Annotated in this window: 90 protein-coding genes and 27 pseudogenes (1 of these 117 only partly in view); 56 read left to right on the forward strand and 61 right to left on the reverse strand. The window is 44.5% G+C overall.

Annotated elements, in window-relative coordinates; genetic code table 11:
• The 3 genes and pseudogenes from sapC to AC0L66_RS11355 form a co-directional block, all read left to right on the forward strand.
• Positions 1–426 carry the end of a putrescine export ABC transporter permease SapC gene (gene sapC, locus AC0L66_RS11345; protein WP_265675562.1) on the forward strand. The gene continues 462 nt to the left of window position 1, outside the view, so 426 of the gene's 888 nt are visible here — the last part of the coding sequence; its start codon lies beyond the left edge, outside the window; it ends in the stop codon at positions 424–426.
• Positions 426–1420 (forward strand): annotated as a pseudogene (locus AC0L66_RS11350) (peptide ABC transporter ATP-binding protein). Before sapC ends, AC0L66_RS11350 begins: the two are co-directional and overlap by 1 nt.
• Positions 1417–2202 (forward strand): annotated as a pseudogene (locus AC0L66_RS11355) (peptide ABC transporter ATP-binding protein). Before AC0L66_RS11350 ends, AC0L66_RS11355 begins: the two co-directional pseudogenes overlap by 4 nt.
• 172 nt (positions 2203–2374) lie before the next feature.
• On the opposite strand, the gene rluB reads toward AC0L66_RS11355, so the two are convergent.
• The 3 genes from rluB to rnm form a co-directional block, all read right to left on the reverse strand.
• Positions 2375–3316: a 23S rRNA pseudouridine(2605) synthase RluB gene (gene rluB, locus AC0L66_RS11360; RefSeq protein WP_428753530.1), complete on the reverse strand. Its 942-nt coding sequence runs from the start codon at positions 3314–3316 to the stop codon at positions 2375–2377.
• Between the two features lie 142 nt (positions 3317–3458).
• Positions 3459–4079: an L-threonylcarbamoyladenylate synthase gene (locus AC0L66_RS11365; protein ID WP_265675566.1), complete on the reverse strand. Its 621-nt coding sequence runs from the start codon at positions 4077–4079 to the stop codon at positions 3459–3461.
• A 70-nt stretch (positions 4080–4149) separates the two neighbouring features.
• Positions 4150–5022, reverse strand: a complete 873-nt coding sequence (gene rnm, locus AC0L66_RS11370; protein ID WP_473567361.1) for an RNase RNM — start codon at positions 5020–5022, stop codon at positions 4150–4152.
• Between the two features lie 377 nt (positions 5023–5399).
• On the opposite strand from rnm, the pseudogene AC0L66_RS11375 reads away from it, so the two are divergent.
• The 7 genes and pseudogenes from AC0L66_RS11375 to AC0L66_RS11405 all read left to right on the forward strand — a co-directional run bounded on the left by AC0L66_RS11375 (position 5400) and on the right by AC0L66_RS11405 (position 13636).
• Positions 5400–6964: pseudogene (locus AC0L66_RS11375) on the forward strand (anthranilate synthase component 1).
• 6 nt (positions 6965–6970) lie between these two features.
• Positions 6971–7612, forward strand: a complete 642-nt coding sequence (locus AC0L66_RS11380; protein ID WP_473567363.1) for an aminodeoxychorismate/anthranilate synthase component II — start codon at positions 6971–6973, stop codon at positions 7610–7612.
• 34 nt (positions 7613–7646) lie between these two features.
• Positions 7647–8645, forward strand: coding sequence for an anthranilate phosphoribosyltransferase (gene trpD, locus AC0L66_RS11385; RefSeq protein ID WP_473567365.1), 999 nt, complete (start codon positions 7647–7649; stop codon positions 8643–8645).
• 16 nt (positions 8646–8661) lie between these two features.
• The gene (gene trpCF / locus AC0L66_RS11390) at positions 8662–10026 is read left to right on the forward strand and encodes a bifunctional indole-3-glycerol-phosphate synthase TrpC/phosphoribosylanthranilate isomerase TrpF (RefSeq protein WP_473567367.1); all 1365 of its coding nucleotides are present in this window, start codon (positions 8662–8664) and stop codon (positions 10024–10026) included.
• 46 nt (positions 10027–10072) lie between these two features.
• Positions 10073–11263: a tryptophan synthase subunit beta gene (gene trpB / locus AC0L66_RS11395; protein WP_265675572.1), complete on the forward strand. Its 1191-nt coding sequence runs from the start codon at positions 10073–10075 to the stop codon at positions 11261–11263.
• Positions 11263–12069 carry a tryptophan synthase subunit alpha gene (gene trpA / locus AC0L66_RS11400; protein WP_473567370.1) on the forward strand — a complete coding sequence of 269 codons (807 nt, stop codon included), beginning with the start codon at positions 11263–11265 and terminating at the stop codon, positions 12067–12069. Before trpB ends, trpA begins: the two co-directional genes overlap by 1 nt.
• A gap of 262 nt (positions 12070–12331) precedes the next feature.
• On the forward strand, positions 12332–13636 hold the full coding sequence (locus AC0L66_RS11405) for a dicarboxylate/amino acid:cation symporter (RefSeq protein WP_473567372.1): 1305 nt from the start codon (positions 12332–12334) through the stop codon (positions 13634–13636).
• A 128-nt stretch (positions 13637–13764) separates the two neighbouring features.
• On the opposite strand, the gene AC0L66_RS11410 is transcribed toward AC0L66_RS11405, so the two are convergent.
• Complete coding sequence (locus AC0L66_RS11410; protein ID WP_473567374.1) at positions 13765–14970, reverse strand: methyl-accepting chemotaxis protein; 1206 nt, start codon at positions 14968–14970, stop codon at positions 13765–13767.
• A 450-nt stretch (positions 14971–15420) separates the two neighbouring features.
• Here AC0L66_RS11410 and AC0L66_RS11415 point away from each other — a divergent pair, with 450 nt between their 5' ends.
• From AC0L66_RS11415 to AC0L66_RS11435, 5 genes and pseudogenes are all read left to right on the forward strand, one after another.
• On the forward strand, positions 15421–16128 hold the full coding sequence (locus AC0L66_RS11415) for a hypothetical protein (RefSeq protein WP_473567376.1): 708 nt from the start codon (positions 15421–15423) through the stop codon (positions 16126–16128).
• Between the two features lie 293 nt (positions 16129–16421).
• Positions 16422–16995, forward strand: a pseudogene (locus AC0L66_RS11420) (septation protein A).
• Between the two features lie 87 nt (positions 16996–17082).
• The gene (gene yciA, locus AC0L66_RS11425; RefSeq protein WP_265675578.1) at positions 17083–17484 is read left to right on the forward strand and encodes an acyl-CoA thioester hydrolase YciA; all 402 of its coding nucleotides are present in this window, start codon (positions 17083–17085) and stop codon (positions 17482–17484) included.
• 187 nt (positions 17485–17671) lie between these two features.
• Positions 17672–17968: pseudogene (locus tag AC0L66_RS11430) on the forward strand (YciI family protein).
• Positions 17969–17972: 4 nt separating this feature from the next.
• The gene (locus AC0L66_RS11435) at positions 17973–18413 is read left to right on the forward strand and encodes a GspS/AspS pilotin family protein (protein ID WP_265675580.1); all 441 of its coding nucleotides are present in this window, start codon (positions 17973–17975) and stop codon (positions 18411–18413) included.
• Positions 18414–18559: 146 nt separating this feature from the next.
• On the opposite strand, the pseudogene metE reads toward AC0L66_RS11435, so the two are convergent.
• A pseudogene (gene metE, locus AC0L66_RS11440) lies at positions 18560–20840 on the reverse strand (5-methyltetrahydropteroyltriglutamate--homocysteine S-methyltransferase).
• Between the two features lie 193 nt (positions 20841–21033).
• Here metE and metR point away from each other — a divergent pair.
• Positions 21034–21945 (forward strand): HTH-type transcriptional regulator MetR, encoded by a 912-nt coding sequence (gene metR, locus AC0L66_RS11445; RefSeq protein ID WP_265675581.1) that lies wholly within the window; start codon positions 21034–21036, stop codon positions 21943–21945.
• A gap of 189 nt (positions 21946–22134) precedes the next feature.
• On the opposite strand, the gene AC0L66_RS11450 is transcribed toward metR, so the two are convergent.
• From AC0L66_RS11450 to AC0L66_RS11465, 4 genes and pseudogenes are all read right to left on the reverse strand, one after another.
• A complete protein-coding gene (locus AC0L66_RS11450; RefSeq protein WP_473567379.1) occupies positions 22135–23628 on the reverse strand; it encodes an ArnT family glycosyltransferase in 1494 nt (497 codons plus the stop codon).
• 620 nt (positions 23629–24248) lie between these two features.
• Positions 24249–24983, reverse strand: a complete 735-nt coding sequence (locus AC0L66_RS11455; protein ID WP_473567381.1) for a hypothetical protein — start codon at positions 24981–24983, stop codon at positions 24249–24251.
• Between the two features lie 495 nt (positions 24984–25478).
• Positions 25479–26050: pseudogene (locus tag AC0L66_RS11460) on the reverse strand (aldolase/citrate lyase/malate synthase family protein).
• Between the two features lie 303 nt (positions 26051–26353).
• Positions 26354–27238: a radical SAM protein gene (locus AC0L66_RS11465; RefSeq protein ID WP_265675585.1), complete on the reverse strand. Its 885-nt coding sequence runs from the start codon at positions 27236–27238 to the stop codon at positions 26354–26356.
• A 927-nt stretch (positions 27239–28165) separates the two neighbouring features.
• On the opposite strand from AC0L66_RS11465, the gene AC0L66_RS11470 reads away from it, so the two are divergent.
• A complete protein-coding gene (locus tag AC0L66_RS11470) occupies positions 28166–29071 on the forward strand; it encodes an SMP-30/gluconolactonase/LRE family protein (protein ID WP_473567383.1) in 906 nt (301 codons plus the stop codon).
• 107 nt (positions 29072–29178) lie between these two features.
• On the forward strand, positions 29179–29970 hold the full coding sequence (locus AC0L66_RS11475) for an IclR family transcriptional regulator (RefSeq protein ID WP_265675587.1): 792 nt from the start codon (positions 29179–29181) through the stop codon (positions 29968–29970).
• A gap of 136 nt (positions 29971–30106) precedes the next feature.
• On the opposite strand, the gene AC0L66_RS11480 is transcribed toward AC0L66_RS11475, so the two are convergent.
• The 12 genes and pseudogenes from AC0L66_RS11480 to AC0L66_RS11535 form a co-directional block, all read right to left on the reverse strand.
• Positions 30107–30943, reverse strand: coding sequence for an IclR family transcriptional regulator (locus tag AC0L66_RS11480; RefSeq protein WP_265675588.1), 837 nt, complete (start codon positions 30941–30943; stop codon positions 30107–30109).
• 184 nt (positions 30944–31127) lie between these two features.
• Complete coding sequence (locus AC0L66_RS11485; RefSeq protein WP_473567386.1) at positions 31128–36194, reverse strand: NPCBM/NEW2 domain-containing protein; 5067 nt, start codon at positions 36192–36194, stop codon at positions 31128–31130.
• 186 nt (positions 36195–36380) lie between these two features.
• Positions 36381–37904 (reverse strand): CoA-acylating methylmalonate-semialdehyde dehydrogenase, encoded by a 1524-nt coding sequence (locus AC0L66_RS11490; RefSeq protein ID WP_473567388.1) that lies wholly within the window; start codon positions 37902–37904, stop codon positions 36381–36383.
• A gap of 118 nt (positions 37905–38022) precedes the next feature.
• Positions 38023–39181 (reverse strand): annotated as a pseudogene (locus AC0L66_RS11495) (iron-containing alcohol dehydrogenase).
• Positions 39182–39308: 127 nt separating this feature from the next.
• The gene (locus AC0L66_RS11500) at positions 39309–40658 is read right to left on the reverse strand and encodes an FGGY-family carbohydrate kinase (protein ID WP_473567390.1); all 1350 of its coding nucleotides are present in this window, start codon (positions 40656–40658) and stop codon (positions 39309–39311) included.
• Entirely contained in the window at positions 40597–40800 is a 204-nt protein-coding gene (locus AC0L66_RS11505) for an FGGY family carbohydrate kinase (protein WP_473567392.1), read from the reverse strand. The genes AC0L66_RS11500 and AC0L66_RS11505 overlap by 62 nt, the downstream gene beginning before the upstream one ends.
• 21 nt (positions 40801–40821) lie before the next feature.
• Positions 40822–41667: a class I fructose-bisphosphate aldolase gene (locus AC0L66_RS11510; RefSeq protein WP_265675593.1), complete on the reverse strand. Its 846-nt coding sequence runs from the start codon at positions 41665–41667 to the stop codon at positions 40822–40824.
• Between the two features lie 23 nt (positions 41668–41690).
• Complete coding sequence (locus tag AC0L66_RS11515) at positions 41691–43421, reverse strand: glycerol-3-phosphate dehydrogenase/oxidase (RefSeq protein WP_473567394.1); 1731 nt, start codon at positions 43419–43421, stop codon at positions 41691–41693.
• Positions 43422–43558: 137 nt separating this feature from the next.
• Positions 43559–43825, reverse strand: coding sequence for an aldo/keto reductase (locus AC0L66_RS11520; protein WP_473567396.1), 267 nt, complete (start codon positions 43823–43825; stop codon positions 43559–43561).
• Entirely contained in the window at positions 43729–44367 is a 639-nt protein-coding gene (locus AC0L66_RS11525; RefSeq protein WP_473567398.1) for an aldo/keto reductase, read from the reverse strand. Before AC0L66_RS11525 ends, AC0L66_RS11520 begins: the two co-directional genes overlap by 97 nt.
• 2 nt (positions 44368–44369) lie before the next feature.
• The gene (locus AC0L66_RS11530) at positions 44370–44549 is read right to left on the reverse strand and encodes an aldo/keto reductase (protein ID WP_473567400.1); all 180 of its coding nucleotides are present in this window, start codon (positions 44547–44549) and stop codon (positions 44370–44372) included.
• 9 nt (positions 44550–44558) lie between these two features.
• Positions 44559–45519, reverse strand: a pseudogene (locus tag AC0L66_RS11535) (sugar-binding transcriptional regulator).
• Positions 45520–46056: 537 nt separating this feature from the next.
• Between AC0L66_RS11535 and AC0L66_RS11540 the strand changes: the two are divergent.
• From AC0L66_RS11540 to AC0L66_RS11570, 7 genes are all read left to right on the forward strand, one after another.
• Positions 46057–46821, forward strand: coding sequence for a sugar ABC transporter substrate-binding protein (locus AC0L66_RS11540; RefSeq protein WP_473567402.1), 765 nt, complete (start codon positions 46057–46059; stop codon positions 46819–46821).
• Positions 46802–47083, forward strand: a complete 282-nt coding sequence (locus AC0L66_RS11545) for a hypothetical protein (protein ID WP_473567404.1) — start codon at positions 46802–46804, stop codon at positions 47081–47083. Before AC0L66_RS11540 ends, AC0L66_RS11545 begins: the two co-directional genes overlap by 20 nt.
• 143 nt (positions 47084–47226) lie before the next feature.
• Complete coding sequence (locus tag AC0L66_RS11550; protein WP_473567406.1) at positions 47227–47370, forward strand: hypothetical protein; 144 nt, start codon at positions 47227–47229, stop codon at positions 47368–47370.
• 16 nt (positions 47371–47386) lie between these two features.
• Positions 47387–47992, forward strand: coding sequence for an ATP-binding cassette domain-containing protein (locus tag AC0L66_RS11555; protein ID WP_473567408.1), 606 nt, complete (start codon positions 47387–47389; stop codon positions 47990–47992).
• Positions 47973–48737: an ATP-binding cassette domain-containing protein gene (locus AC0L66_RS11560; RefSeq protein ID WP_473567410.1), complete on the forward strand. Its 765-nt coding sequence runs from the start codon at positions 47973–47975 to the stop codon at positions 48735–48737. The genes AC0L66_RS11555 and AC0L66_RS11560 overlap by 20 nt, the downstream gene beginning before the upstream one ends.
• Positions 48737–49762, forward strand: coding sequence for an ABC transporter permease (locus AC0L66_RS11565; protein ID WP_265675599.1), 1026 nt, complete (start codon positions 48737–48739; stop codon positions 49760–49762). Before AC0L66_RS11560 ends, AC0L66_RS11565 begins: the two co-directional genes overlap by 1 nt.
• Positions 49763–49776: 14 nt before the next feature.
• The gene (locus AC0L66_RS11570) at positions 49777–50811 is read left to right on the forward strand and encodes an ABC transporter permease (protein ID WP_265675600.1); all 1035 of its coding nucleotides are present in this window, start codon (positions 49777–49779) and stop codon (positions 50809–50811) included.
• 229 nt (positions 50812–51040) lie between these two features.
• Here AC0L66_RS11570 and AC0L66_RS11575 read toward each other — a convergent pair whose 3' ends face one another.
• Both AC0L66_RS11575 and AC0L66_RS11580 read right to left on the reverse strand, forming a co-directional pair.
• The gene (locus AC0L66_RS11575; protein WP_265675601.1) at positions 51041–52051 is read right to left on the reverse strand and encodes an arginine deiminase-related protein; all 1011 of its coding nucleotides are present in this window, start codon (positions 52049–52051) and stop codon (positions 51041–51043) included.
• Positions 52052–52231: 180 nt separating this feature from the next.
• Positions 52232–53608 (reverse strand): aldehyde dehydrogenase EutE, encoded by a 1377-nt coding sequence (locus AC0L66_RS11580; protein WP_265675602.1) that lies wholly within the window; start codon positions 53606–53608, stop codon positions 52232–52234.
• Between the two features lie 551 nt (positions 53609–54159).
• Between AC0L66_RS11580 and AC0L66_RS11585 the strand changes: the two genes are divergently transcribed.
• The 3 genes from AC0L66_RS11585 to AC0L66_RS11595 are packed head-to-tail and all read left to right on the forward strand — an operon-like array spanning position 54160 to position 55790.
• Positions 54160–54492 carry a hypothetical protein gene (locus AC0L66_RS11585; RefSeq protein ID WP_473567413.1) on the forward strand — a complete coding sequence of 111 codons (333 nt, stop codon included), beginning with the start codon at positions 54160–54162 and terminating at the stop codon, positions 54490–54492.
• Entirely contained in the window at positions 54467–55153 is a 687-nt protein-coding gene (locus AC0L66_RS11590; protein ID WP_473567415.1) for a hypothetical protein, read from the forward strand. The genes AC0L66_RS11585 and AC0L66_RS11590 overlap by 26 nt, the downstream gene beginning before the upstream one ends.
• Positions 55146–55790, forward strand: coding sequence for a hypothetical protein (locus tag AC0L66_RS11595; RefSeq protein ID WP_473569237.1), 645 nt, complete (start codon positions 55146–55148; stop codon positions 55788–55790). Before AC0L66_RS11590 ends, AC0L66_RS11595 begins: the two co-directional genes overlap by 8 nt.
• 131 nt (positions 55791–55921) lie before the next feature.
• On the opposite strand, the gene AC0L66_RS11600 is transcribed toward AC0L66_RS11595, so the two are convergent.
• Positions 55922–56662, reverse strand: coding sequence for a sulfite exporter TauE/SafE family protein (locus AC0L66_RS11600; RefSeq protein WP_265676893.1), 741 nt, complete (start codon positions 56660–56662; stop codon positions 55922–55924).
• A 442-nt stretch (positions 56663–57104) separates the two neighbouring features.
• On the opposite strand from AC0L66_RS11600, the pseudogene hpfG reads away from it, so the two are divergent.
• From hpfG to hpfH, 4 genes and pseudogenes are all read left to right on the forward strand, one after another.
• Positions 57105–58916, forward strand: a pseudogene (hpfG, locus tag AC0L66_RS11605) ((2S)-3-sulfopropanediol dehydratase); the annotation flags it as partial.
• A 98-nt stretch (positions 58917–59014) separates the two neighbouring features.
• Positions 59015–59149 (forward strand): annotated as a pseudogene (locus AC0L66_RS11610) (hypothetical protein); the annotation flags it as partial.
• 27 nt (positions 59150–59176) lie between these two features.
• Positions 59177–59638: a glycine radical domain-containing protein gene (locus AC0L66_RS11615; protein ID WP_473569239.1), complete on the forward strand. Its 462-nt coding sequence runs from the start codon at positions 59177–59179 to the stop codon at positions 59636–59638.
• A 70-nt stretch (positions 59639–59708) separates the two neighbouring features.
• Complete coding sequence (gene hpfH, locus AC0L66_RS11620; protein WP_265676895.1) at positions 59709–60662, forward strand: (2S)-3-sulfopropanediol dehydratase activating enzyme; 954 nt, start codon at positions 59709–59711, stop codon at positions 60660–60662.
• A gap of 132 nt (positions 60663–60794) precedes the next feature.
• On the opposite strand, the gene ptsP is transcribed toward hpfH, so the two are convergent.
• The 3 genes and pseudogenes from ptsP to dhaK all read right to left on the reverse strand — a co-directional run bounded on the left by ptsP (position 60795) and on the right by dhaK (position 64906).
• A complete protein-coding gene (ptsP, locus tag AC0L66_RS11625) occupies positions 60795–63194 on the reverse strand; it encodes a phosphoenolpyruvate--protein phosphotransferase (protein ID WP_473567417.1) in 2400 nt (799 codons plus the stop codon).
• A gap of 2 nt (positions 63195–63196) precedes the next feature.
• Entirely contained in the window at positions 63197–63832 is a 636-nt protein-coding gene (gene dhaL, locus AC0L66_RS11630) for a dihydroxyacetone kinase subunit DhaL (RefSeq protein ID WP_473567419.1), read from the reverse strand.
• A gap of 14 nt (positions 63833–63846) precedes the next feature.
• Positions 63847–64906: pseudogene (gene dhaK, locus AC0L66_RS11635) on the reverse strand (dihydroxyacetone kinase subunit DhaK).
• Positions 64907–65254: 348 nt separating this feature from the next.
• Between dhaK and AC0L66_RS11640 the strand changes: the two are divergent.
• A complete protein-coding gene (locus AC0L66_RS11640) occupies positions 65255–66337 on the forward strand; it encodes a glycerol dehydrogenase (protein ID WP_265676899.1) in 1083 nt (360 codons plus the stop codon).
• A gap of 75 nt (positions 66338–66412) precedes the next feature.
• On the opposite strand, the gene dhaR is transcribed toward AC0L66_RS11640, so the two are convergent.
• From dhaR to AC0L66_RS11700, 12 genes are all read right to left on the reverse strand, one after another.
• Positions 66413–68338, reverse strand: a complete 1926-nt coding sequence (dhaR, locus tag AC0L66_RS11645) for a dihydroxyacetone kinase operon transcriptional regulator DhaR (protein WP_473567421.1) — start codon at positions 68336–68338, stop codon at positions 66413–66415.
• Between the two features lie 328 nt (positions 68339–68666).
• The gene (locus AC0L66_RS11650) at positions 68667–68816 is read right to left on the reverse strand and encodes a hypothetical protein (protein WP_265676901.1); all 150 of its coding nucleotides are present in this window, start codon (positions 68814–68816) and stop codon (positions 68667–68669) included.
• A gap of 225 nt (positions 68817–69041) precedes the next feature.
• Positions 69042–71042: an alpha-glucosidase gene (locus AC0L66_RS11655; RefSeq protein WP_473567423.1), complete on the reverse strand. Its 2001-nt coding sequence runs from the start codon at positions 71040–71042 to the stop codon at positions 69042–69044.
• A 112-nt stretch (positions 71043–71154) separates the two neighbouring features.
• The gene (locus tag AC0L66_RS11660) at positions 71155–72204 is read right to left on the reverse strand and encodes a TRAP transporter substrate-binding protein (protein ID WP_265676903.1); all 1050 of its coding nucleotides are present in this window, start codon (positions 72202–72204) and stop codon (positions 71155–71157) included.
• A 56-nt stretch (positions 72205–72260) separates the two neighbouring features.
• The gene (locus AC0L66_RS11665) at positions 72261–73550 is read right to left on the reverse strand and encodes a TRAP transporter large permease (protein ID WP_265676904.1); all 1290 of its coding nucleotides are present in this window, start codon (positions 73548–73550) and stop codon (positions 72261–72263) included.
• Positions 73551–73559: 9 nt separating this feature from the next.
• Complete coding sequence (locus AC0L66_RS11670) at positions 73560–74009, reverse strand: TRAP transporter small permease (RefSeq protein WP_473569241.1); 450 nt, start codon at positions 74007–74009, stop codon at positions 73560–73562.
• Positions 74010–74265: 256 nt separating this feature from the next.
• Positions 74266–75126 (reverse strand): class II fructose-bisphosphate aldolase, encoded by an 861-nt coding sequence (locus AC0L66_RS11675; RefSeq protein ID WP_265676906.1) that lies wholly within the window; start codon positions 75124–75126, stop codon positions 74266–74268.
• 245 nt (positions 75127–75371) lie between these two features.
• Positions 75372–76622, reverse strand: coding sequence for an AGE family epimerase/isomerase (locus AC0L66_RS11680; RefSeq protein WP_473567426.1), 1251 nt, complete (start codon positions 76620–76622; stop codon positions 75372–75374).
• Between the two features lie 143 nt (positions 76623–76765).
• A complete protein-coding gene (locus AC0L66_RS11685) occupies positions 76766–77593 on the reverse strand; it encodes an aldose epimerase family protein (RefSeq protein ID WP_473567428.1) in 828 nt (275 codons plus the stop codon).
• On the reverse strand, positions 77562–77807 hold the full coding sequence (locus AC0L66_RS11690; RefSeq protein ID WP_473567430.1) for an aldose epimerase family protein: 246 nt from the start codon (positions 77805–77807) through the stop codon (positions 77562–77564). Before AC0L66_RS11690 ends, AC0L66_RS11685 begins: the two co-directional genes overlap by 32 nt.
• A gap of 17 nt (positions 77808–77824) precedes the next feature.
• The gene (locus AC0L66_RS11695; protein WP_473567432.1) at positions 77825–78313 is read right to left on the reverse strand and encodes an NAD-binding protein; all 489 of its coding nucleotides are present in this window, start codon (positions 78311–78313) and stop codon (positions 77825–77827) included.
• 17 nt (positions 78314–78330) lie between these two features.
• Positions 78331–78720 (reverse strand): NAD(P)-binding domain-containing protein, encoded by a 390-nt coding sequence (locus AC0L66_RS11700; RefSeq protein ID WP_473567434.1) that lies wholly within the window; start codon positions 78718–78720, stop codon positions 78331–78333.
• A gap of 266 nt (positions 78721–78986) precedes the next feature.
• Between AC0L66_RS11700 and AC0L66_RS11705 the strand changes: the two are divergent.
• The 3 genes and pseudogenes from AC0L66_RS11705 to AC0L66_RS11715 all read left to right on the forward strand — a co-directional run.
• Positions 78987–79646, forward strand: a pseudogene (locus AC0L66_RS11705) (PfkB family carbohydrate kinase); the annotation flags it as partial.
• A gap of 110 nt (positions 79647–79756) precedes the next feature.
• Positions 79757–79879 (forward strand): hypothetical protein, encoded by a 123-nt coding sequence (locus AC0L66_RS11710; RefSeq protein WP_473567436.1) that lies wholly within the window; start codon positions 79757–79759, stop codon positions 79877–79879.
• Positions 79880–79900: 21 nt separating this feature from the next.
• Positions 79901–80662: a DeoR/GlpR family DNA-binding transcription regulator gene (locus AC0L66_RS11715; protein WP_265676911.1), complete on the forward strand. Its 762-nt coding sequence runs from the start codon at positions 79901–79903 to the stop codon at positions 80660–80662.
• 118 nt (positions 80663–80780) lie between these two features.
• On the opposite strand, the gene AC0L66_RS11720 is transcribed toward AC0L66_RS11715, so the two are convergent.
• The 6 genes and pseudogenes from AC0L66_RS11720 to AC0L66_RS11745 form a co-directional block, all read right to left on the reverse strand.
• The gene (locus AC0L66_RS11720) at positions 80781–81683 is read right to left on the reverse strand and encodes a YeeE/YedE thiosulfate transporter family protein (protein ID WP_265676912.1); all 903 of its coding nucleotides are present in this window, start codon (positions 81681–81683) and stop codon (positions 80781–80783) included.
• Positions 81684–81821: 138 nt separating this feature from the next.
• Positions 81822–82949 carry an HNH endonuclease gene (locus tag AC0L66_RS11725; RefSeq protein ID WP_473569243.1) on the reverse strand — a complete coding sequence of 376 codons (1128 nt, stop codon included), beginning with the start codon at positions 82947–82949 and terminating at the stop codon, positions 81822–81824.
• Between the two features lie 22 nt (positions 82950–82971).
• Positions 82972–83565: a class I SAM-dependent methyltransferase gene (locus AC0L66_RS11730; protein ID WP_265676913.1), complete on the reverse strand. Its 594-nt coding sequence runs from the start codon at positions 83563–83565 to the stop codon at positions 82972–82974.
• Between the two features lie 204 nt (positions 83566–83769).
• Positions 83770–84201: a hypothetical protein gene (locus AC0L66_RS11735; RefSeq protein ID WP_265676914.1), complete on the reverse strand. Its 432-nt coding sequence runs from the start codon at positions 84199–84201 to the stop codon at positions 83770–83772.
• Positions 84198–84443, reverse strand: coding sequence for a hypothetical protein (locus AC0L66_RS11740; protein ID WP_265676915.1), 246 nt, complete (start codon positions 84441–84443; stop codon positions 84198–84200). The genes AC0L66_RS11735 and AC0L66_RS11740 overlap by 4 nt, the downstream gene beginning before the upstream one ends.
• Before the next feature lie 628 nt (positions 84444–85071).
• Positions 85072–86249: pseudogene (locus AC0L66_RS11745) on the reverse strand (IS3 family transposase).
• 88 nt (positions 86250–86337) lie between these two features.
• Between AC0L66_RS11745 and AC0L66_RS11750 the strand changes: the two are divergent.
• The 7 genes and pseudogenes from AC0L66_RS11750 to tnpC (AC0L66_RS11780) all read left to right on the forward strand — a co-directional run.
• Positions 86338–86566, forward strand: a pseudogene (locus tag AC0L66_RS11750) (IS5/IS1182 family transposase); the annotation flags it as partial.
• Between the two features lie 19 nt (positions 86567–86585).
• Positions 86586–86780 (forward strand): annotated as a pseudogene (locus AC0L66_RS11755) (IS5/IS1182 family transposase); the annotation flags it as partial.
• Positions 86781–87014: 234 nt separating this feature from the next.
• Positions 87015–87350, forward strand: coding sequence for a hypothetical protein (locus tag AC0L66_RS11760; RefSeq protein ID WP_473567439.1), 336 nt, complete (start codon positions 87015–87017; stop codon positions 87348–87350).
• Positions 87351–87544: 194 nt separating this feature from the next.
• Positions 87545–88266: pseudogene (locus tag AC0L66_RS11765) on the forward strand (transposase); the annotation flags it as partial.
• A gap of 72 nt (positions 88267–88338) precedes the next feature.
• Entirely contained in the window at positions 88339–88656 is a 318-nt protein-coding gene (gene tnpA, locus AC0L66_RS11770; protein ID WP_473567440.1) for an IS66 family insertion sequence element accessory protein TnpA, read from the forward strand.
• A gap of 121 nt (positions 88657–88777) precedes the next feature.
• Positions 88778–89005, forward strand: coding sequence for an IS66 family insertion sequence element accessory protein TnpB (gene tnpB, locus AC0L66_RS11775; RefSeq protein WP_473569245.1), 228 nt, complete (start codon positions 88778–88780; stop codon positions 89003–89005).
• Positions 89006–89064: 59 nt separating this feature from the next.
• The gene (tnpC, locus tag AC0L66_RS11780) at positions 89065–90594 is read left to right on the forward strand and encodes an IS66 family transposase (RefSeq protein WP_473567442.1); all 1530 of its coding nucleotides are present in this window, start codon (positions 89065–89067) and stop codon (positions 90592–90594) included.
• Positions 90595–90612: 18 nt separating this feature from the next.
• Here tnpC (AC0L66_RS11780) and AC0L66_RS11785 read toward each other — a convergent pair whose 3' ends face one another.
• From AC0L66_RS11785 to istA, 8 genes and pseudogenes are all read right to left on the reverse strand, one after another.
• Positions 90613–90786, reverse strand: a complete 174-nt coding sequence (locus tag AC0L66_RS11785; protein WP_473567444.1) for a hypothetical protein — start codon at positions 90784–90786, stop codon at positions 90613–90615.
• A gap of 737 nt (positions 90787–91523) precedes the next feature.
• Positions 91524–93446 carry an ImpA family metalloprotease gene (locus AC0L66_RS11790; RefSeq protein WP_473569247.1) on the reverse strand — a complete coding sequence of 641 codons (1923 nt, stop codon included), beginning with the start codon at positions 93444–93446 and terminating at the stop codon, positions 91524–91526.
• Positions 93443–94648: an Ig-like domain-containing protein gene (locus AC0L66_RS11795; protein ID WP_473567445.1), complete on the reverse strand. Its 1206-nt coding sequence runs from the start codon at positions 94646–94648 to the stop codon at positions 93443–93445. The genes AC0L66_RS11790 and AC0L66_RS11795 overlap by 4 nt, the downstream gene beginning before the upstream one ends.
• Before the next feature lie 96 nt (positions 94649–94744).
• Positions 94745–95470, reverse strand: coding sequence for a hypothetical protein (locus AC0L66_RS11800; RefSeq protein ID WP_473567447.1), 726 nt, complete (start codon positions 95468–95470; stop codon positions 94745–94747).
• Between the two features lie 426 nt (positions 95471–95896).
• A pseudogene (gene istB, locus AC0L66_RS11805) lies at positions 95897–96637 on the reverse strand (IS21-like element helper ATPase IstB).
• Positions 96638–96646: 9 nt separating this feature from the next.
• Positions 96647–96970 (reverse strand): annotated as a pseudogene (locus AC0L66_RS11810) (IS21 family transposase); the annotation flags it as partial.
• Between the two features lie 28 nt (positions 96971–96998).
• Positions 96999–98533, reverse strand: a protein-coding gene (locus AC0L66_RS11815; RefSeq protein WP_473567449.1) for an IS3 family transposase whose coding sequence is annotated in 2 segments (ribosomal slippage) — positions 96999–98080 and positions 98080–98533 — 1536 coding nt in all. Because the reading frame shifts where the segments join, the coding sequence is not laid out codon by codon here.
• 66 nt (positions 98534–98599) lie between these two features.
• Positions 98600–99840 (reverse strand): annotated as a pseudogene (gene istA / locus AC0L66_RS11820) (IS21 family transposase); the annotation flags it as partial.
• Positions 99841–100169: 329 nt separating this feature from the next.
• On the opposite strand from istA, the gene AC0L66_RS11825 reads away from it, so the two are divergent.
• Positions 100170–100514: a methyltransferase domain-containing protein gene (locus AC0L66_RS11825; RefSeq protein WP_473567451.1), complete on the forward strand. Its 345-nt coding sequence runs from the start codon at positions 100170–100172 to the stop codon at positions 100512–100514.
• Positions 100515–100538: 24 nt separating this feature from the next.
• On the opposite strand, the gene AC0L66_RS11830 is transcribed toward AC0L66_RS11825, so the two are convergent.
• The 4 genes and pseudogenes from AC0L66_RS11830 to AC0L66_RS11845 form a co-directional block, all read right to left on the reverse strand.
• A protein-coding gene (locus tag AC0L66_RS11830; RefSeq protein WP_473569249.1) for an IS3 family transposase occupies positions 100539–101695 on the reverse strand; the annotation gives its coding sequence in 2 pieces (ribosomal slippage) (positions 100539–101434 and positions 101434–101695; 1158 coding nt in all).
• Positions 101696–101758: 63 nt separating this feature from the next.
• Positions 101759–102788: pseudogene (locus tag AC0L66_RS11835) on the reverse strand (IS481 family transposase).
• A 104-nt stretch (positions 102789–102892) separates the two neighbouring features.
• A pseudogene (locus tag AC0L66_RS11840) lies at positions 102893–103794 on the reverse strand (transposase); the annotation flags it as partial.
• Positions 103795–103835: 41 nt separating this feature from the next.
• Positions 103836–104066: pseudogene (locus tag AC0L66_RS11845) on the reverse strand (transposase); the annotation flags it as partial.
• 302 nt (positions 104067–104368) lie between these two features.
• On the opposite strand from AC0L66_RS11845, the gene AC0L66_RS11850 reads away from it, so the two are divergent.
• From AC0L66_RS11850 to tnpC (AC0L66_RS11865), 4 genes and pseudogenes are all read left to right on the forward strand, one after another.
• Positions 104369–105268 carry a LysR family transcriptional regulator gene (locus AC0L66_RS11850; protein WP_473567453.1) on the forward strand — a complete coding sequence of 300 codons (900 nt, stop codon included), beginning with the start codon at positions 104369–104371 and terminating at the stop codon, positions 105266–105268.
• 110 nt (positions 105269–105378) lie between these two features.
• Positions 105379–105696 carry an IS66 family insertion sequence element accessory protein TnpA gene (gene tnpA / locus AC0L66_RS11855; protein WP_473567440.1) on the forward strand — a complete coding sequence of 106 codons (318 nt, stop codon included), beginning with the start codon at positions 105379–105381 and terminating at the stop codon, positions 105694–105696.
• The gene (tnpB, locus tag AC0L66_RS11860; protein ID WP_102525064.1) at positions 105693–106046 is read left to right on the forward strand and encodes an IS66 family insertion sequence element accessory protein TnpB; all 354 of its coding nucleotides are present in this window, start codon (positions 105693–105695) and stop codon (positions 106044–106046) included. Before tnpA (AC0L66_RS11855) ends, tnpB (AC0L66_RS11860) begins: the two co-directional genes overlap by 4 nt.
• Before the next feature lie 59 nt (positions 106047–106105).
• Positions 106106–107458: pseudogene (gene tnpC, locus AC0L66_RS11865) on the forward strand (IS66 family transposase); the annotation flags it as partial.
• 257 nt (positions 107459–107715) lie between these two features.
• On the opposite strand, the pseudogene AC0L66_RS11870 reads toward tnpC (AC0L66_RS11865), so the two are convergent.
• Positions 107716–108833 (reverse strand): annotated as a pseudogene (locus AC0L66_RS11870) (IS110 family RNA-guided transposase).
• 46 nt (positions 108834–108879) lie between these two features.
• Here AC0L66_RS11870 and AC0L66_RS11875 point away from each other — a divergent pair.
• From AC0L66_RS11875 to AC0L66_RS11900, 6 genes and pseudogenes are all read left to right on the forward strand, one after another.
• Positions 108880–109068 (forward strand): annotated as a pseudogene (locus AC0L66_RS11875) (transposase domain-containing protein); the annotation flags it as partial.
• A 529-nt stretch (positions 109069–109597) separates the two neighbouring features.
• Positions 109598–110065 (forward strand): RadC family protein, encoded by a 468-nt coding sequence (gene radC, locus AC0L66_RS11880; RefSeq protein WP_473567455.1) that lies wholly within the window; start codon positions 109598–109600, stop codon positions 110063–110065.
• Positions 110062–110496 carry a DUF2787 family protein gene (locus AC0L66_RS11885; RefSeq protein WP_473567456.1) on the forward strand — a complete coding sequence of 145 codons (435 nt, stop codon included), beginning with the start codon at positions 110062–110064 and terminating at the stop codon, positions 110494–110496. The genes radC and AC0L66_RS11885 overlap by 4 nt, the downstream gene beginning before the upstream one ends.
• Before the next feature lie 101 nt (positions 110497–110597).
• A complete protein-coding gene (locus AC0L66_RS11890) occupies positions 110598–111044 on the forward strand; it encodes a DUF2787 domain-containing protein (RefSeq protein ID WP_473567458.1) in 447 nt (148 codons plus the stop codon).
• 82 nt (positions 111045–111126) lie between these two features.
• The gene (locus tag AC0L66_RS11895) at positions 111127–111900 is read left to right on the forward strand and encodes a hypothetical protein (RefSeq protein WP_473567459.1); all 774 of its coding nucleotides are present in this window, start codon (positions 111127–111129) and stop codon (positions 111898–111900) included.
• Positions 111901–112280: 380 nt separating this feature from the next.
• A complete protein-coding gene (locus tag AC0L66_RS11900; protein WP_473567461.1) occupies positions 112281–112568 on the forward strand; it encodes a hypothetical protein in 288 nt (95 codons plus the stop codon).
• Here the strand turns inward: AC0L66_RS11900 and AC0L66_RS11905 are convergent.
• Positions 112557–112835: a hypothetical protein gene (locus tag AC0L66_RS11905; RefSeq protein ID WP_473567462.1), complete on the reverse strand. Its 279-nt coding sequence runs from the start codon at positions 112833–112835 to the stop codon at positions 112557–112559. The genes AC0L66_RS11900 and AC0L66_RS11905 overlap by 12 nt on opposite strands.
• Position 112836: 1 nt before the next feature.
• Between AC0L66_RS11905 and AC0L66_RS11910 the strand changes: the two genes are divergently transcribed.
• Entirely contained in the window at positions 112837–113397 is a 561-nt protein-coding gene (locus AC0L66_RS11910; protein ID WP_065675565.1) for a tyrosine-type recombinase/integrase, read from the forward strand.
• Positions 113398–113456: 59 nt separating this feature from the next.
• Here the strand turns inward: AC0L66_RS11910 and AC0L66_RS11915 are convergent, their stop codons facing one another.
• Positions 113457–114404: an IS30 family transposase gene (locus AC0L66_RS11915; protein WP_473567464.1), complete on the reverse strand. Its 948-nt coding sequence runs from the start codon at positions 114402–114404 to the stop codon at positions 113457–113459.
• A 131-nt stretch (positions 114405–114535) separates the two neighbouring features.
• Between AC0L66_RS11915 and AC0L66_RS11920 the strand changes: the two genes are divergently transcribed.
• Positions 114536–114631: a helix-turn-helix transcriptional regulator gene (locus AC0L66_RS11920; protein ID WP_473567466.1), complete on the forward strand. Its 96-nt coding sequence runs from the start codon at positions 114536–114538 to the stop codon at positions 114629–114631.
• A gap of 173 nt (positions 114632–114804) precedes the next feature.
• Here the strand turns inward: AC0L66_RS11920 and AC0L66_RS11925 are convergent.
• Positions 114805–115185 (reverse strand): annotated as a pseudogene (locus tag AC0L66_RS11925) (YagK/YfjJ domain-containing protein); the annotation flags it as partial.
• Between the last annotated feature and the right edge of the window lie 158 nt (positions 115186–115343).

A 115343-nucleotide genomic window follows, 5' to 3' on the forward strand; every position in this document is an offset into this window, starting at 1 on the left:
CCTGGCGAATACAACATCCTGCTTGCTATCTGCCTAGCCCTAATCCCGCGCTTTGTTCGTACCGTTTATGTAGCGGTGCACACCGAAGTAGAAAAAGACTACATCATGGCGGCTCGTCTCGACGGGGCCAATGACTTCTACTTATTGTGGAACTCGATTTTGCCTAATATTCTGTCCATTATTGCCGCCGAATTCACCTTCGCGCTATCCATCGCAATTTTAGACATTACCGCCCTTGGCTTTTTGGGGCTAGGTGCTCAAGCCCCTAGCAGTGAATGGGGAGCGGTATTAGGTGATGCCGCCGAGCTTCTTTATCTCGCACCTTGGACTGTGGTCTTACCCGGCCTAGCCATTTTATGTGTGGTTGTCGTCATCAACATCGTTGGCGAAGGCGTGCGCAGCGCGTTAAACGCGGGAGTGGAATAATGCCTGTATTAGATATTCGTCATTTGACTATCGAAATTGAAACCCCACAAGGATTAGTTAAAGCCGTCGACAGAATGAGTTTTACCATTAATGATGGGGAAATTCGCGGTCTCGTTGGCGAGTCTGGCTCCGGAAAAAGCTTAGTTGCCAAAGCGATCGTTGGCGTATGCAAAGACAACTGGCGGGTGTCTGCCGATCGTATGCGTCTTGGTAACATCGACCTATTACAACTCACGCCACGGGAAAGACGTCGCGTCATCGCCCGTGATGTGGCGATGATTTTCCAAGAACCGTCTACCTGCCTAGACCCATCAGAAGAAGTGGGTCGCCAGCTTATTGAATCGATTCCTTCACGCTCCTTCGATGGAAAGTGGTGGGAGCGATTTAAATGGCGTAAAAAGCAAGCTATTGCCCTGTTACATAAGGTCGGCATTAAAGAGCATACTCGTGTCATGCACAGCTATCCGTATGAGCTCACCGATGGTGAGTGTCAAAAAATCATGATTGCTATGGCGATCGCCGCTAAGCCCAAGTTATTGATTGCCGATGAACCGACTAACGACTTAGACCCTATCACTCAGTCGCAGATTTTACGTTTATTGAGCCGTATGAATCAGCTCCATAACACCACTCTGATCCTCATTGGCCATGACCTCACCACCATTACCCAATGGGCAACGCGTATTACCGTCATGTATTGCGGCCAGTCCGTTGAGTCTGCTGATACCAAAAGATCTTGGACATGCCCAAGCACCCTTATACCGTCGCCTTATTGAAAGCGATGCCTGACTTCGGTGACTGGATCCCGCATAAAGAGAAGCTACAATCTTTGCCAGGTTCCATTCCACCACTTCAGCATTTGCCGATAGGCTGCCGACTCGGCCCTCGCTGTCCTTACGCGCAAAGGCAGTGTGTTGAAATTCCACCCGTCAAACGAGTCAAGAACCATAAATACAGCTGTCACTTCCCGCTGAATACGGAGAAAAAAGCATGAGTGCATTGTTAGAAGTCACAGGACTTAAAAAGGACTTTGTGACTCGTTCAAAGCTTTTCAGAAGAAAATTCAGCATGCGGTTAAGCCCGTCAGCTTTAGCCTAGAAGCAGGTCAAACCATTGGTTTTATTGGCAAGAATGGCTCAGGTAAATCTACGCTTGCTCGTATGCTAGCAGGCGTTGTCGAGACCAACAGCCGGAGAAATACGCGTCAATGGTGACTTGCTAGAGCATAAGGACTACTCCACGCGCTGTAAGCTTATCCGCATGATTTTCCAAGATCCTAATACCTCTTTGAATCCAAGAATACAAATTGGTCGCATTCTGGAAGGGCCACTGAAACGAAATACTAACATGCCACCAGAAGCGAGAATGCGACGTGTCAAAGACACCCTAGTACGAGTTGGCTTGCTACCAGAGCACGCTTACTTTTATCCACAGATGCTTGCCACAGGCCAAAAGCAACGTATTTGTTTGGCACGGGCACTCATCTTGCAGCCTTCTATCATCGTCGCTGACGAAGCACTCAATGGCTTGGATATGGCGATGCGATCGCAAATTATTAACCTATTTCTAGAACTACAAGAAGAAATGGGCGTAGCTTTTGTCTACGTATCACAGCATTTAGGCATCGTAAAACACATTACGGACAAAGTGATGGTGATGCATGAAGGTGACGTGGTTGAATACGGCGACACACAAGACATTCTCACTAAGCCTCAGCATATTGTGACGCAGCGAATGGTCGAGAGCCATTTCAATAAGAAGCCTGTTTATCGCTAATGCTGATGGAGGCGTATTTTTAGGTCATCGCTTAAAATACGCGTGTCCAACTAACTAGGCCTAAGGTAAACGCTATCAAGATATCAACAAAAAAGGCCCGTTAGTTTCACTAACGGGCCTTTTATAATTTGTTTCACTCTCTTAACGACGTAAGAAGTGATAGCGTTAGCAATTAGCGACGTCCGGTTTTCGCACGAGAACCCGCTTCACCAGCACTCTTTTTGTTGCGACGTTGTTGGTTGCTGCGACCTTTTGACGGAGTACTAACGCGCTCTTCGTGACGGCGAACCGCACGACGGATTTTTTGACTGCGAGAGCGCTCACGCTGGCGAGAAGTGTTCGCGCTGTTCTGATCAAGAAGCGTTTCTTTTTCAGGTTTTAGCTCTACCAATTCACGTAAGTAGTTCACGTCTTTTAGCGTCAGTTCAGTCCAACCACCACGAGGCAGTTTTTTATCTAGGTAGATATCACCGTAACGAACACGTTTCAAACGGCTTACAGTCGTCTCTTGTGATTCCCACAAGCGACGTACTTCACGGTTTCTACCTTCGTTAATCGCAACGTAGAAGGTGTGGTTCATACCTTCGCCACCCGCATACACAACATCTTCAAAACGTGCCATGCCGTCTTCAAGTTTTACGCCGTGAACTAGGTTACGAATTTTGCTTTCAGTCACATCACCAAACACACGAACGAGGTATTCACGTTCAACTTGGCGACTTGGGTGCATCAAGCGGTTTGCTAGTTCACCATCGGTAGTAAACAACAAAAGACCCGATGTGTTTGCATCAAGACGACCAACTGAAATCCAACGTGAACCGCGGATTTTTGGCAGGCGATCAAATACCGTACGACGACCTTCAGGATCGTGACGTGTACAAAGCTCACCTTCGGGCTTGTAATACGCCAATACTCGACAAACCACTTCTTCTTGTGCTTTAGCCGATACAGTATGCCCGTCAATACGAATGATCGCACTGTCGTCTTCAAGGCGCTCACCCAATTTTGCAACCTGACCGTTGACACTCACTCGTCCTGACTTGATCAATGTTTCAAGTTCACGACGTGAGCCGTGGCCTGCGCGGGCAAGCACTTTTTGTAATTTTTCGCTCATCTACCTACCTATAATGTCGTCTTCACAGACGTCGAAACCAGATATTGCGATCGTCAAAATCGCGGTCGCGTATTATCGCAGAGAAACTGGCTAGAATCACCAAGTTTCTCAGGTTATTTCATCACACCATCTGGTTCGATGTTTATTCGAATGGTGCAGGATCGCCAGCACCGACACGGAGAACTTTTGGTTCATCATCGCTAAAATCAATAACCGTGGTCGGTTGCTCACCCAAGTAACCGCCGTTCAAAATAACATCAACGGCATGCTCGAGTTTGTCACGGATGTCTTCTGGATCCGACTCGGTTATGTCATTACCCGGAAGAATCAATGACGTCGACATCAGTGGCTCGCCCAAGGCTTCAAGCAGATCAAGGGCAATTCTATTATCCGGCACGCGAATACCAATCGTCTTTCGCTTGGGGTTCATTAAGCGACGCGGTACTTCTTTTGTGCCTTTGAAGATAAAAGTAAACGGACCTGGCGTGTTGTTTTTTAGCAAACGAAACGCCGTATTATCGACGCGTGCATAAAGCGAAATTTCCGACAAATCACGGCACAAAAGTGTAAAATTATGTTTGTCATCAAGACGACGAATCTGACAGATCCGCTCAAGTGCTTGTTTGTTTTCAAGCTGGCAACCCAGTGCATACCCTGAATCTGTTGGGTAAATGATCACTCCCCCATTACGAACAATCGCAACGGCTTGACTGATCAAGCGCGCTTGAGGGTTATCTGGGTGTACATAAAAAAATTGGCTCATTGTTATTCCTTCAGCTAAATACTCTCGGCACAACTTTCCTTGTTGTTCCACATCAAGAGCTTAAATAATACTAATTGTCGGCACTCTGACTTTCGAGCCTTGTTGCCGTTTGTAATGATAGACGATCCCATACTGGCTCTACGCCCGATGGCAGCCATAAGTTTCGACCCAGTTCCGTCCAAGGCGATTGATAATGAAAGTCGGAACCTTGAGAAGCTAATAGATTGTATTGTATCGCATAATCTGCAAGGTTGCGTCTTTCTTGCATACTTTGTTGTGGTAACGCCACTTCCATAGCGTCTCCACCCGCTTCTGAAAATGCAGCAAGTAGCCGTTTTAACCACTTGGCCGTAAGCTGATAGCGGCCTGGATGCGCAAGCACAGCCACACCACCTGCAGCGTGAATGGCATCGACAGCTTCACTCATCGTGCACCAGTTAGGCGGCACATACCCGGTATTGTTTCGAGTGAGGTACTTCTTAAATACCTGCTGCATATTCTTGGCGTACCCGTTTTCAACAATCCACTTAGCAAAATGAGAGCGTGTAATTGGTGCACCACCCGCCATCACCTGCACCTCTTCCAGTACACCCGGACGCGTCGCTTTTTCCAACCGCTGTGCCATTAACTCAGCGCGCTCTGCCCGTCTTGCTTTTTGCGCGGCGATAAGCGTTAAAAGCGCCTCGTTATCGAGCGCCACACCTAAGCCAACAATGTGAATGTCTTTATTTTGCCAAACGGTTGAAACTTCAATGCCATTCACCAGCTCAATCGGCCATTCATGCTCCTCAATTAGACGCTTAGCTTCTGGCAATGCATCCAACGTATCGTGATCGGTGATGGCGATAATTTTCACACTAAATTCAATCGCTCGCTCTAAAAGCTCTTCAACAGAGAGACGACCATCTGATGCCGTTGTGTGACTGTGTAGATCTATCTTCATTTTATTTTTAATATCGGTTGACTTTCACACCCCGAACTAGTTAACTAGTACGCAGGTACAGAATTAGAGTAATGCACGTATGGTACAAGAAATTGACCCAATCCAAAAACCCCAAATCGCAGTTAAACGCTCTGCGGGAAATTGGTGGCGCACATGGAATGATTCCAAGTGGGCTTTTTTACGTGCGTAAAAGATAAGTAGATTTAATACTAGCCCACTCAAATGAGTGGGCTTTTTTATTTTTTGGTTTAACTGATTAACTATGCGGCAATTTGGGCAGATTCAACGTTGGGCAAACGTTTTAATTGTGCGAGTATGGAACACATAGTTTTCAGGGTAGATACTGCTAAAGCAGATTGATGAAGAGAGGAGGTTTTGTGAACAAAGCCATTACTATTCAAAAACAAGGTCGTTTAGAGGTACTTTCACTACAAGTCCCTTATTCAAAAGACCCGACAGCACTTTTCACACGCTTTGTGAAAACAAAACCGACAGCCTACTGCTTGAGTCCGCCGAAATTGACTCAAAACAAGATCTACAAAGTTTATTGATCGTCGACTCCGCCGTTCGTATTATTTGTGAAGAACACATTGTCCGTTATGAAGCCTTAACGACAAATGGTGAAAATTTACTGGTCATTTTAGCTGGTAACTTATCCTCTGGTATTCATTACACACTGAGCAAAACAACGCTGACCGTGCATTTTGAGATGCCCGATGACCAACTTGATGAAGACTCCCGACTGCGTGAAGCGTCTTCATTCGATGCATTGAGATTAGTTCAACACAGCTTTGACGTTAGCGGATTAAACAAAAATGCGATTTTCATGGGTGGTTTATTCGCGTACGACCTCGTTGCTCAATTTGAACCTTTAGGTAACGCCAAGCAGTCCAATCGCTGCCCTGACTACGTCTTTTATGTTGCTGAGAGCCTGCTTGTTGTCGATCACCAAAAAGAATCATGCGACCTACAGACCACCCTCTTCAATCATGACGACAACGAACTTGCTCGTATTCGTGCGCGTATTCAAGACATCAGCCAACAATGCAACAACCTTAAAGCACTGCCTACCGCACAAGTTGTCAAAGACAATCAAGAAGTCGCCAGTGTCTCAGATGAAGACTTTTGCCAAACGGTACGAGATCTAAAAGAATACGTCGTACGCGGCGATATTTTCCAAGTCGTGCCTTCGCGACGTTTCACACTTCCTTGCCCCTCACCTCTAGTGGCTTATAAAGAGCTCAAAAGAAGTAACCCAAGTCCTTACATGTTTTACATGCAAGACGAGTTGTTTACGCTTTTTGGTGCTTCACCGGAAAGTGCCTTGAAATATTGTTCGCAAAGCAATCAGATCGAAATCTACCCAATCGCCGGAACACGTCGCCGCGGCAAAAACCCTGATGGCTCGATCAACCAAGATCTCGATAGCCGCATGGAGTTAGAGCTTCGTTGTGATATGAAAGAAAATGCCGAGCATATGATGCTCGTCGATTTGGCAAGAAATGACGTAGCTCGTATTTCCGAACCGGGCACTCGCCACGTTGCAAGCTTGCTACAAACCGACCGTTATAGCCATGTGATGCACTTGGTCTCTCGTGTCGTCGGTCAACTGCGTCTCGATCTTGACGCGCTGCATGGCTATCAAGCCTGCATGAACATGGGCACGCTAACGGGCGCACCAAAAATTCGTGCGATGCAACTCATTCGCCAGGTGGAAGGTCAGACTCGAGGCAGTTATGGCGGCGCTGTCGGCTACATGAATGGCGTCGGTGATATGGATACCTGTATCGTTATTCGTGCAGCCTACGTAGAAGACGGCATCGCACAAGTACAAGCTGGAGCTGGCGTCGTATTTGATTCTGATCCACAAGCAGAAGCCGATGAAACCCGTGGCAAAGCACAAGCCGTGATTTCCGCTATCAAAACCGCGCATCAGGGGTAGACACGTATGAGCGACCAATCTAACACTTCAAATCTGACCAATGTTTGCTCGACAGATAAAGCAAACATCGTCTTTGTCGATAACTTCGATTCGTTCACATACAACCTAGTGGATCAATTTCGCAGTTTAGGCCACAACGTAACCATTTATCGTAACCACATCGCGGCGCAAACCATTGCCGACGCAGTACTAAAGTTAACAGACGCAGTTGTCGTATTATCGCCTGGACCTGGCGCACCATCAGAAGCTGGCTGTATGCCCGCTTTAATTCAGCAACTCAAAGGCAAAGTGCCAATGATCGGCATTTGCCTAGGACATCAGGCGTTGGTAGAGGCTTACGGTGGCACCGTGGCAGGCGCGGGTGAAATCATTCACGGTAAAACCTCAATGATGGCGCATGATAACCACGCTATTTACAGCGGACTGCCCTCTCCTCTCGCCATCGCACGCTATCACTCGCTCGTGGCGACTCACGTGCCTGATAGCCTTGCTATTACCGCAGAAGTGGATGGACTAGTGATGTCGATTGCCAACGAGCAAGACCGCATTTGTGGCTTTCAATTTCACCCAGAATCCATCATGACAACACATGGTGCGGCATTACTGGCCAATGCCATCGATTGGGCAAGAGCGGGTTCACTTCGTTAACTCAAATAACTCATAAATTTAAGGAATCGTAATTATGGAAAATATCATCAACAAACTTTACGACCAGCTCTCGCTTAGTCAGCAAGAGAGCCAAGAGTTGTTTGACACCATTATTAAAGGTGAACTTGACCCTATTCTTATGGCAGCGGCTCTAACGGCGCTTAAAATCAAAGGTGAGACACCTGACGAAATTGCAGGAGCAGCGAAAGCGTTACTTGCTAATGCCAAAGCTTTTCCTCGACCAGACTACGACTTTGCCGACATTGTCGGCACAGGCGGAGACGGCTCGAATACGATTAATATCTCCACGACAGCCGCATTTGTTGCTGCAGCCTGTGGCTTAAAGGTAGCGAAACACGGTAACCGCGGCGTCTCAAGCAAGTCTGGGTCATCTGACTTACTTGACTCGTTTGGCATCAACCTCGCCATGAGCCCAGAAGATACTCGCCAAGCCGTAGACGACTTAGGCGTGGCATTCCTGTTTGCTCCGCAATATCACGGTGGCGTGAAACACGCGATGTCGGTTCGCCAAACCATGAAAACACGAACACTGTTTAATATCTTAGGGCCGCTCATCAACCCTGCCCGTCCCAACATCGAGCTGATGGGCGTTTACGACGCGAAACTGGTTCGCCCCATCGCTGAGACCATGCTACAAATGGGAATGAAACGTGCGGCTGTTGTCCATGGTAGCGGGCTTGACGAAGTGGCCATTCATGGCGATACATTAGTCGCGGAAATAAAAGATGGCGTCATCACCGAATACACATTAACGCCTGAAGATTTTGGCGTGAACCGACACCCTCTCGAAGCAATCAAAGGTGGCGAGCCAGAAGAAAATCGCGCCATCATTACCAATATGCTGACCGGTAAGGGAACAGAGGCTCAGCTAGGCGCGGTTGCCGTTAACGTCGCACTACTCATGAAGCTTTTTGGCTTTGAAGATTTAAAAGCAAACGCACAACAAGCGATCGACGCCATGAATTCTGGTAAGGCTTACGAGCTTGTAAAACAACTCGCAGCGCGCGGTTAAGAAATAGGAACTAGCAATGGAAACGGTACTAGCAAAAATCGTCGACGACAAACGAGTTTGGGTAGAAGCCCGCAAACAGTCACAGCCGCTTGAGAGCTTTAAGGCGCAATTAACGCCCTCTGATCGATCTTTTTATGACGCCCTTTCAACGGGAAAAACCGCGTTCATTCTAGAATGTAAAAAAGCATCGCCATCTAAAGGACTAATCAGAGACGACTTTGATCTAGACTATATCGCCTCGGTTTACAATAACCATGCGAGCGCGATATCAGTGCTAACAGACGAAAAGTATTTCCAAGGCAACTTTGACTTCTTGCCACAAGTTCGTGGTCAAGTTAAGCAGCCAGTCATCTGCAAAGATTTTATGGTGGATACGTACCAAGTCTATCTTGCTCGCCATTATCAAGCCGATGCTATTCTCTTAATGCTATCGGTGCTCAATGATGACGAGTATCGTGAATTAGCCGCGGTTGCCGACTCACTCGACCTAGGTATTCTTACCGAAGTGAGTAATGAACAAGAGCTCGAGCGTGCCATCAAGTTGCAAGCCAAAGTGGTTGGCATTAACAATCGCAACTTACGTGATTTATCGGTTAATTTAGATAGAACCAAAGAGCTCGCTCCCAAGCTACCCGCTGGGACCATCATTATCTCTGAATCAGGCATCTATAATAACCAGCAAGTTCGTGACCTTTCACACTACGCAACAGGCTTTTTAATTGGCAGTTCGTTAATGGCCGAAGACAACCTTGAGTTGGCTGTACGCAAAGTACTACTTGGTGAGAATAAAGTCTGCGGGTTAACCCACGCCGATGATGCAGCAAAAGCGTATCAAGCTGGCGCTGTTAAAGGTGGATTGATTTTTGTTGAAAAGTCACCTCGTTATGTAGATTTTGAAGCGGCTCGAATGGTCATGAGTGGCGCGCCACTAGAATATGTGGGCGTGTTCCAAAATCATGACGTCGACAGCGTAGCTCGTACTGCTAATGATTTGAGTCTATCTGCAGTTCAGTTGCATGGTGATGAAGACCAAGCTTACATTGATGCGCTAAAACCTCAATTGCAAGCTGGCATTGCTATTTGGAAAGCGCATGGCGTCAAAGATGTACTGCCTGATCTAACCGCAATCCATGCCGACCGACATTTGCTTGATGCACAAGTCGGTGAGCAAACAGGTGGAACGGGTCAACGCTTTGATTGGCAACTCCTTAACAATACTAACGACATTATGCTTGCCGGAGGTTTGTCTCCAGACAACATCAAGCAAGCAAGTAAATTGGGCTGTATCGGACTGGATCTAAACTCTGGTGTGGAATCTGCACCGGGTAAAAAAGACATCGATAAACTGAACAAAGCCTTCGCACTATTAAGAGATTACTAATACTTGCTCACCAGCGAGTCACCAGAATTAAAGAGAGGAAACAACCATGGCGAAATTGGATGCCTATTTTGGCGAATATGGTGGGCAGTTCGTACCACAAATTCTTGTACCTGCGCTTGATCAACTTGAACAAGCTTTCATTGATGCACAGGAGGACGATGAATTTCAGGCGGAATTCATGGGACTGCTGCAAGAATACGCTGGACGCCCAACCGCATTAACGCTTACGCGCAACTTAACGAAAGGGACAAAAACAAAATTGTACCTAAAACGTGAAGATCTGTTACACGGTGGCGCGCATAAAACCAACCAAGTGCTTGGTCAAGCGTTACTCGCAAAGCGCATGGGGAAAAAAGAAATCATCGCAGAAACCGGTGCAGGTCAACATGGCGTCGCCACCGCTCTAGCCTGTGCCTTGCTCGGTCTTAAGTGCCGCGTTTATATGGGGGCTAAAGACGTTGAGCGTCAAAACCCGAACGTTTTCCGTATGCGTTTAATGGGCGCGGAAGTGATTCCTGTGCACTCCGGCTCCGCCACACTAAAAGACGCCTGTAACGAAGCTCTACGTGATTGGTCTGCCAGCTACGAAGACGCGCATTACCTACTCGGAACGGCAGCGGGGCCGCACCCATTCCCAACCATAGTGCGTGAATTTCAACGCATGATTGGTGAAGAAACCAAACATCAAATTTTAGCACGTGAAGGCCGCTTGCCAGACGCCGTCATCGCCTGTGTTGGTGGTGGCTCAAATGCTATTGGTATGTTTGCTGACTTCATCGAAGAAGAGTCAGTTCGTCTGATCGGTGTTGAGCCTGCAGGGCTTGGTATTGATACCGACCAACATGGTGCACCACTTAAGCACGGCACGACTGGCATATTCTTTGGCATGAAAGCGCCATTAATGCAGGACCCTCATGGTCAGATTGAAGAGTCTTATTCGGTATCTGCGGGACTTGATTTCCCATCTGTTGGTCCGCAACACGCTCACCTAAACGCCATTGGTCGTGCTGAGTATGGCGCAATTACCGATGATGAAGCACTAGAGGCCTTCCAAATTCTTGCTCGTCAGGAAGGTATCATTCCGGCTCTAGAGTCGTCTCACGCACTCGCATACGCGTTGAAAATGGCGCACGATGAACCAGAAAAAGAACAATTGTTAGTGGTAAACCTCTCAGGTCGTGGAGACAAAGATATCTTTACGGTACATGACATTTTGAAAGAAAAAGGAGCGCTATAATGGACCGTTATCAAGACATGTTTCGTCGCCTAGCAGAAAAAAAACAAGGCGCTTTTGTCCCATTCGTGACCATTGGTGATCCCAATCCTGAGCTGTCTTTACAGATCATGGAAACCCTTGTCGATGCAGGTGCCGATGCACTTGAACTAGGTATGCCATTTTCCGATCCTCAAGCCGATGGTCCAACCATTCAAGGGGCGAACATCCGCGCGCTTAAGGCGAAAACCACGCCACCTATCTGCTTTGATTTGATTGCGAAAATCCGCAGCAAGTACCCGGAACTGCCTATTGGTCTGCTTATGTACGCCAACTTAGTGTACTCAAAAGGTGTTGATGCGTTTTACCAACAGTGCGCTGCCGTTGGCGTAGACTCCGTACTCATTGCCGATGTACCAACTAATGAAAGTAAAGAGTTTGTTGCAGCAGCGCATAAACATGGTGTACACCCTATCTTTATTGCACCTCCAACAGCGACAGAAGACACGATCAAGCAAGTCGCTGAGCTCGGTGGAGGTTACACCTACTTACTGTCTCGCGCTGGCGTGACAGGTACTGAAACCAAAGCCAATATGCCAATGACCACGCAATTAGACAAATTGATCAAACATGACGCTCCACCGTCATTACTAGGCTTTGGTATCTCTGAACCGCAGCAAGTTAAAGATGCGCTTGCCGCAGGCGCAGCGGGTGCCATTTCAGGTTCGGCGGTAGTCAAAACTATCGAGCGTAACCTCGAGAGCCCAACAAAAATGCTTACTGAACTCAGTGAATTTGTTGCATCAATGAAAGCAGCTACTCAACACTAAGTTAATTGTTATCAGTTCATAAAGGTTGCACTTGCGTGCAACCTTTTTTTACATTCCAACTTATCAACCCATTCAAGCTTTGTATCTTTTCTCACGCTCCCATGACAAGAGCTCAACGCAAACGTTTGCGATCGATGGTAAATTCGCCACTTGGTACTCACTTTGTGCATTATTCTGCATTATTCGTTTTCTAACAGTTGCTAAGAGTGCTAATAAAGTGTAAAAAATCACTCGAAATAATAGTCTGACATTTTCCGTTCTAATGGAAGACTATACTGGGATATTAAAATTTTACAGCACAGAGGTTAAGGAAGTGTTAAAAGACAAGTCAATGATAAAAAATATCGGTGTCCAAGTCGTTATCGCGATGATTCTCGGCACCGTAATAGGGGCAATGATGGGTCAGTCAGCGGCGATGTTTGCACCGCTCGGTACCATTTTCATCAATTTAATTAAAATGCTCGTTATTCCACTGGTTGCAGTAGCACTTATTTCTGGTGCGGCTGGACTAGGTAACAGTAGTAACGCAGGCAAAGTTGGCGCTACTACGCTGGCGTTTTTTGGCCTGACTTCAGCACTTGCTGTTGCACTGGCTCTATTCATGGGTGAAATTTTCGAACCAGGCGTCAACATCGACACCGCTGGTATCGAAGGCATGTTCTCTACTGAATACGCTTCAAAAGGTGATCTACCTTCTTTCTGGGCGACCCTAACCGGTATGATCCCGACCAACGTTTTCCAATCACTGAATGAAGCAAACATCCTGCAAATTCTCGTTTTCTGCTTATTCTTTGGTATTGGTTTATCAAAGCTTGAAGTATCAAAGCGCGACCCTCTTCTTAACGGCGTAAATTCAATTGTTGATGTCATGGTTTGGATGATCAACAAAGTCATGATCATTGCTCCAATTGGCGTATTTGGTCTAATGGCTGAAGCTGTGGGTACATTTGGTTTTGGCGCCCTAATGGTTGTGTTCAAACTGTTCGTGGTTTACACCGCAGCGATTTTGATATTTGGTTTTGTGGTTTACCCATTACTTATCCAAGTGTTCACCAAAACGTCAGCTAAAACATTCCTTAGCGTAATGAAGAAGCCACAAGCGGTTGCCCTATCGACAGCCTCTTCTATGGCAACACTTCCTGTCACAATGGAAGCATGTGAGAAAGAGCTAGGTGTACGTAACTCAACAGCCTCTTTTGTTCTGCCGCTAGGTGCAACGATTAACATGTCTGGTAATGCGATTTACTACGGCTTGGTTGCTATTTTCTTTGCTCAGCTGTTCAACATTGATTTATCAATGGGCGCGTACGTCGCAATCATCGTGACATCAACACTTGGTGCCGTAGGGCAAGCGGGTGTTCCAGGTCCTTCGTTCCTAGTGGTTGCCGTATTGCTTGCAGCAGGCATTCCAATTGAAGGGCTACCACTTCTGTTCGCTCTTGACCGTATCTTCGATATGATCCGTACTGCGCTTAACATCACTGGCGACGCCGCTTGTGCTGTTATCGTTGATGCGCTTGTTGAAGAAGAAGCGAATGCGACAGAACTAAAGCAACAAGAAGCGTAAACATCTAAAACAAACGTACTGCTTTATTAAACCAAAAAGTAGTCATGATAGAACCCAAAGCTCGGTCGAAATTCGATCGGCTTTTTAATGCCTACCCTATCCAATTTCGCACTAGAGCAGTCTCACATTCATACCCGCGCAATCATATTGTCCATGTTTGTCGATAAGGTAAGTAAGGTATTTTTGTAGTCCACGCTTTGCTCAATATTGTTCACGCAATCCTTCAGTTTAGTTTTAGATAAACTTAGGCGCTGAGCATTATTATTCGTTAACTCAGAGAGCTGTTCGGATTGGGCTTTGACTGCGCGGCCAAAATGAACAAGTTGACCAATATCATCGGAAATCTCAACAAACTTCACTTCCGACTCACTGCAACGCGACATCAGTGCCGTAATCTTGTGATTACTCTGCTCAATTCTCGATTTAAGAGCGTCAGAGACGTGCATCAACTCTTGATTGATGTCTTTAATGTCTAACACCGAGCAACGCGAGGTTTCCGACAATTCACGAACCTGCTCTGCAACCACGGAAAAGCCACGCCCCAATTCACCTGCCCTCGCCGCCTCTATTGCTGCATTCAATGCTAGCAGATTGGTTTGATCTGAAATCTTCTCTATTAATGCGACGGATCGACTCGCCTTTTCAACCGCTATCATCATCTGCTGACTAGCATTAGATACGACCTTAGAATCAGCAGTAAGACCTTGTACACCGTTAGCGATGCTCGAAATATTCTTGCGCACCACTTGAAGACTACTCGAAAGCGACTCAATTGAGACAAGCGCCGTTGAGGCGCTGTGAGTATTACACTCAGCTGCCTGAGCCATTTTCCTAATTTCTGCCGCGGTTTGATCCACATACTCACTTTGATTTTTAACATTCCTCAAGGTGTCAGCAGATAAACCATCGAGGTTGTAAGACAGTTTTCTAAGTTCACTGACCGCCTCAGACATGTCTTTTAACAACGTGACTAATTTATCCAATGTTGCATCCGTCGCTTCACCTATTTGACCAAACTCATCAGAACCCGAAAAACCAATTCGAGCCTCTATGTCGCCGCCGTTAACCGCATTCATTACGATTTTCACATGTTGCAATAATGGTAAGATGCTGTTTTTTATCAGCCATGACAACGCAAAATTCATCAACATAGACAACAACAACACGGTAACTAACATCTGATCGTTATACGTCAACGCCTCCGTTGTCATTACGATATATAGTGCAGCGATGCCTATCACTAAACAGGCAACCACACTCGGTATCATAAGCTTCCAATTCATACTCACATTCATTAGTACTCTGTCGACAATCCCTATCTTGACCACATCCATTTACGCTCTCCTATAAAAGACACCACTACATTGTAGATATCCAAAGGCCAAATTGTACACAATAATATAAAATATCGTACACACCATTAAGTTTAACGCCAGATCGAACGCCATTCTTTTCGCCCTCATGTTGCGGGTAATATCAGCCTTTCAATAGAGATACGGTTGCGCTTATTGCGTGGCATAAGTCGCAGATTACAATGAAACGCAAAAAAATCGCTCATCCAACCTTTACAATAAGTTCATTAAACAACAATTAATCAAAGACTTACGATCAACTCTAGATTTTCATTATCTGCCCAATTCGTATAACCAGCTCGTCTTCTACTATGGTTAACAAACCACTGTTATCGAACTACAGCTTTACAGCACCTTGAAATGCGTCATTAAGGTTCAAAGGTATTTCATCGGTCGATAACAGAATGTTTAGGAAAGGAACTCGAGGACACTATGGGAAAAATCATTTTTTACATGCCCACGCCCACAACGGATGCTAGAGCATGGCTAGAATACGGTGACTATCAAGACGAACATGGCACTTACGCCACCAGCCTAACAAGACGAAAAAACCATCGATGGATTCAACATTTATGGACAGAAAAACAAAAAGAAGCGATTCAAGTGTGGTATCAACCTGGAGTGAAAGTGCCCGATCTGGTGAATATCGCCAATGACGACCAAATTTATATTCGGGGTCATGGTTTCCCCGGTACAGAAAGTATTTCTATGGCAAAAAGTTGGGGAACAAAAGTTGGCCATCGGTTTGTCGTGGATCGTCTAAAGGAGAATGGACTACCTAAAACCTTTACAGGTAAAATTAAGTGCTATAACTGTAACAGTGCATCATGGTTTGATGGTAATCGGAGTTTTGCACAAGCATTGGCTGACTATATGTATGGCTGGGGCTATGACAAGTGCACGTACTATGGTTATCGCGGCAAATTGGACTCCTATTACAAAGAAGGACTTGCCGGGCTTCACAAATACGTTCGAGCCAATGGCGGCGATACTGATGGCGTTTGCCGGGCCAGTGATGCACGAGTGCAAATCAAACCACAAGACTTACACCCGCCGCAATACGCTTCCATTTCGGGACTTAAAAACCTATCGCGCAATAATCAAACCTATCGTGCACTAATCAAAACAATCGCGCACTAATCAAAACAATCACGCACTAATCAAAACAATCACGCACTAATCAAAACAATCAAAGGTGATGGCGCATTGCCTTTGATTACCATTCGTTCTAGTTAATTTCTCTTCATTTGGCGTGATACTGGTTCGCTAGGTATAAGCGGCCCCTCTCTTTATTTTAACGACGTGCCATTTACTTTATCGTGGTAAAGGGCTAATGGCGGAACGTTATTGTTTCTAATTGTCTCAAATGGTTTTGTATTCTTTAAGTTTTGGTTACACTGTCGTCAATTATTACTGCAAGGTTTGCAAGAAACATGAAGCAACTTATTGATTTTATTCCCCTGATTATTTTCTTTGTGCTGTATAAAATGCAGGACATCTATGTCGCAACAGGCGCACTCATTGCTGCGACAGCAGTACAAATTGTCTTAACCTACTTCCTTTATAAAAAAGTAGAAAAGATGCAGGTCATCACCTTCCTAATGGTCGCGGTATTTGGTGGCATGACTATCTTCTTACACGATGACAATTTCATTAAGTGGAAAGTCACCATCGTGTACACTATTTTTGCAATTGGTCTAGCAGTCAGCCATGCCATTGGCCGTAGCGCTATTAAAGGCATGCTTGGCAAAGAAATTACCTTACCTGATCACGTCTGGGCGAAAGTGACTTGGGCTTGGGTAGCGTTCTTCTCGTTTTGTGCAGGCCTAAACGTATATGTCGCTTATGAGTTTCCACTCGATGTATGGGTGAACTTTAAAGTCTTTGGTCTATTAGCTGCCACGCTCGGCTTTACGGTTGTAAACCTGTGTCTACATCTACAAATACATGCCAAAAGACGAAGACGGTAAACCAACCAAAAATGAGAATGAAGATCACATGTCTTGATTCGCTGTGCGGATTTTGTATACTCCGCACCATATCTGAATTGCAGCGACCTTAGGGTCGCTGTTTTGCTTTTGGAAGCTTATCATCATGACAAATACAATTACGACCACTCCTAAAGGTCAGTTAATCATCCGAACGCTGGCAATGCCGGAAAACACCAACGCTAACGGTGACATCTTTGGCGGCTGGATCATGTCTCAACTCGACTTAGCTGGCGGTATTCTTGCAAAAGAAATCTCTCACGGTCGAATCGCCACGGTGTCCGTATCAGGCATCACATTTAAACATCCAGTAAAAGTAGGTGATGTGGTTTGCTGCTATGGCGAGTGCACAAAAATCGGCAACACCTCAATGTCTATTAACCTTGAGGTTTGGGTTAAACCAGTGACGGTAGAAGGTGTTGGCGAGCGTTATCAAGTCTGCGAAGGAACATTTCATTACGTCGCCATTGACGGAAATGGGAGACCACGTCCAATTAATCCAAATTAAGCATCAGTGGACGATGACTTTTACGCTAAAAAGTGACATCGTATAGCCATAGGTATCGTGCGCGTTATTTTTCTCTGTACGTTAGCAAAAGCCAAGTTACGTTTCCGTCGTCAAAGAGCGGAACGACCCATCGCTAACGATATAACCGCACCATTTGTCACGACTTAATGATTTGAAGGAACCAAATATGTGGTATGTCATTTTTCTCAAGACGTAGAGAACTCACTTGAGAAACGTATGAGTGTTCGTCCTCAACACCTCGCTAGGCTGCAACAACTTCAAGATGAAGGACGCCTGTTAACTGCGGGGCCAATGCTGTACTATTGACAGCGATAACCCAGGCGATGCAGGTTTTACTGGTTCCACCGTCATCGCAGAGTTTAACTCTTTAGCAGATGCACAAGCGTGGGCCGACAGTGACCCGTATATCGATGCTGGCGTGTACCAAAACGTCATCGTAAAACCTTTTAAAAAAGTATTCTAATATCATGAAATCTCTTTTAAAAAGTCGCGTCATCTGGTTATCACTTGCTGCCCTTACCTCACTTGCTGGCTGTTCAAGCAAAGGTGACGATGAGCAACGTCAGTTAGAAATGCTCGCGCAAAGCCGAGCCAGTATTTTATCTTCTGGTTTACCGATCGAGCATGGTCCTCTTTCCATCATGAAAGCTTCCGCGAATAAAGGCATGGTTGAGATTATGATGCTCTATAACACGGATGCTCGTGGTGCTAAGCCTATTGATGAAGTCTTGCATAACAGCATGAACTTTTACTGTACCGACAGGGAAGTGAAAGCCAATCTCGACTTAGGGCTGACTTATCGCATTATGATGCGGAATACTCGCGGACAAATGATGGTCGACCAAGTCGTGACTAAGCAATATTGTAACCAACCGTCCAAGTCTGCTGCTCAACCCGCAACAAAATAAGACGGTTGGCGAAATGCTTAACGAGCTAATGACTAATAGCTAATAGCTAATAAGCTTGCTTAATGGCGTGTTTGAAATACCAATAAAAACGGCTTGCAGATGCAAGCCGTTTTTAATTTTACGATATAAGCATGACCGAAACCTCGCTATACCAGTGTCGTACGTAAACGCTTCGCGGCTTCCACTAGATGCTTCAACGACGTTTCCGTCTCTTGCCAGTTACGCGTTTTCAGCCCGCAATCTGGGTTTACCCATAAACGTTCGACCGGAATACGTGTCGCCGCTTTTTCAATTAACTGCTCAATCCATTCCACGTCAGGCACGTTAGGTGAATGAATATCATAGACACCTGGACCAATTTCATTGGGGTAATTAAAGGCTTCAAACGCATTTAGCAGTTCCATATTGGAACGAGACGTTTCAATAGTAATTACGTCAGCATCCAAAGCGGCGACCGAATCAATGATTTCGTTGAATTCGCTGTAGCACATGTGTGTGTGTATTTGAGTTTCAGGCTTCGCACTGGCCGCTGAAACTTTAAAAGCATTTACCGCCCAGTCTAAGTACTCTGCATGATCTCTGGTTTTTAACGGTAACCCCTCGCGAATAGCGGGTTCATCAATCTGAATGATATTGATGCCCGCGGCTTGAAGATCGGACACTTCATCTTGCAAAGCAAACGCCAACTGATTGGTAATGGTTTCTCTCGTCACATCTTCACGCGGGAACGTCCAGCATAAGATGGAGACCGATCCGGTTAACATCCCTTTCATCGGTTTTTCCGTTAACGACTGCGCATAGCAAGTCCAATCCACCGTCATTGGGGCTTCACGCTCGATATCAGCAACGACAATGGCTCAGCTTTACACAACGTGAGCCATAGCTCTGTACCCAACCAAATTGCGTGGTTTGAAAACCAGACAAATTTTCTGCAAAATATTCCACCATATCGTTACGTTCAGCTTCACCATGAACCAGCACGTCCAAGCCTATCTCCTCTTGACGCTTCACGGTGTCTTGGATGAACCCTTGAATCGCCGTTTTATATTGTGCTGACGTAATGTCACCTCGCTTAAACGCGGCCCGAGTTTGCCTAACTTCACTGGTTTGTGGGAATGAGCCAATCGTGGTCGTTGGCAGCAATGGCAGTTGAAGTACTTCTTTTTGGTGATGAGCACGCTCTGCGTACACCGCACTACGTTTGGCATCGTTCGCGTTCAACCCAGCGAGTCTCTGCTGAACACTTGCCTTATTGACCCAAGTAGAGAGCTCACGGTCAATAATTGGCTGACTGTACTGAGCACAATATTCAACCGCTTTTTCATCGCCTTCAAGCGCCCTAGAGAGCCAACTGACCTCCGCCACTTTTTGTTTAGCAAAAGCAAACCAGTTTTTCGTTTCTTCCGATAATTTAGTCTCAAGGTCTAAATCTACCGGGCTGTGTAACAAAGAACACGACGTTGCTATCCAGAGTCGCTCACCCAGTTGCTGTTTCGCATCACGTAAACCATTCAGCTTACTATGAAGATTCGCTCGCCAAACATTGCGACCATTGATCACACCGGCAGATAGCACCCATTGGCTTGGCAATGCTTTCACGACGTCATTAAGTTGCTCAGGCGCGGCCGCTAAATCAATATGTAGGCCATCAACATCCAACTTGGTAATGGTTGGTAGTACATCAACAATAGAATCAAAATACGTAGTGAGTAGCACCTTTACATCGCTTCTAATGACTTGATAGGCCAGTTTAAAACTATCTAACCACTTGGGCTCAAGCTCAAGCGCCAATATAGGTTCATCAATCTGTACCCATTCCACACCCAACTTTTCAAATTTGGTGAAAATAGCTTGGTAAGCGGTAAGCAGTCTTGGCAGCAGCGCTAATCGGTCAAAGCCCTCTTCTACTTCTTTACCAAGGTACAAATAACTCAACGGCCCAAGCAATACTGGCTTAACATTATGACCTTGCTGCTTCGCTTCACTAATCTCATCAAATAACTGAGTCCAGCTCAATTCAAACTTATCATCGGCAGTGAATTCCGGCACGATGTAATGATAGTTAGTGTTAAACCATTTGGTCATGTCTGATGCGGCTTCACCTGAGCACCCACAACTGGCTTGCGACTGGCCTCTACCAACGCGAAATAGCGTATCAAGATCAGGGAAGCCCCGTTGATGGCGCTTAGGGACATGACCCAACAACAAGCTTGTTCCTAATACATGGTCATACCAAGCGAAATCACCCACCGTAGCAAACGACAGCTCGTTATTTTTCTGAAGTGACCAGTTCTTTTTACGAATCCCAGCCGCCACTTGTTGCAGTTCTTTCACGTCAGTCGCACCTTTCCAATATTGTTCAAGTGCAAATTTCAGCTCGCGTTTTTCACCAACTCGTGGGTAACCCAAAATATGTGTGGTTGTCATGATGGTAGTCCTTATTAAGCAGTCCAGATGTCTAAACTATCCCGCACCACCCAATATGAAACAACTCCAATTAATTCACCTTGATTATGAATTATTTTCAACACCATTAGGAATGAGTTATAGCCGTCTAGACGTTTACTTATAGAAGAAATCGCGTTAAGTTAGTCCACAGGGATAAAGATTAGGGACAGTCATGATAGAGCTTAAGCATCTAAAAACATTAGCAACATTGCGGGATACAGGGTCGCTTACTGCGACAGCAACCTCACTACACCTGACTCAGTCCGCACTCTCCCATCAACTTAAAGATCTAGAAACAAGGATCAGTGCCCCGCTGTTTATTCGAAAAACTCGCCCGGTGAAATTTACTTCAGAGGGCGAGATTTTGTTAAAGCTCGCCAATGAAATATTACCGAGATTCGCGCAAGCAGAAGGCGAATTAGCGGGATTAAGAGAAGATATACATGGTCGTCTACACATGGCGATTGACTGCCACTCTTGCTTTCAATGGCTCATGCCAGCACTCAAAGAATATCAGCTTGCTTGGCCACACGTGGAGTTAGATTTTTCGTCTGGTTTTGGCTTTGAGCCTCTACCTGCATTAGTCGCAGGCGAACTCGACCTTGTTATTACCTCCGATATCCAACCACGATCAGAAGTGCACTACGAAGCCTTATTCGATTTTGAAATGCGCTTGGTGACATCAATTTCACACCCTCTAGCCGAGAAAGATCGCATTGAACCCAATGACATTGCCGACCAAACGTTGCTCACTTACCCAGTGCAGAAGCAGCGTCTCGACATTGTGAAGCACTTCCTTACCCCTGCAGGGGTAGAACCACAACGATGGAAACAAGCAGACAATACCTTAATGCTGATTCAAATGGTCTCTGCAGGCCTTGGGGTGGCAGCGCTACCAAATTGGGCGGTGAGCGAATTCTCAAGACAAGGGTTAATTACCAGTAAACCACTTGGCGAAGGACTCTGGCGAAGGTTGTATGCGGCGGTTAGACACAGCGAAAAAGACAAGCATTACCTGCAAGCGTTTTTTTCCACCGCTAGACAGCAATGCCAGCAACACTTAGAAGGGATCCGCGTCGCGTAAACACACACCTAAACAGACGGCTTCCTCCTTTAAAGCTTCATCCTTAAAAACTGCACGAAGACACGCGCTCAATACCGTTAGCAAGGAACTGAAGAATCCATAGATACAAAAATGGCTCGTTATTTAAACGAGCCATTTTTACTTTCCGTATCTATTCTCTGTCAGTATTCATGCCGCTATTGCATCGATTTACTGCGGCTTTACCACACCAATACAGATCGGCTCTTCTGGCTCTTGTGGTGAGTCTTGAAATATCACTTCTTTTTGAACATCAACGGCAAACTGAGGCCATTCATTAGTGAATCGAGAAAACGACCCATCATGACAACCTTGTCCGGCATAACCGAGTAGCAGCACACCTTGCTCACGAATTTTATCTGCAGTGATGTGGCGGTTATAAACGTTGGGTAACGTGTCGTTATTCCATTGATTACTCATTTTTGGATGTGGCGCGATATAAAACGTCAGCCATTCAGAAAGCTCACTGCCGCCCACTAACGTAAGCTCTGAGTCGCTATTTTCATCCCAATACTGCTTTGCTTGATTGCTCAGTGTCTTAATACCAATAAAGTCTTGGCCAGCATTCTTCACGTTAAAGATCATCACCGACGCATAACCGGTAATAATCACTAGCGCCATAACAGACAGGACTTTAAAAGCCCCGCGCAGTTGACCGTGAATTTGCGTTGATAAATAAGCCACTAACACAGCAGGTGCAGGCATGAAGAATGGGTGTAACCATTCCACCAAACGTCCACCTTTATGGAAGGTGAACCAACCCATGATGACAATTAACGGCGCAAGTAATACAAATGTGTTTAACCACACTTTCTCCGGAATGGAAGATCGCAAGCGAAACGCGTTCTTCCCCAACAGGCCAGCTAGCAGAATAAATGGATAAAACACAGAAAGCAGTGCCAACCAACTACCAGGGCTTAACTGGGCCGACACCTGCCCGCTGACCCATTTAAGTGAAGAGAAGTTATTAGCAAATAACCAGAAGAAGTTTGGCAGTACTAGAGCAATAAACGCCGCAATACCTGCATAAAACATCGGTTGCTTCCACGCCTTACGTACACTTGGTACTGCTAGGCTCACAATAAATACCATCGCGACTGGCGCGAAAGTGGTGTATTTCGCCATTGCAGAGCAACCAGCCAAAATACCAAAAGGAAGCCACCACTTTGGATTCTCGTATACCGCTTTGGTAAACATCAACAATAACCATGACCAAGAGCCAAACAACAAGTAATTGTCGTTATATGGGATTGCCTCAAAGTTAATGACACCAGAAAGATTCAGCGTTAATAGCCCCAACCATGCTAGAGCGACGGAATCGGTTAGTTTGTACGCCAATCGGTAACAACCTAGCATACCTAAAGCAATCACACTGAAATGACCGACATACCAAAACGCAGAGGCAAACTCGGTTGAAGGAGACACGAGAAGAACACGAGCAAAAAACCCAACGAACCACGGGTTGTTTGGGCTCCCCCACTCACCGTTGCTAGCCCAGTTTAAGGCTTCAACCGCATCATAAGGTACGGCAGGATCGAGTTGATAAGAAACTAAAGCCCATGCAACCGCATACACGAAGCACCAGATACCCGCCATTCGGTGTGAACGCTCTACCTCCGAGGCGCTTACCCCTTCTCGATCAAAACTTAAGATTGTTGTTAGCATTGGCTGAACTGACTCCCGGATATCTTTCGTATCGCTGTTATGTTTTTGGCTGTGAACTTTACGCAAAATAAACTCGAGACTAAACGGCAGTACGTCAATTCTCTGTAAATATCAATGCGATATATAAGCCTTTAAAATATAGACGTAAATATTATAAAAAACACAAATAAAAGGCAGGTCTTTACGTGTATGGGTTTGTCATAGAGGGGGCATGTATGGGATGTTGTGGCAGGCTGTCATCAGCGGTTAAGTTCTTGTTCAATCGATCATTTACACTCAATGTACCAATTCTGCTCCTTTAAGCACACTCGGGTTGATGATGATCATCTAACCCACACGGCAAAACCATGGTCGTGTCACCATTAGGAGAGGGTAAATATTGAGGCTAAAAAACACGACACTAGCAGCATAATTGAGACCAAAAAGACCGTATTGGATCTAACTTTTCAGCCCACGTTTGATCCTCACGGGCCTGCAAATATAATTGAATACTATCAAACAATTGAAACGCTCTCGGGCCACCTAAGTGCTCATGCTCTTCGAAAAAGCAATCTTCAAAGCGCGACAGTTCATTAAGTGTCGTGATTGCCCGTCCCATCACCCATGTGATAGCTTCAACTTCAATCACTGCACTGTTCAATACAACCTAGTCGAATCGCACCAATATCCACATCATTCACCCGCGAGTTTGATAGAGTTGCGACTCTGTCTGTTTCTCTGCGTTGTTGCTCCACCTCACGTAGCAATTGGTTTCTTCGTTTTTTTGTCGGCCTTGGATTTAACCGTGTAATTCGTAAACCGTATTCAAACTGCTCCTTACCAAGAATATCGAGCAACCCTAACAACAACGATTCATCTAGCCCTTCAGATTTAACATAGTAAGCCGCCGCTGACTCGACACTTAGAAACCGAGTGCCTTGAAACTCAAAAAAGAAGGTGTCATCCAATGACTCAACGGCGTTACCATCCACTGTCAATGCCCAGCCTTGGAAATCAATTCTTTCACGAGCTATTTCATACATTTTCCACGCGCTGGCTCGAAAACCTTCAAAAATCGCCCCTTCTAATTGCGACTGCTCTAGCTCTTCTTTAGTCCAAATTACACCGATACCAAGGTGTTTCGCATATTTATTAAGAAGACGGTCTTTAATATGTAGACGAAGTGGCCAAATCGTCATATCGGAACGTTTGTCTACAAAAGATACGCATTCGGTACACACTGGCAGCTCAAGGCCATTTAGCTGAGCATGACCACCAGACTGAGGACACCGCAACGTCCCATTGCTAGGTTCGCCACAAAACCAACACTGATATCGTGATTCAAAAGGTATATCAATGGTTACATAATCGGTCACGATATGGGTTCCTGAAACTGTGAAAATGACGGACGAAACACGGCGTTTTTTAATAAGTGCGAGAATACAGGAAGATGGCCGGACATGTCGATGTGATTAGGAGATTTAACAATGCGTAAACTTCAGGGGACCCAGCTGATACTTAGTTTGAAACCTGAACAAAAATCAACCTCCTTCCGCATCTGGATACGAATGAGCAAAAACAATAAAAATGAATTAAAGATCAAACTGTTAATAGCCATCCTTAGATAAATAAAACATTTCAACCGAGACACTAAGATTACTTTTTATACATCAACCTTCACATTTAATGGTTTCACAACAAAAGTCCAACATGCAACTGATTAATCAACGTCTTTGCTTTGTTATTGCTCTTCAACACTAATCCTCTGGCAAAAGCGTTGGTAATAAACAAAGAAAACAAACCAAAGAAAGGAGCCAGAAAAAGATTCTTTGGCTCCTTATGAAACAACATAGCAATAGATTGAATAAATATTAGAAGGAGAACGCAAACCCTAAGCTGTAATCTTCACCGTTTTTCGCGGTGTATTCTTTGTCTTCATTGCTGGCTTTCGGGCGACACTTTTCATCCCCTTTAACCAAACTTACCCAATGACGAAGTCCTGTGCCATTATGCCCTTCCGCTTGTCCAAACGTGGTACAAGTTTCAAGTTGAACATCATCAATAGCAACTAATTCAAGGCGCCCAGTTCCTGTACGGCGACCCATCGTCACTTCAACATGAGTACCGCTTTCGTCTCGAAGTAAAATGGAATCTGGTGAGCATTTATCACCTAAGCATAAGCAACAAAGCGTCTAGCGTGCTTTAGACCACTGTGCTGACCATTTTTAAAGTAAGCCTGTACATGGCGGTAGTCGATTTCATAACTGACTACATCTTCATGAGATCCATTTTCCAGTGGAAACAACGTATCAAGAAGCTGTTTCGCTTTTATTTGTTTTTGTGTCTGCTCGTTGGATTTGACCATTTCCACGGCAAACACGGCTTCAGCGATAAAATTATGTGGGTTGTTTTGTTCTGTTTTATCGAATGTCTGCATATTCATAGTCTATTCCTTCAAAGCTAATGGATAACACCTTAAGCAAGTACCCTCAACGCTTGTCTCTCGTCTACGTTATTGCTTGTTAAACAGCATAGCGCTTTTTAAGTAACAATTTCACAACGAAATTTTCACACTGTCAATTTTACAAAAAACAGATTGTAAAATTAACGAAATAACAATCAGAAAGAAAACACATCAACTTAAAAGATCAATGACTTAACAGGAAATACAGGGCAATTAACGCAACACAGCCCTTAAAAAAGGGCGGTGTAAAAACCGACATAACAGTAAGTAAAACTCTCTCACCTACAAACCTCGCTGCCATTCCTGACGCAGTGGAATCTGATCGGGGTGATTAATGGCTAACTCAACTTTTTGCAACAAAGCTTGCTTATCCCGCCCCAGAATACCTTTCAACACCAAGTAATTGGACGCGTGATCAGAGCGAAAAATCGTCTTTTCTAAGGTTAGATTTGTGAGTAATAGCTGAATTTCACTAAACAGCTCGGGTTGGGTCAATTGGCGAAACTCACCATCAAAACCTGCAGCAACACGCTTGTCCCCTAATGGAAATGAGACCACCAAGGTTGACAGATAGTCTGGTTGAGCAGCATTCATCAATTTGGCGGAGTTCAACGCATGCTGCTTACTTAAATTAGCACCGCCAAGACCATTCAAAATCATCACCGAACTTTTCATTCCCGCCGCTTTGATTTTGTTAAGCGCGGCTAATGATGAATCAAAAGTCTCTCCTTTTTGTACTTTTTGTAAGACTTCATCATCACCACTTTCACAACCGATATACATTAAGCTCAATCCTAACGCCCGCAATTCAGTTAATTGCTCTACCGTCTTATTCGTTAAGTTGCGCGGCAAACAATAACTGGAAATGCGTTGCACCTGAGGCAGGGTTTGATTGATAAGTTGACAGATTGCTTGCAAACGATGGAACGGTAATGTCATGGCATCACCATCAGCTAGGAAGACCCGATGCACTCGAGCGCCAGATTGAGCGATCGCTTGTAACTCTTGCTCAATTTCTTCTAGCTTTTTAGGTCGGAATTTCTTCTGTGGCTGAGTGTACATATCACAAAACGTACATCGATTATGACTGCAGCCATTCGTCACTTGCAGTATTAGCGATTTCCACTCGGAAGGCGGTCGAAATACAGGTTCAATATAGTTGAGCATAAAGTCGGTCTCTTTGAGTCACTGCGTTGAATGACATCTATCGTACTTTTTATTGCTAGAATAACAAACCCAACCGCATTGAAACATCCAAACCACTCTGTTAAAAATAACAGACAAAGAAAAACCCCGAGACCTTGCGGTCATCGGGGTCATAACGTTTACTCGCAGCAGTCCAGCTACTTAATGGTGCTCCCTGCATCAGTCCATGATAGTAGTGCTAAACTCCGTTAGCTTATTCCATTCATCGCCATCCTAGCGGTGTCCAACTTTGGTTGTCCTAACCGACTAACAGTCCTCGTTAGCCTGCCTCACTCAATCCTTAAGTGGTGTCCTTTGCATCATTTCAATGCGATCCCATCACTTCATCCAGAAGTTTTCCACTGCCTTCCTTAGAGCGCTACTCATCCTTGTAAAACAGCTTCCTTTCAATATCCTTTACGAATTCCGTTCTTGGCTTTTTTCCTTTTAAAGCCATCTCTTCATCCTGAAGAGGCTCAATCCTTAAGCAATTCCTGTTCCACCATGGTCGTCATCCTGTCGACAAGAGATATAATAACGACAACCCCCTCTTTTGCTTGTTAGTAGATTGTAAAAAAACAGTTATATCGTATCACTTTGAAATTAATCCTTATAAAACAAAATAATACATATCGTCAGGGCGATTTCACTCCCCCAAAAATTCATTTAGGATTACAACTTTGTGAGAGATCGCTTACCCGCCATATAGACAACTCATATCGCTATGGTCATTCGCGTTATTTCGTTGTTATCACGCATTCACTTGGCGCATTACTTGTCATCCCATATTTTCGCTCTGCGCGGCTTCGCACATTCTCCAATCAAGCTTGCCATAAATATAAAATTAGCTATATTGATACAATAAGTATCAGTATAGTGAGATTGATAATGCAACCGCTAAAAGGAATTATGACAACCATTGGTGAATCCCCTATATGGAAATCCGACACCAAGAGCGTCGTTTGGATAGAAGCTGCAGGTCGGGTAATCTACGAATACGTGCTCCACACCAGCGCAGTCACGACATTTAATGTTCCATTCGATATTACTGCTATTGCCCGTTGCGATGACAATGGATGGGTCTGCGCAAGTAAGCAGGGGCTGTTTTACTGCTCAATGAACTTTGAAAAATTGACGCCTATTGCCAATCCCTGTTTTTCGACCGCTCACCTCCACCTTAACGATGCCGTAACCTCACCAACTGGCACTTTATGGTTTGGATCTATGAATCATACCCAGCTTGACGCACCTGATGGGAAGCTCTATCAATTAACTGATAGCGTGACGAAAGAAATGGACACGGGATTTAGTGTGGCTAACGGTATTGCATTCAACCCCATACTAAAACGCGCTTACTGTTCCAACATGTTTCAGCGGAAAGTATATGAATACCAATTAGATGAAAGCATGAGTCGAATTCTCGGCAAAGCTGTTTTTATCGAGTTTAACGAAAACCAAGGGTATCCAGACGGACTGAGCGTCGATCGTCAAGGTAACCTATATATCTGTCATTGGGATGGTGGCATGGTCTCTTATTATACCGCGGACTCTCAACAGATTGGCGTTGCCACACGGATTGGCGAAATCAACCTTCCAGTAAAACACGCGACTCGTTGTACGTTTGGAGGTGACAACTTCGACACTTTATTCATCACCACCGCGAGTTTTGAACTCACCGATCAAGACAGAAGCCAATATCCTTTATCAGGACAATTGTTAATGATGGACTCTCCAACCACAGGACGAGAAGAATATTTGATTAATTCGATCGCATTACCTCATTTGAACCACACGATCGAACCGCTAACCAGTTGAAAGTCAGTGAAGACTCTGGGACTATAAAGCGCTTCTGCCCACATGGCACACAGTGACACATTATTGTCAGATGTTATTTTAGGGCTCGCCATTAAAAGGAAATAAAGGTGTCAGAAAAAGTAAATTCAGTTGATCGTCTTATCAACGTTATTGAGCGTATTGGTGAAGCAAAGAGCCCTATTGCAGCCTCTGATATCATCTTTGAGTCTGGTATTCCAAAGCCCACTTGCCATCGTTTACTTCAACAGCTTGAAGAAGCCAACTACGTTCAACTGGATGAACGTGGTCATTTCTATCCCGGTTCCCAAATGCTGTCGATTGCGTTGGACGTAAGATTGACCAATCAGCACAAGTTACAACGCCAAGCAATACTGCATGGTCTATCACGTAAACTTGAAGAAACCTGTGGTCTGGCGCTTGCCAACGACGACCCGAGCCCACATATGGTGTATTACGATCGCATCCAAACCAACTGGCCACTGCAAATCGTTATCCCTGTTGGTTTTCCAACCCCGCTATGGGCATCAGCAAGTGGTAAGTTATTTTTGAGTACGCTGACACCGCCGCAGCTTCGCCGTGTTTTAAGTAAGTTAGAGCTCTCTCAATGCGCGAAAAACACCATCGTCGATAACCAGAGCCTTAAAAAAGAGCTCAATACCATTCAACGACGTGGTTACAGTGTCGATGATGAAGAATTTATTGATGGCATGGTGGCCATTGCACTGCCGCTTTATGATCAATTCGGCCACTTTATGGCCGCATTATTCTGTCATTGTCCGAAAAGCCGTAAGAGCGTCACTGAGCTTGAAAACTACTTACCTATTTTACGTATCGCGCAACAAAGTTTAGAAGCCGTTTATCAAGATATGAAGTTGTCGGCGGATCGCAAAGATGACTAAATTGCAGGATTGAAAAGCGCAGCTGTAGTTGATTCAGTACCTACTAGGCAGTAAGCAGTAAGCAGTAAGCAGTAAGCAGTAAGCAGTAAGCAGTAAGCAGTATAAAGCAAGAGTAATACCATGCACATCAAAGATGCTACGCTTGACCTCGCTTTAGTTCCTCTAAAGTAAAATCCAATATCTCTTTCGCCGCAGACTGCAATTCTGGTCGATACGTTTTTAACTTCTCTAACGAAGTACGAAAGCTCGGGGCGTGGCAAAACAAGTAACCAAAGCTGAGTTCATCAGAACCAATAGGTACCGATATAGCAACCATGCCATCGACAAATTCTTCGTTGTCTTCACCAAATCCCTGTTCAGAAATACGTGCTAGCTCTTCAAGAAAAAGACCTTCGTGAGTGATGGTTTTCGGCGTGTATTCCGTTAGTCCCATATGCTGTACAACGTTTTCGCGAATTGTACTATCAAGCGATGAAAGATACAGTTTGCCAGAGGCTGAAGCCGCAATCGGTGCTAAGCTGCCTTCTGCCAAGTTAATTTGCAACGGCCAGTTGCAATTCACGCGTTCGAAATAAACCATCTCGATGCCATTCGGCACTGAGATTCCACACGTTTCACCGATACGGTCAGATAAATCTTGCAGCACCGATGTGCGCTGCTCAGAAAAACGCTGATTCTTTAAAATATCATGCGATAACGATTGGAGGTTGGGGCCTGCGATCACTCGACCGATGATGTTTTCTTGCAGGTGGCCTAATGAAATAAGCTGATTGATTAGTTTATTGGCAGAGGCAATCGGCATAGAAAGCTGCTCTGCTATTGATTCTCTATTGAGCTGACCACGACTTTTGGCAACAACCGCTACCACTTGCAGCACTCGCTCTAAAGTCGACCCTTTGGTTGCATTTACTGAGTGCGCTTTTTCTGAGCTGGATTTTGACGAATGAGAGGTTGCCGAGTTAGAGGTTGCCATAAAACTGAATTCTTCCTTGAACGGTATTCAATATGCTCTAGATAGCCTATTGCTTTTGTTCAGTAAGTGCAACTTAACACTTGCTCTAATCCGCTCTTGATCTAATCAATACTCGCTCTAATCAACAACCGTCGTATGTAGATAAAATAAAAACGAGGGCTTACCTAAGCAAGCCCTCGTGAGTTTAGTTTTGAAGAAGTGCAGCGTTCCCCCAGCTCGCATGGTCGTGCCCGTTACCATCACCGGCATCGTTTACTTTGAGAGTCAGAGACGTCGCATCGGCTGGGATATCAACTGACACGACCTCGACACCATCCGTTCCCGTGAGGGTTGCGCTTTGATAATACAACACACCATCCAATTCCACTTGGAACACGACCGAGCCTTTATTACCCACTTCATCATCAATGCCAATATTGGCTGAGAAACGACGGTACTGACCCGCAGGCAGGGGATAACTAATGATAGCATTGGCATGAACACCAAGCCCTTTAGCAAAGCTTTGCCCACCAATCGAGATTGTCGTTCCGTCCTGCGTGGCTTGCTCTCCATTACTCATATCTTTTTCAAACGTCCCCCAACCGTTAGTCGACGAGTCCTCTTGTAGGTCACTCAAATAAATCAACGTTGACGGCGTTGGGTTGCTACCCGGGTCTTCGGTCATAAATAAGTGACCAGTGCCATTATCCGATGGATGAATCCAATTGGTTCCACCATCGGGATCATACGCAAAGGCAAACCCATTATGAGGTCCATTCCCTCCACTTCCGTTACTCAATCTGAGTTCGAACTGATGCCATCCAGGAGCAAGGTTCAGGTTAGCAGTGGATACTCTGTCACTCCATAAATCGCTACTTAATACCAATTGGCCATCTATCCAAAGGCGCGTCTTGTCATCGTTGTTCTCACTAAACGAAATTTGCCCATCAGCATCGTAGATATAACCGAGATACACCTCTGTAGTATTGCCTGCAATGGCATCTTCGGTTTCACTCAAGTTGGTTGTAATGGCGGATTTAGGATTGGGATCCGTATCATTGATATTGCCAGAAAGCGTGCCATAAAACAGACCAGGAACTGCGGAGCTAGTACCATCACTAGGGGTACGCAGCTTTGCATCTCCCCAAGAACCATGATCACTGCCAACGCCATCACCCGCATCGCTTACCACCAGCTTTAACTCTTGCGCGCTACTACTTATATTCACTGCCACATACTCAGCGACATCGCTACCACGTAGAATACTACTTTGGTAGGCCATGACGCCGTCAAGCCACACTTCAAAGACCACCGAACCTGAACTGCCCGTTTCATCATCCACGCCAATAAAAGCCGTGAACTGGTCGTAATTGCCTCCGGTCAGACTATAGGTAATTTCAGAATGGGCATGAACACCAAGGCCTTTTTTAAATTCACTCCCCCCAATAGAGATTACTTGCCCATCTCCTGCGGCATTTTCCCCTACGCTGGTATCTTTCTCGATCGGCCCCCAACCATTCGTTGCCGCTGATTCATTTAAGTCACTTAAGTAGGTATAAGCTGTCGCTTGTGGCGGCTCTGGGACGACAATGTCTGGCCCTTCATATTCAATCTGCTCAAGATATGCGACAAGTGCTGCTCTTTCGGTACTATTGGACACCGTATGCTGTGTCCCGATTTGCAATACATCATCGAGTGTCGCAGCCTGTCCGTTATGGAAGTACGGCGCACTACTCCAAACCCCAATAAGACTTGGAGTATCAAAGCCAACTCCAGCTAACGGAGCATTGATACCTTGCCCTGATGACGCTTCAATGGTGCCAACATCATGTCGCTGCATGTCGGTAAAATACACGCCAGAGTGACAGCTATCGCAACTTTTCGAACTAAACAATGCTTCGCCAGTCAATGCATCAGCCGTCAATAAACCCGAAGGCTCTCGATGCGGACTTTTCGGAAATTGGTTTAAGCTGCTCACATAGAACGCCAAGTTATCTAAGTCTTCACTTTTGCCCGATTTAGATACGCCTAGAGGGTTTTCTGCCAGAGTAAACAAGGCATCCACCATAAAGCCGCGTCCACCAAACGCATAACGGATATCGTTTTCAAAATCTTGAATCTCATCGAAATTGGCAGTCCAATGCACTCGACCGTTACCAGTCCCTGTTTTACCTAGAAGTGAGACAGTATTTCTTAGCCCCTCACCTCGATCTGTGAAATCCCATACTCGATGATCACTATCGCCATCAGCGTGACAACTTGCGCAAGAAATATAGCCATCTTGCGTCATTCTGGCATCGGCGGCGTTATAGAATATTTGTTTCCCTCGCAATACTCTTGGATGTAACGCTTCATTAGCCACAACCGAAACCTGAGCGAGTGTTGAAATATCACCTCGGTCAGAAAGAAAGGTGGTGACATCGTGGACAGACACCGTTCTTGACATAAAGTTATGGACAAATAGTGTTGAGCCAGATAGCAATAATCCACGTGGTGCAAGCCCGGTATCGAAAATCTCCCCCGCTCGATTTAGATTAAAGGTATTACGAATTTCAATACTATTTTGACCTTCAACAGCAATAAAAACCAAGTCGCCAATATCACTAAATACGGCGGCTTTGGGTTGCGCTCGGTCATCGATATCAAGCGCATTCGCCATCACTGTATTGGTATTAAGATCGAGTCTATTCACGACCGCCCTTACCGTCGTCTCAAAGGTTAACGCTTTCGCGTCATCCCCCTCAAGATACGCACCGCGATCGACGTTAGCTTTGTTGGATGGTAACCAAGCACTGTAGCCATCAGGAGAAATCGCTACCGAACCTAGGTAATTCGCAATGCCTCGGCTTCTGTCTGGTCCATCAACCGTGGTGGTATCTTTGCTAATGAGGTAACTCTGGTCAACGGTCATTGTTGAGGCATCAACAGCAACCACTTCAGCGTTAGATTGCGGAGAAATAAAGCGGGTCACTAAAACCCGAGAAGAAGCACTGTCTATCGCTAATCCACGAGCGCTATGCCCCACGTCAGCCGTCGCCACGATACTTTTCGAACTTGGGTCAATTTTAACCAGTTGGCCACTTGCTTGAAGAGAAACAAAAGCGTTGCTTCCATCTGGGGAGAAGGCAATACCATAGGGTTGTGAGCCGCGTGGCAGAGTAATATTTTCAACAAATAGTCCGGCGTTAGTCACGATAGAAATCGTAGCGTCTACTTGATTCACCACCCAGAGATTGCCATTAGGTGCTACCGCCAAGGTTCTTGGCTGATCACCGACTGCGGTTTCCCACAACTTAGCATAAGGCGCCACATTACTGATCGCACTTATCGTGTCATTATCTTCATTGACCACCACCACTTGGCCTGCCGACTCAACAATAGTAGAGGAGGCAGTGGGTGAGGTAGCGGTTGGCTCTCGGTACACCGTAATCGGCACCGATTGGCTACTTTCAAATACCCCATCAACCGTGGTTTCTTTAATCGTCACAACTGCCGACCAATGATTCGGCTGACCATACACATAATCAGCATTCCCACTCGCAGAGAACGGCGTCGAATTCCCTCCATCACCAAAGTTCCACGAATACTCTACAGTGCCGCCTAGCAAAGGGACGGTTGAGGCAGAAACACTCACGCTACGGCCTAACGTCACTTTATCGTTCGCCGACACCGAAACGTCATGCCCGACTTGAGAGCCTGTAGCAAATCGATACTCAGTGCGCGCCATTGGATTGCCAGCAAAGTCTTCGATTCCTTCAAGCACAACTTCATAAATGCTATCCGCCTCTAGGCTTTGCGATGGAGTGAAGTGAACAAAACCTAAGTTGGTGCTGTATTGGCCTTGAAGGGGTGTCACACTGCCAATTTTTGTTACGGTAAATGAACTACTATTGACTGATTCCATTAGCACACTGTCTGACAGTGCAACACCAATCCGGGTTGATAGTGGTTGCAAGGTCGAATCAATCGCTGGATTGGCCGCAGAAATATAAGGCGGCACCTGGTCGGCGGTACTTTGATGAGCAATCAGCCCACTTCCCGACCCATGGTCATTCCCCACCCAGACTAGGTTACCAAATGGAAACACTTGCCCATGATCGGTGTTACTGCTCGTCGCATTAAGAGAACTTCGCCCTAGCTCGCGAATGTTATTGATATCACTCACATCTAACACCGCGATGTCGTCTTGATTACCCAGAAACAATTTATTGTCTTGCACGTTGCAGTAAAGGTTTTCAAAGCCAGTAAGCTTTTCGTTAACCAAACTCATTGGGTTGGTGGTCGTATCATAAACGCGCAATGCATCATTGGTACTTCGAGCACCAAAATAGGCGTATTTGCCATCCCAACAGGACGCATAGTATTTTTCAGGAAGTCGATTCACCGTCTTCACTAACGTGGGATTGACTGGATCATCGATATTCAGCATAGAGAAACCTGCCGTCCCTTCCATGCTTGAGATAAACATACGGTTACCCAACGCAAACAATGGTCCAATATTAAAGCCACCCAGTTCAGAGTTTGCGACCGTTTTCACTAATGTGGGATTGCTCATGTCGCTGGTGTTAACGATACTGAGCCCAGCATTACCACGAGCGATATAAAGGTAAGGTGCTTGCCAGAAAAGTTGCCACGACACATTGTTATAATCACCAAAGTTCACCCCTGATATCGCGAGCTTTGATAAGCGAATTGGGTTTGCAACATCAGACCAATCCCAGATTTCAATACCCTTACCCGTCTGAATAGCAATCGTATTGTTTTCACCTAAACCAAACGAATGTGGCTCTCTAAACTCAGCCGTTCTTAATCCATCTCCAGTGCGGTTCAAATTAGCTAAATCTGGCTCATACACCGTTTTCACTAACTGCATGGATTTTGGGTTAGAGACATCCAGCGCAATCCACCCACCGGGGCCACCGCCACTGTCGGGGGCAAATACACCAACCATATAACCATTAAGCATGGTCATAACGTTGACACCGTAATGTTTTCGTCCAGGGTAATCAGGTGGCAAAAAGTTGGTGGTATCATCGACAAGCGGACTCGATACATGAGTAAATGCTTCAGATGAACCATAACTTAGATTACCTAAGCCGGGTCCTTGTGCAGCATACGCTGCGGCAATAAACGAGGTACTGAATAACCCCGCTAAAACACTGCTTACAACAGGGCGACGCCACGTCTCTTTAGACTTATCCAGACTAATGGCTGGTTTTAAGCTAAGGGACTTTATTAAGCTAAGGGACTTGATCAAGCTAATGGCTTTCATCGCCTTCTCCTTGTTTTTATGGTCACTAAACAAAGCTCACTTTTCTACGAAAAGTGAGCACTTAAAAACATGAAGAGGACAGGATCGCCAACCGATTCAATCCAAACTCAATTAGCCAATCTAGTGACCGCTAACTCAATTTAAGCAAACCTACCGCACCCCTCATCACGTCAATGCGTTATCTCGCTATTTCATAGTCGGCATGACGAATTCGGCTTGTGATTGGGTCGCCTCTTTTGAGCCAACTTTGACATCAGACTCAGGCCAGCGAGTGGTGATGGTTTTCATTCGAGTAAAGAATCGAACGCCATCTGGGCCATGCATATGAAGTGGTCCAAATAATGAACGTTTCCAGCCGCCAAAGCTATGGAAGGCCATAGGCACAGGAATTGGGACATTAACCCCCACCATACCGATTTGAACATTGGTGCTAAAATCACGCGCGGTATCACCGTCGGCAGTGAAAATGGCCGTCCCATTGCCATACTCGTGGTCATTGATGATCTTCAACGCCTCTTGATAACTGTCGACTCGAACAATGCACAATACCGGACCAAATATCTCTTCTTGGTACACCGTCATGTCCGTGGTGACATTGTCGAATAACGTCCCACCAACGAAAAAACCGTCACTGGATTTCGCCAGCTCCAAGTCTCGACCATCCACCAATACACTCGCGCCTTGCTCGACCCCTTTTTGGATGTAACCACAGACTTTTTGTTTATGTTCTTTGGTGATAAGCGGCCCCATGTCGTTTTCAACCGACTGGCCGTAACCAGGTCCAACCTTGAGCGTGGCGAGTTTATCCTGCAGATGGCGACCTAAGGCATCCCCTGTTTCTTTGCCTACGGCAACGGCAACCGAAATCGCCATGCAACGCTCCCCCGCGGCGCCATACGCTGCCCCCATTAATGCATTGACTGCGCCATCAATATCCGCGTCAGGCATCACCACCATATGGTTTTTTGCACCACCTAAGGCTTGCACTCGCTTGCCATATTTTGCGCCTTCCGAATAGATATATTCAGCAATTGGGGTTGAGCCAACAAAGCTCACGGCTTGTACTCGCGCATCTTGAAGTAGTGTATCTACGGCTTCTTTATCGCCTTGCACCACATTAAACACCCCGTCAGGTAAACCCGCTTGTTTAAGTAATTCAGCAAGAAACAATGGCGCAGAAGGGTTTTTCTCTGACGGTTTAAGAATAAAGGTATTGCTTATCGCAATGGCGATAGGAAACATCCACATCGGTACCATCACTGGAAAATTGAAAGGAGAAATACCAGCCACCACACCCAATGGCATCATTTGAGAGTGCGAGTCCACACCAGTGCCGACATTTAAGCTGTGCTCCCCTTTTTGTAGATGGGGAATGCCGCATGCAAACTCAACGACTTCTAAACCGCGGGTAATTTCTCCTAACGCATCACTAAACACTTTACCGTGTTCACGGCTGATGATATTGGCCAGTTCCTCACGATTTTCCTCAAGTAACGCTTTGAATTTAAACATCACTCGAGATCGGTTAAGTGGCGTTGTTGTCGACCAAGAATGCAGAGCCGCCTCTGCGTCTGAGATAGCTTGCGTGACCTCATTACGGGAACTGAGCACAACGTGGTCTTGTACTTGCCCTGTGGCGGGGTCAAACACTGGCTGCTGCCTTTCTGACTGACTTTCAACACGTTGGTTGTTTATGAAATTGCTGATCATTTTGTCTTCCTTGTCTGTATTTTTAGGCTTAACTTGAAATGGGCTCATTTGGGATTGGACTATTGGACATAGACACAATTACCTGGACATAGAAACTATTACCTGGACATAGAAACAGTTACCACGCCGCTTTGTATAGCTCGATAACGGCCTCTTTATCTGGAATTCTTGGGTTGTTATTGGGCGAACCGGACGCCAATGCTTGTTCGGACATGATGTCGAGATTTGACCAAAACTCCTGTTTATCGATACCAAAGTCACGCATCGAAGGGACAGACAGGTCTTGGTTGATTTGTTTCAGTTCTTTCAATAATGCCTTCACCGCATCATCTTCATTGGTTGAGGCATCAACCACTCCCATCGCGCGAGCACACTCGGCGTATCGAGTTTTCGCAGCAGGGATGGAATATTCGGTCACCGTTGGCAATAACATGGCGTTACTCATGCCATGAGGCACATGAAAATGCGCGCCAATCGGACGACTCATACCATGCACCAGCGCAACAGAGGCATTAGAGAAGGCAATACCCGCTAATGTCGCACCGAGCATCATCTGCTCTTTTGCGTTTTTGTTATCTGGGTTATTTACCGCTTCACGTAAGTTTGGCGCGATGAGCTTCATCGCCAACAACGCTTGCTGGTCGGTAAACAAACCCGATTTTCCGCTGACATAGGCTTCAATGGCATGCGTCAGTGCATCAATTCCCGTATCTGCCGTGATGCGTTCTGGGGCTGTCATGGTTAGAGTGAAATCGATAATAGCAGCGGAAGGAATTAGGCCAGGTCCCATACACAGCAATTTTTCATCATTAGACTCATCGGTAATAATGGTCACTTTGGTTACTTCAGAGTTTGGCTCCAGCCGTAGTTGGAATAGCAATAAGCGGCATGATGGGAGACGTAACGATATTAGGTACGCAGTAATCACGAATTCGCCCTTGGTATTGGGCCAACAAAGCAATGGCTTTGGCGCTGTCGATAACACTCCCTCCACCCAACGCAATCACCCCATCATAACGACCATCGATGACCTTACTGACTGCTGGCAATATCGACGCTTCCGTCGGCTCAGGAATCGTATCGGTAAACACATCAGCCTCCACGCCAGCTTGATTGACTATCGACTTAAGTTGCTCGACTTGCCCAAGCGTTTTCATCACGGGATCGGACACAATCATGACTCGCTGGCAACCAAGCTGAAGCGCAATCTCTCCTGTTCGCTTCGTGGCGCCCTCACCCACTTCCAAAAACTTCGGTAAAACAATAGATTGACTCATAACTCACCTCATAATTTATATCGATACAATATGTATCATTATTTGAAAATCCATATTCTGGGCGTAATGACCCCACCACCGTAATATCGTGGTTGAACTAGAATTAGCGTTATTTATTCGCTCGTGATTAGCTTAACAAGGTCAGCGCGTCTCTTAGCAAGCCATATTTTCGGTATCGCGCCGCAAAAAATTCGCCACGCTTGTGGTTTGGCTCAAATCGTCGTTGAGTCACTTGATCTGCTTGAGCGCGCTTATCACTTTTATCGGTATTCGCTACGCTCGCAAGCGCTAACATCGCGACCCCTTTTGCGCCCACTTCATCGCAGCCACCAGGGATGACGGTAACGCCTAGCACATCGGCAAATAGCTGACACCAATACTGACTTCTCGATGCCCCGCCACTTATTGCAATACGATCTACTTGATACCCGGTCTCTCGTAAGCGCTCAATATGTTCAAGATGAGCAAAAACGATCCCCTCATAAAAGGCGTAAACGATGTGTATCTCTTGATGCCAGCCTTTAAGTCCAAACAAATTGGCGGATTGGTTATCTTGATGGGTTGACCCATATAGATAGGGATGAAAGATTGGCAGAGAATGGGTCAGTTCAACGTCTTCGAGCTGACGATTAAACTGTTCGAAAATAGTAGTGCCCGACTCCGCTTCACGGGCTCTTTTATCAGAGAAGAAACGCTCAACCAGCCATTCTAGATTTGAGGCCGAACAGGTACTGGACTCAATCGCCAAATAACGGTCTTTAGAAAACTTGCACGCCATGAAGATATTCGCAGGAGGCAACGAAGCCGTCACAACCTGATTAATATTCCACGTTCCCGCCACCACAGACGTCGCACCAATTTGACTGGCCTCGCAACCGTAAGCACAAGCGACCACATCAAACAATCCGGCAATGACAGGCGTACCCGCTTTGAGTGCCGTGACACTGGCTGCGCTATCTGTGACCTGACCTATCACCTGGTGGCTTTCATAGATTGCTGGCAGTTTGCTGCGAATATCCATAAGGTCATAGTAATCGAGCAATTCATCTGAAATTTCATCACGCTCGAAATCAAACAAGCCCGACGCGGTAATGTCCCCCCATTCGGTTGCACACTCACCCGTAAGGTTATAGTTAACGAAGTCTTTGCAAAATAACACCTGACCAATTTGCTGATATACGCTGGGTTGATGCTGCTTTAACCAAAGTAACAGTGTCGCCGTTTGCGATGACCATACACCTTGACGGTTTCTGGTTTTAATTGCGTGGAAAGACGTCGATTGTTGCAGCGCTTGTACCAATTTTTCTGCGCGATTATCCAACGATTTGATCGCAAGCAATGGTGAGTATTCATGATCGAGTAGATACAATCCATTGCCATGCCCACTCGTGCCTATTGCAGCAATCTGTTCGTTATCAATGCCGTGCTTTCTCAATGAGATTGGCGATAACGTTGGCACAGATCTGCCAACATTCATTCATGTCTGCTTCGGTATAATCGGGGCTGGGGATATGAGTCGGATAATTGCTCGCGACCGTCGCTATTTCATGACCATTTTCATCAAATAGCGCCGCCTTTATCGCGGTGTTACCACAATCTATTCCTATTGCGTATGACATCTTATCCCCCTCCTAAACTGACTATTTATCACCAATATAGATATTCATTGCATCTGTCGTGGATGCGTCGTTGTGAATCATTGCCATCAACGCATCAACCACGCGGCTTGGGTTCGGGTGTTGATAAATATTACGTCCATACACCATACCCAGAGCGCCTTGGTCGAGCAGTGCTCGTGCTTTACTAAACACAGACTCTATATCTTCACGACCTCCCCCGCGAACGAGTACCGGACAACGCGCCGCTTCCACCACTTTATGGAAATCATCCGCCTGCGCAGTAGGATCCGCTTTGATAATATCGGCACCTAACTCGCGAGCCATACGCACGAGCGTTACAATTTTTTCGCAATCGCCATCCACCATATAAGCCTGACCTTGCCTATTGGGTTGCATCACCAAAGGCTCAACCATAAGCGGCATCCCATACTTCTCACATTCCGCTTTAACTCGGCTAATGTTCGCCACACATTGTTTAAATAAGTCTGGCTCATCAGGCAGCATAAAGAGATTCACGACCACGCACGCGGCATCCATTTGAAGCGCCTGAATCAAAGGCTGCTCTGAATTTTGTAACAGCGCCCACATATGGCGATGGCGCTCGGCATTGTATGGATTACCTAAATCAATGCGCATCACTAACGCAGGCTTGTCTTTACCGTCTACGTTTTGCAACAGATCGGCTTGGCCAGCATTCATCTGAATCGCATCAGGTCTTGCCTCAACGAGCTGGTTAACCACAGATGACATATCTTCAAGTCCATCTAAAAACGATGGCTCATTGCAGACACCGTGATCAATAGCAACGTCTAGGCAACGTCCTTGTTTAAACAGGCGATTCATCCTGACTTTACTGGTTAAATACATACTCTTCTCCATCTAGTAATTGTTCATTTTCCGTAACGGTAGGTGGCAATTGCATTTTCTGGGGGCGCGACAACATCTAACGTCACACCATGGAACTGCAATAGCACTTGTTTACTTCGAGTTCGATCTAAATCGCGCTCACTTTGCTGCCAAGAAAAATAGTCAGCAACAAAGTCTGATACTTCATCAAAGCTGTGTTGGGATAGCTGGCCTTCGATAGCAATAGAGGTGCGACGTAGCAATACATCTAACGTGGTCGAGACAGACTCATGTGCCAAGATGTAACTCATCTCGCCTTTTGTATACGATGGCAACGAAATAAAAGCGGCATCATTGAAGCCTTCAAGCCAAGCCAGTAATGTCGCACTGTGAGTGCCATAACGCTGAAACCAAGTCTTAATTTGTTGACGAGAATACTGAGGGTGTTTTGCGACCAACTCATCAATGTAGTCTTGCTGAGCCGCCTTGGTGACAGGGTAACCAATACCACCACCAATGGCTTTTTGCTTGGTGCTGCATTGTCTTTGCTTTGCTAACGATGTGAGTAAGTCGTCTGCGACTTCTTCACCGAAAGCGCGAAACGTTGTCCACTTCCCGCCAATCAGCGAAAGAATGTGGACGCCGTCCACCTTGTCTTTTTTAACCGAGTGGCTACGGGGAATTTGCCCTGTCGTGGATGTGTTAACTGACGGCAACGGTCTTACGCCACAAAACTGATAGACGATTTGCTCTTTGCTAATCGTTAGCTTAGGTAGAACCCCTCTTAGGGAATCTAAGATGTAATCTATTTCTTCATCCGTACAGCGCACTGACTCTGGGTCACTGACGGGGATATCTGTCGATCCCACTAAGACCTTGTCAAAATACGGGAATAAAATGCAAACACGACCTTCGCTGTTTTCATAAAACAGCATATTGTCATCGAGCTCTGCCAGCAGTTCAGGGTTATCAACAATAATATGAGAACCTTTCGTCCCTTGCATATATTGGCTTGGTGCCGCCAATAACCCGTTGGTGAAATCTACCCAAGCCCCAGTGGCATTAACGATGTGCCCTGTAGTGATGGTAACGGACTCCGCCAACTTCTCGCTTTCAACGGATAACTCACCGTTTTCAAACTGTGCAACCTTGCAGTAGTTCAACGCGATTCCACCAGCCTCTACCCCCTCCTGTATCAGCTCTATGGCTAACCGTTCAGGTGAACGAATCCATGCATCAAAGTACGTAGCACTGCTTTTCGCCCTAGCAGCCATCATTGGCCAGCGCTGATCCGTTGATCTCGCAGAGTGCATTTTGTGATTGGGCATCAATTGGTCACGTTTGGTGAACCAGTCATACAAACTCAGCCCTAATTTAATCACCACGGAGCCACGCTGAGACGGCTTGTCTTTTAAACCAAGAAACTTGAATAACCCATCAAACAACCCTGACCATGTCGAATAGATAGGAATGGTGGTTTGCAAAGGAGCAACAAAGTGTGGCGCATTGTCGAGCAGTCGATTTCGTTCATATAACGCTTCTTTGACCAAACCAAACTCACCATTTTCTAAATAGCGTAATCCCCCGTGAATCATCCGCGACGGTGCCGCACTGGCCTTGGAGCAAAAGTCATCCTTTTCTACCAATAAAACTTTTACGCCCTGCAGCGCAAGCTCACGAAATACACTGATACCATTAATTCCACCGCCAATCACGACGACTTCAAACTCATCGTTATCGGTTAATTGCCTAAAGGCTTCTGCGCTACTCTTCATTGTTGCTCCCTGCCAACGGTTTTTGCGTCCATGCTTCCTTGTCCCTATACCTTGAACCTTGCTCTGTGACATCCACTCAATAAAGCCCGCGTTTTAACATCAGCACCATATAGAACCAGCGCTATAACATAGCCTTACTACGCCAATTCCAATTCACCAAAAAACTCATGAGATTTGGCATCAATGAATTTTATTTCCTCTTGGGATAACACCACGCTGCCTGCTGCCGCATTTTCAATCGCTTGTGCAGCATTACGCGCGCCACACAACGCATAAGTAATGCCCGGTTGCTGCAATGTTGCTGCAATCACGAGCTGTGCGACACTGACATTTTTTTGGCGGGCGATCGGCTCGATAGACTGACAAAATTTTTGTACCCAACGACGATTTTCGACGGTAAACATAGGGTCAGTAATACGTTGGTCATCACTATGGCAAATAGACGCTCTGGTGTGACCTTTCCGCTCAGTAAGCCCATGGCGAGAGAAGAATAACTCAGGCAAGAGACGTTGCTCTGAATAGTGCTCGGCAATAGCGTTTTTTCCAACTGACGCTCAATCAAGTTGTATTTTTCCTGAACCGCATCCACCACACCACTGTGTTGATATTGCTCTAGATCGATTTGATTGGCGTTACTGATGCCAATCGCGCGGATTTTGCTTAGCTTTTTTAGCGCGAGTAATGCCTCCATGGTTTCTTCAACTGGCGTGGTTGGATCCTGCCAATGCGTAATGTACAAATCGAGATAGTCGGTTTGAAGACGTTTTAGGCTCTGTTCAACTTCATGTTGAATGGCATCCGCGCCGAGGTAGCGATGGACAGGCTTGCCATTTTCATCAAAGAAATGATTCCCCTTATTGGTGTGCCATACCAGCCCACACTTCGTCGCTAGGACCACTTGGTCTCGTCGCCCTTTAATGGCTTTACCCACCAATTCTTCAGACACCCCTAACCCATAAGTTTAGCTGCCGTATCAATCAGGGAAACCCCATTATCTAATGAAGCGTGAATGGCATCGATAGAGGCTTTTTCATCCGTCCCTCCCCACATCCAACCGCCCATTGCCCACGTTCCTAAACCGATGACGGAGGCTTCAATTCCTGACTGACCAATTTCTCTTGTTTGCATGTTCATTCCCTATTCTGCTTGTTCTAAAACACTGGCGACCGTGTCTTCATCTGAGACCAGTCCATTAATCAGCCCGCCTCTTAAAGCCGCCAACACAGCCGACACTTTAGATCGCGTAGCCGCCACACCAAAACTGTGCTCAATATTGCTAAGCTCTTGTAAATTAAGACCAATCAATTTTTGATTAATATGCTCTGCGCATTTATCTCCGTGCACATCATAAAGATGCGCTAACACTTCACCTTTACATTGCGCACTGATCATTAGCTCTGTTTCATGGCCACTGAGCGATCGTAAATCATAATAACTGTCACTTTCACTGGCCACCGACCCTATACCGACTAAAGCAATATCAGCGCTACGTGCTAAATCGAGTACTTCCTTTACGCTACGCATCTCCATTAAGATGGTTCGCTGCTCGTCGGTATCAACAAACAGTGGAGCGTGTAACTGAGTACTGGTTCCTCCCAGCTTTTCTGCAAGTTTGCTCGCAAGATAATTCACATCGGTGAAGTGATGACCCTGAATCCCCCTGCTGCTTGCGTACAACGCGAACTTTTGGGAAACTCATCGGTTTTATTTGATCGACAATCTGCGCCATGGTTTTGCCTGCACTAATGCAAATAACGCTATCTGGTTTAATGGTTTCGATCAGTAATTCCCCCGCCGCCTGTGCCACTTGGCGTGTCACGACTTCATCATCTTGGCTAAGACTCGGTTGAATCACCGCCGTCTTAATACGGAAATGTTCAATTAAACGCTGCTCAAGGGTGTGCGTTCGTTCCTGAGGAAGTTTTAAGGTAATTTCAACCAAGCCGTCATCATGGGCCTGTTTTATGACTCGATTCACTTTTGCCGTGGACAACCCAAGCTGCTTTGCAATATCTGATTGACTGCGATTTTCCATATAACGCAGTGTCAGAACCTTTGCAGTTTGTCTTAATATGTCGTCACGTTCGTTCATCGTCATATCCCTATCTTTATTGACTTCATCATTAACTCTATCGCGTCTTTAATAACGTCATCTCATCTTGAGTAACACCTCACACCCTAACTTTGACGGCTCTTTATCTAGAGATTCTTAGTATCTGGAGAACCTTAATATCTAGAGAACCCTAATATCTAGAGAATCTTAGTTAACGGAATGTGAAATTTATTTCATCTGAGTAAAAAGTAATCATAGAAAACAACTTTTACAAGTTAAAATGATACCAAACGTATCGTTTTGATGATTTAAGTGCGGAAGATCACAAATAACAACCAAAATGATACGTATTGTATCGATATGGGATTGACCGTATTACATTTTGTTCACTACCTTTTAACACGTGAAATATATTTCAACAGTCTGAAAGATAATTCACATCATCAAGAACAACGTGTTGTGCTGCTTACTGCTGATAAAAGACAAAACATAGCTTGCTAAAGCCAAAGGTGTTTTTCCAAAGCAAAGCAGCAGTTGCTCCTAAGACGACGAGTGAATACCCAATAAAAAATGGAGAAAATTATGAAGTCAGTGACTTTGAAAAAGATATTTAATAAGGGACTTATTACTACGAGTATTATTGTCGCTTCAAGCCTAGCTGCCACAACACAAGCGAATGAACGAATCGCATTTTTCGTTTCCGACTTGTCGAATGTTTTTCACCAATCTCAAGCGACGGAAGCCAAACGTTATGCAAAAGAGAAGTATGGTGCAGAAGTGGTCATCTTCGATGGTAAAGCCGATTCTGCCGTGATGACGCAAAACGTCGACCAAGTCGCAGCGGGTGCGTTTGATGGCGCCTCTTTACATATTTGGGATGGCGAAGCCGCAACGCCAGGCGTGGAAGAAGCTCTAGAAGAGAACATCGCAATGACCTCTTTCTTTAGCCCAATTACCGCGACAGGCATTCCAACGGCACGTAGTGATGAAGCAACGGTGTCGTTTGATATGGGCGCGCAAATGGCAAAAGCGTGGAAACAAGCTAACCCGGATAAGCCTATTGTCATGGTTCAACTCGGTTGGCCTAACCACACAGAAGTCAGCTCAGGTCGAACAAATCCATTTGCCGAAGGTGTGTTATCGGTGGATCCTACCGCGAAAAACTTAGGGGCTCTAGATGCCAGTGGCGGTCAAGAAGCGGCCAAACAAATCGTAGTTGACCTTCTAACTCAACAACCAGAAGTTAACCTCATTTACTCCGAAGCGTCTAACTTAACAGTAGGCACAATGGCTGGCTTATCACAACTCGGTCGCGGTAAGTTTAAAGATGGTAAGTTCGGTTACTGAGATTGTGGCGAGTGTGGATTTTGACTCGGTTGAGTTTGGTCAAATCTACGATCCAGAATCGAGCCTAAAAGTGTCTATGGGGCTACCACCCATTGAAACCGCTCGCGGTCGTATCGACTTGGTGATGGACGTCATCAATAAGAAAGTTAAACCCACTCAAGCTGAAGCGCAGGAGTTCTTCTACAAGGCGTATACCATCTCATATTGGTCAATGCCAAAACCTGATGCAGAACAATGGCTTGACGCTCAATTTAGCAACTAAACTTCACCCAAGGTCGGTCGTAGAACGGTCGGCCTTGGTTCTTTTCATATATTCAAAATCTCAGTGTTAAGGAAAGACCGACTTCATCTGCCTTGTCTTTAAGCAAGCAGTAAGAACGGGAAGCAACTGAAGGAGAGATCATCTTGAATAGTCACAATTCAACACCCGCTCTGTCTATTGAAGGGCTTATTAAAGACTACCCCGGTGTGAGGGCGGTGAATGACGTTAGCTTTTCCATTGAGCGAAGTACCGTTCATTGTTTAATTGGCGAAAATGGTGCTTGGTAAATCAACGTTAGTCAAAATGATAACAGGTGCCATACAACCCACTCAGGGTACGATGAAAGTCAATGGCCGAGATTACAAGCCAACGGGTACTCAATCTGCACGTGAATCTGGCATTGCGACCCTATTTCAAGAGCTGCATGTGGTAGACGAACTAACGGTGCTTGAGAATCTGACGTTAGGCATGGAACAAAGTCGATTTGGTTTCCTCATTAAATCCGATCTTGAGCACCGAGTCATCGATACACTTGCCACTATCGAACCTTCCATTGATCCCTATGCGCGCGTATCAACCTTGGGTGTGGCGCAAAAACAGATCATCGAAATCGCACGCGCCGCGTCATCGGGTGCCAACGTTATTATTATGGATGAGCCCACCGCTGCTCTTTCTGAAAGAGAAGTCGAAAGGCTATTTACTGTTATTCGACGTCTGCAAGAGCAAAGCGTGACAGTGATTTACATTTCTCACAAACTCGATGAGATTCTCGCCTTGGGTGATCAAGTAACGGTGATGCGCGATGGCAAACACATCGCGACAAAGCCGATGCCTGAAGTCAAAGGACGAGCCGAGCTGATTGATATGATGATCGGTCGTAGCATCATGCATGATTACTTCTCCTCGTGACGCCATTACCAATGACGTATTTTTAGCGGCGCAACGCCTCAATAATCATCGACTGAAAAATGTGTCGTTTGATATTAAAAAAGGGGAAATCGTCGGATTTTATGGGCTAGTTGGCGCTGGCAAAACAGAAATTGCCCGCGCAATTTTTGGTGCCGATAAAGTATCTGGCACCATTCGTCTCAACGGAAAAGACGTCGGCAACTCACCAAAAGAAGCCATTGCCGCAGGTATTGCGTTAGTACCCGAAGAACGCCGAACGCAAGGTCTATTCACCAACTTAACCATTCGCGAAAATATTCCGGTGATGAACTTACCGCGAATGTCCGATTTTGGCGTATTTAGAGAAAACGATGAGCTCAACGCCGCCATGGACTATGTTGAGAAGCTGTCTATCGCGACCAGCTCTATCGAAAAACATACTGAAAAACTGTCCGGCGGCAACCAACAAAAAGTCGTGATCGCCAAATGTCTTTTTTCTCAAGCCAAGTTACTACTGCTCGACGAGCCTACACGCGGTGTTGACGTTGGTGCCAAGAAAGAAATTTATGATTTAGTCAAAAACTTAGCCGACGAAGGCAATTCGGTCGCAGTATTTTCCACAGAGCTTGAAGAGATCCTTGGCGTGTGTGACCGGATTTTCTTGCTCTACGATGGCGCGCTGGTTTCAGAGATTCAAAACGGACCCAATGTAGACACAAACTATATTTTGAATGCCGCCACGGGTGGCCTTGAGGAGGCAGTATAATGAACACGTCGGTTAAGCGTAATCCCTCTCCCGTCGAATATCGACGGACAAGCGACCAAATGTACATTACCTTACTGGTTGCCTTTGTCGCTATCGGACTCTTTTTAGTGGCCTCTGCTTTTGTACCTAACTTCTTCCAAGTTCAAAACATGTTGAATTTAATCACCAATAACTGGGCGGTCATATCGCTTGGGGTTGGCGTTTCTTTCTTGCTTGTTTCGGGCAACTTTGACCTCTCCGTTGGCGGTATTGTGGCACTTTCAGGAGTACTATCGGTTTGGTTTGCACAAGCCATTGGTGGCGGCTCTGCGCTATCAACCGGGCTTGGCTTACCCTATTGGATGGCCATTGTCGGGGCACTACTAGGGGCACTCGCCATCGGCGGACTCAATGCGCTGTTTGTGGTGAAGTTCCGCATCCCGTCAATCATTGTCACCTTAGGCACAATGATGGTCGCACGCGGTATCGCACAAGTCATCACCCAAGGCTCGCAACGTAATACTAACCTTCCCGAAGAATTTGGTGTGCTGGGCAATCTAAAAGTGTTCGATACCTCTATGCAGTTCCCTGTGTTATTCATGTTAATACTCTTCTTCGTCGCAATCTTTATTGAGCGCAAGACCGTCTTTGGTCGCATCACCTACTGGATTGGCGCCAACCCAGAAGCGGCAAAGCTGTCTGGCATCGATAACGCTAAACACATCACTTACTTGTATCTGTTTAGCGCGTTGATCGCAGGCATTGTAGGCGTTTTATTGTCTTCAGAATTCAAATCTGGCTTTTCTAATCGAGGGCTTTTAATGGAATTTGATGCATTAGTGATTGCACTACTTGGCGGAATAGCGATAGCAGGTGGATTCGGCTCGGTTATTGGCATGTTCTTCGGCGCTATTATTTTAGCCGTGGTGACCTCGGCAGCGACCGGGTTAACACTCTCGCCAGATTGGCAATTCATTCTTAAAGCGGTCGCGGTATTTCTAGCGATCACCGCGCAAACATGGGCGCTGTCCCTCAGAAATAAATAAGGAAGGTGAGGGTTATGTCTGATTCAACTAAATCACTGAGTATGGCGCCCACGTTTAGTGGACAACTGGTTAAATTTATTGCCAATTACTATATCTATTTTGTACTGGCGGCGATCGTTATTTTCTTAAGTAGCATCAACCTAGAACAATATGCGTTGTTTGAACGTGGCAACTTTCTCTATAAGAAAAATGTCATCAATATTCTGCGTGTGTCTGCGCCCATTTTAGTCTTGGCTGGCGCATTTACGTTACTTATGGTCTCGGGTTATATCGATTTATCGGTTGGCAGCACCATGGGCCTCACTGCGGTTATCTACGCGCTACTGGCCATTAATGGCGTGCCTTTTTGGGCGGCATTTTCCATTACTGTTTTTTGTGGCGTATTACTGGGGGCATTTAATGGCTTATTGGTGGTGAAGTTTAATATCACCCCAGTGATTGCCACACTGATTACGCTCAGTTTGTACAAAGGCATAGCGTTACTGTTAGTACAAGATGGGGTGTCCGCCATCAAATCAATAGGCGACTTAAAAATGCCAGCATGGTTCAACGACTATGGTCGTGATGCTGTATTACTTGGTCTGCCGATGGCATTTTGGGTTGCCGTGGGCGTCACCGCGTTATTAATCATCCTGCAAAACCGCTCATTACTTGGCAAGTACGCGGCGGCAACAGGTGGTAACCCAACCGCGGCTAAGCTTTCTGGCATTAAAACCGGGCTTGTGGTGTTTAGCTTATACGCCATAGTAGGGGCAACGGCCGCACTTGCTGGGATTGCACGTTCTAGTTTCATGTCTTTAGGTGATCCACTGTCTGGCGATGGCATGGAGCTGACGGCCATTTTGGTGGTTCTCATTGGTGGCACCGCTTTTAGTGGCGGCGAAGGAAAGGTATTACGTTCGTTTGTAGGCGCGCTGATCATCATGACGCTGACTGTCGGTATGCTAACGCTGGTACCTGCCTATTACCAAACACTCGTTATTGGTGGCGCTTTGCTTGCGGCGGCGGCCTCTAACCATTTGGTGAGCCGCAAGCGAAACGAAGCCTAACCAGACTATCGCCCCATGATATGTAAGCGCGAAGATAAATATCATGGCTATGTCTTCACTGTTATCAAGCGAGCTAAAAACAAAAAAGGTTAGCCTATCAATAGGCTAACCTTTTTTTCTATACCCTGTCTAACTCTATGTACTTATCATATTTTTATCAAAATATGGCTCATGATATATCAGCTCACTATGACCAGTAGCGACACCATTAACCATGAGATTCCGTTGGCTAGTCCTCTCTCACCAACGCAGCGTGGCTGCAACGCATACCACCACCAGTCGCGTGGTTGGTTTCCGTCATATCCGAGTAAAGGACTTCAATACCTTTGGCTTCTAACTGCTTACCAATATGGGCAAACTCTGGTGACATCGCGTAAACACCTTCGCCAAGCGGCAAACCATTACAGGCATCTATGCGTGCTTCTTCTAACGTGCAGTCCACGATATCCCAATCTTTAATCAGTTCCGGTAGACCATTTGGAAAAGCATCACGACACACCAACGCTAACCCTTCTCTAGGTAAAGAGAGACAGCAATCTAAGTGCATCACTTCCGGGCTGTATTCAACAAAATGTACCGTCCACCCTTCTGAACTCAATAGATCAGCCGCCCATTGCAGCCCTAGCATATTCGAATCGACACCATTATAACCAAGCAACACGTTGTTGTTCCCCATGACAAACACATCACCACCTGTCAAAAATGGGCCTTTGCCACCTTCTACGCAATGGGTGTCCGTTTGAGGGGTTGGTATGGTTACCCATTTGGCGTCAGTGCCGCTAATACGCTCGTTAAGAATATGACGATAAGTAAACACATCTTTATGGCGCATAGGAAAACGATTAGCCCCTTCTATCACCACCTTGCCGACAACAGAGAGAGGGTCTTTGACAAACAGCGCCCCAACACCGGGCTCTTTATATTGTAATTCTTCTGCTGTTAGTAGCCTTGGTCGATGCACCTTAATACCGCGACCTTCAAGCAGATTAACCCAGTCTTCGACTTCTTTTAGAATTTTCTTAAAGCGCACGGGATCGGCTTCGGCGTACGGCTTTCCTGCGTTAGCCAGAATCTTATCGCGATCTGGCTTATTGAATATCCCCATACGGGCAGCCAACGCTTTACTAATTGTCGGGTATGCGAGCTGATCAACCCGACCAATGATCACTTCCTTGAGCACGCCCCACTCAGAGCCAACCCAAATATCGGTTGCCGTTGTTTCGTTAAGTTTATTTTGCATGATATTCACCTTATTGCCTTATGCATTGCTATCTAAGGTCAGCATGTCATCACTGTTGGATACGGCATAATCAGACTCTGATATGACAGCCTCTGCGCAGATTGCTCTTCCAAACAGACCACTTTTAGGCACAAAAAAAGACGCCAAAAGGCGTCTTTTTTAAAACGGTAAATCGAACCATTAAACGATACGTAGACCGCCTTGAGCGATAGCAAAACGACGAGCACGCGTGTAAGACAGCGCATTGGTGATGCCTTCACCTGTTGGGCCTGCTATCGTGAACGTTGACGTGCCTTCTGCGTTGTAACCCACACCAGAGAGTGTTGGGCCATTGTGCGCAAAGATAGTGGTGTTAACCGCGCGACCAAACTTAGTCACGTTGTCAATGTTACCTGAGTAGATGCAAGAAGAATGCTTGTTACCACGCTCTGCAGCGACAGCGCGCTCAACCGCTTCATCGATATCTTTACAGATAACCACTGGCAGTACTGGCATCATTTGCTCAACGTGTACAAGTGGGTGATCATTCTCAACAAGCATAACCGCAAGACGAGTATCCGATTCAACACCAATAGACTTCAGGATGTCGCCAGCGTCTTGACCAACATGCTGCTTCACCGGGTGCCACACGCGTGCGATTTCATGCGCAGTACAAGGCTTAGCGCCTTCAAATTCATCAAGCGTTAGAATTTGCTCGGTTAGCTTCTCTGCTTCTTCTGCTGATAGAACGTAAGCGCCAACTTCTTCTAGCTTGTCTAAGAATGCATCCGCCACAGACTCTTCAACAAAGACTTCTTTCTCACCGATACACAATAAGTTGTTATCAAACGATGCGCCACCGTATACGCCAGCAGCAGCAAGGTCTAGGTTAGCAGAAGCGTCGACAATGACAGGTGGGTTACCTGCGCCAGCGCCAATACCTTTCTTACCCGATTGTAGGATAGCTTTAACAAGACCCGGACCACCCGTGCCAACCAACATGTTGATAAGCGGTGATTTAGCGATTTCGTTTAGTGTTTCTAGCGTTGGCTCTTTCACCATAGTGATAAGGTTTTCTGGGCCGCCCGCTTCAACGATCGCCGTGTTTAGCATGTCAATCATGACCGCAGACACCACTTTAGAAGAAGGGTGAACGTTAAACGTCACTGCGTTACCACCCGCTAACATAGAGATAGCGTTATTCACAATGGTTTCTGTTGGGTTAGTCACTGGCGTTACTGCGCCAATCACACCGTATGGTGCGCGCTCACCCAAAGAGATGCCGTTGTCGCCCGACCATACTTCTGTATCTAAAATTTCAGTACCAGGCGTTTTCATCGCCGTTAGGTGATGCTTAGCGATTTTGTCTTCAACGCGGCCTAATTTCGTCTCTTCACGTACCATCTTCGCGAAGTCTTCTGCACGCGCTAACACTGCGCCACGAATAGCAACAATAATGGCTTCGCGATCTTCTTTCGTAGAGTTCACATAAAACTCTTGTTGAGCTTTGTGGGTTGCTTCAATCGCAGCGTCCACTGTCGCGAATACACCTTTAGCGTTATTGATATCAAAAGACATGATGATGACCTCGTAAAATTGGGTACTTCGAAGAGCCAGAAATAGTTTTATCTCTCTTCAACTTATTCGCTGAGATTTTATTTAGTCGGACTCGGCCTACAGGGGAAAGCGTCGTCGGACTCACAGCGTCTTCTCAAACGGCTATAATCTAACCTGATTATTCACCAGAACACTGTCACTGGGCGTCAGCTTATTTGACCAAGAACCCGAACTTTATCAAGCATGTTACTTGACTCCCCCTTCGCAAATTCAATGTGTATCTAAAGATCAGCACCTTACCTCACTGACCTGCCCGGTAGCGTCTATTTGAAGGGCGATGTAAGTTACGTAAATAACCCTAGCGCTTTGCTGTCACCTAGGGTGCCGCTACTCAATCATTTTGGTGTCCAGAACAATAAAACAGCGATTATTCATAGCGTTAACACCAAGCGTAAGATTAATTGACCCTGAGTGACGTGTTGAGTTTTTAGCCGCCAGATAAACTAGTGGTCATCAAGCAATGCTTACAAACAGCATGCCTACCAATTGAAACGATCTCGTGAGGAACGAATATGAAAAATCATGCGCTTTTAGAAGAATCTGTAAAGCAACTGAGCACTATTTTAGAGACTCAGCAACAACTGTTGGACGAGCATAAAGCGAACCAAAACTATGCTGAACGCCTCGAAAATATTCTTACTCCTACTGACGAGCTAAGCACTCAAGGCGACGACTTATACATCGGCGGTTGCAAAGCCTCTGATCTTATCGAGCAATACGGTAGCCCGCTATTCGTACTAAGCGAAGACACACTGCGTAACAACCTACGTCGTGTTAAGAACGCTTTCGGCAACTACTGGCCAAAGCTTAGTAAACGTTATGTTTGCTATCAAATCAAACACTAACTTCGCGGTTCGTGCTATTTGTAACGAAGAAGGCGTAGGCGGTGACTGTTTTGGTCCTGGTGAAGTGGAAGCGACTCACTACGCTGGTGCCGACCCAAAAACGATTGCACTTAACGGTACGGTTAAGCCTGAGCTTGCTATCCGTAAAGCAATTGAATACGGCTACGCGGTTCACCTAGATTCTTATGAAGAAATTGAAATCGTTGAGCGTATCGCTCGCGAAGTGAAGCCAACTGAAAAAGTTCGCATCGCCGTTCGTCTAAAAGTTATCCCAGAAGATTTCTTCAACGACTTCGAACCAGACGCATACCCGTTCCCTAACTTCATCGGCGCGATGAAATGGATTAAATTCGGCCTTCTTAAAGAAGAAGCGAAGAAGATTGTTAACCGCGTGAAAGAAATCGATGTATTTGAATTCTACGGTTTCCACACTCACCTAGGTCGTTTCTCTAAGCAACCTGAAGGTTGGGATGCGCTTTACCGTGAATACGCACGTAACATCATTGAGATCTCTCGTGAGTGTGGCGTGCAACCTTTCCAATGTGACCTAGGCGGCGGTTGGCCACGTGAGCGTGAGCCAGAGTGTCGTAGCAAAGAGCACATGATGAACTCAAACACTATCGAAGACTACGCGAAAATCGTCTGTGCCGAGTATGCTTGAAGAGTTCAACAAAGAAGGCTTTGAAGTCCCACAACTGTGGTTAGAACCTGGCCGTTACATCGCTGGTAACATCGGTACACTGCTAACGTCTGTCTACGTGGTGAAAGATGACCAAGAGATGGACTACACGTACACCATGGTAGACGCGTCGACTTACCTAGCAACGCTAGTGGAATCTCAAGAGTCTAAGAACCCAGTGCTTCCAGCGAACAAGATGACACAACCGCTTGTTGATAGAACCACTGAAATCGCAGGCCCTATCTGCATCCCATCAATCTGGGAAAGCGGCGCACGCATGCCTAAGCTGGTACCAAATGACGTACTGGCTATCATGGATGTGGGTCACTACGCAGAGTCTCAAGCAAGCCAGTTCAACTCACTGCCACGCCCTGCAACGGTACTGGTTAAAGACGGCGAAGCTGAGCTAATCAAACGTGCTGAAACAGTAGAAGACGTATTTGCCACGCAAATCCTTCCAGAGCGTTTTGTAAAAGCAAAAGCTGAGATTGAAAAGAAAATGGCGAAGCCAGCAGCGAAAAAAGCGCCATCTAAGCGCAAAGTAGCCAAAACGCCTAGCTATGCTAAAGCGGCAAAAGCAGCGAAAAAACCAAGTAAGTCACTTAGCGATCAGTACTAACACGACGTACTGAACTTATGATAAAAAGCGCCCAATGGGCGCTTTTTTGCGTGTAGGTATTCAATGAAGAATGAGTTCACTCAGATAAGTCCCTTAGATTTTCCAAGTCAATACCTACATAGCAACACTTGTTAAAAATGAACATTTTTTACCACCAGCATACAACCAATCACTAACAAGAAAATATGAACAATTCGATGGTAATCAATTTTGTATTTATGCAGAAAGTGATAGCCAATCATGCCGCCCGTTAAACCAATGATAAACGCAGGCATTGCAGACATCACCAACGACAAAACTTCTGCGGTGATCAGCCCTTCATTCCAAAAACTGACATTGGCACCAATCATTTGCAACATAAAGAAAAACGCTAATGTTGATTTCGTCTGATCAGCCGTCCACGGCTGCATTGACGTATATGCGATAACGGGAGGACCTGACTCACCTACGCTTGCCCCCAAAACGCCAGAAGTGAAACCCGCTCCCACCGTCACTGGAATAGATGTCTTCTTAAACAAAGGTTTAGTGGAGAGCAATGAATGTAAGCTAGAAGCAACTAGCACCACTCCCATCGTTAAAAGAATGTAATGAGAAGGCATAGTGGCCAACAGTTTTGCGCCAACAAAAGATGCAGGCACAGAACCAGCAAAAAGAATTAGCCCTGTTTGTCTTTGGATAGAATGACGCATTTTCCACACGATCGGTAGCGTGACTAACCAGCCAAAAATCCCAGCAATTGGCACAGCAGTTTGCGCGCCAACGATAAAAGAGAGTAGTGGTACTGACACAAGTGCCGAACCAAACCCCGTCAATCCTTGAGTAAAGCCAGCCAATGCAATGATCAGCGAAACGAATAGTAAAGTGGTGTCCATATGTCCTATTACTTAGCGGAAGAAGGTTAAGCACACTATAAACTCCACAGATTAAATAACCATTATACATGTCACATTTTGTTGTTTTATGTAAATTTACTTTCACACTTGTGATATTTTTCTCAGATATACTTAAAACCCTTCGTATAATGTAAGTATTCATACAAACACAAAACAATATGATTTGCACCTAGCTCACTTACCAATTTTAGATATTGTCCTAACGTAAGACCCTCCCATAGGCGGTTAATTTGGACCATTCCACTTAGATAGTCAGCAAAAGCTTAGATAACCAGCAAGAAAGCCGTCGTCAATCTGGTCGCCCTTGGCTCAATTTGACCAAAGTATCCGCTTTTCTATCGAAACGGGTAACCAACAAACGACTCCAAGAATTTCATCATTTTCATACATTATTAACGCTTTAAAATTTGAGAGGTAAACAATGGAGAACTTCCAAGCAGGAAATGAAAGCATATTTAGCATAAAGGCGAGCGCTCATACTCTGGCAAAAGGAGTCGACGAGTTCGATAAGATCTATGGTTTGGGCTACAAGGTTGGACATGAAGACTGGTCTCCCTACCCTCGTGTCAATTATTTACGACAAACCTTCCTCAATCGATCCTACGATATTGACGTTGAAAGGCTTCGGTTGGTCACTGAAGCGTATAAAAGATACGAAGCAGTACCTCGTATACTCCAGTGCGCCTACGCGTTTGAAAACATTCTTCATCACAGTACCTTATACATTTACGAACAAGACTTAATCGCGGGTGAGATCGCGGCGCCCGCTAAGGCCTCTCCGATCTATCCCGAGTTTTCAGCGGACTGGATCATTGACGAGATCACGCATGCCCCGTTTGAGGAGCGCAGTAACGACCAGTTCTATATTCGCAATGATGAGGATCGAGCCGAAATCCTCGAGTTATGTGCGTATTGGAAAGGGAAAAGTGCCAACGAAATCATCACTGCACATTTGGATGAAGACCAAAAGAAAGGCTCCCATATGGGAGAGAAAGTATTTCAAACCAACAACTATCATTTTGCTGGCATCGGTCACTTTGCCATGGATTTCAAAAAGCTTATGACGCTGGGCTACGATGGGATCTTAGAGCAGACAAGAACGTCATTTTCCAAATTATCAAAACAAGACCCTGACTTCTGTGACAAGAGAGATTACTACAAAGCAACCATTATCACGCTTGAAGCAGCAAAAACGTACATTTCGCGTTATGCAAGTCTTGCCAACACGTTGGCTAAAGAAGAGTCCGACCCTATAAGAAAACAAGAACTAGAAACGATGTCAACGAACTGCTATCAGATTTCCGGAGGTGTTCCAAAGAGCTTTTGGCAGGCGGTCCAGCTATTTAACTTTGCAGTCACACTCACTCAAATTGAAGGCAATGGTCATTCCATTTCTTATGGTCGTATGGATCAGTGGTTATTGCCCTTTTATCAAAAAGACATCAACGAACGTGGTGTGCCAAAAGCCTTCATTCTCGAATTGATTGAAGTGCTTTATGTCAAAATGAACAACCCAACGAAGTTAAAAGACAAAGGCACGGTGAAAGTGCGTAATGGGCGTGGTTTTGGCGGAGAAAGTCTTACCATAGGCGGCGTTGACGAAGCCGGGCAAGACGCCACCAATGACCTAACCATGCTAATGCTAGAAGCTTCCGCGCATACCAGAATGATGAATCCCTGGGTTTGTTTGAGGATGCATGAAAACACGCCTTACGAGCTAAAAATCAAGACCATCGAGTGTATCCGTGCTGGTTACGGACACCCTAAGCTCTTCAATGACGGTCCAGCAATTAAAGCCATGCAGGGAAAAGGTGTCACATTACAAGAAGCTCGTGATTATGCCGTGGTCGGTTGTGTTGAACCTACCATTCCCGGTAAAGAGCACGGTTGGCTTGACGCGGGGTATGTCAACACCGCAAAAATGATGGAAATGGTCATCAATGGCGGCCGCATTCTTTCGGGCCCAAATGCAGGTATGCAGTTGGGGCCCGATACTGGCAGCTTGGAAACCTACAAGACATTTGATGAGGTATTGGCCAGTGTCGACAAGCAGTTCGCGTATTGGTGTGATCAGTTGTGTAGCTGTCTAAACGTCACTGACAAAATCCATCGAATGATCAAACCAACCCCCTACATTTCAGCGTTCTTCGAAGGCTGCATTGAGTCAGGGCGCGATATGACCGCTGGAGGTGCGAAATACAATGGTACGGCGCCACAAGCGGCTGGAATCGCGACCTGCGCCGATTCATTAGCCACAATTAAAAAGTTAGTTTTTGACGATAAGAAGTACACCTGGCTGCCCAACTTCTCGATGCGGTTAAACATAACTGGGTGGGCTACGAAAAGCTGTACGCGCTCATCAATAGCTCGAAGATCCCTCATTATGGCAACGATATTGATGAAGCGGACGCGCTATTTGCGTTTATGTTTGAGTGCTACTGTCGCCATATCAAAGGACGAGAGAACCCACGAGGCGGTAAATTTAGCCCAGGGGTGTATACCGTAAATGCCAATGTAGGGATGGGACTTTATACCAATGCCACGCTTGATGGCCGTAAAAACAAAGAGCCTATCTCTGACAACATGGGACCAGTTCATACCGCTGGAGGCTCTCATGATATTCACGGCCCGACCGCAATCGTGAATTCTGTGACCAAAGTTGATCACAGTCTCGCGACTAACGGCACGCTACTCAACCTCAGATTCCCTGAAGATGCGGTATCAGGCATTGAGGGGAGAGACATACTTGGCAGCTTTATTGACGAATACATATCCAAACAAGGCATGCACGTTCAGTTCAACATCATGAGCTCTGAGAAAATGAAATCAGCGCAAAAGAACCCTGAACTTTATCGAGATATGTTGGTTCGTGTCGCGGGATACAGCGCTTACTTCGTCGAACTTGGCAAACCACTGCAAGACGACTTAATTCAGCGAACAGAACTTAGGTTCTAGTCAACACACACTAATAGTGTCAATGAGGTGGGTGCTTTGCGCCCACCTACCCACGATACCGAGGTTATTTGTGTCAAACCTAGCAACCGTTCTAAACGTACAACGATTTACCCTGCACGATGGTCCGGGTATTCGCACTGAGTTTTTTCTCAAAGGATGTCCGCTGCGCTGTGATTGGTGTGGAAACCCCGAGAGCTTTAACCGACGCACCGAAGTCGGTGTTTTTCATAACAAATGCATCACCAGCCAGCACTGTGGTTCATGTCTTGATGTCTGTCCTTCCCCTAATGCGCTTATCTTTTCCGATGCCAGCGTTCAAAAAGTAGCTCGAGACCAATGCTCGTCATGCCTTGCTTGTGCGGACGAATGCCCTTCAGAAGCCATCAAACAATGGGGGCAATCCATGTCCATTGATGAATGTATGCGACTGATCCGAAAAGACAAAGGGTTTTATCAACGTTCTGGAGGTGGCGTGACCGTTTCAGGCGGCGAGCCTCTATTACAAAGTAACTTTGTGTTAGAGCTCTTTAAGCTCTGTAAACAAGAAGGCATCCATACCTGTGTCGAATCGAGCTTCTTCGCCAATTGGAATCGAATTGAAAAACTACTGCCTTTTACCGACCTGTTTATTTCCGATATCAAGTTAATGGACAGTCAACGTCATAAACAGCACACAGGGGTCGATAATCGAAAGATACTCAACAACTTAAAAGCCCTGTCTCAATTCGATAAAGAGGTCATTTTAAGGATCCCAGTCATTCCATCGATAAACGATGACGATGACAATATGGAGGCCACTGCTGATTTCATCGTCAATGAATTGAATGGAAAAGTGAAAACGCTGCAACTTCTAAGCTTTATGCGCCTTGGCGAGGAAAAATATCATTCATTAGGGCTCACCTATCCAATGAAGGATCTGAAGTTTGAACGTCAAACCTTTCAAACACGGGTCAACCAGATCGCGGAGTATTTCATTCAACGAGGGGTCCATTGCACGGTAGGGACCAAAGAAAAAGGCGATTAATCTCCCGTTGTATAACGATAAGGCAAGTGATGAGACTTGTCGTTTCGCGTTTCACTCAACAACAATGGCATCAATAAAAAAGCCCAAACTGAAAAAGTTTGGGCTTTTCTCATTGCCAAGTTGCTCTAGGCACTAGGCACTAACAGCTTCAAGCGCACGAACGGTTTGCTTCAACGCTGGCAGCAAGGTTGAGCTGGCACTGAACTTACGAAGGCCAAGTTCCATCAACAACTGAGTCGCTTTGACGTCCCCCGCCATTTCTCCGCACATGCTGACTGAAATACCCGCTTTATTGGCTGACTGTATCGTCAATTCAATCGCCTTTAGTACCGCTGGCTCAAAATAGTTGACCAACTCAGACACCTCGGTATTCCCTCGGTCTGCCGCCATCACATATTGAGTCAGATCATTCGTACCAATAGAGAAGAAATCCACTTCCGCCGCCAATGCATCGGCATTAAATACTGCCGCAGGAACTTCAATCATGATACCAACGGATAGCCCCGCTTGCTCGACTCCTAACGCTTTACACTGTTTTGCAATTAACGCTTTTACCGCCCGAACTTCCGCGACAGTCGCAATCATTGGAATCATCAATTGGATGTTCGGCTGTGCTGCATGAGCTCTAATGAGCGCTCTCAATTGAGTTGCAAACAACGCTTCATGCTTTAGGCAGAGGCGAACACCGCGTTGACCTAAGAACGGGTTTTCCTCTTCAGGCATAGGGTATGCTGCCAAAGGCTTGTCACCGCCAACATCTAGGCTTCGAATCGTGATTGGATTGTCGCCAAACGCACGAGCAATTTGTGTGTAAACCGCATATTGCTCTTCTTCTGTCGGCAGTTCGGCTTTGTCTTGAAACAAGAACTCTGTGCGAAACAGCCCTACACCTTCAGCTCCATTTTCAAGCGCCGATTCTATATCTTCAGGTCCACCGATATTGGCAAGAGCTTGAATCTCAATACCATCTTGTGTCACAGCTTTGGTTTGTGCATGTTGCAATGCCAACTCTTGGGCCGCTAACCATTCATATCGTTTGCCATTAAGCTCTTCTTGCACCGCCTTTGACGGCGCAAACCAAAGTAAGCCACTAAAGCCATCAATGGTTATTTCATCGCCCGCTTTTACCTGCTCCAGGCAACCTTGCACTTTGACAACGGCTGGAATACCCATAGCACGAGCAAGGATTGCACTGTGAGAGGTTTTCCCACCCTCACTTAAACAGATCGCCACCACTTTCGACTTATCCAGACCTGCCACATCAGAAGGCATCAAATCTCGAGCAAGAAGCACGCTAGGTTCGTTGATGGTAATCGCTTTAGGCTTTTCACCGATTAAAACGATCATCACCTGGCGGCAGATGTCATAGACATCCGCTTCACGCTCACGCATGTACTGACTGTCAGCAGCCTGATACTGAGCAGCTAACGCCGTCATGACCTCTAACCAAGCTTGCTCAGCAATGACTTCAGCTGCGATTTTTGCCTCAACTTGCATCGCAATTTCTGGGTCGGCAAGCATCATAGCGTGGGCAGCAAAAATGTCACCGTGCGGCAATTTAGCCTGAGCTTCAAGGTGCTGATTAACCTCTGAAATTGCTCGTTCAACCTTGATAACTTCTTGCTCGGCGTTAACAAAATCGCGATTTGGAACATTGGGCATTTCCTGGATGAAGATAATCGCTGGTGCGGTCACAATGCCGCCGTTCACACTGATACCTGCCAGTGCCCCTTCGATATCAGTGTCGATGATTGGCTCCTCGCCAGACTCATTACTGTTATCGATCCCTTTTTCGACTTGCTCTGCTTCACCAAAATGTTGATTCGCCAGAACAACAAACGCATCTAATGCTCGTTGCGCCTCTGCGCCACTGGCGTAAAAGGTGATTTCGTCACCGCATCGCACACCAAGTTTAGCAATACTGTTAAGGCTCTTTGCACTCACTTGTTGCCCTGCTTTCTCTAACTGAACATCACAAGAGAATGGGGCAACACAACCTACAATGGCCGCGGCGGGTCGGGCATGAATACCGTGAGGGTTTTTCACAAGCCACTTAAAGGTTAACGCGTGAGTATCAGTCACGATGCAGTCAGGAGCCCCAACTGCTTCAACGGCTATTATCTCTTCACCTAGGTGTTCTTTTTTCACATCTAGCGCACTGCTTGCTTCTGCGATAACCGCATCAATCGGCAGCCCAGCCGCCGCCGCTACAGATGCCGCCATTGTTCCTTCAACAATAGGAGCGGAAACCAATACAACTTTGTTACGAATCTCATCATCTAGTAACTCTAGCGCCATTTCTGTACTGAGTAGTGCGCTACCGAGGTCCATTAGCACAACGGCACCACTCTCGTCACACACTTCTTCAATTGCACTCATGACTGCGATGGCATCGGTACCAATTGGATTTTCAGGATCATCGATCCCAGCTGCGATCGCGAGATTAGCCTTACCCTGCGTCATTTGAGTGGCCAGTTCGGCCACCCCTTCAGCTAATAGGCGACTATGCGATACGACTACAATGCCTACCATATTTACTTCCCTGCAATTGCCTGTCTTAAAGCTTTGATCATGAGTAACGATGACGTGGCACCCGGATCTTGATGACCAATGCTGCGTTCACCTAAATAACTTGCGCGCCCTTTCCTCGCTTGCATTTCAATTGTTGAAGTTGCGCTCTTTTCTGCCACTTCAACCATTTCATCAAGTAAGTGGTCTGGGCTCGTGCCGTTTTCTAAAGACGTTTTCATCTCATTGAGCACGGGTAGCCAGACGTCACACATCGTCTTGTCGCCTTGCTCTGCTTTACCGCGAGAGATAACACCATCTACCCCGCTCTTAAGATCATCAATCAGCTCTTGGAAGCTCAATGATTCTCGACTGCCCACTGATGCTGCCGTGCGGATAAAGAGAGTCCCGTACAATGGTCCGCTTGCACCACCAACGCTTGAAAGCAGCGTCATACCCGTATTTTTCAAAATGGTTGAAATATTTTGCTTTTCAACCTTTGGTAATGTCTCTTTCACTTTCTTGAAACCACGGTTCATATTCAAGCCATGGTCAGCGTCACCAATATCACGGTCAAGATCCGTTAAAAAATCTTGATTATCTTCATACGTTACGGCGCAAAGCTCTAGCCAGTTAATAATATGTTGTTTTTCAATTTGCATCTGTTTCCCCTCGCCTACCACTTCATTGCTGCTGTATCTACTGGAGCGTCAAACAACTCGAGCATCTCTTTGTCCGTTTTAAGAAGTGTGATAGAAACACCCTCCATGTTCAGCGATGTACAATAGTTACCAACCAGGTTACGGGCGATACGGTACCCTTCTTTCTCGCAGTTATAAGCCAGACGGTTGTAGACACCGTACAACTCAGATTCAGGCGTTGCACCAAGCCCATTGACAATAGCGATGTAGTCATGATTAGTAACGAAATCTTCAACCGTTGACTCAACTTCATCCCACTCGCCTTCCACACGATTCCAAAGACGTAAAGTGCGGCTGTATGAAATATTTTCTTTAAGTTCTAGGAACATTTTGTCAACCAGTTCATCAGCACTAGTGAATTTTATGCGCTCAATACCCGGCTCACCGTGAATGCCAACACCAAACTCCACTTCATCGTCAGCAAGCTGGAATGACGGTTTGCCTGCAGCTGGAACCACACACGCATCAAGGGCCACACCGAATGAGCGACAGTTATTATTAATACGATGTGCCAGCGCTTCACATTTCTCTAGCGAATCCCCTTTATCGGCAGCGGCACCTACGATCTTTTCAACCAGTACCGTACCAGCAACGCCACGACGTCCAGCGGTATAGAGGCTGTCTTTCACCGCTACATCGTCATCAATCAGCACTGAGCCAACTTTAATCCCATCAGAGTGAAGCAGCTCCACAGCTGTTTCAAAGTTCAATACATCGCCAGTGTAGTTTTTAATGAAGAACAATACGCCTTCGCCCGTGTTTACTTGATTGCCACACTCATACATTTGGTCTGGTGTTGGTGACGTAAACACCTCACCTGGACAAGCCCCCGTCAACATCCCTTTACCAATGAAGCCGCATGTGTAGAGGTTCATGACCTGCACCGCCACCTGAAACAAGGGCAACTTGCCCTGGGGTTTCTTCATGCCACATATAACGTGGTTCGTAGTTGGCTTTTAATTGCGGGCGAGAGGCAGCAAGCCCTTCCATTTGCTCTTTTACAACGTCTTCAACACTATTGATTAGCTTTTTCATACCTTTTTCTCTTTTGTAATTTTAATGTTCGTTTAATTGGACTTATGTAACTTTTAATACATCATATGAACAAAACAGTCGGCAACAACGAAAATAATTTATGTTTCACATTGAAACGTTTTACTTTTTTTATTGTTCCACTTTGAAACACAAGCCCATATATTAAAAGCTTTTAGTGATCTACTCCAAGGTATAAATACCGACCATAATCTTGATAAACCACGCTTTGCTAGCTATGTCATAAAAACGACACTCACACTTGGGAATGGCTTAGTAAATTAAGATTTTCTACCTATTATGGGCTCAACGTTGAAACAAAAAATAACCATTAACAGAAGGTCTGAAAAAATGGACAAAATAATTATTAGCCCGAGCAAATATGTTCAGGGTGAAAACGTATTAGGCGCTATCGCTAGCTATGTAAAAGCACTCGGTGCAAACCCACTTGCTATCGCTGATGAATTCGTTACCGATCTAGTGGGTAACACAGTAAAAGAAAGTTTTTCTCAACAAGAGATGCCGCTCGCGATGGATGTGTTTAACGGTGAGTGTTCACGCGTTGAAATTGACCGACTGACTGATATCTGTGCCACTCAGAAAAACGACGTCATTATAGGTATTGGTGGTGGTAAAACTCTAGATACCGCTAAGTCGGTTGCTTTCTTCACCAAGATCCCTGTCGTCGTGGTACCGACGATCGCCTCTACAGACGCGCCAACGAGCGCACTGGCTGTCATCTACACGCCTGAAGGCGAGTTTGCAGAATACCTATTGTTCCCGAAAAACCCAGACATGGTGGTCATGGACACGAAAGTCATCGCGGGAGCTCCGGTTCGTCTACTCGTAGCAGGTATGGGTGACGCATTGTCAACTTACTTCGAAGCTCGTGCAAACATGACTTCTGGCAAACCAACAATGGCTGGTGGCGCACCCACACGCTCAGCTCAAGCGTTGGCAAAACTGTGTTACGAAACACTCCTAGAAGATGGTCTAAAAGCTAAAGTCGCGGTTGAGAATGGGGTAAGTACCACAGCCGTTGAGAATATCATTGAGGCAAACACTTATCTAAGTGGTATTGGTTTTGAAAGTTCGGGCCTTGCCGCGGCGCACGCTATTCATAATGGTTTGACGAAGCTTGAAGAATGTCATCACCTCTACCACGGTGAAAAAGTCGCGTTTGGTACTCTTGTGCAGCTTGTGCTCGAGAATGCACCGATGGAAGAAATCAATACGGTGCTCAACTTCTGTAAAGAAGTCGGTCTACCAACTAACCTATTCGACATGGGCGTGAAAGAAATCAACAAAAACAAGCTGTTCGAAGTCGCCGAAGGTGCAACAGCAGAGGGTGAGACGATTCACAACATGCCATTCCCGGTAACTGCGGACAGTGTGTTTGCCGCTATCTTGACTGCACACCAGTTAGGGCAGTAACCATGAATTGGTAACACGTAAAAGGCTAGCAAATGCTAGCCTTTATTCATGACACGAATAAGAATTAAAAATCTTTCAGAGATCATCCAGTCCATACTTCTGGACTTTTCTCCATAACGTTGTTCGACCGATATTTAAGGCCTTCGCCATATCCTGCATTTTGCCATCAAACATGTTCCACGCTTGAATAATGGCTTTTTTTTCCACGTCTTCTAGCGTCAATATGTGTTTGCCATTTTTAGCTGCACTGTCATTAGCACCCGACTTAATCTCTTCAGGAAGATCGCCGAGGGTAATCATATTGGCACTACGATTAAGAAGAATTCGTTCCATTCGGCTTTTCAGTTCAGAGTTATTTCCTTTCCAATTAAACTGAACTAGAGCCTCCATCACGGTTCGCTCTATGGTAACGGCGACATTATGACGTTTTTCATAATTGCTGATCATCATCATCACCAAATGCTCAATGTCCTCTTTCCGCTTTCTAAGCGGTGGGATATTGAGCTCATTTGATGAGATTTCATAGTACAACTGGCGGCCAAAAGAGCGCTGGGCAACATACTCACTAATATCAGATGTCGTGCTGGTGAGCAGCTGAAAAGCCACTGGGATTAAGCGTTGGCTATCGCTTCGGCTTACCAAGCCGGCTTTAAGTAACTTTAGAATCACAGCCTGAAGCTCAGGGCTCATGTACTCAATCTTCTCCAGATACAAAGTGCCATTATGGGCGAGTTCAAATTTAGAAGGCAGCCCATGCCCATCTTCATCATCGTAGCCGAGCATCTCGCGAATCATGGCTTCTGAGGTCAAGGAACGACAGTTAATACTTATAAACGGCCCGTCTTTTTGATCACTTTCATTATGAATAGCCATGGCCAAATCGGACTTTCCTACCCCTTCTTCACCAGTAATAAGGATGGGAGACTTGGACTTTATAGCGCGCTTGGCAACCGTGATGATATGCTTCATACCTTTAGATTGAACGTTCAAGTTAGCAAAGGTATATTTGGCGCTCCCCCCGATTTGTTGCTGCGCCAGTTCTCTTATCTTATCAATCGGGTGCACAAACAATAATTTAGACCCATCCACAAGCGGCCGAAGAGTAATAATCGCTTCAACGAATTCACCGCTAATCTCTACCGTTGTTTGCTTACGACGAATAGTATTATTGTCTTCTATACTGCGCAAAATAGTGGGTGCAAAACGAACCACCGAAAAGATGTCTTTTTCAATCACATCCAACGTTTTGAATTTAAGCAAGCGCTCAGCCTGATGATTAGCCATCGTAATCCGATTTTCATCGTTCCAGGCCAACAATCCATCATCCATACACTCAAGCGTTGCATTGTGTGCATTGAGTAAACGATTCATGCTTTCTTGCTCGTTTTGAATATGAATTTGTAAGGCAATTTCTTTAGCACAGGAAGAAATAATCACGTGATTTTCTTTGCTGTATTCCTTTGCTCGTTTAAGTAATGAAATAGTGCCTCTCAAACGACCTAAGGTGTCAAAGATTGGCGCGGCGGTCGACGCATAAGGATGTAAATGGCGATTAAAATGCGCCGCAGCGTATACTTCTGCAGGCATATGCGTATTGAGTGTTAAGCTAATCGCGTTAGTGCCTACTTTACCTTCAGAAAAAAAGCAGCCTTTTTTAAAGCCTAACTCATTCACTTCACGCAGCAAATCATCATGCCCAATGGTAAACAACACACAGCCACTGTCATCTGTGACAAATAAAATGACCGCCTCGTCTCTAAGAAGATCATAAGTATCCTCAATGACGGTAGTGGCACAACTGATAACCCGCTCATTACGCTTGATTAAAGACTTTAATGTATACCCTGAAGCAACATGAGGTTTTGACCAATTATAGGGACTGGACTGTTTAGCACAGCGCTCCCACGACTCTAAGATGGGAGATAGCATAAATTCGGGAGACACCCAGTGGTGTTTCTGAAAAAACTCCCACTTCTTTTTATTATCTTCTATAGAAAGCATTGATGAACCAGAATTGTTCGTCTCGATAATCTGAGACAGAAATGAGTAGTGCGCATGATGTGCTGCATTGAGCAGATGACTTATTTTACTGACTTAAACCCGTTAGGAGAGTGATCGCATTCACAGCCTGAATGAGTAACAAAACTAATCTGTATAACACTGATCTTGGTCAGAGTTGCTGTGTATTAACAGCAATTTGACCCTTAAGTATTACGCTGTGTGACCTAAGCAGCACTAGAATCTAGGATCATATAAAAAGGAAGGCTTTTAAATTTTTTACTGCGGAGAACAGAGAATTCGCACGTCCATGTGTGCGTGACGTTTAGTGTTAAACCCAAGCTAGAGAAAGTAATAGTAAAGGTACCGCTATCGATGCGGCCATTTTCACTAAAGATAAGGTTTCACGAAGAATAACTTTTGATTTTGAATCAATGATTTGTGCGGGCTGAGTTAACGTCATGGTTGCTGAGTTGTTCATTATAGTACCTTTTAATTTGCGTAATAACCTGTGATTTATGTCGCAATTTTGCACTCTTTTGTGAGCTTCGTCAACCACAAGCTGTCACTTTTTGTTGTTTATTGTCTACATATGTAACTTAAAACAAATCAAAAAAACCCTGCACTACGGCAGGGCTTCAAATTATATTCTAACTATAATGATAACTGTATTCTAACTAGTTGTAATTATAGACATTTAATCCCATCAAGTAATGGTCGATAAGAAGACTCCTGTCGATAAAATACTGCTCGGTTTTCCAATCGGGGCATCAACGTCAACCCACCCACCTTCGAACACTTCACCGCTCCAAGCGTGAATCCACGTATCGTTTGGCAGATATAAGCGCTTCACGGTTTCACCTTGGTTATAGACAGGGGCAACAAGAATATCGCGGCCAAATAAATACTGGTACTTGATCTCGTAAGCCACATCATCTGCCTCATAGTGCATAAACAAAGGACGTTGAACAGGCACACCCTCTTGCGCGTTCAGCGCAACGGCATCCTTGATATAAGGCTTAAGATGAACAAATACGTTGGTCATCTTCGCCAAATGATTCATGGTTTCTGCGTCTGAGTCGTATTGATGATTATCGCCAGGACGGTTTCCTTCGTGACTTCTCATGATCGGCGTAAACGCCGCCATTTCAGCCCATCGTTGGAACAGCTCTTTCGTGCGCTTCATCCCATGTAATGTCGTATAGCCACCAATATCACTATGGTGGATCCCATTCCCCATCAAACCAGAAGAAAGTGCCGCTGGAATCACGGATGCTAGGCCATCATCAAGACACCAATCTACCGACTGGTCTCCGCCCCACAACGTATGGCAATAACCTTGGATACCGGCGCCACCAGCACGCATAAAGAACAGAATGTCATCCGTTTTATCGGCTTCCTCGATAGCCTCATGTTGAACTTTCGCCCAACGGTAAGGCCATTTATTATGCTCAATTTCAGCGCTCACCCCATTACTCAATGAACAGTCTGTAGGAAGATACTCGCCAAAGTCGCCCATCCAACCATCTAGGCCGAAGTCGATCATGTTGCTCTTAATAACACCTTTGTACCATTCACATGCTTCAGGACTCGTAAAATCAACCACACCGCAATAGAACTCACCAAAATCAACAACGTACTTCGACCCGTCTTCTTGCGTCGCTAAATACCCTTTCGCCTGCGCTTCATCATACAGCGGAAAATCTTCCAGGACATAGGGGTTAATGTAGCCAAGAAAACGCACTCCTTGCGCTTTTAACTCATGAATTCTGCTGTCCAGTTTAGGGTATAGGTCTTTATTCCATTGCCAATCCCATTGCAAGCGTTTGCCAAACGACGTCATCTTGATACCTTGCCAATCTTGACACCAAGCGCTAGCTACCTTAATACCTGCTTTCTTAGCCGCCTCAACTTTTGCTACGGTGATCTCTGTGCCACCTTGGATGCCAAGTATTACACCATCATGGACCCAATCTGGCATTTCAGGCTGTCGTCCAAATACCCCGGTAATGTTTGTCATCAATTGCGGGTAGTTATCCTCGGCATCAAACAAAATATACTGAGGAATATCCCATGCTTGCAGTTCATGGAAGTCCGAATTAGTAAAGTCAAAATCGGCATACGCTGTTGTTTCTAAATGGCAGAAGTACTTCTTGTCTGACACAAAAGTCGGCTGTGGGTAGTTTGTGGTGTAGTAATCGCCGCCGGCTTTGTCGTGTATATCAGCCTGCCACGTCACATAAGTATTCTTGTTACGACCCACACCCGGCTCCGACGACCAAAGTGGGAAATTTTTGCCGCGTAGATTTAGATACGTCAGCTGTTCACCACAACCAAATACACGCTCTTCTTCTGTTGCTGACACTCGCATCCAGAAACGGTTAAAGCGCTTGTCGATCGCTTCAAATTCTGCTTTCAGGCGTGACTCTTTTGTCTCGCCGACAATCATCTTGATGACTTCTTTGCCATCAAAGTAAAATCCAATGGAGTGACACTCTTTTCCTTCATTAGAGAAGGTTTCAACCTTAAATTGACGTAACGCTAAGCGTTCAGTCACATAATCTGTGATATCGAAGTTACCACGATACATATCAAAATTGCCTTCACCGATTCCCAGATAGATAGCGGGAGTTGATACGCTATGTTCAATAACGGTACGACCTTTGTGTTGCAAGGAAAAGCCTTGCTCTGTAACGATTAAATTCATCTCAGTTACCCATGTAATTCAAAAAGCCTGAACTAAAATAGTTTTAAGGAGGGCGCGATGGGGTTACCAAAGCGCCCTATTCTTTGTTCTTATTTATTAAGAAAATAAGGATTTACTTGAACTGAACTTTGTAATCAGCATCAATTTTCGCTTCACACGTTTTGATCTCGTTTTCAAAACGTTGCAGCCATTTCTCACCTTCTTTGCCAGCCGTCGTTAAGAAGTAATCCTTAACTGGGCCTGCGACTTTTCTGAATTCAGCGCGTTCTGCCGCTGTTGGGTTATAGATCGTACCATCAGCTTTGCGGAACTGTTCATATGCTTCAAATTCTTTATGTTTTGGATACGCGCGTAGGTACTGGTTTTGCGCGGCTACACCATCGATAAGAACGGCTTTTAGCTCATCAGACATGGATTTAAATTTCATATCGTTGAACACCCAAGCTCCCCCCATGTACGCGTGACCATCAAGGATGATGTAATCTAAACTTTCATGGAATTTGTTTTGAACAATATCAACAATGCCGTTTTTCGTGCCATCAACAACACCCGTCGAAAGTGCTGTATAGACTTCAGGCCAAGAGATTGGTGTTGGCGAGCCACCCAGCTCTTTAACCAGCTCTTGCTGGATTCGTGCAGGAACAGTACGAAGTTTTAACCCTTTAACATCATCAGGTGTGGTTACCTGCTTCTTGGTTGTCGCAATATTACGCCAACCACCAGAGTTCGATACCATCATTAGACGTACATTAGGTGCTCTTTTCAGCAGTTCACCACGAATATCGCTAACGAACGCTTCGTTATCGTACACACACTCAGCAACACGGTCATTTGGTAGCATGTAAGGTAAATCAAATGCGCCCACTGGTTGCCAAAAGTTCGCTAGTTCTGGAATAGTTGTTTGAAAGTAATCAAACATCCCTGCTTGAACCCCTGCAATACACTCTTTCGCGGTACCACACAGCTGACCTGAAGGATAGATATCAACTTCAATTGCACCGTTGGAGCGAGACTCTACAAAGTTTTTAAACACCAATAACGATTGATGGTTATAACTATCAAGGTTAGAAACATGAGGTACCGTCAATTTGTAGTCCGCTGAATAAGCGGCACTAGAAGCGAGTATGGCTGTGGCGGCAACGGCAAGTAGTGTTTTTTTCATTCTATATTCCTTTTATCTTTATAAGTTTTTATTTCACGTATTCTTTTAAATCAGCGCTACATCACGCCCAACAGCTTAGGTAGGCCTATTACTAATTCTGGGAAGAATGAGATTAAGAAGATGATCAAGAACTCCACAATCAAGAACGGAATGATCGCCTTTGAGATCTTTTGTAATGGCTCTCCAGACACCCCAGAGGCAACAAAGAGCACCAGCCCCATTGGCGGTGTAGCTAAACCAATAGACAAGTTCACACACATCACAACGCCAAAGTGAACAGGGTCAACGCCTGCATTAATCATGATTGGCGCAATAATAGGACCAAAGATTAGGATGGCAGGACCTGCATCTAAGAACATGCCAACGATGAATAAGAAAATGTTGATAATGAAGAACAACATTAATGGGTCACGAGTAATACTATTGAAGAACTCAGTCACCGTATTCGAAATACCAGAGAAACTGATTGCCGACGCAAAACCGCTCGCTGCAGCAACAATAATCAGTACGGCTGCCGCATTGACTGCCACTTTGGCAAACAATGCATACGTCGCTTTAATATTCGTTACCTTGATGACGTACACAGACAAGAAGATCGCATACGCTACAGCAACAGCTGCCGCTTCCGTTGGCGTAAAGATACCGCCATAGATACCGCCTAGAATAATGACAGGCGTAAGCAAAGGAAGAATGGCCAATTTCAAGCTTTGGCTGCGCTCAAGTTTTGTTGCACGAGGCAATGTTTGAACCTGTGGGTACTTACGAATTTGCATTCGGTTTACCAACATAAGGCCAACACAAAAGATGAACCCTGGGACAATACCTGCGATGAACATAGCCGCGACCGACGTATTCATGACAAATGCGTATAGCAGCATGAGTCCAGACGGTGGAATAATGTTACCCAATACAGTTGCTGCTGCCGTTAATGCTGCAGAGTAGCTTTTGTCGTATTTATATTTCGACATTTCAGGAATCAGCATGTTACCGATTGCCGATGTCGCCGCTACGGCAGAGCCAGTTAGCGCCCCAAACATGGTAGAAGCAAGAATAACAACGTGCCCTAGCCCACCACGCATGTGCTGAACGCGAGTCTGAGCAAAAGAAATAATACGTGGCGTAATACCGCCGCTCGACATGCACTCTCCGGCTAGCATAAAGAATGGCAGTGCTAGCAATAAGAAGTTATCCAAACCCGAGTACAAGCGCTGATACAGCATGTTGATGAATAGTACTTGGTCGTTTTGTATAAATGTGATGATTGGCGATAAACCTAAGGCCATCAACACAGGCACACCCATTAACAGGAATGCCATAAAATAAAGTAGGAAAATTGGGGAAACCATAACTTACCTCTACTCAGCAGCTTCAACCGCTGAACCACGATGTTCAGCAGGATCAAAATGAATAAGATTGTGTAATGCGCCAAGTAATTTTTGCAAAGCGAATAGACATGAGATTGCTAACATGACGGGTGGAATGGCATACACCACAAACATGGGAATTGGCAAACTATCCGCCATTACAGAGCCAGTTTTAAAGAACGCGTATCCGAAGTAGATCCATATACCGAATAGAATCAAGCTCGCAATATGACCAAACACAGCCAACAATTCGAAGATTCTAGTGCCCTTCAGCTTGTCTGTGACAAAAGTCATCGCGATGTTGCGCTCATCCAAATAGATAATGGGCAGGCATAGATAAGTCATGTAGATCATCAAGAAACGAGACGATTCATCTGTCCACCCCAACGGGGTGTTTAAAATGTAGCGAAAGGCTACTTGAACTAATACGATGACTGTCATCACTAGCAAAAAAAGCCAGCTAAATTCGCAGTCCAGCGCGCTATAGGCGCATTAATCGTATTTAAAGCGTTTTCCATTGCTTTCAGCATAGAACCACCATAAAAAATAATAATTTTTGTTATATAAACGACATATTGTTCACTCTGTTTGTATTGATAACTCAGTTAGTAATTCTGAACCGTGAGTGTTTTCACACTGAGCAACAATATGTCGTTTTTTGTAGGGTTTATGTCACATAAGGGACATTGTGGTTGTTTTACGCTTTGCCATTTGAACCAAATAGGCGAATTTTGTGTTGCACAACTTCCATCATTGACGCGATACCGGTATTCATGACATCCGCTAAAATGAAGTCGTTCTCATTCTCTTTCCAGTGCGCCTGAACACCTTTAATAAAGCCTTGGCGCAGTTCAGTATCAACGTTGATCTTTGCAACACCACGCTTAACCGCTTCAACAACTTGGTCATCTGGCACGCCAGAACCACCATGAAGAACAATTGGCTTTTTCACTGCGTCTTTAATTTCAGTCAAACGGTCAAATTTAAGCTCTGGTGTCGTTTTATAAACACCATGCGCTGTACCGATTGAAACAGCCAAGTAGTCCACACCTGTACGCTCAGAAAAATCTAATGCCTCTTCTACTGTGGTGATCATCGCGTCTTTTTCATCAACAGTAATGTCGTCTTCAGTGCCACCAATCTTGCCAATTTCACCTTCTGCACCAAGACCCAGCGCATGTGCAACCTCAACAACAGCTCGGGTAATACGGATATTGTCTTCAAAAGGCAGTGCAGAGCCATCAAACATTAAAGATTGGAAGTCACGCGTCGCCGCTTCCATACATTGCTCGAACTTACGGCTGTGGTCTAAATGAATACATATTGGAACTGAAATCTGGTGATGTTGAATTAGTGAATCTACGGCATCACGTAATGGTTTCATGCCAATCTCGTTGATGGCCTTTTGACCAATTTGTAGCATGATCGGAGACTGTTCTTTTTGCGCTGCTAATAGCACAGCTTTGATTGTTTCTAAATTGTGAGCGGTGAACGCGCCGATTGCATAACCGTTGCTCCACGCTTCTTGAATCATTGTTTTTCCTGACATATAAGCCATTTTAAGTAATCCTCTGTGCTTGTTCGTTACTGTAGTAAATTACCAGCCATACCCGTCCATTTCTGTTAGTTAGTTATCACTTTATGACACAAATAAACACAAATGGACAAAAGTGAGCTCTGGAGCACATCTTGGGACAATTAGAGCATTGACCTTGATTTAGAGCCAAATACAAAAAAGAGATGACGGCGCACGCCGTCATCTCTTCGAGATTATTTATCTATTTTTATTTAATTATTAGTTAGTTAACTTAGACTTCCATCCAAGAAACCTTTCGCTAAAGCAGGGGCAAGTCCAGGCGTCAGTGGCAGTCTTGGAATCACTAAACAGTGCATTAAGTGGTAAATATCCTGTTTACCGTCCCACACTTTACTTGTACCAGCTTGATTATTTGTGTCCAATTCTTGCCACCATGAGCAACCATCATAATCAATAAGATAAGTACGACAGTAATCCCACCAAGTACGATAATAATCTTCATACTTCTTATCGCCCGTTACTGTGTACAAGGCATAAGCGGTGCCTATTGCTTCCACTGGCGCCCAGCGAATACGTTCGCGAACAACAGGTTTTCCATCCCAGTCTACTGAATACACAAAACCTGGCGCACCATCCACATGCCATGCATCTCGCACTGTGGCATCAAACAGGCCAATCGCATCCTCTAACAGCCACTCTGGGCAGTCTTCACCGATCTCTAGCAACGTTGCACGTAAATGACAAATTAAACGTCCCCACTCTATCCAGTGACCTGGGGTACCACCGTACGCACGGAAGTGGCTCGCCGGGGTTTCTTTGTTGTAATCTGGGAGAGGTTTCCACTCGGAATCAAAGTGCTCATTCACACGGTAGCTCAGACCCTTAGCTGTTTTGTTGATCATAAACTCGGTGATGTTAAGCGCACGCTGTAACCACTTCTTATCCTGTGTTACATCGTAAACAATTAGGAAAGCTTCAACTGAATGCATGGCCATGTTACCGCCACGATAATCTTCCGTTTCAGTCCACGCTTGGTCCCAAGATTCATAGCACATCTGACGGTCTTCTACCCAGAAGTGTTTTTCATAAACCGCAATAGCTTCATCTAAAAGTGCCTGCGCTCGAGGGTGACCTGTAGTCACCGCACTGGCAGCACCCAAAAGTACAAATGCGTGTTGGTAGCCTTGCTTTGATGAGTCAGCAATACCCTCACCTTCATTGTCAATGGTCGCATACCACCCACCATGAGTGTTATCTTTAAGCGGCCCTTCAAGAGCGGCAATACCATGCTCCACAAGATCGTAAGCACCAGGACGCCCCATCAGAGCCGCGAGCGAATAACAATGCAACATACGAGCGGTGATCCATAGGCGCGTACCCATTTCGTCACGTACATTGCCGTTATTACCAATCCAACCAAACCCATTTGGCACGACCGCGTTTCTGCCAAACTCGAAAATTCTGTCGGTTTCAATATCTAACCATGCGTTATGGGATCGGGTATTAATCCATTTCATTGGGCGTTTCCTCATTATTTTTTATTGCAAGTGACGTTATCAACCACTCGCATTGAATTCAGTGTTTTAATGATTAGTTTGTGATAGCCACACGAGACCATTAATCGCATTCTGCGATATATACAATGATGAGCTTTTCTTCTTTATTTCACACCAAAGCGATGGATCGTTTTTTCCTCAAAATGCTCACTCGGGTTTAACCTAACCGAAGGAAAATGAGGTTGATTAGGGCTATCTGGAAAGTGTTGCGTTTCTAAACACAATCCTGCACGGTTTTCGTACTTCCTTCCATGTCGGCCAATCCATGATTTATTGGCTAATTTAAAGCCGTTATAAAACTGAACCGCGGGTTGGGTGGTTAGCACATCCATCGTTCTGCCCGTGTCAGCATCGTATAATTCAGCCGCGTAGCAATAACCGCGTTCCATCTTGCCGTTATTAAGAACAAAGTTATGGTCAAACTCGCGCGCGCCCACTTTGTTGCACTCACTAAAATCCAGATCACTGTGAGTGACGGCTCGAATCTCCCCAGTCGGGATCATGCTCTCATCAACGGGAGTGTAAAACTCTGAGTAAAGTTTCAACTCGTGGTTATCCACCGTTCCGGAATCATGGCCACCAAGGTTATAGTAGCTATGGTTGACCAAGTTAATCACTGTTGGCTGATCCGTTACTGCTTTAAAGTTGAAGTGCACTTGATTCAGCTCGTCTAAACCTATGGTATGGCTGACCAAAAGCGTACCTCCAAACCCAGACTCCCCATGAGGGGAAACGCGGCTAAAATGCAGGTACGTCGCTTCACCTTGCTCTTCTATCGCAAAATTCCATACCTGTTTATCAAAACCTTTACTGCCACCATGCAGGTGTTGACCTGTAGGGATTTCATTCGTTTCCAACTGGAAAACCTCTCCATCCAGCTCGTAACGACCATCTTTGATTCTATTCGCATAGCGACCTAGCAATAGCGCCAAAAAACGGATGACCCGCTAAGTATTTATCAAGACTCTCATAGCCCAAGACCACATCGGCAAGTTTACCGTCACGGTCGGGAGTTTCAATCGACGTCACGATACAACCATAGTTGGTCACACGAAGTTTCATGCCGTGATTGTTTTCTAACGTAAAGAGTTTGACTGGTACAGTTTGGCCATCAACTTTTCCCCAGTTTTCTACGGTTAGTTTCACGTTATTGCCTCTAGTTATTATTTAACTTTTGCTTCTAAACCAGATGTAACACGCAGTTGTTCAAATACTGCCGTCCAATCTTGGCGACCACGCCCTGCTGCACGGGCAATGCTATACAATTCACGAGATGCAGCGCCACACGGCATAGGAACGTTTACTTGATTAGCCAAGTCCAACGCAATACCCAGATCTTTATGTGCGAGATCTAACATAAATGCAGGGCTCAGATCTCCAGCCAGTACTTTGCCAGGCCACGTTGTTGTGAAGTGTCCTTTACCTGCTGGCGTACCACTCATTACCTTTAGTGCTGCATCAAAATTAAGGCCAATCGCTTCCGACAATGTTGCCGCTTCTGCGGACAGCGCATTCAAAGCAATACTCATATAATTGTTGATGATTTTGACACGAATCCCCTTACCAGGTCCGCCAGCATCAACGGTTTCTGAGCCCATGCAATCAAACAGAGGCTGCGCGGTGGTGATTTGTTGCAACGTACCGCTAAGCAAGAATCAATAACTCCCCCTTAATCGCATGGTCTGACGTTCGGCCAACCTAGCGCTTCCATCATTGAAAATCCCTTGTCTGACATCTCTTTAATCAGCGCATCGGTTTCAAAAGGATGAACCGTAGACATGTCGATAAGCAATGCTTGTTTATCCAATGTTTCCGTCACGCCATTCTCACCAAAAAGAGCATTTTTTACTAACGCGCCATTGGGTAGCATAGTAATCACAAATTCGACGTCTAACGCCGCATCCGCTGGGGATGTGGCTGCCGTAGCTCCTAACTCAACCATCTTCTCAACAGCAGTCTCGCTGATATCAAATACGCGTAATGAGTGACCACCTTTAATAAGGTTTGCTGCCATAGGGCTGCCCATTTGACCTAAACCGATAAATCCTACTGTTGACATGAAAAAGTCCTTAGTTCTATTGTTGAATTGCTAATTACTATAATCATTCGAGATTTTTTAACTACAACATTTGTCACATTTTGTTGTTTTATGTCCATTTATCGTCTTTTTGTGAGAATACTCTCATCGGAATCTGTTTTTGTCCTTATAATGGAGCCATGAGCATCCAAAAGGCTCTCCGTTAACTGCGATGGTCTATACGGCTTAACGTAGAAAACAATTTCACCCCTATTTTCCAATGATGTTGAAATAATAAGAGATTAAAAATGGCGATAGCTTGTGTTGGTATAACTGTATTAGACCGAGTGCAATTGGTTTCCCAACTCCCAACGACTGGGGGTAAGTACGTTGCACACGATTATTTTGAGGTTGGCGGAGGGCCTGCTGCCACAGCATCAGTTGCGGTTGCGAAACTTGGTCATGATGTTGACTTTATTGGCCGCGTTGGCTGCGATGGCGTTGCTGATACCATGCTAACCGAATTAGCGGGTTACGGTGTTGGCGTTGAAGAAATGATAAAAATTGAAGGTGCATCTTCCGCTTTCTCTGCTGTCATCGTGGATAACGAAGGCGAACGAATGATAGTGAATTATCAAGACAAATCTCTATCTCTTGATGCCACCCCTCTAGAAAATGTTGACTTTTCGACATATTCCACAATTCTTACAGATGTTCGCTGGTTAGATGGCGCGAAATATGCACTAGAACAAGCAAGAAAATTGGGCATTCCGTCAGTATTAGATGCTGATATCACACCGGAACCCATTGATGAGCTTGTAAAACTTGCCGATCACGTTGCATTTAGTGAACCAGGTCTCGAAAAATTCACTGGAACTAACGACCCTGTTGAAGGTCTCAAAATCGCTCAGAAAAAGACATCAGGTCAAGTTTATGTTACAGTCGGTTCAAAAGGATGTTATTGGCTTGAAAACGGCAAACTCGCACATCAAGTAGGCGTAACAGTAGACGTTGTCGACACCACTGGCGTGCCGGAGATGTTTTCCATGGCGCACTTGCTGTCGCTGTTGCTGAGCGTATGGAAACTCGTCAGTCTATCGTCTTTTCTAATACCGTCGCTGCTCTTAAGTGTAAGAAGCTGGGTGGACGACAAGGTATTCCTAGCAGAAAAGAAGTGGATGACTATATAGCAAACAAATAATAAAAAAGAAGAAGGGTTATCGTGACTAATCCAAGACAAGATAAATTATTACAGTTCGTTAACGACAAAGGTTACTACACCGTCGAAGAACTCGCTGAAATGCTCGATGTTTCCACTCAAACGATTCGTCGAGATATTAAGAAGCTTAGTGGAGACCGACTTGTAATACGTCACCACGGTGGAGCCAGTTCTCCTGCAACCAAAACAAACTTAGACTATGAAGTTCGTAAGGTTTCAGAAACAGAACAAAAAAACGCCATCGCTAAACGTATTGCAGAGATTATTCCGGATAACTCAACGGTTTTCATTACCATTGGTACAACCGCAGAGGTGATCGCCAGCCACCTACTCAATAAGAGTAATTTGCAGGTAATTACCAATAGTTTACGTGTGGCAAATGTGCTTCACAGTAACAAATCATTTGACGTACTTATCCCTAGTGGCAAAGTTAAAGCGTTCAACGGTGGCATTGTAGGAACAGAAGCCTTAGATTTTATTTCTAACTTTCGTTTCGACTTTTTGATTACCAGTGCGGCATCCATTGATGTAGATGGGACCTTACTAGAGTACGACCTGAGTGAAACACTCATCACTCAAACGGCCATGAAATCAGCCCGTCATGTGATGGTCGCGCTTGATTCTAGTAAGTTCATTCCGAAAGGCTCTATTGAACTAGGCCCAATAGATCAAGTCAGTCACTTATTTACTGATAGTCCAATTACAAAAGAATTGGAAAAAGTCATCAATAAGGGCGATACGATCATCGAGATTTGTAAAGCCTAGCCGCAGTGATTCACAGCGCGATAACGCCACAATTTGCAACGTAGCCGATCATGCATTGGGCGCTACCCGTTGAGATATCTTTATCCACCCTAAGCCAGCTTGGCTTAGGGTGTTTTATTTAAATGGGTCTACCATTTTGAAGCTTCAAACCAATAAATATTCCAATCACCATACATAACGTCGTGACCATTCCTGCTGCAGATAACGCAGGTAAGGCCACTAATAACTGCGAATCGTTTCCGCCACTGGCCATTACTGCGCCAACTCCCATCAGTAGGCCTGCTAAAAAATGTTTGAACAGACGCGACAAACGCGAAAATTCAAATTGAAAGGATTTTGTCATCACTGCCGCAACGACCATCCCCAATACAAGGCATAAAAACAGATAGAAGCGTTCAGCACTAGGCCAACTCGCGTCATGGCCATTCCACACAGACAATCCCATCGATTTAAGTAAGCTGCTCGGAGTCCAATGTGGTTCATAAATAAAAACTAAGCCCGCCATAACACCAATGCCCAACATGGATAGCCACAGTTTGCGTATTTTGGCTTCACTTTTAAATGCCACAACCAGTAGCAATGCGGAAAGAATGATTAAAATCCCCATATGTAACACAGGTGATATGACGTACGCTTTGACCATGTGGCCACTAAGCAGATCAGCAAATAATAGCCATGACACCAGCCACCCCAACATGGTGGCAAACATCATTATTTTCCCTCGAGCAAAGCGACTGATCGTTGATACGCCGCATCCACCGTTAAAAGCCGCACCTAAACCAAAAATCAATCCTCCAACCGCAGACAGTAAAGTAGGATAATAACTGTCTAACCGAACGGGCTGCCCAAGCAAGTACGCCGCACCGACTGCCAACCAAACAAAGGCCCCACTCAAGAGGATTGAAATTAAAAATATTGGCTTACCGCCTGTCGCTTCTTTTACGCCCCGCACCATACAAAGCCCAGTGGTTTGGGCAAGAAAGCCAATGACTGCGATGAACAGAAGTGAGAGAAGCAGCATAGTTGTGCCTTTGAAGGTATTGAAACACGATATCAATAACTATAGTCAACGCGCTAAAAGCCAAGAATATTTTGGGAAAGGATGGCTAGAGTCGCGGTGAAAACCCAGTTCTGAAAGGGAAAAATGATCGGTATCGAATCAAAAGCCTTTAAACAGCATACCGCGATGGTGTTCCAAATAACGTTTATGCTGGCTAACAATTGGAAATGACATACACTCATTAAGACCAATGACTTCTGGTTTTTCAAGATATTTAGAGATCATCACCTTGCCTTGATTATCGAACGAGATAAAACCTAGGTCAAACGCCTTATCCAAGTTCGCAAGTAACAGTAATCCATTGTATTTATCCAAACGTTCCTCATTGTTTGAATCTCGCCAAGGTTTGATATGTGATGCGAGAAGAAGCTGGGTATTCTTATACCCTGTTAACGCACAACCGCCCCACATCTGGATCAACTGCGACCTAAAGTTGCCTTGCCCTACCCTTGTATTTACAAGTATAGTTTTTTCAGTTTCAGTTAACTTCTTATCTGACATCACCTGCCGTATATCCGCATTAACATCGACCTTGGCTAAGTCAGCCAAAAAGTTATTATAGTGAACCAGCGCAGCACTATACATGCCCTTACCTTTACTATCGCGTTGCTTAAAGGTTTCAAGCATTCGAGCTTTTTCGTCCAATAGTACGAACTCTCTATAAGATTTAACCTCAGTTAGAGGCTCACAAATCTCATTTGCATCCATTAGCCAGTTTGAAATTGAGCCCCGAACCGCCCCCAGATAATTACTCGCGGTTTTCTCCGATTTTCCGAGATCCAATAACCATTGATAGTAAAGAGACGCTATGTCGGATAAATTACTAACCAAAGCATCTTTTATCTCGTTTGATACGATGTGACTTTTCATAAAATCGAAAAGCTCATCATCTAGATAAACATAAGAAACTGCTTTTGAGGAATAACGTTTAGTGTTTTGCTCCGTCGCACCCTCACTATATTTAAGGTGCCAAAACCCTTCAGTTCTAAGATGAAAATACGGGTTTTCAGGTGTGTTTTTATCGTTACCTTGGGCAAGGGTATTAAAATGGTGAGTAAATCGATCTTTTAGGGCCTGGTTAAACTGAATTTTATTATTAGCAATACTACCCACATGAATAAGGTCTATTACCGCCAATAGCATGCACACCTTATGAGGGCTTTTCCTACCACCAGCATTGTTCATATTGAGATTTCTGAACTTTTCCAGATACAGTTCAAGCACCAGACACTCCTTCGCTCTTAATACATTATTTATTCAGCATGACAACAGTTTGCCAACTTACTTCTTGCCGACATTGCATGTCGTCACCATCAAACACGTCAACCAAAGTCAAGTTCGACTTACTCGCGAGTTCTTTTAACTCAGTCACCGATACTGGAAAAGATTCTCGGCGGTCCCTAAAAGGGCCATAGCGCAACGAAAGAACAATTATGCCATCACGTTTCAGAAGGCTTCCAAGTGTCTGGATCGCACTTTTTCGTAAATTAATGGGAATATGCATCCACACTGCAGACAATAAAATGACATCAAATGTCTGGCCTTGCTTCGAAATGCGATCAAGATTGGGCAACTTGTCATCGCTCCAATAGACATCCTTTCCAGTCAGCGCCTCGCCTATTTCACGCAACTTATTACACGGTTCACACGCTATAACCTGACATCCTCGCGTCGTCAGCCACAGGGAATCTCTTCCAGAACCAGCACCAATATCGAGTACATCATTGCCAGAACTTGGCCAATATTTTTCCCATACATGATGCACCATTGTTGGTGGTAAGGCGTTATATTGCCCTGCAAGACTCTCTGCATTTTCTTCATAGAAAGAGGATGTTATAGACATTTTTAAAACCTATGACTGAAGTAAAGTCATAGTATAGGGCTTGGTTGCATAATACTAGAAAGTGCTATAAAAGTATGGGGAGTTTTGATGTAACTCACTATTTTGGGAGTGCATTTTTTGATAGCCAGCGTTACGTTTATTGACGTTTCATACATGAAATTGATTCGCTGACCGACCTGCTAAACTCGATTGGCATTATCCCCACTACCGCAACCACTCCCTAAACTCCTCAACACTCGCAAACGTACTCACACTCTGCCCATTCATGCTAAGCAGTACCAATCTATTGGCTGGGTTTACCTCGAGGAAGTAACTCAAGTCATCAACCATAGTGCCGTATACCGCGAAGCGAAATTGAAAATGCTCTGGAAACACCTTTTTTACTGAGTAAGCAAAATCATCGGGTTCATGTTGGGTGACTACATTGATGCATGCCTCAAACAGGGTTTGCCGAGGGCAAGCAACCGGAGGCGTCGGATACTGGGTTTGGATGGCCGCAGAAGAGGTTTGCTTTAATGACTCGTTTAGGGCGCTTTCCAGCATTGCGATGCGCTTATTTTGCTGGTGTGCGAGGTACCCAAATAGCATACATAGGATCGCGATGGTGCCTAAGAGTAATGTTTCTAGTTCAGTCATAGTGGTGCAATCTCACTAAACCACTCATCGACACTCCAATTGTTGGTGTTTTGGCTGGTTCGTATGGTTACGCTCTGCCCTACTAGGTTTTGTGCTTTTTCATACACAACATCGGCGCTGTCTTTATAGCGTTTCACGCTCATTTTACGCACGTTCCCTGCACTATTTTCAATAAACACCATGGCGTCTGTTTTCTCTACTCGAGTTAACACACCAAATGCATTCCACTTAAAATTATTCACAGGCTACCCCTTACTCATTCATTAAAACTCACTGCGGACGGATTTAACTATACCTACCGCAACAGCGCAAATGATGAGATGCTACAGATGGTTACTGGATGTAAATAAACAGAATTTTCTTACAGGCATAAAAAAAGACGCCCAAAGGCGTCTCTTTTTAAGAATGTGGCGGTGAGTGAGGCAGTCGAAAAGCAACGATAAAACATTGAATAACATAAATATAATAAAAAATAAATAAATCAATGGCACATCTAATGGCACTTAAATTTTTGATCAACTAACAAAACCGACTCTGATGCCGCTACTGGACTCGACTATCACACCTATCTTTTTGATTAAAATATATATTACAAAAGTAGGATTTAAAGGTGTTACTTCAGTAAAAACTAATCACCGGACTCAATGTGAGAAGGATAAGTTACCATGAACCTTAAAAGTCAAACAAATTTTTCTACTAAATAGTCACTTGTAATTGTAGCTATCAAGTTTTGTATTAAACTTCGCTAAGATCAAAAGGCTGACAAAAATAAGATACCTATTTGCACAGAAGGGCTTTGTTGCGTAATTCATTGGAACTAAATCCAGAACCTACGATCTGATCAGTTACGTCCACTCCCTCTCGTTGTGGTCAACTAAAATTGGCCACGGTTTTAGAGTTTTCCCAATATAATCGTTCTGACTCATTGGGAGTTAGACCACCGTTATACTGATGTGGCCTGAGTTGGCAGTAATATCCAATGATGTAGCGAGTGATCTCTTGTTGAGCCTCAGCAAAGCTACGATAACCCATCGTTGGCACCTATTCCGTTTTCAGACTTCTAAAGAAGCGCTCCATCGGCGCATTATCCCAGCAGTTTCCTCGACGAGATAAACTCTGTTTTATTTGAAAACGCCACAGTAATTGGCGGTATTTACGACTGGTATAGTGACTACCTTGATCGCTATGGAACATGACATCTTTTGGCTTACCGCGAGATTCATAAGCCATCGACAAAGCTTTGCCTGTTAGCCGACTATCAGGTGATAAAGACATCGACCAACCAATCACTTTACGAGCAAAAAGGTCGATAACGACCGCTAAATACATCCACCGATTACCCGTCCAAATATACGTAACATCGCCAACCCAGACTTCATTTGGTGCTGTAACAGCAAACTGTCGACTTAAGTGATTTGGAACTTCAATATGTTCCTGCGAGGATTTTCGGTAACGATGTTGTGGTACTTGGCAGCTTACTAAACCAAGTGTTTTCATAAGCTTTGCCGCTCGGTAACGGCTTAAATTCATGCCTTGGTTTGTCACTATATCAGCAATGGTTCTCGCTCCTGAAGAGCCATTACTCGCAGCATGGGCTTCGCTAACCAAGCTGCGAAGTTTGACTGTTTCAGCATTAATTACTGCTGGGCGTTTTAGCCAATAGTTATAACTACTTCGATGAACATTGAAGACTTCGCATAATGTTTTTACGCTATAGCTCTGCTTGAGTTTCTTGATTATCAAGAATTGTTCAGTGAGTCCGACATCAACAGAGCCGTTGCTTTTTTTAGTATTTCATTATGCTCTTCAAGGCGAGCCAGTTTCTTTTTTAATTCCCTAATTTCTATTTGCTCAGGGGTCATAGGTGAAGCTTTCGGTGCTTTCCCTTGGCGCTCTTCTCTTAACTGGCGAACCCATTTATCCATTGTGGATTTACCCACGTTCATGGCTTGGGCTGCTTCAGTCACTGAGTAGTTTTGGTCTAGAACTAACTGCGCTGCTTCTAACTTAAATTCTGCGCTAAATAACCGTCTTGTACGTTTTGTCATAGTGTCACCTGTTAACTTATGAGGTGATGATATCACCTCTAACTAAGTGACCAAATTCACTATGCCACTACAGTTTATGAGGCGCTTACCCAGAAACGAAGCAGTAACAGCTCTGAACAAATGGGACTATAGCGGATTGGAAAGTCGATTCTGGTTATCACTATCGCTCAATCTCTGAGACGGCAATATCCCGATATAAAGGACTAACAAGCGGCAAATTAAGCTTGAGATGTTATAACGCTCAAGTTTGTGAGGCACAGGCAAGTGTCAAAGCACTGAACAAAGTCATAGGACTAGGTATGCCTGTTAGAAACTAACGGCTAGCGATGAACAAATGGGACTATAGCGGATTGGAAAGTCGATTCTGGTTATCACTATCGCTCAATCTCTGAGACGGCAATATCCCGATATAAAGGACTAACAAGCGGCAAATTAAGCTTGAGATGTTATAACGCTCAAGTTTGTGAGGCACAGGCAAGTGTCAAAGCACTGAACAAAGTCATAGGACTAGGTATGCCTGTTAGAAACTAACGGCTAGCGATGTATGGCGTTGTTGATCTTCAAGCTGATTTGATCAACAACGCCATTTCGGTGTGTACCCCCTTAATGTAGCCACTTTACTACACTAGGTGAAATTGTATAAAGACAAGCCAGCTAGTATCGTTGAAGCACTATGAAAATCAATTAAGTATTAACTATATTTCACTTGTTTGGTTTAAGCTGGTTTTTACATCTATTTAATTTAAAACTAATGAAATCCTTGTTATGAAGAATATTATCCCTATCGTTATTTTGTCTACATTGTTTGGCTGTACAAGCGGGAAAGCCTATGATGTTACAGGTAGTCTATCTAACCATAAACTATGTGAAGCATTAGGCTATAGCTACGCATCGAAAGATACTGATAAATATGCTGAGTTATTGGATGAGGCAAACAGAAGAGAGATTGAGTCTACTTGGTGTGGTACATTCGCAAAAGTAGGTTACGAAATACATCAAGATGAGCTTAAAGTTCCAAACGGATTCGAAAGGTTCATTGATACTGTAGATAAAATCGGAAGCGCAGGTCATACAAAGAAGGTAAATGTTTACACAAAATAGCAATCCTAGTGGTATCAAATTTATAAATCCATTCTGATAGCTAACAATAGGATTTATATATGAATTGTAGAGAAAATAAATATTATTTCTATATGTATTTTACGTGTACTGTTGATACTCTTTGTATTGTATAATCCGTACCAGCAGTATCGGACACCGAGTTAAGTGAGTAAAATCACTAACGAGGTGAATCAATGTCCATTAAGAAAACGAAACGAACTCGACACACAGAAGAATTCAAAGCCGAAGCTCTCAAGCTAGCCGATTTGATAGGTGTGGCCAAAGCGGCTAGACAGCTTTCTCTGCATGAATCTCAGCTTTACGCTTTACGCTTGGCGAAAGGCGCTAAAGCACAGCGCCAGTATCAGTGGCCGAGAGCAAGAACTGGCTTCTGAGAATGCTAAGCTCAAACGCCTGCTAGCGGAGCAAGCAGAGGAGCTAGAAATTGTAAAAAAGGCAACCTACTTCGCCAAGCATCTAAAGTAGAGTCTTATGAGTTTATGCTAGAGCACTTGCTATTGTTCAGCATTACCCGGATGAGTAAGGTGCTCGATGTCTCTCGAAGTGGGTTTTATCACTGGTTGAAGCACCGTCACAACAAAAGGTGACTTCACGTGAGCTTGCGCGTCACGTTCTTGATAGTAAAGTCAAGCAAGCCTTTGTCGAAGGTAAGGAACGCGATGGTGCGCGGCGCATTCAGAAAGCTCTGGATGAAGACAAAAGCCCCCACAACATCAAGACGATATCACAAAGCATGAAACGGCAAGGTCTGGTAGCGAAGGCAGCACGGAAGTTTAAGTGCACGACCGATAGCAATCATACTAGAGCGATATCTCCTAACCTATTGGCTCAAGACTTCAGTGCCACTGAGCCAAATCAAAAATGGGCGGGAGATATCACGTATATCGTAAACGCCCCATGAACCCCACATTCTAATCGCCAAGCACGGATAATAAGATCAAATCTCCAACCAAGAGGAGATTTTAAAATGGCAAAACGACGTTCTAACCAGGAATGGCAGGCTCTTTTTCAACAGTATGAAAGCAGCAATATGACTCAACGCGTTTTCTGCGAGCAGCACGGACTGAGTTTATCAACGTTCTTCGCAAAACGGCGTCAACTTCAAACCTCAGCCCTACCAACGCCAGTTGGATTTGTCAGAGCTGAAGTCGTCGAAAAGACAACGAAGTATCAGGCTCAAATCGCAACGGCCAACATGACACTTCTCGTCAATGATGTTGAGCTGAGTATTCCTCAAGGCACGCCTGCGGCCTATCTGGCAGAGCTTATTGGTGCGCTATCATGAAACGTATGCTGAGCGCTCCTGAGATTTACCTCTATCGTGAAAGCGTCGATTTTAGAAAGTCCATCAACGGCCTCGCGGCGATTATCGAAAGTGACACCGATTTGCCTTTGGGAGTGGCGCACTGTTCTTGTTTACCAACAAACAGCGCGACAAAATCAAAGTATTGTATTGGGATAAAACAGGCTTCGCCCTTTGGTATAAACGACTCGAAAAAGCCAAGTACAAGTGGCCTACAAAAGAGAAAAATGAAGTGTTTACCCTGACGCAATTCGAGCTTGATAGACTGCTTTCTGGCTTCACGATTATCGGCCATAAACCCGTTCGAATAAACGATTTCACAATGACTTGAACGATATTATAGCCTTATTCACCGCGCGTTAACGACATGATTTTAGTATAATAAATGTCATGAAAAAAACGCCAGATATCAATCCAGAAAGTCAAAGTGTTGCTGAGCTACAAGCGATGGTGAAAGCACTGATGTCAGAGAAAAGCGAGTGGAAACAAGAGCGCCAATCGCTACTTGAGCAACTCAAACTTGCCTTCGACCGCCAATTCGCGAAACGTTCGGAGGCGTTAAAGCCTTACGATGAATCTCAAGGTGACCTCTTCAACGAAGTGGAATGTGAAGCCGCTAAAGAAGAAGAGGTTGAGGTGACGACCACTACCACAACGAAGAAACGTGGTAAACGTAAGCCACTTCCCAAGACCTTACCTCGTGAGATTATCGAACTCGATGTAGACGACCATGAAAAGCAATGCGCTTGCTGCAAGCAGAGCCTGCATAAAATCGGTGAAGACCGCAGTGAAAAGCTGGAGTTCTCACCAGCGGTACTCAAAGTGCTGGAATATGTTCGTCCTAAGTATGCTTGCCGCCAGTGCGAGCAAACAGAGGACAATAACCGCATCGTTCAAAAGCCAGCGCCGCAAAGCATTATCCCTAAGAGCTTCGCGACAGAAAGCTTGCTTGCCAATATCATCCTTGGCAAATACCAATACGCAATGCCGCTGTATCGGCAAGAGTCGCTGTTTACCCAATCGGGTATCGAACTATCACGAACCACCATGGCAAGGTGGATTATTCAAGTCAGTGAGAAGTTCGTACCGCTGTATGCGGTCTTGAAAAGGCACCTACTAGAACAAGTGGTGGTTCAGGCGGATGAAACGCCGCTCAATGTACTTATGGAAGATAAACAGTGTTACATGTGGCTCTACTGCTCGGGCGCAGACTCGCCAGATGCCGCACTTCCCAATGTGAAAAACATCGCCTTGTACGACTATCAAAACAGTCGCGCGAGGGCGTGCCCTGCTGCCTTTTTAGGGGATTATAGTGGTTATCTGCAAACCGATGGCTATGGTGCCTATGACGGTCTTCCCCACGTGACCAATGTCGGCTGCTTGGCGCATGCACGGCGTAAGTTCATGGATGCTAAGAAGCTTCAAGGAAAAGGCAAGTCAGGAAAAGCGGATAAAGCACTGGCTAAAATCCAAAAGCTCTATGGAATAGAATCACGCTTGAAAGGCATCTCTGCCGAAAAACGAAAAGCAGAGCGGCAGATACACGCCAAACCAATACTGGATGAGTTTTACGAATGGATGACAACTCAGAAAGTGATAGGCTCTAGCGTACTGGGTAAAGCGATAAAGTACACACTTGGGCAATGGCCGAAGCTCATTCGCTATATCGACGATGGCCACTTATCTCTCGACAATAATCGCGCTGAACGCGCAATTAAGCCACTGGTCATTGGCAGGAAAAATTGGTTATTCTCGGCTACTCAAAATGGTGCTGACGCGAGCGCGATGCTTTACAGCATCGTCGAAACCGCGAAAGCCAACGGCCTTATCCTCTACGACTACATGGTCAAGTGCATGAAAGAGTTGGCGAAAGCAGAGCCAGATATCGATGCGCTCCTACCTTGGAACTTCAAACATTAGTAATATCGCCCCGTGGGTTCATGGGGCGTTTACGAAGTAATCCAGCACATTTATACCCGCTTCGGCCGACGTCGCTATCATCGCAATGATCATATCCGCAATGCTCGCGCCTGCCTGTGTTTTATGGAACATGCCATTTTTGCAGTTTCGAGTGACCAGTTTTAGCGCTTGCCCAGCTCGGTTATTACCCAACAGAGATCCCTCGATACGAGTGAACTATTCTAAAATTTCAGACATAGAAACGGCTGCTTTAGTTTACGAAAAATATTTATCATTCTTCATTATACGCATCTGAATGATTTCCCTTCTCTAGCTCCCTGATTCGTGAGTAACAACTTAACAAACAGTCTTGCTTGTTCCTCAAAGTTTCGTTTTTCTCCTCAATAATTGACATGTACCTTATCGACCTTTTGGTGAGAAAACGTGATTGAGCATTGAGCTTATCTCGCTCTCTCTCCAAATTCCTAATTTTATTGTCATCGATGTTTATTCTCTCAACTAACTTATTGCTACTTTTACTAAGGTGCATTATCTTTGATTTTAGAACATAGTTCTTTCTCACAAGTAAAAACACAACAGTAAGTATCGGAATAATAAGAGCTATTTTTATCCAGAAATCCACAGCAGTATGTACTCCAATAGAGTTAACGCTTTACAAGTATCAAGAATTAGCAATACAAATTAATCATCATAAATAATTGCTTCTATCTGTGTCGTTTGTACTTTCATATCTCTTTCGTTATTCTTATATAGTCGTATAAACCTGACTTTATCTAAGCTAATACCCGAGGGCGTAATAAAATGATTAATATCAGCAAGACGTTCTGATTCGTAAACGATGTTTCTTCTATCATCAAGTGCAATCAGTTTTGTACCGATAAACCTTTTTTTGTATAGATAATGATTGAAGTTTGTTATGCGTATCTCATCTAAATCATAAGTACCCCTAAGTCAACTTCAACCCACTCTTCATCTCCAACACCTCGGGTTTCCGCGTGGGTAGAATAATTTCCATCAACCGCACGGCTCATTTCCCAGTGAATACTCGATGCTGATACGCTACTATTTAAGGCGACATTGTCGTATGAGTTAATCAATCTTAGCTCTCGCGCCAAATAAGGAGGCATGCATAGGTTATTACCAATTAGATACAACCCTGTTTGAGGTTTTCCAAATCCATACCTATTAATTTGCATAGAAACACGCTCATAGTCAAATGAAAAGCCTAAAAACATAAAGTAATCAGAGAAATCTAATTCACTTACTATTGAGTATGCAATTGCCAAATAATCGTTGTGTGGAATGTTATTTACGTCGTCATGTGTGTATGAACTAAATCCAAGGTTATCACGTTTTTCCAACCAAAGGTCTTCTTTCCTTTTTGCTTTATTAAACTCTTCGTGATGTACATGAAGTCTAGGAATGACATTCCATCCATCATCTAGAGGCCCTTGATTCTCCGCATTCATAATTATTTGTGTCATTATAAACTCAGAAAGTTGATACGGCTCGTAGTTGCTACTATCACTAATTTTATTTCTCATATATTCATAGTGGTTATCACTAGCATCTGCCTCAGATAACCACTTACTCATTTTTAAGTAGTTAGTTATATGTCCATGACTGCTATCTGTGTCACACATATGGTAATCAGGAGCTTCATTTTTGCTTTTCTGAGTCTGAGAATAATAGACGTACCAGTTTGTTACCGAGTGGCCGACATTAAGCGGATTGAATGCAAACGGCTTTTCTAGATTATGTCCTAACTCATGAATCTGACCATGGCTCAAAGGGTCAGCAGTCCAATTACTATCTATTGGGTTGCCAGAACAACCATCCCCACAAACGGGTTGATCATTATTTGAATGCTGCACAATGTGCGACGGCCTGAGACTCCACTCTTTAGAGTCAACAAAAGTTATAACTTCCTCTATTTCGTCAATTCCTGGACCTTTCTGACCAGCCAGAGCTCTAGGATAATTATGAGAGTATAGATTTGTATACTCCAAGAATTTCTTCATCCCTTCTTCGCCTTTATAAATGCTTTGGTCGCCAGTTAGAGTGTTTTTCAAGCGATCTCTTCTTACATGCCACTCATAGTATGGAGTCACAATATCGAACCAATTATCTTCGTTACTATCGAATCTTTGAATAAATATATTATAATCTGATTCTAAATCGAAGCGAGCATGTTTGACCACTCCCTCAAGATCCAACTTGATCTCGACATCATTTAAATTACTATCAACAAAAATATTACCTCCAATAGAAGAAGTTATAACTATTGTTTCACCTTGTTCAAGGTTGTACCTCTTTGAGTTTAGATATTTAGGCCTATTATAGTTTGACCATTCTTTTGTCGAACCCTCTCGAAACCAATTCAATTGAATTGTAGCGCTAGCTTCATTTCCGTCTCGTCTAGTGATCCTTACTGTTTTTCCAGCAGGCGCATAAAAACCTGTACTTCTAAATGTGCTTGATGTATTAAAAACTATACTGTAGTCACTAGGTTGTATAGTTATTTCTTCATTCTTATAGTTTCCGCTATCTTTTCTCGGATAATTTAAACTCCTATATTCATAGTCAAATCCATCTGATATTAACCCTTTCAATATACTGTATCTACTTCCATTTGATTTACTGCTGATTTTAGGATATTCTTGCTCCATTCTATACCAGTCAGACAGTAAAATAACCAACCTAAATAGTCTCCCAGCAGATTTTTCGGCATCAAAAGGCAAAACTCTCAAGTTCACTTGCTCCTGAAAGTTATTCCGAATATCTCTATAAACATCATAAAACTGTTCTTCGTAGGCAGGATTATTACAACCAGTATCAGAGCAGTCAGTTATATCGAAGTCATAATGATCATTTCTAAACCTGTCGAAAAATCTAGAAACTTTGTTCTATTATGAATCAAATCTTCCTTCTTTGGCACGTAATTTATAAGGCCAATCGACTCATGGCGAGCATCTTTAGAAGCCTTTAAACCAAAATATTTCCCCACTTCATTAGCATCATTTATAGAACCACTAGTTATAAGTAATATAGGTATATCTGATTCAACAATTTCTTTTAGGTTTCGCCTATCTTTACCTATGGCGAATATAACTAATAAGGAAGACTTAGAATCTCTGTAGCATGAGAGTGTGTTTCCCTCATCACATGTATTGTTCTCATTGTAACTTATATTTTTATCTAGATTATCAAGCCACTTTGTGAGTTCCTGATATTCAAGGTGAGTGTGGTAGTTACTCCCACCTGTTATTGTGATATGACTACCTTCTATATCAACTTCGTCGTTTAGCCAGTTTAAGCTACGAAGAAAGATTGCTTCCAAACTTTCATTATAATCGGCTCCATTAAGAGTACTAACAGGAAGATTAAAAAAATGGACGAACTTACTAGAGCTTGCAGTAGTACCTATAGACGCTAAAATATGGTTATTGCTTGTATTAGATATTAGGAGTGACTCAATGTTTTCCTTGCTAAACTCATAAGGAGTAGAGATTATAGCATCCCTATTTGGAACCCAATTAATGCTGTCGATATTAAATCCATTGAAAATGTACTTTTTTGCAAATGCAAGTTCTTCATTTGGGAGGGACAAAATCTTTTCTATTTCGCTATAAATTTCATTTGAATCAGAAATTTCTTTCACATCACCAGTAATAAGTGCTTCTTCAATGCTCATATGATCAGAGTAAACACTAATATTCACATTATTGCTTTCAGTGTTTTCTAGTTTTGCTTTTACATTTGTGTTTCCCAAGGATACAGCTGTAATCATACCACTGTTGTCGATATTTATAATATCTTCATCACTTGAAACCCAATGCACTTCAGATGTTACATCAACAATTTCACCATCGAAGTATGACGCAACTGCCGTCATTTGATAGCTACTATTTTCTGCTAGGCTTAATCTTGATGGTGACACAGTTATGTCCCTGACTTGAGAATTATCCACTCCAGAATCATGCCTTTTTTCATAATTACAAGCAGATAGTAAGCACACTGCAACTAGTGCTATTATATTAAAAATCGTTTTCATATAGTTATTTACTTAACACCCTAATTTAAAACTTGGATAAACTAGTGATATATTGACTGGTTGACCTACATGGAATTGTAGAGGTTATTGAATTATTTATAGGTTAGCTCTATCCGAAACATGTAGCGCAAACCCTTGATATCCCCACGATATGTCTTCGACAACTTGAAAATCGCTTAGTGTTTCAATTCTCTCGAGGATGACTCTGATTGATGTAGGTACTGATTTTATAAACTTTGTTAAAATATCTAACTCTAACATGGATTTGGGATAATTAAGTTTGACATACTGATAGTATTCTTTTCCATATTCCTCTTCTCTGTAGTCATTTTTATAAATATCGAAATCATCAATTGCTAATGATATGTTATTCCTTCGTAAGTATTGAAGCGCTTCTTCGACACTTTCTGAATCAACATCATATATTCTTTCTGTAATTTCAAATACTAACTTCAAATTTTTTTCTTTCGCTACTCTGTCGCATTTTTCGATCATACATATAACGTCAGCATCAATTAGATTGTTTCTTTCTATATTTAAGAAAACAGTGGGTATACTTATATAGATACTATCATTATATTTCAAAGAAAAAAACAACCTACTTAACAAGTTCAAAGTTAACAACTTTGATTCATTGGGATTATCTTTTAAATTGTCAATATCGACAGTAAATCCTGATAAATTATCTATCAGGAGCTCTATTCCAACAACTTCCATGACACAATTAAATATTTTTTGATACTTGTAATGATAAGATTCTGCAATCCAGTTCGGAATATTATCATCATGGCTCTTTATGGGAAGTTTATAAATTACAGACACCCTTATATCCTTACGAAGACAACTAAAAGATTTATGTTAAAATGACTTATGTTCAACGTATTCAATGGTGACAGATAGCGGCAAACTTGTTAATTACATGTACCGTTACAAAATTGATACACCCCCTTCATAAGTCGAATGAACCAAACCAAAGCGATTAGCCAGATCACAGGAACACATACTCAGTTAGGCTTTGTTGTGTAATTCAATGGAACTAAATCGAGAACTGATCCGTACCAGCATTATCGGACACCGAGTTAAGTGAGTAAAATCACTAACGAGGTGAATCAATGTCCATTAAGAAAACGAATCGAACTCGACACACAGAGGAATTCAAAGCCGAAGCTCTGAAGCTAGCCGATTTGATAGGTGTGGCCAAATGCGTATTCCGCTGATTCCGGACACCACTAATCTCTCGCTTTTCTCTCACTCTATCTGTCCGGATTCCGCCAGTTTTCGCATCGATTCTCCTCCTAATTCTATTCGGTGGCTGTTGTGTATCAGCCGATCCAGTAATGCGTCTGCTACAGTGGCGTTTCCTATCATGGCGTACCACTCCTTCACCGATAATTGACTGATCATTATTGTGCTGCTGGTTTGGTACCGATCTTCAAGAAGTTCTAACAAGTGACTTGCATGATCTGCACTCAGCTTTTCCATACCCCGGTCATCAAGGATCAGCAGCTCTTTTTTCGCGAGTGCCTGGAGTTGTTTTTGGTATGTTCCATCCAGTCGACCCGAACTTAAGTCATCCAGTAAGCGACTCAGTCGGTGGTAGCGAATGCTATGCAGTTGTTCACACGCCTGAGTCGCTAACGCGCGCGCAACGTAAGTTTTTCCTGCCCCTGTTGGCCCCGTGATCAGAACGTTTTGTTTGTTGTGTAAATAGCCGCTGGTAAGCAGTTCGCTCATTTGGGTTCGTTTTAACCCTCGGCCTTCTTTTTAGGTGAGTTGCCTTGGCTGTCCTTCGATTCTAAGCTTGGCTTGTCTTTTTAAGCGTTGGATCTTAGCGTGGTTTCGACCCCGTATTTCACTTTCAAGTAGTAAACTGAGCCGCTCTTCGAAGCCTAACTCTGCGTAAGTGGGGAGTTGCTCTTGTTGCTGCTCGAGCGCGTTTATGGCATGTCCAAGACGTAGTGATCTTAGTTGGTCATTGATTGGGTTCATTATGCTCTCCTAGTGATAACTGTTGGGGCCGCGCACGTTACTGTGCTGGATGTCTGGCGTGACCTCTGGGGATGAAGAGAGTCGGCCTTCTCGGTGGTTTTCAAGCAAGTTTTTGATGAGCCGAAGATAAGGTTTATTCACAAGCAGCGCGTCTTTGCACGCTTGCTCAAGACGCGAGTCACCATACTTTTTAGTTAGGTTGAGCAGCCCAAGCGTACTGCGATTGGATTGAGCTGGGTGCGGTTTCGATGACAGTATGTGGTCGACGACCTTATGTGTGGCTGGCCCGATCCTTTCTCCCCAATTCAGCAGCCTTGCGGGTCGGCGTTTTTCAAGCTAGTTGTCACTACTTGACTAATTATCAAGCAGCTTCTTTTTCTGGGTTCAGGCGAACTTCTCCGATTGGTTCGCAGTTGCGTATTTTACCTGACCAACGCTCTGGTTTTGCTTGGCGATGAGCCATCAACACCTTTGCTCTTTTCCTTAAAATCTCAGCATCCTTTCCACTATGTCGCTCCGAACGTGTCACGTAGTTCAGGCGACTATGTTTATGCTCGGTGTTGTACCAGATTACAAAGCTTTCTACCCAAGAATAGCTTCGCTCAAGGCTTTCGAACCCCTTTGATGGCCAGCTTGGGACATATTTCAGCGTTCGGAACAGTGACTCAACATACGGATTATCATCGCTCACGCGAGGACGACTGTAAGATGATGTAATGCCAAGCTCCTCCATTTTTGCCTTGAACGTCAAAGATTTCATTGGCGCACCATTATCTGAGTGCAGCACCAACGCTTGATTGAAGCATTGCTCCCGCATCAGCGTGCGCTGAAGCAGCTGAGATGCCATCTCTCCGCACTCTCGGTCATAGACGTCATACCCGACGATTTTTCGACTGTAGATGTCTTCAATGAGATAAAGGTAATAATGTTGTCCACGAACACCTGAAGGTAGATACGTTATATCCCAGGTAAATACCTGATTTGGACCTGTTGCTGTGTAGCTTGTTGGTTTCGATGATTTTTTTCGGCTACGTTGACGGCCTCTACGGTTAAGTTGTCCTGCCGCTTTTAACACACGATAAAAGCTGGCTTCAGATGCAATATACTGGCCTTTACCCAGCAGTGTTGGCACTATCTGGCTTGGCGGTAAACTGGCATATTCAGGCGCATTACTCATATCAATAATATCTTGCCGCTCCTGCTCCGTGAGTTTATTAGCAGGCTCAGGTCTTAACGACGTTGGTCGCTCATCAGCTTGTACTTTACCGCGCTGATACCAGCGGCGATAAGTCCGTAAATCTATCTCGGTTTCATTGCATGCTCGCTCTAAGCGACTGCCGCTCTGACGAGCTTCATGGATGAGCGCAACGATAGTTTGCCTTTCATCGGTCGAGGTTAATCGTCCTCGGACTTTTCCCCGTAAAAGGCCCTCAGCTTTTTTCTTAACACCAACAAGGCTGCCGTTTCCGCTAACGCTTTCTCTTTAAAGCGAAGCTCTTTTTTTAATTCTTTGATTTCATGCTTATCAGCTTTGGCTTGTTTCTTTGCCTCAGCTTCACGCTCTTTTGATGACATAAACGCTTGCATGCATTCGTCGCGCCATTGCTGAACTTCTTCTGGGTACAGTCCTTTTTCACGACAGTACTGGCTTAACTCGTTTTCAGTCATAGAAAACGTCGCAGCGACAATGGCTAACTTAGTTTGGACAGACCAATGCTCTGAAGGGGTATGACTGTTTGGCACAACGTCTCCTGATTCTCGAAGTTGTTTACGCCAATAATACAGTGTCGCATCACTGATGCCTTCTTCTTTTGCTACTTCGGCCACAGAGCGAGATAACGGTGGTAACAACTTTTTCAGGATAGCTTCTTTTCTTTCTTGCGAATAACGAGACATGTTTCCTCTGTTACCGCCCCTTTGATGGGTTAATTTTTAACAGTAACAACTAGCCTGACACAAGGGGGGTGACCACTTTTGGTGCTGATGTTACTGGGCATATGTTCATCGTAGGTGCTGAGTCCGCGTTCTTTTTGGCTCGCTGCGTGCTGAGCGACTAAGTTGCCTCGGTGATAAATCTGTATCAGTTTGGAGCTGGCTTCAAGGTGCACATGTTGGCCAACGAGTTAATGCGGTACTGAGTAGTAATGCTTTTTGTATTCGATGTGGTAATCGGGACCCACTTTGACTTGCTTGAACTCGGTGTAAAGATAGCGATCCTTTGGAAGCGGGTTAAGCGCGGGTTTATCTAACGTATCGAACAACTCTTTTCGGCTTGCCTCTATTTGTTTCATCTGGCGTTGATTGAGCGAGTTCATTAGGTCGCGGATTGAGAGGTTCAACTCTTTGAAGGTATGGAATGTTTGGTGGCGAAGTCGCATCATGATCCAGCGCTCGACGATGAGTACAGCATTCTCGGCTTTTGCTTTGTCCTTTGGTTTATATGGTCGTGCGGGCATGACGGCAGTACGATAGTGATAGGCAAGCTTACGATAGCTATCGTTTAGTTTTGGTTCGTAGCGATCGGTTTTGGTGACGGCGGATTTGAGATTGTCAGGCACCAGAAGCGCAGGGACTCCCCAAAGTGCTCGAAGGCGTTTACGTACGCTTCTAACCAATGTTCTAATCTTTGGCTTTCACTCGCCTCAACATAGGTATAGTTGGATGCGATAGGTATAGTTGGATGCGCCTAAGGTTGCGACGAAGATCTGCGCTTTACGAACTTCACCGGTATCAGGGTTCACGACTGGGATGGTAGGTCCGCAGTAATCGATAAACAGCTTGTCGCCCGCGAGATGAATTTGCCGCATGCTGCGTTTTTGTTTCTTGAGCCATCGCCGATAGTGCTCACAGTACTGGCTGTAACGATAAGCGCGCTCTAGATGTTCTGCAGCATACTCCTCCCATAGCAACTGTTTTGTCATACCAGGTTGCTTTAGCTCAATAAAACACTGACTGAAGTTAAGCATGACCTTAGTGTCACTCGTCGTTTTATCTAAGTATAGCGCGTGTGTCAGCTCGGTGTCGGAGTAACTTTCAGGAAGTGGCCAACTTAGATTGTTGTATTCAAAACGCTGCAATATTTCAGAGACGGTCGAACGACTGACTTGGGCGCATGTCGCGATCTTTCTCGTCGACAAATTGCACTCATATTTGAGGCGTAATACCTCTTTAATGTTTGTCATAGATGTTCTCTTTTTAGGCACTGTCACTTACTTGCTACGTTAGATCGTCTAACAAGGATAGTGAGCTATTGATTTAAAAGAGAAAAGAAAGGGATTCCGGAGTAATCGGACAGGGTTTCCGCCAAACCGGACAGTGATTCCGGAGTTTGTGGGAATTTGGCCTGGTTTATCCCGGAAATGGTGTCCGGATTAAAACGGAATGAGTGTCCGGATAATGCCGAAATCGGTGGCCGGATTGTTCCGGAATATGCAGCCAAAGCTGCTAGACAGCTTTCTTTGCATGAATCTCAGCTCTAAGTAACAGTATTAGATCGACTTTTCACAAATGCATTTGAACAGGATAAATAAAAATGATACATCAAGATCTAGAATCTGAAGAATCTGTCGAAGACTACTCAAAACACACAATGGCTGTTGACTGGAAATCTATGGGCTACAAAAGCGTCATCAGATCTCGAAGAGACATTTTGGCAAAAGGTAAAAAGTTTTTAGACTATGGTTGTGGCCCTGGATTCTTTCCCGCTTTTCTTGAAGAAACTTATAATGTTGACATCATAGGTGTAGATATTTCTAAGGAAATGATTACCTACTGTCAAAAGGAGTACACTAATCCCAATTTAACGTTTAAAACGGTCAGTAATAACAAATTAACATACATAGCATCAAACAGTATGGACCAGGGCAAGATTATGTAATGATCCAGTTTTATTGGAGACTTTCTAAGCCGCTTTTTGCTTTTTCTGGTACATCTCATAAGGTGTGGGATAGTCTATTGCACTGTGACGTCGTTTGTAATTGTAAAACCGAATATAACTTTCCGTCTCAGTGACCACTGACTGGTGGTTAATGAATTTGAGGTGGTTTAAATGCTCTGATTTTAGAGAACGAAAGAAACGTTCCATTACTGCATTGTCCCAACAACTCCCTCTGCGGCTCATGCTTTGGGTTATATTCAGCGATTTTAACCGCTCTCTGTATGCGTGAGAGCTAAAATGGCAGCCTTGGTCAGAGTGAACGATTAACCTACTCGTTTTCGGTGATTTTTTCTTAATGGCATCATTTAATGCCGCTAATGTTAGTTGGGTATCTGGTGACTGAGATAGTGCGTATCCAACCACTTCTTTTGTCGCTAAATCTAACACACTAGCAAGGTAACTCCAGCCTTGGTGAGAGCGTATATAGGTTACGTCGGTTACCCAGCGAGTGTTATGCTCCATTGGATTAAACTGTCGTTTAAGTAGGTTAGGCGCATAAATTGATGCTTCACCAAAATCAGGATAATAGTGTTTCTTCTTAGGGAATTTGACAACAACACCCAAGCTCTTCATTAGTTTAACTACTTTAGCCAAGCTAATTGATTCACCTGTAATTTTCAGTTCATTATGTATTCTCCGTTTGCCATACGTGTAACCAGATTCATGCGCAATGTCTTTAATTTGAACACGTAATGCGGTTTCATCCGAGCGGACAACCTTCCGAGAATAGAAGCTACTGCTCGCCACCGAAAGAACACGACACAACTCAGTCACCGTAAAATACGGGTACGCCTTCTTCAACTGTCTGGCCGTGTCTAGCCTCAGTGATTTTGAATGAACAAGGCGCTCGCTTTTTTTAATATATCAATGTCTCGCTTTGCTCTGGCCAATTGTTTTTCAAGCTCTTGGATCCGCTGCTGTTCGGGGGTAAATGCTGCTCTATTTTTTGGCGTCACACCAAGCACTTCTTGTTTATATTGTCGCTTCCATCGAACAACCGCTGATGAGCAAGCCCCAGAGATCTCTTGTATCTGCTGGTTTGTATAGCCATCTTCTACCATCATTTTGGCATACTCTAGTTTTTGCTGTTCAGTAAGAGTAACTCGAACTTTTCGTGATATGGATTCTTCCTTATAAATTAGTGTCATTATAAGGCTTAGTTACTCTCCAAAAGAAGCGTACCACTACATTACCAAGCCTCTTGCCCAGCAAGGACTTGAGAAAGATAAGCTGTGTGATTTATAGAGATTTCTTAGCTGAAGATCGAGCTTGTAATTCTGCTCTTGGAACCTCTCTTCCATATCCGATAATGCTGATATACCTCTTCAGATAAAGGTGTTCGGTCAGATAGTTCCGTAACCTTTTCAATTGGTTTTAGCCTTGTAGAGAGCTATGTGGTCGTTCCCAGTTGTAGTAGTGCTGCCATTCAGATAGCAACAGATCCAGCTCTTCCAGCTCTTCCAGCCCAACACCAACATCTATAGTCGGATAAAACTCACTTTTATCTGTTTTCTGAGAGCGTTCAACTTTGCCATTCAAGTGAGGGGAACCAGGCTTGCTGGGGCGAAACTTGATGCCATAAATCATAAGTTGCTTCTGGATTTTATCGGCAAAGAATTCGCGCCCTCAGTCCGTTTGAACACGCTGGATAGGAAATGGCATTTCCTCGACTACATGTTCAATAAAATCGACTGTATTTGCTGCTGTGCGCCGAGAATAGCACCTTAGAACCCGATAACGAGAATAGTCATCAATGGCAGTGTACTGGTAGATCCTTGGCGCTATTTTACAAGTATCCATCTGAACTCTGTCACCAGGAATTGGCCGTTCGTATCTTTGGAAGTCTTTCTTGCGTCGGTAAGTTACTATCGGCTTCACGGAAGCTGCTGATAGTACTTTATGGATAGTTGCTGTGCTTAGGTGTATTTGGTGAAGCCGAATTAGTTCTGTTTGCAAACGTCGCGCCCCTAGATTACGCTTCATGCGCATTCCAAGTATCAATGCTCTCAATTCATTAGTAATTTTGCTATCTGGTGAAAAATGAGGTCGCCTGCTTTGGCTTTCCAAACCAACGATTCCATCCTGCTTATATCGATTTGCCCACTTCCGTAATGTTGGTCTGGAAATACCACAACGGCGACATACGAAGCCTGCATCACCAGATTCCTCATACACCTTTACCCACCGTAGTCTTTGTTGAATTTCTCTGTCCATAGACATCCAGTATAGTTGAAAGGATGTCTATGAATCACACACATTATGGTTCGATGCTGTCAACGCCAGTTAAATTGGGTCTTCCGCAACTAGGGTGCATAAAGTCATGCTAAAGGACTCATCACTCGACGTCTCAATAGCTCGAATCCTGCACGACCGTACATTTGACGCTTTGACATCTTCAATCGATTTACATGTCCTTCAACAACACCATTACTCCAGCGGCTAACGACAGCTTCACTGACCGCAGCTAAGTCTGCCTCCATTCCTCTAGCAACTCGCTGAAGGTCGATAAGTTCGCTATCGCTTACATCATCGAACCATCGATTTAATGACTTTCTATTCTTTGTTTTAAGTATTTTGTAGAACTCTAAAGCGAGCTTTTGTGCTGTTTTGAACTGAGGCTCTTTGGCACACATCAGATTAATAAATCGTGACGCATAGTTTTCTTCCCTCGAATTATTCTCCAAGGTGTTAACCATCGGCTGATACGAGATGCTGACGGAATGCGTGCTAGAATATTCATTGGGTAGACCTTACCTTTACGAAGCTTGAAAACAGCATCCCTCACTGTACTAACACTACCTGTAAAACCAGCTTCGCGCATTTCTTGCCATAACTGGCTTGCATTACATTGGCCGCTTTGTATTTGCTTTTCTAGCCAGTCATGCCACGAATCGATGAGCTTAGGTCTCGGTGGTTTACTTGATATTTCAGGAAAAGTTTTCGACTGTATCCATCGTCGAACAGTTACTCGTGACAGCCCTGTGACCCTTGATATTTCTCTAATACCGCTCCCTGTTTTATAAAAGTCATTCACTTGACACCATCGTTGATAACGCTTTTCCCTTTTTTGTTGCTTCAGTTGTATCGAACTCGAATTACTGGGAATTGATGGGGCTTTGTGGATCGCGGTTTGTGTTGTTACTTTGGGTGATAATTCATTCGCAACTTCTCGTATTAACGGCATATGTCTATGCATCATCCGTTCTAAAGCATCACCTATGACGCCTGAGCAAATTGAAATCCGTGAATTAAAGAAGAAGTTAGCTCTTCAGCTTGCTCAGCCAGTAATCGTTTGAGTTTAGCATTTTCCGTGGCGAGTTCTCTATCGCTGATTTTCGCGTCTTTTTCGACGGCCTTGCGCCATCTATAGATTTGAGATTCATATGAAGATAACTGTCGTGCGGCAGCTGCGACACCGACTTTGCCTGCTAACTTAAGCGCTCTGGCTTTGAATTCAGGAGCATGTTTGATTCGTGTTTTTTTAGTTGTCATTGTTCACCTCGTTAGTGATTATACTCACTTAACTCAGTGTCCAAAACTTCTGGTGCGGATCACATTAATTTATAGACTAGGTTTGCACTAGTGTTAGTTAGTAATTTGAAGTAGGCTTTTGGCATGAATCGAAAGCCAGCTGATTAACGTAACCGAACAAATTGTAAAGCATTAATTTAGTCTACGTTATCTCAACAAAAAAACACTAGGTCAAGCTCATCCAAAGGAAAAACTTAAAATTATGTGTTACTGATTTGGTATGTGTAGTAGAATCATGTATCCACTTAGCCTAGAACATTATCATGAATTTATCTGCATTAACTGCATTTGTTCTAACTGTCCAGCAAGGAAGCATTTCTAAAGCCGCCTACAAAATGGGCAAAAATCGAGTGCAGGTAAGCCAGTGGATTGCTAGCCTCGAGGAGCAGTGGAACACTGTATTGTTTGATCGTAGTAAACCTGTAATTAAACTTACTCCCTCCGGTCAAAAACTACTTTTGGTTAGTGAGCGACTATTGGCTGCGAAAGACAAACTTGATGTAGTGGCAGAGTCCCTAAATGACAGTTCAATTGATAAACTTGTGATTGGTGTTAGCTATGCGCTTCCAACAAGTTACGTAGCTTCATTAATCGATATATGTCGGTCGTTCATCCCTAGAGCTAACATTAGTGTCCTACAAAAAAGGGATGAAAGTTTATTAAAACTGATATCTGAAGAACAGCTACATATCGCCATTATAAGTTATATGCATTCATACTCCGTACCTACTAGCACACGTTACGCGTGCTATTACGAATGTACTACGGTGTGTAATCCGGAACACCCTCTCGCGCATTTAGATTCAGTTACAACCAATGACTTACTTGATCATTTTTTTATCTCTATGCCTATGGAAGACTCTTTAAAACTTTGGGAGCTTCCGGGGGTTACGAGACGAATTGAGGTTGATAATCTTATGTTAATCAAAGATCTAGTTCTTTCCGGGAGTGGCTTTGCAGCCTTGCCTATTTGGTTAATTGACAAAGAGGTGAAGCGCGGTAAGTTAGTGGAGATCAATCACCCTGATGCAAAAATACAAGATAAAATAGGGATAATAGCTTCAACTGAAATTATCAATATCGGGTTAGAAAAGGAACTCTACAATGAGATTTATAGTTGGAGAGAAAGAGATTTTTTCTCTCCAACTATAAATCTTAGCTGATGATCATAGACTGAACCTTAAGTCTCAAGGTAAGCGCCTCATAAACCCCACATTCTAATCGCCAAGCACGGATAATAAGATCAAATCTCCAACCAAGAGGAGATTTTAAAATGGCAAAACGACGTTCTAACCAGGAATGGCAGGCTCTTTTTCAACAGTATGAAAGCAGCAATATGACTCAACGCGTTTTCTGCGAGCAGCACGGACTGAGTTTATCAACGTTCTTCGCAAAACGGCGTCAACTTCAAACCTCAGCCCTACCAACGCCAGTTGGATTTGTCAGAGCTGAAGTCGTCGAAAAGACAACGAAGTATCAGGCTCAAATCGCAACGGCCAACATGACACTTCTCGTCAATGATGTTGAGCTGAGTATTCCTCAAGGCACGCCTGCGGCCTATCTGGCAGAGCTTATTGGTGCGCTATCATGAAACGTATGCTGAGCGCTCCTGAGATTTACCTCTATCGTGAAAGCGTCGATTTTAGAAAGTCCATCAACGGCCTCGCGGCGATTATCGAAAGTGACACCGATTTGCCTTTGGGGAGTGGCGCACTGTTCTTGTTTACCAACAAACAGCGCGACAAAATCAAAGTATTGTATTGGGATAAAACAGGCTTCGCCCTTTGGTATAAACGACTCGAAAAAGCCAAGTACAAGTGGCCTACAAAAGAGAAAAATGAAGTGTTTACCCTGACGCAATTCGAGCTTGATAGACTGCTTTCTGGCTTCACGATTATCGGCCATAAACCCGTTCGAATAAACGATTTCACAATGACTTGAACGATATTATAGCCTTATTCACCGCGCGTTAACGACATGATTTTAGTATAATAAATGTCATGAAAAAAACGCCAGATATCAATCCAGAAAGTCAAAGTGTTGCTGAGCTACAAGCGATGGTGAAAGCACTGATGTCAGAGAAAAGCGAGTGGAAACAAGAGCGCCAATCGCTACTTGAGCAACTCAAACTTGCCTTCGACCGCCAATTCGCGAAACGTTCGGAGGCGTTAAAGCCTTACGATGAATCTCAAGGTGACCTCTTCAACGAAGTGGAATGTGAAGCCGCTAAAGAAGAAGAGGTTGAGGTGACGACCACTACCACAACGAAGAAACGTGGTAAACGTAAGCCACTTCCCAAGACCTTACCTCGTGAGATTATCGAACTCGATGTAGACGACCATGAAAAGCAATGCGCTTGCTGCAAGCAGAGCCTGCATAAAATCGGTGAAGACCGCAGTGAAAAGCTGGAGTTCTCACCAGCGGTACTCAAAGTGCTGGAATATGTTCGTCCTAAGTATGCTTGCCGCCAGTGCGAGCAAACAGAGGACAATAACCGCATCGTTCAAAAGCCAGCGCCGCAAAGCATTATCCCTAAGAGCTTCGCGACAGAAAGCTTGCTTGCCAATATCATCCTTGGCAAATACCAATACGCAATGCCGCTGTATCGGCAAGAGTCGCTGTTTACCCAATCGGGTATCGAACTATCACGAACCACCATGGCAAGGTGGATTATTCAAGTCAGTGAGAAGTTCGTACCGCTGTATGCGGTCTTGAAAAGGCACCTACTAGAACAAGTGGTGGTTCAGGCGGATGAAACGCCGCTCAATGTACTTATGGAAGATAAACAGTGTTACATGTGGCTCTACTGCTCGGGCGCAGACTCGCCAGATGCCGCACTTCCCAATGTGAAAAACATCGCCTTGTACGACTATCAAAACAGTCGCGCGAGGGCGTGCCCTGCTGCCTTTTTAGGGGATTATAGTGGTTATCTGCAAACCGATGGCTATGGTGCCTATGACGGTCTTCCCCACGTGACCAATGTCGGCTGCTTGGCGCATGCACGGCGTAAGTTCATGGATGCTAAGAAGCTTCAAGGAAAAGGCAAGTCAGGAAAAGCGGATAAAGCACTGGCTAAAATCCAAAAGCTCTATGGAATAGAATCACGCTTGAAAGGCATCTCTGCCGAAAAACGAAAAGCAGGGCGGCAGATACACGCCAAACCGATACTGGATGAGTTTTACGAATGGATGACAACTCAGAAAGTGATAGGCTCTAGCGTACTGGGTAAAGCGATAAAGTACACACTTGGGCAATGGCCGAAGCTCATTCGCTATATCGACGATGGCCACTTATCTCTCGACAATAATCGCGCTGAACGCACAATTAAGCCACTGGTCATTGGCAGGAAAAATTCTTATGACCTTTTTCAAGTTTTTCGACAAAGCCTCTCTCTCCTCTGTGAGACGAGGCATGTTTTCAACGCTGAAATTGCCTGAAAGTGAATCAGCAATTACTTGGGTTATACACACTCTTATTCGGGGATCTTTAGCCCCAACATGGTTTTCGTAATGAGTTTACCTCTATCTGGCTGCTAGTATCTGACCAAGTGGTCGACTTAAATTCTTGACGAGGATTACTCACCTTGAGCTTCTTCACTTTCAGGCAAATTTTATGCTCTCTGGCTCTGTGTAGTTACTGCAATATCCCACATAAAGCCAAGCAACTCTCTTGCGACAGCAGTAATGGCGACTTGTGATTTCTTTCCCTTAGCAACTAAGCTCCGGTAGCGAAAGCACAGCCTTTGCTGGGCCTTCCAAGAAATATCTTTGGCCGCTTGGCAGACGCTGTCGGGACGGTAAGTCACTAGCCAGTTACCGACCTTCGCATTATTTCTATAAGCCCATGCTGCCTCATACAGCAGCCGTCTTAACTCAACATTACCAGCTTTAGTAATTCCGGATTTCCGAGTGGTATTACCACTAGAGTGCTCACCAGGTATTAGGCTAAGGAATGCCATAATTTGCTTTGGATTACTAAATCGTGAAAAGTCTCCGAGCTCAGCAACTACAGAGATAGCGATAGTACGCCCAACACCTTTAAAAGCTTGTAGTTGATTGACGAGGTTGTATAAAGACCAGTTGGGGAGTAATCGATCAATTTCTTGGTCTAGTTGCTCTATTCGATTTTCTATTTGCTCTAAGCTCTGTCGATAATGCTCGTATGCAATTTGCTGGGAAGCGATAGGGAAAGATTGATTTGCGAGCCATACTCGATGGCGAACGGTCCACATTTTTTTCTCGTAACGCTTTCCTGTTCTCAGAAGAATACTCTGGATACGTTGCTTAGCAACCTTGATATCTTTTTTTGCACAGCTTCTAGCTCTAACTAGGTCACGCATAGCTTCATGTGTCATGTCGGGAACCCAGACATCAACCAACTCACCCGCTCTTAATAGTCGAGCGAGAGCAACAGCATCTCGATGATCATTTTTGATCTTGTTGGTTGATATCTTAGGAATTCTAGAAGGGGCCACAACAGTACAATCTATATTCATGCTGAGCAGCAATCGATATAGGCCATAACCAGTAGGCCCTGCTTCGTAACAGACAAGAATTGAACCGTGGAGCTTGATGAGCTTCTTCATTAGCCGAATGACGGAGTCTTTTGCTGAAGAAATATTCCCATAGAATCGAACTTCCCTTGTCGTTCCGGGTTTGCAACCGCAACGGCAATAGTGTCCTTGTGTACATCGAGCCCAATGTAAGCAGAATAGTTGGCAGATTTCATATTGATGACCTCCAAAAACGCACTATAGGAAAGTCTTAGTATATAAGGTCATACCATCTGGTTATTCTCGGCTACTCAAAATGGTGCTGACGCGAGCGCGATGCTTTACAGCATCGTCGAAACCGCGAAAGCCAACGGCCTTATCCTCTACGACTACATGGTCAAGTGCATGAAAGAGTTGGCGAAAGCAGAGCCAGATATCGATGCGCTCCTACCTTGGAACTTCAAACATTAGTAATATCGCCCCGTGGGTTCATGGGGCGTTTACGTTAAAGTCATTACTTCTTTTAGTTTGATTAATCTCATGATGAATTCCGGTTAGTTCAACTCATGAGATAACGAGAATGTGCATTTGTTTACTCCACTGCGTAAATCACCAGACTCCAACTTTTTTAACCACACATTATCTTTCTGAAGCCAGCTAGTCGTAGGCTTCCATTTATTTATGCACTTTTCTTAAATCAAACTAAGCAGGAGGCACTTATGCCGTTTGTTTTTATTGCTGGCTTTATCGTTGGCGCAGGCTTGTACCACATCAACAAGGAGGCGAATAGTGAATCCCCACCAACCTACTAAGGCGCTAATCGAGTTGTTCATCTATGGCGTTGTGAGCGGTTACAACTGGGCTAAACGACAAGATAAACAGCAACCATAACCTAAAGCGGCCCAGCGTGGTTGGGCCGCTTCTATGGGGAAGGATTCCATTATTTTTTAGCTACATATTACTTGGATGCACATACCTTTAACGCACAGAAGGAAAGTACATGCATTCAAATCATTACACGCCAAACGAGCCCACAGAGCTTCGTCAAATCCTAGAGGCCGCAGCAACTATGCTCGCGGCCAAGTATTCTCGGGCAGGTTCATTCACAAGTCCAGAAAACACTAAGCAATATCTACAGATGAAACTGGCGCATTACGACAGAGAAGTGTTTGCCGTGATGTTTCTTGATAATCAAAACCAGTTGATTGAATACAAAGAGATGTTCTTTGGCACCATTGATGCTGCTAGCGTCTATCCAAGAGAAGTCGTTAAAGAAGGATTACTACTCAACTCGGCTGCGGTGATCTTTGGTCATAACCACCCATCGGGTGATGCAACTCCGTCACAAGCTGATAGGCGCATTACAGAGCGTTTAAAGGATGCTTTAGCACTCGTTGATGTGCGAGTGCTTGACCACATTGTTGTGGGTAGTGACTGTGTGTCTTTTGCTGAGAGAGGTTGGTTATGAATAGTGTTATCAAACGTAATTTCAAACTCGACCTATTCCACCAGCTTGTCGAGCTCTTAATTGAGCAATATGACATTCCCACAGAGACAAAACAAATGGCGCTTAACCTTAAGGTCGCAAGCTTCTACAGCAACCGAAACGGGATACAACCCATAGAGATACAGCTTGAACGAGCTAATCCTAATGAACCTTGGGAGGTGCGATTCATCGCTTCGTTTGATTACCCCACACCAGAAGCTGAGAGCGTTGAAGTATCTCTATATTTTAACTTCAAACACCAATGGTTCTATCAACCAGACATCCAACGATGCGAGCTCAACAGACCTGAGGTACATTCGCTCTTCATTAGCTGGCTCAAGGTATTCATCAATCACCTAAAGGCATCACAGTTCGATACACAGACATTAACTATCGTCAGTCGATTCAAGTAGCAGCTCCTTCCTAACTTCAACCATCCCGATCATATTCGATTCAAACCAATCTCAGATACATATCATCCAATCGAATAGATAACTATTGAAAGGAGAAGACCATGAAACCACAAACACTGACCATCACAGCGCCATACTCCTCCGTATCTCAAAAACTCAAAAACTTGTTGAAAAGCAAAATAGAGACCTTCTGGAAACAGAACCCAACCAAGAGGGAATGTGAAAGCCTCACCATTAACTTTCGAGATGTCAGTTACAGTGCTGACGCTGGTGGATACCACCCAGTAGAAATCATGCTTTTGAAAGAAGAGGAGAGCCAGTATCAAATCCAATACCTCACTGACTTTGCTTACATGGGCAACGTTTACCCAGAGCTAGAGCGTAATGTGGATTTTGATATTGCTAACGGACAAACGTTCATTGCCCCTATGGGATGGCAAAGCTGCCACGATAAGTCCATTGTGGGGCTCTACTCTCTCTGGGAAAGTAACTTTCTCGCTTACTTACAAATGGGAGCCTATGACGAGATTAAAATATCGATAAGCTAAAGACGCCATCGGTCAGATAGTGACGCACCCATCGTTAGGATGATTACCACTCTATCAAGTAACCACCAGCAGCGACCTAACCATGACAACAAGGGATAAAGCCAGTACCACAGAGCAATTATCATTGGTGTTTGAGTTATATCGACGTATACCACAAGGTCGAAAGGTGACGGCTAAGCAGCTTCAGGCAGAGTTAGTGGATGCAGGGATGTATCGAGGCATCAGAAGCGTACAACGTAATCTCGATGTTATCGTCGATTATTTTGATGTCGATAAAGACACTCGAAGTAAACCTTTTGGTTACAGTCGCGGAATGTACAGCCAACCAACCTTAGGCGCGAGAGAACTTGTCCTGCTACAGCTCGCCAAAGCAACCATTAGCCAGCAACTCCCACCATCCTTAGAGTACGCCATTGATTTTGCATTCAGTCTGTTACGAGCCCAACCTCGCTCCTATGCAGGAATGAGACCACCACGAGGAGACACAAGCAAAGCACATGCAGTGATTGATGAACTAAACGCACCAAAAGCACTAGGGGATTTTTTCGAGCCCATTTCAGTGGCACTGGTTCATCAAAAACAAATCACGCTTACCCTTACATCCGGTGAGCAGATAGACCAAATCTCACCTGTCGGTATTACGACCACCTCAAGTGAGCTTTATCTCATCTATCAAAACACCCTCAACGATTACGACGACCTTCCTTTAACCTGTATTGCTAAGCTTAAAGTACTGACCTTCCATTTTGATTACCCATCAGACTTTCAATTACAGCAGTATCAACTCAAATCAGAGCTTAAGCGCTCAATACAACAACTAGACAATGTCACTCAATTGATTGCATCGGACAGATAGTGACGCAAGCAGTGATACCTTACCTCTGTTTCACAAATTCAATGGGATCCACAGGGTACTTACTCCCTTTCATGTTCCGTTGTGCCATAGCGTAATCAGTGTAAAGCATGGGGCACTAATCTTACTTCAACTCCATTAGGTTAGTGTGCAAGGCAGAACTGTACTTTACGATTGATTGTGCCATTAACCGCTTCTAGCTAAGGCGAACAGTGTTAAGGGGGACGGCCGCCCCCTTAGTATGGTCATATCGAAACCACCTAATCTGAAACGCATATTATACAAGAAAAACCCCATATCTAGACTATTTGCGTTTATCTCACCTGTCGTCACTTCGTTGAGTTTTACCTAACTAACACATACATCTCAATTGGAGAATTATCATGAAATCAATCATTACTAAAATCATCACACTAGCTGCTTTAACCATCTCAATGAACGTGAATGCTGGCAGCGCTATTAATGCGCTCAGTGTCGAATCGATTAAAGCCACTCTTACAGCTGAGCAGATTCAACAATCCCTCAACCAGTGGAAAGAGAACCAACTAAAACAAGTTGAATCACGCGCTCAGAACATCTCTGATAGAGCGCCTATTGAGGCAAGGCGAGAATTAGTGAAGTCTCAAATAGAGCAAGAATACAAACAGACAGCGAAAGCCTTAGGCTTGTAGCTTGTTAATGATTAGGAAGGGAGCGTAACGCTCCTTTTTTGCTTCAATACGAAGCGAAAGGGTTAACTTACCATCGAGCTCGATTTCAACATAGAGAGCAGATGTTTTTAGCACCTTGCGTTTTAGCACATCGAGAAGTGAAAAGCATCCAAGTTCCCATTTTAGCAATTTGGGAACTTGCCAGCCCTTATGGAACAAGGCTTTTAGTTTCAGGCTTGCTTTGAAGTTCCTCTTATCATCATTTTCATCGAAAAAAGGAAGCTGCATTATGGCAGAAGTTCAAGCGGTGAAAAACCGTGACACTATCCAGCTCATCGGCCACCTATTAGAAATACGGCATAGTAAGCAAATGTCAGATATCTGGAATGTGGGTATTAATCTCGCTTTACGGATTTCTGATTTGTTGGCGATTAAGTTTAGCGACATAGAAGAAGACCGTTTAACCATCCGTGAATCTAAAACGGGGAAAGTCGCACAGATAGCACTAAACCCAAGAAGTTTAGAAATCATCCACCGCATTAAAAAGGAGAATCCACACCACATCTATTTATTTCAGTCCTATCGAAACCAACAAGCCATCAACAAAGCTGCCAGCCCATTGAGTCGTCGAGCTGTTAGCCAAGCGTTTTCTTCGATTGGTGAAGAGATTAGTTTTCCGTTGGGGACTCACTCAATGCGAAAGACCAGAGGCTACCACTTATACAAAAGCACCAAAGATATTGCACGAGTGATGCGAATGCTTCGCCATAGCTCCGAAGGTGTCACGCTGCGCTACATTGGCGTGACACAAGATGACATTGATAATGACTTTAGGGAGTTAGTATTATGAACAACGAAATGAATAATGTTAAGCCCGAATTCAACTGCGAAGTGCGACACTCGCCAATATCAAGCAGCCAATGCCATTTCTTTAAAGACAATCGCTGGTTGCTTGAAGTCTAAACATTTTTTCGGTCGATAATTTATCCGCGATAAAGCAAATTCAATATCGCTGTCTGTTACCGTTGTTAAGTCGGTTCCCTTCTTCACATATTGTCTTAAAAGGCCGTTAGCATTCTCATTGGCCCCACGCTCCCAAGAACTATAAGGGTGGGCAAAGTACACATCAGCCTCCAACTCCTTTGCGATGGTTTCATGACCAGCAAACTCTCGTCCGTTATCTGCTGTGATGGTATGGACATGCTCCTTGTAAGGCATGAGTAGTTCTATGGTTGCTTTGGTGACATCATCCGCTGACTTGGATGGCACTTTCTTCACCACGTAAAATCGTGTTTTACGCTCTAAAATAGTCACCATAGCCCCAGTGCCATGCTTACCTAATACGGTGTCGATTTCCCAATCACCAAATCGCTCCTTACTGTCAACGATGCTTGGTCTATCATCGATAGAAACAGCATTTTTGATCGCTGGCGCTTTCTCTTTTTTACCGCGACGGTACCGCTTGTGACCCTGCCTCAAGTGGCGATATAACTTGCCACCTAAACGTTTATCCTGTGCAACAAATCGGTAGATCCACTCATGGCTTACACCGACCCCGACCTTAGTCAATACACTGGAAATCTGCTCTGGACTCCAATCTACTTCTAAAAGGAGGCGGATAAAATCAACTCGCTCCTGAGGTATTCTGTATTTACGCGCTGATGTGCGTTTTTTGATTGATAACACCTGAGCTTCGTTTGGGCAATAATGACTGCATTTGCTGCCGCGTTTAAGCTCCCGATAAACCGTAGAGCGATGGCACTGAACGGTTTTAGCAATTTCAGAAACTGAAATCCCTCGTTCCAAAAGAGCAGAAATCTGGTATCTTCTGCCTTCGGTCAACTGCTGATAATTCATGGTAGTACTGCTTGTTTCTTTGGCGAGAAGAGCGTACCACTTTCAGCAGTTGGCTTCCTCTTCTACACCTTTCCATGAATGTCGCACTTATTATCTGAAATCGGGAGCAACCACCAACTACTAGTCGCCTTATGCGATTAAAAGAGGTGATTCAGATTACGGGTATATCACGGTCTTCACTTTACAAGTATCTCAACGAAGGGAAATTTCCGCCCCCGTATCATTAGGCGCTCGCTTTGTTGCTTGGGTAGATCATGAAATTCAATCGTGGATAACAACAAAAATGAAACAACGAAACAATAAAGCAATCCAATGTCTATAGTTTGACTTCCCAAAGAGGTTATTTGATACCTCTTTTTTTCACTGACTCATATATATACCATAAATACTCTACAGAAAGTTAACTCTTACTCGTCCCGTAAAAACGCACCCTAGCATTACCACCATAAGGCTTTGTTTTTAACTTCGCCAAATAACTTAACCTAAACATTACAGCATAAAAAGTGTCATAAAATGAGGAGGAGTTCTTATTTAATTCATATACTGGATTTTTCTTTGGAATATGAACCAACCCCTTCACATCATTCACTTTACATTTCATTGCACTCGCCCAAGCCTCTGAAATACGATTAATGGTATTATTTCTAGTACTACCAACCTTTCCAAACCCTTTATACACATTGTAATTTAGAACTAGAGCGACATGGTAATGCCAACCTTCGTTACCACTCAACTCTTTCACCCATACGTAGTTAATATTGCAATTAACTTTACGATGCCTATTTTTACTTTTTTCTTCTTAAGTCATACTTAATTTTAAAACGAAGAGAATCAAAAACTTCGATATTATCTCAGTAGGTCCTGAGTAACCTTTAGGAAACTTCAGCTCAAAGCGCATAACAAGAAGACGGTTATGATCAGACAAAGATTTAGCCATCA

The sequence above is a fragment of the Vibrio sp. GJ43-1 genome (genome assembly GCF_055808835.1).

Excerpts from the sequence above, each read along its gene's own strand:
- rluB (WP_428753530.1), bottom strand. The coding sequence starts at position 3,316 with ATGAGCGAAAAATTACAAAAAGTGCTTGCCCGCGCAGGCCACGGCTCA.
- AC0L66_RS11365 (WP_265675566.1), bottom strand. The coding sequence starts at position 4,079 with ATGAGCCAATTTTTTTATGTACACCCAGATAACCCTCAAGCGCGCTTG.
- rnm (WP_473567361.1), bottom strand. The coding sequence starts at position 5,022 with ATGAAGATAGATCTACACAGTCACACAACGGCATCAGATGGTCGTCTC.
- AC0L66_RS11380 (WP_473567363.1), top strand. The coding sequence starts at position 6,971 with ATGAGCGACCAATCTAACACTTCAAATCTGACCAATGTTTGCTCGACA.
- trpD (WP_473567365.1), top strand. The coding sequence starts at position 7,647 with ATGGAAAATATCATCAACAAACTTTACGACCAGCTCTCGCTTAGTCAG.
- trpCF (WP_473567367.1), top strand. The coding sequence starts at position 8,662 with ATGGAAACGGTACTAGCAAAAATCGTCGACGACAAACGAGTTTGGGTA.
- trpB (WP_265675572.1), top strand. The coding sequence starts at position 10,073 with ATGGCGAAATTGGATGCCTATTTTGGCGAATATGGTGGGCAGTTCGTA.
- trpA (WP_473567370.1), top strand. The coding sequence starts at position 11,263 with ATGGACCGTTATCAAGACATGTTTCGTCGCCTAGCAGAAAAAAAACAA.
- AC0L66_RS11405 (WP_473567372.1), top strand. The coding sequence starts at position 12,332 with ATGGAAGACTATACTGGGATATTAAAATTTTACAGCACAGAGGTTAAG.
- AC0L66_RS11410 (WP_473567374.1), bottom strand. The coding sequence starts at position 14,970 with ATGGATGTGGTCAAGATAGGGATTGTCGACAGAGTACTAATGAATGTG.
- AC0L66_RS11415 (WP_473567376.1), top strand. The coding sequence starts at position 15,421 with ATGGGAAAAATCATTTTTTACATGCCCACGCCCACAACGGATGCTAGA.
- yciA (WP_265675578.1), top strand. The coding sequence starts at position 17,083 with ATGACAAATACAATTACGACCACTCCTAAAGGTCAGTTAATCATCCGA.
- AC0L66_RS11435 (WP_265675580.1), top strand. The coding sequence starts at position 17,973 with ATGAAATCTCTTTTAAAAAGTCGCGTCATCTGGTTATCACTTGCTGCC.
- metR (WP_265675581.1), top strand. The coding sequence starts at position 21,034 with ATGATAGAGCTTAAGCATCTAAAAACATTAGCAACATTGCGGGATACA.
- AC0L66_RS11450 (WP_473567379.1), bottom strand. The coding sequence starts at position 23,628 with ATGCTAACAACAATCTTAAGTTTTGATCGAGAAGGGGTAAGCGCCTCG.
- AC0L66_RS11465 (WP_265675585.1), bottom strand. The coding sequence starts at position 27,238 with ATGCTCAACTATATTGAACCTGTATTTCGACCGCCTTCCGAGTGGAAA.
- AC0L66_RS11470 (WP_473567383.1), top strand. The coding sequence starts at position 28,166 with ATGACAACCATTGGTGAATCCCCTATATGGAAATCCGACACCAAGAGC.
- AC0L66_RS11480 (WP_265675588.1), bottom strand. The coding sequence starts at position 30,943 with ATGGCAACCTCTAACTCGGCAACCTCTCATTCGTCAAAATCCAGCTCA.
- AC0L66_RS11485 (WP_473567386.1), bottom strand. The coding sequence starts at position 36,194 with ATGAAAGCCATTAGCTTGATCAAGTCCCTTAGCTTAATAAAGTCCCTT.
- AC0L66_RS11490 (WP_473567388.1), bottom strand. The coding sequence starts at position 37,904 with ATGATCAGCAATTTCATAAACAACCAACGTGTTGAAAGTCAGTCAGAA.
- AC0L66_RS11500 (WP_473567390.1), bottom strand. The coding sequence starts at position 40,658 with ATGAATGTTGGCAGATCTGTGCCAACGTTATCGCCAATCTCATTGAGA.
- AC0L66_RS11505 (WP_473567392.1), bottom strand. The coding sequence starts at position 40,800 with ATGTCATACGCAATAGGAATAGATTGTGGTAACACCGCGATAAAGGCG.
- AC0L66_RS11510 (WP_265675593.1), bottom strand. The coding sequence starts at position 41,667 with ATGTATTTAACCAGTAAAGTCAGGATGAATCGCCTGTTTAAACAAGGA.
- AC0L66_RS11515 (WP_473567394.1), bottom strand. The coding sequence starts at position 43,421 with ATGAAGAGTAGCGCAGAAGCCTTTAGGCAATTAACCGATAACGATGAG.
- AC0L66_RS11520 (WP_473567396.1), bottom strand. The coding sequence starts at position 43,825 with ATGTTTACCGTCGAAAATCGTCGTTGGGTACAAAAATTTTGTCAGTCT.
- AC0L66_RS11530 (WP_473567400.1), bottom strand. The coding sequence starts at position 44,549 with ATGCAAACAAGAGAAATTGGTCAGTCAGGAATTGAAGCCTCCGTCATC.
- AC0L66_RS11540 (WP_473567402.1), top strand. The coding sequence starts at position 46,057 with ATGAAGTCAGTGACTTTGAAAAAGATATTTAATAAGGGACTTATTACT.
- AC0L66_RS11545 (WP_473567404.1), top strand. The coding sequence starts at position 46,802 with ATGGTAAGTTCGGTTACTGAGATTGTGGCGAGTGTGGATTTTGACTCG.
- AC0L66_RS11555 (WP_473567408.1), top strand. The coding sequence starts at position 47,387 with ATGATAACAGGTGCCATACAACCCACTCAGGGTACGATGAAAGTCAAT.
- AC0L66_RS11560 (WP_473567410.1), top strand. The coding sequence starts at position 47,973 with ATGATTACTTCTCCTCGTGACGCCATTACCAATGACGTATTTTTAGCG.
- AC0L66_RS11565 (WP_265675599.1), top strand. The coding sequence starts at position 48,737 with ATGAACACGTCGGTTAAGCGTAATCCCTCTCCCGTCGAATATCGACGG.
- AC0L66_RS11570 (WP_265675600.1), top strand. The coding sequence starts at position 49,777 with ATGTCTGATTCAACTAAATCACTGAGTATGGCGCCCACGTTTAGTGGA.
- AC0L66_RS11575 (WP_265675601.1), bottom strand. The coding sequence starts at position 52,051 with ATGCAAAATAAACTTAACGAAACAACGGCAACCGATATTTGGGTTGGC.
- AC0L66_RS11580 (WP_265675602.1), bottom strand. The coding sequence starts at position 53,608 with ATGTCTTTTGATATCAATAACGCTAAAGGTGTATTCGCGACAGTGGAC.
- AC0L66_RS11585 (WP_473567413.1), top strand. The coding sequence starts at position 54,160 with ATGAAAAATCATGCGCTTTTAGAAGAATCTGTAAAGCAACTGAGCACT.
- AC0L66_RS11590 (WP_473567415.1), top strand. The coding sequence starts at position 54,467 with ATGTTTGCTATCAAATCAAACACTAACTTCGCGGTTCGTGCTATTTGT.
- AC0L66_RS11595 (WP_473569237.1), top strand. The coding sequence starts at position 55,146 with ATGCTTGAAGAGTTCAACAAAGAAGGCTTTGAAGTCCCACAACTGTGG.
- AC0L66_RS11600 (WP_265676893.1), bottom strand. The coding sequence starts at position 56,662 with ATGGACACCACTTTACTATTCGTTTCGCTGATCATTGCATTGGCTGGC.
- ptsP (WP_473567417.1), bottom strand. The coding sequence starts at position 63,194 with ATGGTAGGCATTGTAGTCGTATCGCATAGTCGCCTATTAGCTGAAGGG.
- dhaL (WP_473567419.1), bottom strand. The coding sequence starts at position 63,832 with ATGCAAATTGAAAAACAACATATTATTAACTGGCTAGAGCTTTGCGCC.
- AC0L66_RS11640 (WP_265676899.1), top strand. The coding sequence starts at position 65,255 with ATGGACAAAATAATTATTAGCCCGAGCAAATATGTTCAGGGTGAAAAC.
- dhaR (WP_473567421.1), bottom strand. The coding sequence starts at position 68,338 with ATGCTTTCTATAGAAGATAATAAAAAGAAGTGGGAGTTTTTTCAGAAA.
- AC0L66_RS11650 (WP_265676901.1), bottom strand. The coding sequence starts at position 68,816 with ATGAACAACTCAGCAACCATGACGTTAACTCAGCCCGCACAAATCATT.
- AC0L66_RS11655 (WP_473567423.1), bottom strand. The coding sequence starts at position 71,042 with ATGAATTTAATCGTTACAGAGCAAGGCTTTTCCTTGCAACACAAAGGT.
- AC0L66_RS11660 (WP_265676903.1), bottom strand. The coding sequence starts at position 72,204 with ATGAAAAAAACACTACTTGCCGTTGCCGCCACAGCCATACTCGCTTCT.
- AC0L66_RS11665 (WP_265676904.1), bottom strand. The coding sequence starts at position 73,550 with ATGGTTTCCCCAATTTTCCTACTTTATTTTATGGCATTCCTGTTAATG.
- AC0L66_RS11670 (WP_473569241.1), bottom strand. The coding sequence starts at position 74,009 with ATGACAGTCATCGTATTAGTTCAAGTAGCCTTTCGCTACATTTTAAAC.
- AC0L66_RS11675 (WP_265676906.1), bottom strand. The coding sequence starts at position 75,126 with ATGGCTTATATGTCAGGAAAAACAATGATTCAAGAAGCGTGGAGCAAC.
- AC0L66_RS11680 (WP_473567426.1), bottom strand. The coding sequence starts at position 76,622 with ATGAAATGGATTAATACCCGATCCCATAACGCATGGTTAGATATTGAA.
- AC0L66_RS11700 (WP_473567434.1), bottom strand. The coding sequence starts at position 78,720 with ATGTCAACAGTAGGATTTATCGGTTTAGGTCAAATGGGCAGCCCTATG.
- AC0L66_RS11710 (WP_473567436.1), top strand. The coding sequence starts at position 79,757 with ATGGAAACTCGTCAGTCTATCGTCTTTTCTAATACCGTCGCTGCTCTT.
- AC0L66_RS11720 (WP_265676912.1), bottom strand. The coding sequence starts at position 81,683 with ATGCTGCTTCTCTCACTTCTGTTCATCGCAGTCATTGGCTTTCTTGCC.
- AC0L66_RS11730 (WP_265676913.1), bottom strand. The coding sequence starts at position 83,565 with ATGTCTATAACATCCTCTTTCTATGAAGAAAATGCAGAGAGTCTTGCA.
- AC0L66_RS11735 (WP_265676914.1), bottom strand. The coding sequence starts at position 84,201 with ATGACTGAACTAGAAACATTACTCTTAGGCACCATCGCGATCCTATGT.
- AC0L66_RS11760 (WP_473567439.1), top strand. The coding sequence starts at position 87,015 with ATGAAGAATATTATCCCTATCGTTATTTTGTCTACATTGTTTGGCTGT.
- tnpA (WP_473567440.1), top strand. The coding sequence starts at position 88,339 with ATGGCAAAACGACGTTCTAACCAGGAATGGCAGGCTCTTTTTCAACAG.
- tnpC (WP_473567442.1), top strand. The coding sequence starts at position 89,065 with ATGAAAAAAACGCCAGATATCAATCCAGAAAGTCAAAGTGTTGCTGAG.
- AC0L66_RS11795 (WP_473567445.1), bottom strand. The coding sequence starts at position 94,648 with ATGAAAACGATTTTTAATATAATAGCACTAGTTGCAGTGTGCTTACTA.
- AC0L66_RS11825 (WP_473567451.1), top strand. The coding sequence starts at position 100,170 with ATGATACATCAAGATCTAGAATCTGAAGAATCTGTCGAAGACTACTCA.
- AC0L66_RS11850 (WP_473567453.1), top strand. The coding sequence starts at position 104,369 with ATGAATTTATCTGCATTAACTGCATTTGTTCTAACTGTCCAGCAAGGA.
- tnpA (WP_473567440.1), top strand. The coding sequence starts at position 105,379 with ATGGCAAAACGACGTTCTAACCAGGAATGGCAGGCTCTTTTTCAACAG.
- tnpB (WP_102525064.1), top strand. The coding sequence starts at position 105,693 with ATGAAACGTATGCTGAGCGCTCCTGAGATTTACCTCTATCGTGAAAGC.
- radC (WP_473567455.1), top strand. The coding sequence starts at position 109,598 with ATGCATTCAAATCATTACACGCCAAACGAGCCCACAGAGCTTCGTCAA.
- AC0L66_RS11885 (WP_473567456.1), top strand. The coding sequence starts at position 110,062 with ATGAATAGTGTTATCAAACGTAATTTCAAACTCGACCTATTCCACCAG.
- AC0L66_RS11890 (WP_473567458.1), top strand. The coding sequence starts at position 110,598 with ATGAAACCACAAACACTGACCATCACAGCGCCATACTCCTCCGTATCT.
- AC0L66_RS11895 (WP_473567459.1), top strand. The coding sequence starts at position 111,127 with ATGACAACAAGGGATAAAGCCAGTACCACAGAGCAATTATCATTGGTG.
- AC0L66_RS11900 (WP_473567461.1), top strand. The coding sequence starts at position 112,281 with ATGAAATCAATCATTACTAAAATCATCACACTAGCTGCTTTAACCATC.
- AC0L66_RS11905 (WP_473567462.1), bottom strand. The coding sequence starts at position 112,835 with ATGCAGCTTCCTTTTTTCGATGAAAATGATGATAAGAGGAACTTCAAA.
- AC0L66_RS11910 (WP_065675565.1), top strand. The coding sequence starts at position 112,837 with ATGGCAGAAGTTCAAGCGGTGAAAAACCGTGACACTATCCAGCTCATC.
- AC0L66_RS11915 (WP_473567464.1), bottom strand. The coding sequence starts at position 114,404 with ATGAATTATCAGCAGTTGACCGAAGGCAGAAGATACCAGATTTCTGCT.
- AC0L66_RS11920 (WP_473567466.1), top strand. The coding sequence starts at position 114,536 with ATGCGATTAAAAGAGGTGATTCAGATTACGGGTATATCACGGTCTTCA.